This window comes from Mesorhizobium sp. M0208 (assembly GCF_040322015.1).
Classification (GTDB): domain Bacteria; phylum Pseudomonadota; class Alphaproteobacteria; order Rhizobiales; family Rhizobiaceae; genus Mesorhizobium.
This window is the reverse complement of sequence record NZ_JAMYSP010000012.1, coordinates 1-111538: the sequence shown is the minus strand read 5'-3', so window position 1 is coordinate 111538 and position 111538 is coordinate 1. Positions and strand designations below refer to the sequence as shown.

The window sequence follows — 111538 nt, the reverse complement described above, 5'->3', positions numbered from 1 at the left end:
CTGCAAACAGAAGTTGATCTGGCCGCAATACACGATGTCCCGGTATTGGAATCGGCGCATTATCGCGGCGAACCGGTTCGGATTGCGGTGGTGGCGCGCGCACTGTCCGATCCAGCCGTATCGGGTTGGGCGCATGTCATCGTTGGGCAGACCACGGAAGCCCGCCGCGCGCTCGCGGGTGAATTGACTCTCAGGGCGACCGTCCTCCTGGCAATCATGAGCATATTGGCTTTAGCTGGAGCGATGATTGCTATTCGCTATTCTCTGCAACCGGTCAAGCATCTCGGAGCGACGCTCCGCCGTCGCGATCCACAAGACCTGACGCCGGTAACGGTCGTCGTACCGAGAGAATTGCGGCCCTTCGTTACTTCCATCAATTATTTCATGAGTCGGCTCGACGAGCGCGTGAAACTCCTGCAGCGCTTCATCGCCGACGCGGCGCACCAGATCAGAACGCCGCTGACAGCGCTAACGGCGCAGCTCGATCTGTTGAGTCAAGCCAAGCTGGACAAGTCGAGCCGCCAGCATCTCGATCGCGTACAGCAGCGCGCCAGCGAACTTGCGCGCCTGACGAACCAGTTGCTCAGCCACGCCATGGTCATCCATCGTGCCGATTCCGTGCAGCTTCAGCCACACGGTCTGGCAGATGTCGCACGGCGCGCTTTCCGTGCGGCGGTTCCGATAACTATCGATCCGGACATCATCGTCTCCTTCGAGGCGCCTGACGACGAGCCGGTCGTGCTTGCGGACGCCGTCAGCCTTCGCGAAGCGATCGTCAATATCATCGACAATGCCTTGCGCCATGGAGCGGTGTCGCGCCTTGAGGTCAGAGTACGCAGCGACGGTACGCGTGCCCGTCTCGAGGTCGAAGATGACGGACCGGGCATTCCGCCGGGCGAGTGGGAGCGGGTCACGCAGCGCTTCGAAACGTCCAAATCTCATGACGGCAGCGCAGGTCTTGGTTTCGCCATCGCGTCGGAGGTTGCGGCGGCTCACGGTGGCGCGCTGACCTTTCGCGAGACAAGCAAGGATGGCGGGAAGGGCACGCAAGGGTTCACCGTCACCTTGACGTTGCCCATCGCCACGGAGAAGACCGGATGATAACGGGAACATTGCCGACATTCGGTTTGATGGCTGCGGTCGTCTTATGCATCGGTCACGCGGCAAGAGCTGCTGAAGGAAGCAGCGCATTTTTCCCTTCGTCTCAGCCGGAGAAGGACCGACTGTCGATCCACGCCGCGACCGATCTGGCGGCTATGGAACCACTGATCCGGGATTTTCAGTCCGTTTTCCCCAACGTGGCAGTCGACTATGTTGAATATGTCACCAACGACTTGCAAAGGAGTGCCAGTGAAGCCTGTCGGACGGACACGGTGCTGGGCGACATCTTGTTGTCTCCGTCGGTCGACCAACTCGTGAAGCTCGCCAATGACGGCTGCGCGGCGCCGCACGTGTCGGCCGAAACCGCGCATGTCGCCAATTGGGCAAACTGGCGCGACGAGGTATTCGGCTTTACCTACGAACCGGCCGTCTTCGTCTATAACGCCCGCCTCGTGCCGTCCGGCGACGTACCGCGCACCCACATCGAACTCGCCGATCTTCTCAGGCGGCGGATCGATTTTTATCGCGGTCGGGTCGGAACGTTCGACATCCGACTTTCGGGCATCGGCTACCTATTGGCGTTCAGTGATGCGCGGCAGACGACGGCGGTCTACGGTCGGCTTCTGGAAAGCATGAGCCGAGCGGAAACTGTGGTGCGTTGTTGCACCGCGGAGACCCTTCAGGACGTTGCAAACGGGAGCCTATATATAGGCTACAATATGATCGGGTCATATGCCTACGCCGCGGCCAGGGGCAATTCCGATTTGAGGGTCGTTGTCCCGCGGGACTATGCGCTGATACTCAGTCGTGGCGCGCTCATTCCGAAGACGGCGCCGAATATGGGCGTTGCCAAACGATTTCTCGACTACCTTCTGTCAGCCCGGGGACAGAAGGTTGCCAGGGATAGCGCCTTCTTCTTTGCCGAGAACGGGCAATTGCCTGAGGGAGCGGACGGCCCGGAAAAACTTGGGGAGTCTGGTATCGCGCGCGCCATACGCATCGGCCCTGCGTTACTTGCCGTACAGGACGAGGCGTTGCGCCGCCGCTTCATCGAGGATTGGAGCAAGTCCATGATCTATGCGCAGGGCCAGCGACCGTGACGCGTAGGATGCCGCCCCAAGATTTCAAAAATTCGGCAATACGTCGATGTGCCCGATCCGGCTGTCGTCGACAATCTGATCACGACCCATCGGGCCTAGTCGGCTGAGCAAACCTCGACATCGCCGTGACAGGTTGGTGACAGGTCAGGATGATACTCGCCTTTGTGCCTGGAGGAGTACGATTTAGGCGAACTTGGAGGAGACCCTAATGAAAAATCGTCTTGCGACGATGATGGCCGCGTTTTCGCTGTCAGCCGCTTTCGCGACGCTTGCCGCCGCTGCCGAGATCCCCGCCGGGTACCCGGACGACTACAAGGATCTGGTGGCCGCCGCCACCGCGGAAGGACACCTAAGCATCTATTCAACGACCGATGCGGCGCTGGTCCAGCCCTTGCTCAAGGACTTCGAAGCAGCGTTCCCCGGCATCGCCGTCGAATATTCCGACCTCAATTCCACCGAACTCTACAATCGCGTCATTGCCGAAACCGCTTCGGGCCAAGGCACGGCAGATGTCGCATGGTCTTCGGCTCCGGATCTGCAGATCAAACTTGCCTCAGACGGCTATGCGCAGGAATACAAATCCGTGGAGGCGGCCCACCTTCCGGCCTGGGCGTCCTACAAGGACATGGTCTATGGTACCACCGCCGACCCGGTGACTTTCGTCTACAACAAGCGTCTCGTGCCTGAAGGCGATGTTCCCGCAACCCACGCCGATCTTCTCAAGCTGATGACCGGGAAGACCGCAGAATATGATGGCAAGATCGCGTCCTACGATCCGGAAAAATCCGGTGTCGGCTTCTATTTCTACAACCAGGACGCCAAGAACTGGACCGATTCCTGGGCGCTTAACAAGGCTTTTGGCAAGGCCCATATCAAGCTCTACAGCTCCGCCGGCTCGATGATCGAGAAGGTCACGTCTGGCGAACATTCCATCGCCTATGGCATCTTCGGCTCATATGGCCTCGCCAAGCAGGCCAAGGACGAGAACCTCGGTGTGATAATCCCGAAGGACTATGTCCTGGTGACCACCCGCGCCACCGTCATTCCGGCGGAAGCCAAGGATCCCAATGCTGCGAAGCTATTCGTAGATTATCTGCTGTCGGCGCGCGCGCAGAAGCTGATCGCCGACGACATCAAGCTCTATGCCGTTCGTGATGACGTTGAAGGGGCAACCACGCTGGCGTCCATAAAGGCCGCCGCCGGTGAAAACGTTCACCCGATCGCGCTCGACGACAAGCTGCTCGAAGGTCTCGACGAGACGACACGGCTGGCGTTCCTCAACGAGTGGCAGAAAGCCATGAAGGGCGAGTAATCGCTTGATCGGGAGTGCCTCCACAGTCGGCTCTCTCACCCTTCTTGCTATTGAGAACCATCGGAACGGCGCGCTTGCGCTCTTGCTAGCGGACGGCCCCCGGCTTTGTTCGAGGCGATCATGCCCTTCCGTGTCTTTCGTGTCAGCACCAACCTCCTCGCCATCCTGGTGGTGCTGGCACCGGTCACCCTGATCATTTATCAGAGTTTTCTGTCCGCGCCTTTCTTCCAGAAAACCGCGCATCTGTCGCTGAACGCCTACAGCTTCATCCTCGCGGACGCGGATTTCTGGCTAGCGCTGACGACTTCGCTCAAGCTCGCGGTGGGCATGACGGTGATCGCAGTTCCGGTGGGAATCCTGCTGGCGTTCATCATCGTGCGCACCGACGTGCCGGGCAAGCGCTGGCTGGAGCCGATCATCCTGATCCCGGTTTTCATGTCGGCGGTGGTGCTGGCCTTCGGCTATGTGATGACACTGGGACCAGTCGGCTTCGTCTCGCTGGCGGTCAAGTCGATGATCGGCTACGTGCCCTGGAATGTCTATTCGGTGACATCGATCGCGATCATTGCCGGGCTCACCCATGTCCCACATGTCTATCTCTATGCATCGGCGGCGCTCCGCAACGTTGGCGCCGACCTCGAAGAGGCGGCACGCACCGCCGGCGCTGGCCCTTGGCGCGTCGCCGCCAGTGTGTCGCTGCCCATGGTGATGCCGGTGGTGCTCTATGCGGCGGTTCTGGTGTTCTTCCTCGGTTTCGAACTTTTCGGCCTGCCGCTGGTGCTTGGCGATCCGGAAGGCGTGCTGGTTCTCGCCACCTATCTCTACAAGCTCACCAACAAGCTCGGTGTTCCTTCCTATCAGTTGATGGCCGTAGTGGTGGTGGCGATCATCATGATCGCGCTGCCGCTGGTGGTGCTGCAGCGCTACATGCTGCGCAACGCCAGCCGCTATGTGTCCGTCAAAGGCAAGGGCAGTCGGCACAACCCCATCCGGCTGGGCGCTCTTCGCTGGCCGGCCTTCGCGCTTGTGGTGGCCTGGTTCGCGGCCACCGTGATCATACCGGTGGGCGGCGTCGCAATTCGTTCACTGGTGACAAGCTGGGGCGTCGGGGTGAATATCTTCCAGGTGCTGACGTTGGATCACTATCGCGATCTCGCTGACTATCCGAATGTCGTCAGCGCCATTGTCAACACGGTCGGCGTCGCGGTGGTCGGCGGCGCGGCTTCGATCGCGGCCTATACTGCCGTGGCACTCGCCGGTCATCGCTCGAGCGCACCCCTGACCAAAGTCGTCGACTACGTGGCCATGATACCGCGGGCGATGCCGGGCATTGTGGCTGGCCTCGCCATGCTGTGGATATTTCTGTTCTTCAAGCCGATCGCACCCCTGCGCGCCACGATGATCTCGGTATGGCTCGCCTATACCATTGTCTGGTTCGCCTATGGCATGCGGCTGATTTCCGGAACGCTCCTGCAGATCGGCAAGGAGCTCGAGGAAGCCGGCCGGTCAGTTGGCGCCAGCGAGGGCCAGGTTGCCAGGGACATCACGCTGCCGCTCATCCGCGGCGGCATGTTCTCGGCCTGGCTGTTGATCTTCCTGATCTTCGCCCGTGAATATTCGACGGGCGTCTATCTGCTCGGACCGGGAACCGAAGTGATCGGCTCGCTCATGGTTTCCCTTTGGGGCACCGGCGCGATCGATCTGGTCTCGGCTCTCGCCGTCATCAACACCGTCATCATCGTGACCGGTCTTGCCCTCGCGATGCGCTTTGGAGTCCGCCTCAATGACTGACATCATCATAGACGGCCTGCGCCTCAGTTACGGCAACCTTGAAATCCTGAAAGGTGTGTCCTTCTCGGTCGAACCGGGTCAGATCGTCGCCTTGCTCGGCGCGTCCGGGTCCGGCAAGACGACGCTCTTGCGAGCGGTCGCCGGTCTGGAGACACCCAACAGCGGCAAGATACTGCTCGGTGACAAGCCGCTTTTCGATGCCGGGCAGAACATCAATCTGGCGCCGGAAACGCGCGGTCTCGGGCTGGTATTCCAGTCCTATGCGCTGTGGCCGCATCGGACGGTGTCCGAGAATGTGGGTTATCCCCTGAAGCTGCGCAAAGTATCCCAGGCAGATGTTGCGAGCCGCGTCCAGAAGGCTTTGGACAGCATCGGCCTCGGCAAACTGGGCGAGCGCTATCCGCATCAGCTCTCCGGCGGACAGCAGCAGCGCGTGGCGTTGGCCCGTGCGCTGGTCTACGAGCCGAATGTGATTCTGCTCGATGAGCCGCTCTCAAATCTGGACGCCAAGCTACGCGAAGAAGCGCGGATCTGGCTGCGCCGCCTCATCACCAATCTCGGGCTATCGGCGCTGTGCGTCACCCATGATCAGGTGGAAGCGATGGCGCTCGCCGACCGCATCCTGCTGCTCAACGGCGGCCAGATCGAACAGGACGGAACACCCAAGCAAATCTACAACAAGCCGAAGAGCCTGTTTGCAGCAGAGTTCATGGGTGCCAGCAATCGCCTTGACGGCGTGGTCACCGCCATCAACGGCAACCGTGCGGAAATTGTCGCCAACGGCATCCATCTTGTGGGCAGCGCCCAGCAGGAGCTGACCGTCGGCGCCAAAGTCACCGCACTCGTCCGGCTTGAGCGGGTGACGTGGTCCGGGGAGGACGGCCCTGGACGTATCGCCATGACCTGCGTCGAGAGCCTTTTCCTTGGCGATCGGCATGAAGTCATTTTCGAAAGCAATGACCTGACCATCCGGACCTATTCCCGGGATGCCCTTCCGTCCGGCCAATACCATGTCGAGTTCCCGTTCGAGGATCTGATGGTCTTCGCGGCGGAATGAACTTCGGCGTTCACCACCAAGAGGATCATTCTTGCCAACCGGCATGAACATTCTCGAGCGCTGACCTGCCACCGGCAATTTCCTCCATCTGAGATTAGAGTCCGGCTCGATTGAAGGGCGGACTGATGAAAAGAAAGCGGTTTGCGGAAGAGCTGATCATCGCGGTCCTGCGTGAGCATGAGGCGAGGCAAAAGCGGGCGACCTGGCGCGCAAGCATCGGACCTCCGAGGCGGTTAGCCTTACACACGTGTTGAACGCGTGTTCGCTTGCGCATCACCGGGTATCAAAGCTAATGAAACCCGGAGAGGACTTGGCTGCTTCTGCAGGTGAAAAGTGCTGACTTTCTCACGGTTCTATCTCGCGTCGTGTCTGCTCGCGCTCATTGCGCTCGTCGCCGTTCTCGAACTCGGGCTGCTTCCGGCACTGCTTTCGGGCCTTCTCGTATTCAATCTCGTTCATTTCGCCGCACCGATGCTCCATCGAATCGGCGTTTCCAACAGCCTGACGAAAAGCCTTGCGCTGACCTTGGTGGCTTTGATTTTCACGCTCCTGATAGCCGCCGCTATCTTTAGCGGCATGTCGCAATTGACTGGCGGTTCGGAGAACGTCGTGACGCTCCTCAAGAAGATGGCCGAGATCATCGATACCGCGCGCGTCCATCTCCCGACCTGGGCGATGGCCTATTTTCCATCAAACATCGAGGAACTGGAAGTCTTCGCGGCCCGGTGGCTCCGCGAACATGCCGGCCAGCTTCAACTCGTCGGGCGGGATGTCGGCGTCCTTGTGGTCCACATTATCGTCGGCATGGTGATCGGCGGCTTGATCGCGGTGAGCTCGGCGGCGCCATCGCGCGAGCCTGGCCCACTGGCGGTCGCGCTGGCAGATCGTGTCAACATTCTGAGCAAGGCCTTTCGCAACATCGTGTTCTCGCAAATCCGGATTTCGGCGTTGAATACGTTTCTGACGGCGGTCTATCTCGTCGCTGTTCTGCCGTCCTTCGGCATCGATCTGCCATTCATCAGGACAATGATAGCGCTGACTTTCGTCGCCGGCCTTCTGCCGGTCATCGGCAATCTGATCTCCAACACGGTGATCGTCGTTGTCAGCCTCAGCATCTCCTTCCTTGCAGCACTCGGCTCGCTTGCCTTTCTCATCGTCATTCACAAGCTCGAATACTTTGTAAACGCCAAGATCATCGGTTCGCGGATCAATGCGCGTGCCTGGGAGCTACTTCTGGCGATGGTTTTTATGGAAGCGTGGTTTGGTATGCCAGGTCTTGTCGCCGCGCCGATCTATTATGCCTATCTGAAGGCTGAACTGACGATGCGCGGGCTAATCTAGGGTTGGGCAGGTGGCGATTTGACGACGCAAGCAAGGTTGCTGGGAAACCGCGCAAATTTGGCCACTCGCTGAACAGCACCATCTTGGTTAGTGAACCCTCAGGAGTTTCGTGACCGATTTGAAGGCCCCCGTTTAATAGCACGCCCCCTGCAAAGACATTAGACAGCGCTAAAACGTAAATTGTCCGGAGGCATGTAATCTGCTAGTGTTTGATCACCGACAAACGGCTTCGGAAAGCCGTGCGTCGGACATCATGCACAAGATCAACTCAACCGGAGAACGGCCATGAAACGGCTTCTGACGGTCGCTGCCCTTTTGGCGGCAGGCAGTTTGGTTACGATGCAAGGCGCAGCCGCCGACGACGCTGCGATGATCAAGAGCGCTGAATCTGCTGCACCCCCTGCCGTGGCAAGCGGCGCTGCGGTCTACGCCGCGGATGAAAAGGGCGCCATGCGCACCCTGCGCGAGGGCAAGAACGGCTTCTGGTGCATGCCAGACAGCCCGTCCACGCCCGGCCCGGACCCAATGTGCGGCGATGCCAACGCGATGGAATGGGCGATGGCATGGATGGAAAAGAAGGAACCGCCCAAGGGCAAGGTCGGCTTCATGTACATGCTGTCCGGCGGTACCGATGGCAGCAACACCGATCCCTATGCGACGAAGCCCGAGGAAGGCAACAATTGGATAGAGACCGGCCCGCATGTGATGATCGTCAACGCAATGGACATGATGCAGGGCTATCCGACGGACCCCAAGCCTGACACATCCAAGCCCTATGTGATGTGGCCGGGCACTCCATACGCACATCTCATGATCCCGGTTAAATAGCTGAAATGGAGTCACGCGGGCGCAAACGCTTGTTTCGCCCGCGCTTGTCCTGATAATTACAAACGCTTGCGGCGTCCGTGACCTTCAATCGAGAGTCTCGGCGGTCGGTAGCGTGTTGGCCTGATCTCCCATCACTTTTCCGGCAAATGGAAAATTTCGTGACAGCTCGAACGGTGGCGGCCCTGCAACACCAAATATTCGTATATTCGTCAGAAAGTGCATAGTCTTTGATGACCGTCATCGCGGGAGGAGTTCGCGTTGAACCGAACTATCCGAATGATCGCCACAGTTGCGCTGTGGAGCGTGCCATTATCCGGCCAGGCGCTTGCGCATGCTCGATTGGTCGAGGCTACTCCAGAGATCAATAGCACCATTGCCGCTCCGCCCACTGAGATTCGACTGCGCTTTAGCGAACCCATTGAGGCTCGATTCTCGGGCATCGATCTGTCGGGGCCGGATGGTGCGAAGATCACCACGGAGATCGCGGTGCGCGATAAGGACATGGTGGCACCTGTATCAAGGTCCCTTGCGCCGGGTGTTTATCAAGTTGATTGGCACGTGCTGTCAGCAGACGGGCACAAGGTGAAGGGCAATTTCAAATTTGAAGTCAGACCGTAGAAATGGACGTTGATGGCACTCTGGCCTTCGCCCGGTGGGTCTACTTCCTCTCAGTGATGATTCTATTCGGGTCGGCACTCTTCCCTTTCTATGCGCTAGACAAAACCGCGGCTCCCGCGCTTGCGCCTCTACCCCGTAACATCAATCCTGCCCTCGCACTTGCGGCCGCAATCTTCGCGGCAATTTGGCTGCTGTGCTTTACGGCCGGGCTCTCCGGACGCGAGGGTATGGTTGACACCTTGCGCAGCGTTCTCATGGAAAGCGACTTCGGAACTGTTTGGTTTGTTCGCCTTTCGCTCGTTCTCCTGCTCCCGGTGATCAGCTTCTCGGGGCGGCCCGAATTGATCGTCGGGCCGGCTTTCTTGCTACTGACCTGTGAGGGTTGGCAGGGCCACGCGGCGGCGTTGGGCCCCCAAGCCTCACTGACTCAAGCTCTCCATGTTGCAAGTGCCGGGGCGTGGATAGGTGGCCTCCTGCCCCTCGGCCTGCTAATCGCGGCAGCGCGGCGGCATCCATCCGAAGTCGCAAGCGTGGAGACCGTCCTGTGGCGCTTCTCCCGCTTTGGTATGGTGGCGGTTGCGCTCATTTTTTTTACGGGCGCTATGACCACTTGGCTAATGCTTGGCTCGTTCCCCGATCCGCGCAACAGCTACGGTCGAATTCTCCTGTTCAAGATCAGCCTATTCGTCGCGATGGTCGGTTTGGCGGTCTACAATCGATACGCCCTGGTCAGCCGCATGAAGTCCGAACCGGCCAAAAGCTTGGGCACATTGTCTCGCAACGTTGCGCTGGAGCAGATCATCGGGTTTGGGGTGCTTATGGATGTAAGCGCGCTGGGGCTTATGGATCCGTACGCGTGACGCGCTGACTTTGCAATTATTGGCTGGCAACGTTTCTGCAATTCGCGATCGACACTCACCTCTATCCGCCTGGCGCACAGAGTGGCTGGCCGGTCTGGCTGCCGATCTCAACCAACGTCGGGACGTGTGGAGCGCGGATATATGCCTGCGACCTAGACACGATTCCATGCGTAAACGAGTAACTGCCAGCACCAGCCGGCCAGCGTTCATCGCTCCTTTGATCCCCACCCTGGTGGAGAAGCCTCCCGAGGGCCGAGGGAATGGACACACAAGTTCGACGGCTACCGCGGGTCTTCAATGCGGACCGCGTCGGAGAATAACTGGCGAATGATACTACGGCGCGACGGCGCAGCCGCCGACAGTCGGATGGAGGTCGATCTCGTCGCAGCCGCTGGGCCCGCCAAATGGCACTCTTGACTAACGTGCCAGAGGGTCCATTTTTTGACCCTGCGGTGTGCTGATGTCGAAGCCCCTCTTTATCCCGGCGCTCGCTGCTATATGCCTGAGATCGCCGCTGGTGCGTGCCGATAAATGTCGATCTGGCGTTGGAAGCTTTTCACGGTATTTGTCTTGCCCATGGACCTGACTTCGAACGAACCGTCCTGCGGCCAAGAGACGCGGATGGACTCCGTTGTCCGGCGACGCAGCACTTGCCCCCGTCGGTGACGTAGGCGCCTTCCAGGGCTGGGAGGCGACCGGTGACGACCTCCCGGCCAAAACCATGATCGCGGTGACAAAAGCCACTTGAATGGCAAGTCCGTGCAAACTTGCTCCATAAAGCTATTCGATGTCGACCGCGCGGGCATTCGAGGAGCGTTTCTTCGCCCGGACGGATGCCGAAACAATCGGCGGGGACAGAAACGGAATGCAAGTTTCCAAACTCTACATATTGACAGTCGGCAATCGCAAGCACTTGTCTATTTGACGTTCCCGAGGTCCGGATCACATCGAACACGGTCATTGCAAGCTCGATCGCCGACGACTAGGGCGGATCGGCTGGTGTTATCTGCACGGGACGCGGGGCTTTTTGCGTTTGCAAGGAACTCGCGATAGGAATGCTCTGAATCGATCAGGAGCAGGAAATTGAGCGATCGGCAAAAGATCATCTGGATGATAGTGCTGGCAATCCTTGCTGGTATCGCGGTGATCATGCTCAAACATTGGCTGAAGGGCGACCTTGGGTAGCTGCCTCCTTAGATGAAGCAACACAGCCCTGATCGATCAAGGTTGGTATGGGCTTTGGCCCGTCCCATTTCGGCCTGCTTGCAATGGCAGGTGTCCTGCCTGATGCGGAATCGACGAGCGAAATGTGAGCGAAAAATGCAACTGACAGGCATGGTATCCGGCGCGGCGCTATTGCTCGCTTCCACCGCGGCAGCGAACGCCCATCCGCATGTCTTTGCCGAAGCGAAGCTGGACCTGACCGTCGGTCCAGACAGGACGGTCAAGTCGCTTCGGCATCTCTGGCGTTTCGACGACCTCTTTTCCAGCACTGTGCTGATGGAATTCGACAAGAATTCCGACCTTGTCCTTGATGCGAAGGAACTCGATGAAGTCGCTCTCACCGTCCATGCGTCGTTGGCCGAGTACAACTACTTTCAGATGGTGACCTTGAACGGCAAGGACGTGACGATGGCGCCACCGCCGAAGTTCAGCGTCAGCTATGAAAACGATCAACTCGTCGTCCAGTTCGAAACGCAGCCGAAGGACCCGTTGGCCCTTGCTGGAAAAGTCAGTATCGGTGTCTACGATCCGACCTTCTACACGGCAATCGATTTTACCGACGACGACAAGCTTGCGGTGGCCGGTCTGCCGCAAGGCTGCTCACGTTCCGTCGTCCGTCCAGATCCGGACACGGCCATCGCGCAGAACCAGAAGAGCCTGACAGACGCGTTCTTCAGTGATCCGACAGGGACCGATCTCGGCAAGATTTTCGCGACTCGCCTCGAATTGACGTGCGGCTGACCGGAGCCGGTTCGATGGCCATGTTCCAGACGCTGGTCGAGTTCCAACGCACGATTTACCTGGCGCTGGCCGAGCAGATCAAACTGCTTGCGGCCGGCGGCGGTTGGCTGGCGTTCACGGCGTTTCTGCCCATGGGCATTCTGTTCGGTGCGGCGCATGCGCTGACGCCGGGCCATAGCAAGGCTGTCCTGGCCACCTATCTGGCAGGATCGGACGCCAGCGTCCGGCGTGGGCTTCTGGTGTCGCTGACACTCTCCTTCACGCATGTAACGATTGCCGTGCTGATCGCGGCGCTCTCGTTGCCGTTGGTATCGATTGCCCTGGGCAGTGTTGGCCGCGCCCCGCTGCTGGAAGACGTCAGTCGGGGCCTGCTTGGCCTGATCGGCATTTGGATGCTCTGGCGCGCATTGAGCCACGGCCATCACCACAAGCATGAGGGCGAGGCCGTCGGCGTCATGGCCGGCCTGATCCCATGCCCGCTGACGCTTTTCGTGATGACCTTTGCGATATCCAGAGGCGTTCCGGTCGCCGGCATTCTTTTCGCAATCACCATGATGGCCGGCGTGGCGCTGACGCTGTCTTGCGTTGCGGTGCTGTCAATCCTGTTTCGTGAACGTCTGGTGCATTTTTTCGATAGCCGGCCACGCCTGTTCGATGCCATTTCCCGAGCCATTGAGGGCGCTGCCGGCTTGGCGCTTGCCGGCGTAGCCGTTTGGCAGATCACGTCGGGCTGAAATGCCGTGAACCAGATCGAGCGGTGGATCAAGACCCGTTTACCTGAAGGTCAGCCGTGTCTTCGTCGCGGCGCAAAGCTTCGACGTGCATCTGCGCTCGTCGGTGGAACAGACGGATAGGTGACGCCCGACGCTCGAAGTGGCGCCGGGCGACCCTGTATGCGCTAGATCATACGCTTGATGTCGATGTAGTCGCCTTCAGTCTGGATCGTCAAGGTCACGTCGCTGCCACCGCGGTTGCGCCAGAACCAACCGTGATTTCCATCGAAGGCGGCTTCAATGGCACCTTCGTCAGCTGGAACGCTGCGACCCTTTTCATAGCTGACGGACTGACCGCCGCCATCGCCGTGCGTCTCGAAGTTCACCACGCCACCGTCAGCTGTCCAGGAAAAGTTTGCCTTGGCGCCCTGCCGCATGACGAGCTTGACTTCGGCACCCTGGCCTGGCGCCAACGTGAAGGATAGCTCGTCTTGCCTTCCATCTGGCTGGATCGGGGCTTCCGAGGTTGCTTCGGTGGCAGGCGTTGTAGCAATGGCCGGAGCCTCGGCAGGAGCGATCTCTCCAACTGTCACATTGTCTTGGGCAACGGCCTCCCCAGTTGGCGACGGCTGCAAAGCAGGCCGTTCGGCGGTCAGGGCGACGAGGAGGTTTTCAATTCGGTCCATGCGCGCCATCAACTCGGCCGGAGGGACCATTTGCGTCATCCGCTCGGTTGGTGCCTTCGCGCTGGCCATTTCGTCGGCTGCCGCCTCGGCTGCCAGCTGTGTCTTGATTTCGCCCATTCTGGTGAGGCCGAGCAATCTGCCTGCTCCGGTCGGGTCGATCGCATACTCGGACGGCATGACGACCGTGATGAGCAAGGCGAACGCCGTCAGCGCGGCAATGAAGGTGGAGCGCTTGAGCTGCGCTGACGTCGGCAAATCGGCGCGGCTGGGAAGGTCGGTGTTGTACATGATTTCGGTTCCTTATGCTGCGACAAACAGGCCGGTGAGCTGATATCCGATCAGCAGGAAACCAGCCGTCATCATGATGACGTTTGCGGTATAGGCGTGGCGCCAGAAGCTTCGTGTCCGGCGCCAGTAGCCCATCACGATCAGGATGGCGCCGAGGGCCATGAGTTGGCCGATCTCGACACCGACATTGAAGGCCAGCAAGTTCGGCACAAGGCCGTCAGGCGAGATGTTGTATTCGATGATCTTCGTCGACAGGCCGAAACCGTGGAAGAAGCCGAAGACCAGCGTCGCGACCTTGGTGTTCGGCTGGAAGCCGAGCCATCTCTGGAAAGCGCCCATATTGTCGAGCGCCTTGTAGACCACGGACAGGCCGATGATGGCGTCGATGATGTAGCTGTTGATGCCGACGTTGAAATAGACGCCGAGCAGCATGGTCGTCGAGTGGCCGAGCGCAAACAGGCTGACATAGATGCCGATATGCTTCATCCGGTAGAGGAAGAAGATCACCCCGAACAGGAACAGGATGTGGTCGTATCCGGTCACCATGTGCTTGGCGCCGAGATAGATGAAGGGCAGCACGTTGATGCCCGAGATTTCCTGGATGTAGCCCTTGTCGCCAGCGGCGACGGCATGGGCAAAGGCTGCCCCGGCGAGCAGCGGCAGGGTCAGCAGAGCGATAAGCAGGGGCAGGGCGGGTCGCCAGTGGCCCCGGTCGAAGGGTCCTTGCATAAAATTTCCAATCTTCGTCGTTGAGGGTGGCCGCGCGAGCGGCCGCGATCATGCGGCGAGGAATGGTCTCGGCGGTCGCTCGAGCCGGAATGTCGTGCCCGGATCGATGAAAGTCGGCGGGTAATTCAGCCAGCCCCGTTCGACCTGTGGAACGGTCGGTGCGAAGTCGGCTGGCGTGCTCGCCGTCTCGTGCGAGTGGTCGGCCGCATTGTGCCCGTGAAAATGGCCAGCGCTCTGCTCGTCGGCAACGCCGTCATCGTGTGCGTGGTCATGATCTTCGATCTGCGCGGCGGCTCCGCCGTGACGTTCAACCGCGGTGGCAATCGCGATCGGATCGTGTGAGGTCGAATAGCCGAAAGGACGCAGCACGCCGAACATCATCGCTAAAGCGATGACCAGACAAAAAACTGTGCTGTGGATCCGATTCGGCATGAACGGCGATTATTCTCCAAAATCCTAACGAATGGTTGTTGACTGCACCGGAATCGAGGCCTCTTTGAGGCTTGTTGTATCCCCTCCAAGAGGATAGTATCAAGAGATGAGCGAGCAGCCTCATACCCACGAAACCCATCCCGATATCGTCAAGCGCCTGAAGCGGGCTGGCGGACATCTGAAGGGCGTCATCGAAATGATCGAAGCGGGCCGGCCCTGCCTCGATCTTGCCCAGCAGCTCCATGCTGTCGAGAGGGCCATCGCGCAAGCCAAGAAGACCCTGATCCAGGATCATCTCAACCATTGCCTTGAAGACGTCGTCGGGCCGCTGGCGCGCGAGCAGCGCCGCTCGATCGACGAGTTCAAGGATATCACCAAGTACCTGTGAGAGAACACCATAATGGATAAGATACGCGACTGGTTCGGCTTCGGTCCGATGACGCAGGGCTTCGGCGGCCATGGACATGATCATGGTGATGGTGATGGCGGCCATGGCCACACCCACGGCGTCATCGATCCGACGATCGCCACGACGACGCGCGGCATCTGGGCAATCAAATGGTCATTCGTCGTTCTGGCCGTCACGGCAGCGCTCCAGCTTGTGGTCGTGTTCCTCTCCGGCAGCGTGGCGCTGCTGGCCGACACGATCCACAATGTCGGCGACGCGGTCACCGCCGTCCCGCTGTGGATCGCCTTCATGCTGGTCCGCCGCAAACCGAGCAAGGCGTTCACCTACGGCCTGGGCCGCGTCGAGGATCTGGCCGGGATCGTCATCGTTCTCATCATTCTTTTCAGCGCCATCGTCGCAGGCTATGAGGCGATCGACAGGCTGATCAATCCGCGTCCCATCGCATTTCTTGGCTGGGTCGCCATCGCCGGCCTCATAGGCTTCATCGGCAATGAAGCGGTCGCCGTATTTCGCATCCGCGTCGGCCGAGAGATCAACAGCGCGGCGCTGATCGCGGACGGCTACCATGCCCGCACCGACGGCTTCACCAGCCTGGCAGTCGTCCTTGGCGCTATCGGCGTGTGGCTGGGCTTTCCGCTTGCCGATCCGATCATCGGACTGCTGATCACCGCGGCGATCTTCGCCATCGTCTGGCAGTCGTCGAAAGCCGTGTTGACGCGCATGCTCGATGGTGTGGAGCCCGGCATCATCGACGAAATCCATCATGCCGCCGAACATGTGTCCGGCATCGAGCGCGTTGGAAGTGTGCAGGCGCGCTGGATCGGCCATCGCCTACATGCCGACGTCGCCATCAGTGTTCCGGATGCGGCGACGGCCAAAGACGTACTGGGCGTCAGCGAAGCCCTTAAGGAGGAACTGTTCGCCCACTTGCCGGCGTTGGCGCAGGCGAATGTCCGCCTCGAAAGCTCAGCCGGTTCGACCGCCAAGCGGGGGGAAACCTCTCATGCTCATCATCATGCACCGGAGCCGTTCAAGGTCGCCTGCGATCTGGCTGCAGGGACATTGGAAATCGTCGATACACCGGCTGGCGAGCGGATGCGGCTGACCATCGATCGCCACGCTGACGATCTGACAGCGACGGTGATCATCGACCGACCCGAAGGGCCAGAGACGCTTCGCCTCGAGCCCGCCGCTGACAACCATCATCGGCTTGAGAGCACCGTCGCCCCTGCCGAGCCGCATGAGTTCCAGGCGAGGTTGATCCTGGCCGCGAAAGGTCGCGAGCAGGTGCTGCCGTTCAAGATGGTCGAGCCGGAAGGTCACCATCACTGAGACAGGCAGGCCGTTCGCGCCAGTTCTCGACGAACCGTCATCCGCTGCAAGAAGACAAATATGCTTCAGGTCCTGGCCAATCGCACTTACCGTCATCTCTTCCTGGCCCAGGTCATCGCCCTGATCGGCACCGGCCTTGCCACAGTGGCGCTCGGGCTGCTGGCGTTCGATCTCGCGGGAGACGACGCTGGCGCGGTGCTCGGCACGGCGCTCGCCATCAAGATGATCGCCTATGTCGGCGTGGCGCCTGTCGCAGCTGCGTTCGCAGAGCGCCTGCCGCGCCGCACCATGCTGGTTTCGCTCGACCTCATCCGGGCTGCGGTCGCGGTGTTCCTGCCCTTCGTTACCGAAGTCTGGCAGGTATATGTTCTCATCTTCGTCCTGCAGTCGGCGTCGGCAGGCTTCACTCCGGCCTTCCAGGCCTCGATCCCTGACGTGCTGCCCGAGGAGAAGGATTACACGCGGGCCCTGTCGCTGTCGCGACTGGCCTATGACCTGGAAAGCGTCGTCAGTCCCATGCTGGCGGCGGCGCTGCTTTCCGTCATCAGCTTCCACAGCCTGTTCGCCGGTACGGTTATCGGCTTTCTCGCCTCGGCGGCGCTGGTGGTGTCGGTGGTCCTGCCGAGCCCTAAACCGTCGCAGCCGCGCGGCGTTTACGATCGTACCACGCGCGGAATCCGCATCTATCTGGCGACGCCGCGATTGCGCGGGCTGCTGGCCCTTAACGTTGCCGTCGCGGCGGCAAGCGCGATGGTGATCGTCAACACGGTCGTCCTGGTGCAGGCGCAGTTCGGCCTCTCGCAAAGCGACACGGCGCTGGCGCTCGCCGCCTTCGGCGGCGGATCGATGATTGCAGCCCTTGCCCTGCCGCGGCTGCTGGAGAACGTCCCGGACCGGGTTGCGATGCTCTCGGGCGCCGCGATCCTGGTCGCGGGCGTGCTGGTAGGACCGCTCGCCGGCAGCTACTATCTGCTGCTGCCGCTCTGGTTCGTGCTGGGGCTCGGCTATTCGCTGGCGCAGACGCCTTCGGGCCGATTGATCAGGCGTTCCGCCGATGCCGTCGACCGGCCCGCTCTGTTTGCTGCCCAATTCGCGCTTTCGCATGCCTGCTGGCTGATCACCTATCCCATTGCCGGGCGCGTCGGTGCAGCAATGGGATTGCCCTTCACCTTCATTCTGCTCGGCATCATTGGCGCCGCAGCCCTGCTTGCCGCGATCTGGCTCTGGCCGAAACACGATCCCGACGTGCTTGTGCATACGCATGTCGATCTGCCTAAGGACGACCGGCACATCGGCGACGCAGTATGGTCGGAAGCGGGCTATGAGCATTCGCATGGCTACGTCGTCGATGATCGGCACCCGAAATGGCCCAGGGCAAGCTGAGAGCTCGAAATGCCTGGCGAGCTCGCCATCTATGGCGGTCTTTTCCTGACCGCGTTCGCGGCGGCGACCATCCTGCCGATGCAATCGGAAGCAGCCCTTGCGGGACTGCTCCTGACAGGAAGCCATGCTCCGGCTCTGCTCATCGCTTTCGCAGGCGCAGGCAATGTGCTCGGCTCGATCGTCAACTGGTGGCTCGGCCGGGGGATCGATCGCTTTCGCAACCGCAAATGGTTCCCGGTAAAGCCCTCCGCGTTGACGCGCGCGACGCGATGGTATCAGCGCTATGGACGATGGTCGCTGCTGTTGAGCTGGCTGCCTCTGGTCGGCGATCCGCTGACGGTCGTGGCGGGGGCGCTGCGGGAGCCATTCTGGAGCTTCCTTGCGATCGTCACGATCGCGAAGGTCGGCCGCTACCTCGCGCTGGGGGCGATGACGCTGAGCTGGACTTAGCGCTTGTCGAGACCCGCGCCGGCACGGCGACATTACGCGGGATGGCGCTTTCCTTTGCCAAGCGCAGCGCTGCGCGCCAACTTGGATTGGCGCCGAATATGTCTATACAAATGGGAATGCATGTGTACAATCGCCACCAATCAATCAAAAATGGGGAACTGAAATGATCACTCTCGACCGCCGCAATTTCCTTGTTTCCACCGCTGGCCTTGCCTTCGTTGCCGCCTTTCCGCGCAGCGCCTTTTCCGAAACCAACGAAACGCTGAAGATTGCCATCGCTGCGGAGACCGGCGATCTCGACCTGCTGCAGAATGTTTCAACGCTGAGCACCTACACCATCGTCTTCGATGCGCTGATCCACTACGGCCAGAACGGCGCGCTTGAGCCGGGACTTGCCACCAAATGGACAGTCGCCGACGATCAGCTTTCGATCGCCTTCGATCTGCGTGAAGGCGTGACCTTCAGCGACGGCACGCCCTTCGATTCCACCGCAGCCGAATGGAACCTCAAGCGATGGATGGGGGTGAGCGACTTCTCCTGGATAGGCATCTCCGATGCGTACGACAGCATCGTCACCGATGGACCGAACAAACTGACGGTCAAGCTGAAGCGGCCGGTGCCGGCCGCACTCCTCGAACTCACCATCGTCCGCCCAGTTCGTTTCCTGTCGCCCAAGGCAGTCGACAAGGATGGCAAGCAGACGGCGCCGATCGGAACCGGTCCATGGATCGTCGAAAAATACGATTCGAGCGGCACCAGCCTCGTTCGCAACGACAAATACTGGGGCGAGAAGCCGCTTTTCAGCCGTATGGAATTGAAGGTGGTTCCCGATGAACTCGCTCGCGCCAACGGCCTCCGCTCAGGCGACCTCGATGTCATCGGCGGCGACTGGGTGGCGACGCTGTCGCCGCGCCGCGCTCGCGCGCTGGAAAGCGACGGCATGAAGGTCGTAGCCGAGCCGGGCACCGCGACGATGCTGCTCGGCTATTCGCCGAAGTCGAAGATCATCGCCGACAAGGCCGTCCGTGACGCCGTCTATGCATCGGTCGACCGGGCGGCGATCGCCAAGGTCCTGTTCGAAGGCTTTGCCGACCCGGCCGCCGATCTGTTCCCGGCGAACGTGCCTTCGTCGGGCAAGCGGCATGACGTGCCGGTGCGCGACGTGGCGGCGGCCAAGAAGATCCTCGCCGATGGCGGCTGGGTCGACAGCGGCGGTGCTTGGACCAAGGCTGGCTCTCCTCTGACCATCGACTTTCTGGTTTCCGAAGAGTCCCTGCCGGGATCGCGGCGCATCGCCGAAATGATCCAGGGTCAATTGTCCGAGGTCGGTTTCCAGGTCCAAGTCTCCTCGGTGGACAATGCCACCATGCATGAACGGCGTCCGGCCTTCGACTATGATCTCGCTTTCTTCACCACCTATGGCGCGCCCTATGACCCTCACGGGACCCTTGGCAATGCCTTCGTCTCGACGGCGGACAGCGGGCCTGACGGCAAGATCTATGTCTCGGACGCGCTCGACGGCGTAGTCAAGGCTGCGCTCGAGGCGAGCGGCGCCGAACGCGACCTGAAGATGCAGGCTCTCTACGATTGGCTGCACGACAACACCGCCATCTGTCCGCTTGTCGTCAGCCAGCGGCTGTGGGCTCACAATCCGCGCGCAGAGAACTTCTCGCTTCCGGCGACTGACTACGACTTGCCGTTCAAGGCGATCACGCTGAAGGCCTGAAGACTTCGAGCCCGAGTGAGGCCTGACGATGAAACGCACGATCCTGCGACGGATGCTGCTTGCCTGCCTTTTGATCCTGGCGGCATCCGCGCTGACATTCGCCCTGGTTGCGGCGGCTCCGGGCAATGTTGCGGCGCTCATTGCCGAGCGTGCGGCAGGTCCTGGTGCTGACGCGCAAATGATCGCCAAGATCGGCAACGAGCTCGGTCTCTACGACCCGTTGCCGATCCGCTACGGACGCTGGCTTTCCGGCGCGCTGGCCGGGGATTTCGGCATCTCACTGCGAACGGGAAAGCCGATCTCGTCGGAGTTTGCCGCCCGCATCCCGATGACGGCGGCTCTGCTTGCCGGCGGCGGCGTTCTCGCCTTCATTTTCTCGATCGCGCTCGGCATTGCCGGCGCCGTCAGCAACGGCGGCATGATGGACAGGTTCCTGCATGCGTTTTCGCTGATCGGCGCGTCGACCCCGAACTTCTTCGTGGCGGCGCTGCTGGTCATCGTGTTTTCGGTGATGCTGGGCTGGGTACCCACCTTCGGGACCAGCGGCTTCACCTCATGGCTTCTGCCGTGGGTGACGATCGCGCTGTTCCCGGCCTCCGTTCTCAGCCGCGTCGTTCGGGTCAACCTCCAGGAAGCGATGTCGCGGCCGTTTGCGACAACCGGCTTCGCCAAGGGCTATACCAGAACGCAGGTGCTGCTGCGCGAGGCGCTGCCCAACATCGCCATTCCGTTCCTGACGACATTCGGGGCGCAATTCACGCTGATGATCATCGGATCGATCGTCGTCGAGACGGTATTTGCATTGCGCGGCGTCGGTGCCTTTTTCATCGAGGCGATCCGCTTCCGCGACTTCATCGGCATGCAGTCGGTGCTGCTGCTGTTTGTCGTCTTCTTCGTCATGGTCAATTTCATCGTCGACATGATTTGCATCGTCGCGGATCCGCGAATGCGCCGGGCGCGGGGAGCATAAGGCGATGAACATTTCTGCTATCAGGGACATCAAGGACTGGCCGTGGCTGGTGCTGCTCCCCGTAATCGGCTTTGTGCTGATCGGCATCTTCGCTCCTGTGATCATGCCTTACGATCCAAGTGCGCAGGACTATTCGGCGACACTGGAGGGCATGAGCTGGAGCCATTGGCTCGGCACCGACTATCTCGGCCGAGACGTCTTCAGCCGCATCGTCGGTGGCGCCCGCATTTCCCTGGTGGCGATGGTGATCGTGCTTGTCGCCGCCTTGGCGATCGGGGTCACGATCGGCTCCTTCGCCGGCTATGTCGGCGGCCGTGTCGAGCTCGTCCTTATCAGCATCATCGATATTGCGCTGGCACTTCCCAGCCTGGTGATCGCGCTGGCGTTGATCGGCATTCTGGGCACCGGCTACTGGTCGATGATCACGGCGCTCACCCTGGCGTGGTGGGCGAACTATGCCCGCATGAGCCGCGCCGTCGTCACCGCCGAGCTGCAGCAGCCCTATATCGAGGCGGCCCGCGTGATGGGCGCCGGTCATCTCTGGATTTTTGCCCGCCATATCCTGCCGCATGTGCTTGCCCTTGTCGTGGTCTACGCAAGCGCCGACGCCGGCGCGCTTGTGCTGGCCATCGCGACGCTCAGCTTTCTCGGACTTGGCGTCGCGCCGCCGACACCGGAATGGGGCCAGATGCTGGTCGACGGCATGAGCTACATCGAGGAGGTGCCGCGCCTCGTCGTGCTGCCCGGGCTGGCACTGACGCTGGTCGTGGTCAGCTTCAACCTTCTGGGCGAAGCCTTCGCATTGCAAAAGGTGCCGCGGCCGGTTCGCGGCGCGACATTGCGCAGACGCCGAAGGGCGCGTGCTCGCGAAGAAGCGGAGCGCAACGCCGTCGAAACGGGAACGACTTCAGCATGAGCGACGGTCAGCCGATCTATTCGATCGAAGATTTGGTCATCGACCTCTACGCCACCACCGTTTCGGTGCGGGCGGTGGACGGGGTGTCGTTCAACGTCCGTCCCGGAGAAACGGTCGCGGTCGTCGGCGAAAGCGGTTCGGGAAAGACCGTAATGACGCTCGGGCCGCTCGGTCTGCTGCCCGAGGGCGTGACCGTGGACATGAAGGGATCGGCGCGAGCCGACGGAAGCGAACTGCTCAGCATCGGTTCCCGGCAATTGTCGGACCTGCGCGGGCGCTATTTCGGCGTGATTTTCCAGGACCCGATGAGCGCGTTGAACCCGATGCTGAAAATCGGCCCGCAGCTGGCCCGCCAGGCGCGCCGCTTCGCCGGCCTGTCGCATGAGGCCGCGCGCAAGGAAGCGGTCTCGCTTCTGGCACGCTCCGGCATTCCGGACCCTGAGGATCGCTACAACCGCTATCCGCACGAAATGTCGGGCGGCATGCTGCAGCGCGCGATGATCGCGCTGGCGCTGGCGGCCCGGCCGCGCGTGCTGATCGCAGACGAGCCGACCACGGCGCTGGACGCCACGGTCCAGGCGCAAATCCTGGAGCTCATCCGTCAGATCCAGCGCGAGGATGGCATCGCGGTCGTGCTGATCACGCACGACATCGGCGTGGTCGCTTCCGTCGCCGACCGCGTCATGGTGCTTTACGCCGGCCAAGTGGCGGAGGAGGGGACGGCGATGGATGTGCTGACCCGGCCGGTCCATCCCTATACGCGCGGGCTGCTCGCATCGGTGCCGGATTTTCGCGCCGACGAGCGCGCGGTGACCCGCGAGATACCGGGCCTGCCGCCAAACCAGATCCGGCTGGAACCGGGTTGCCGGTTTGCCGAGCGCTGCGAATTGGTCGAAGCCGGTTGCCGGCAGCACCGGCCGCCGTTGCAGACGATATCCGCGTCGACAAGCCCGCACCGCGTGGCTTGCCCGGTCGTGCTGAGACGAGAGGGGATCGCCGTCCATGTCTGATGCCGCAGCGATCGAGGTCAGGGGATTGAAGGTGCATTTCGCCAACCGGTCGGGTGTCGGCGCGGTGCGGGCGGTCGATGGCATAGACCTGACGGTCGCGCGTGGCGCGTTCCACGGCATCGTCGGCGAGTCCGGCTGCGGCAAGACCACGCTGGCCCGTACCATCGTCGGTTTGCAGAAGGAGAGCGAAGGCACCGTGCTGATTGGAGGAAGGAATCGCGCCGAATGGCTGAAATCGGACAGGAAGTCGTTCAGCCGCGAAGTCCAGTTCGTCTTCCAGGACCCGCTGGGATCGATGAGCCGCCGCCAGTCCGTCTATCAGACATTGGAGGAACCGCTGCAGATCCATCGCTTCGGTTCATCAGTCGAGCGCCGGCGCCGCATCGCCGAGCTTCTGGACCTGGTTGCGCTGCCTGAGACGGTGCTCGATCGGCTTCCACGCTCGCTTTCCGGAGGCCAGCGCCAGCGCGTTTCGATTGCGCGCGCGCTCGCGCTGAAGCCGTCCATACTGGTCTGCGATGAGCCACTCAGCGCGCTCGACGTTTCGATCCGGGCGCAGATCGTCAACCTGTTCACGTCGCTGCAGAAACAGCTTGGCCTGACCATTGTCATTGTCGCGCATGACCTGGCGATCGTGCGCGAGGTCTGCTCGGACGTGACGGTGATGTATCTCGGCCGCATCTCGGAAGCCGGCCTGACCCGCCCGCTGTTTCGCGAGCCGGCCCATCCCTACAGCCAGGCGCTGCTGTCGGCTGTTCCTTCTCCCGATCCCCGCATCGAAGCTGGACGCCGCCGGATCATTCTCGCCGGCGATCCGCCAAGCCCGAGCGCGCCGCCTCCGGGGTGTCGATTCAACACGCGCTGTCCGGTGGCGATCGATGTCTGCCGTGTCGAGGAACCGATGCTGCGATCGGTGCCGCATGGCGGCGTTGCAGCCTGTCATCTGGCTGATAGCGCGGGTCGCCCTGTTATCTGAAAGATGTCGTTTCTGCGTCTGAACGTTTCGCGAAGCTGACCGTGGTCTCGGCGTCCTGCGCGAGCCTTTCAGGGTCTTCCTGCTGCTTGTCGCCGTCGCCAAGGTCGGCCGCTATCTGGTTCTTGCCGCCGTGACCCTGAGCGTGATCTAATCTCACGAAGCTTCTCGAAGCTGAGCTGGTTAGGTCGGCTGGTTCGAAGAGCCCTGTATGATGCGCGCGGACGGGAAGCGCTAGCTCTTTTTGACGGCGACCTTGTCGAGGGCTGCGCGCAGGCCTTTTGCCAGCTTCTGCGTATCGCGCGACCGGCAAACCAAGCTACGGCGCAGCGCTCCAGCCAACATCGACATTGTTAAGACATTCCTGTGGCCGCGCGCCAGGCCTGCACAACGAAGCTGTGCTGGTTCCAGATCATCAGCGCTCCACTCACAGCCATGAGCGCGACCACTAGGCGGCGGAACTGTCGTCCACTCAGGTGTTCGAGCCAGGGCTTGGCCAGCAGATTGGCAAGCGCGGCGCCCAAACCCGCGGCTAAGCCGTACATGACCGCCTGACCACCGAGCGCGCCGAGTCCGGTGAATACTGCGATCTTGACGACATCGGTCACAAACGAGTTCACCGATTTCGTGGCGACCAACGTCTCCTTCTCCGAACCGTAGTTCAGATAGAGCGAATTCAAGACGGGTCCCACCGTGCCCATCAGCGCCGACAACAGCGCGACGATCAGGCCGGCCGGGAGGAACCACCAGCGGCGGGCTCGGTAGCTCCGCTCGCGCGCCCCGCCGCGAAATTCCCAGACTGCACTGATCAGATAGATCCCTATGAGTATCTGGAGCCATTCCGCCCGACTGTTAGCGAACAGCCAGGAGCCCGCCGCGGCGCCGGCGATGGCGCCGGGCAGGTACCAACGGACCAGGCTCCAATCGATGTCGCGCCGAAAGGCCAGGGCGCGGACGGGATTGCCGATGAGCTCGGTCAAGGTGATGACCGGCGCAACCGCCGCGCTCCCTGTGATGGAAGTCACGGCGGGGATCAGCAATAGACCTCCGCCTCCGGCCGAGAGGGTGTTCAGCGTCCAGGTGAGGAACCCCGCCAACGCCAGGAGGCCTAGTCTAATCCAGTCCATCGGATCAGAACGAAGCGGGCCTCCGATCGTTCCGAACGCATCGGTTCGCAAAAACCCGGCCCGCCTTTTGAGTCTCGTGTGCGATGGAAATAATCACCCGTTACCGGGCCAAACGCGGGCGCCCGGAAGACCGGACTCCGGCGCACCTTACCGCCGATAGCTTTGAAAGCTGGTTGAAAGCGTACCGGCTAACCAGCCGGAGTTACGGTGAAGTCATCAAAATACACGTGACTGTCGGCCTTCGACCACAAGCCAACACGCCCGGTCACCGGCTCAGGCAGCGTGTCCTGCAGGTAGAGCTTGCCGTCGACATAGCCTTCGACCTTGGTGCCGGCGATGCGCACCTTCAGGTCGTGCCATTCATGGGTTGAGGTTGGGGTGTTCTTGACCCAGGTCACCGACGAGCGTTTCCCCTTTTCGAACCTCCACAAGACAAGATTGTTCTCCAGAGGGTTGGCGCGAATCGTGAGATAGTCGCCATTGGGCTTAAGGTTGAACAATATCCCTGCACCCTGGTCGATGCGGCCGCTGATGCCTTCGAAGCGGACGCTGATCTCTCCATCGCGGAAATCTGGCGTGCGTTCAAAGACCGCGTAGGGGAAGTATGCATAAGCCTGGACGCGGTCGAGAAACTCGGCATACCGCTCCCCATAGAGCGCCCGTGCCTTGTCGGCGAGGCCGGCGGAGGTCTGCCCCTCCTTCCATTGGCGGCCATCGACGGCCAACACCTTGTTGTCGCCTTCAGTTTCAATCCGCCAAATGCCCACCACGCCGGGCATAGCCTTCGAATCTGCGCCAACTTCCTCGTCCGAAAAGTTCACGATGCTGCGCTGGCCGGCAGAAGCTGGCAGCAGCAAGGCCACCAGGCCGGCAGCTGCGGCGACTGTCACGAGGCTATGTGAGATTTTCACGGCTGATCTCCTTCTGGCTTGAAGCGTATTCGATGGTCGGTACCCGGCGGCACCGCCACCAGGCGACCCCGATGAGCAGCGGCAGGCCGCCAAGGAACCAGGGAAGCGCGATCCAGGGCGCGGCGACGAGCGGATAACCTGGATAGTCGTCGGTTCCTGTGACCGGTGCGAGCAGGGGCACGTTTGCGAGCCCGTAGAGGAGCGGCAGAATTTCCTCGGTGCCCGTCGATCGGCTGACAGCCGACCGGCCGCCGTAGCCGTACTCCACTTCACCATACGACTCGTCGCTTGCGCTGCCGACAGCGCTCTGCTGGTCGCCTGCAGGACGGATGATAATCCGGGGAATGATCCGCTCGAGCTTCGACAGGATGCTGGTCTGCAAATCCGCATACCGGGGGTCTTCAGGTATCAGGTGAACGGTGATGGTCAGCTGCTTGCTGAGCTGCGCCAGCGCCTGCTCGTCGGCTAGCGAGAAAGAGTTCCGCCGGTCCTCGGTCGAATCCACCGACCATCTGATCTGGGCTGCAGCGACCAGCACAAGGCAGGTCGCCGCGATGCAGACGACCGAACGTGCAACCTTGGTGCGCAGGGCAACGCCCATCGGGAGCCAAATGGTAGCGAGCGCAGCAAAACCAAGAATCGCAGCGAGCACCCCGACGACAAGACTGATCGACAGCAATCCGAGCTCAAAGGTGTGCAGCGTTTGGGTGAGCGACAGCCACGACGACCAGCCAAGGAGGTCGGGTTGGCTGGCCGCCGCGAAGTCGATGACCCACGATCCAATCGTGAAACCGAGCGTGACAATCGCGGCGGTTGCCGCGCTCTCGGCAAGCGCGGCTGCGAACAATGCAATGGCGCCGACCAGTAGCCCGTAGAGCAAATGTCCGAGAACAAGATTCAGCGTCTCGGCAACGAACAGGTGTCCGCCCATGAACTCCCAAATCGCGAGCGCAGAGATCGCAGGCACCGCGGCAATGAGCCAAGCTGCCGAGACGGCAACCAGCTTCGCGCCAATCAAGGTCGGCGTTCGATAGGGCAGTTGGATCAGGAGCCGCAAGGCGCCGGACTCCTTTTCGTTGCCGAGCACGCGTATGGCAACAAAGGGAAACAGCAGTGTGACGGCGACGTAGAAGCCACCGAACGTCGGGACCAACACGCCGTCAAGCGGTGATAGCGCGCTCGCGAGCCCCGACGCGTCGAGCGCCGTGGCGCTCGCGTTGCTATAGAGCGATACGGCCTGAAAGAAGCTGAAGCCGATGAGAGGGCAGAGTATCAGCAGCATTATCCAGAGCGGCCGGCCGCTCGCCATTTCCCGCAGCTCCTTGGCCAGCAAGGGGCCGAAGGGAGCGCCGAGCGGTACGGCTGTCTCAGGTGAGCGCAAGGAAAACCTCCTCCAACCCACCGGAGGAAATTCCCGCACGCGCCCGCAGGTCGCTCAGGGATCCGATGCCGCGTACGCGGCCGTCCGCGAGCAAGACGAAACGGTCGCATATGCGCTCGGCATCGAGCAGTTGGTGTATCGCGAGGACGAGGCTGCGCCCCTGCGCCGCGACCTTGCGAAGCACGCTCATGATCTCGCGGGTCTGTCGTAAGTCGAAGCCGTCAAAGGGCTCGTCCATCAGCAGCAAGGGATGCGGCGTGATCAGGGCAAGCGCCAGCATCAGTCGACGGGCATACCCCTTGGACAATTCAGACACGCGCTTGATTAACACCGGTGCAAGTCCGACGGCCCCGACTGTCTCCGCGACGTCGAGGTGCGATGTCCGGTAGACATCAGCGAAGAACGCAAGAACATGTTCGACGTACTGGTCGCGCCAGGGCCGCAGGCCGTCGGGAAGGAAGAAGATCGACCTGCGGCGCGATGCAGGCGGCAGAGAGGCGCCGTGCCGGAGAATCGTTCCCGAGTCGGCCGGAAGAAGGCCGGCGATCGCTTCCAACAGCGTAGTCTTGCCGGCGCCGTTCGGCCCGATAAGACCGAGAACTTCGCCGGCCTCCACGTTGAAGGCAACATCCGCCAACGCGGTTTGCTCGCCATAGCGCTTGGTCAACGCACCGACCTGAAGGGCATATCCTCCCTCTTGCCGTGTAGCGATTTGCACCTTGTCAGACATCCGGCTTCGCATCAACATCGGCTGATTCCCTCCCGGCGTGCGATCGCGCGGAGGCCCAATATCTAGCTCTTCTTGACGGCGACTTTATCGAGGGCCGCGCGCAGGCCTTTTGCCAGCTTCTGCGCGTCGTCATTCGCCCAGAAATGCATGAAGAAGAGCCGCGGCTCTTCATCGAGCATGTGGCTGTGCAGGGCGGTAATCTCGATGCCGTTATCCTGCATTGCCTTGAGAACCGGATTGACCTCCTTGGCGGTCAGCACAAAATCACCCGTGATCGCTGCTTTGCCACCGCCCGTCGACTGGAAGTTGATCGCTAAGGCCGAGCCCAGGGCGGCCGGCACGTCCATACCATTTTCCTTGACCGGTTCGGCGCGCGGGATACTGAACTGGTAGACGCCGCCATTGACCTTACCTTTGTAGCCAATGGCCTTGTCGACGGCCGCCGTGTCGATCGGCTGGGTGGATGCTTCCGATTGCGAGGCACCGGACGCGGCATTCTCCATCGGGGTCTTTGTCAACGCCAATCCGGCATGAAGCGCAGTGGCGAGCGTGACGGGATCACCCTGGCCGAACACGTGCATGTAGAGCGTCATCGGCTCCGCGCGCAGCAGGTGGTTGTGCACTGCAGTGATCTCGATCCCACCTTCTTGTAGCTTCTTCATGACCGGGTTCACCTCGTCCTGCGTCAGAACGATGTCGCCCATGACCATCGCCTGGTTCACCATTGGCTCGAACGCGATCCAGCCTCCGAGCGCAAATCCTGGCTTCAGGGATATCCCATCGAGGGATACTTTCAGGTCGGTTCGTGGCAAGCCCACCCTGTAAACGCCGCCAGGCATTTCCGTTCCGGATTTGCCGAGTGTCTGCGCGACTATTTGCCAATTGGGTGCAGCCGATGCCGGTTCGAGCAGCGCCGAGACCGCAATCAGCATTGCGCCGCTCATGAGTTTTGCTTGCATGGGAGTTCTCCTTGTGATCTGCCCCCAATCGCCCACCGGTCAAGCCACAGCTGGTTTCATGGCAGGTGGCCAGCTGTGCGTCTCCGCCTTGCGGCGCGAAGCCCAGGCATAGAGCGCGTCGTAGATGACGAAGCCGTGCTTCAGCACTTCCTGGTCGTCGGGCGTCACGTCCCTGAGCCCCATCGAGATCGCAAGCAGCCCCGCAGACTGTGGCGTCAAATCGTGCCGATCGGTGTCGGCGCCGCGCACGATCGAGGCGATCGTCACGATCGCCGGATCGCGCTCGAGGCCGTATTTCGAGACGAAGGTATCGAAACTGCAGCCGTCACCCACATGCGTGAACTCGACACCGGGCACGTCATACGGTGTAGCGCCAGTCTCCTGGGCAACCGGGATCACCCGATCCGGCGGCACGAACAGGAATTCTGGCTCCTTGTCGATGAAGCGGGCGATCAGCCAGGGACAAGCAATACGGTCGATGACCGGACGTTCGCGGGTAACCCATTTCATGGCCTTGTCTCCCTTTTGGTTGGCGCCACACAGCGCGGCCTACTGCTGCGATACCAACAACGCTACGCTTGGATGAAGAATGATACAAGTGTTACATATTATTTAGCCCGTGATACGGTTCATTTATGAGTGATGGCGAACCGAATGGAACAGCGCTGGCTGCTCCTTATCCATCAGCCCATCAGCTGCCGAGCAAGCCGGCCTTCCGGGTGAAGATCTGATGGCGCGCACCGAAATCCTGCGAGCCAAGGCGGGACATGTTCTGGACATCGGCGCCGCGCTGGCGGTTACCCTGCTCGGCCGCTGATCCGGAGATAGGTTTTCGATCTTGGCCGACCCGTGTTTGGGGTCCGCCGTGACATCGACTGGATCGATGCCAACGGCAGTTCCCAAGAGATGTGCCGTTCGGCCCCGCCAGGATCGACGAGTATGGCAACTTCGACGGAACCGCCACCCAGGCCGACCTTCCCACCGCCGTCGCGCCGCCAACCCGAGCGCTGCGCCGAAGTTCTTCACTCGATACATCATCGCTGCCATCAATCGCGAGCGCGCGGCGGTCGCGTGACTCCTGTGGCGACTGCAACAGACTATTGCTGTGTGTTGAGCGCCCGCCTCAAGCTCTGCGCCAACGCCTGAGCATTGCCGATGCCCCAGTAGTGCAAGAAGATGATCCGCGGGTCTTCAAAGAACATGTGATTGTGCACCGCGATCACTTCAATCGCTCCAGCTTGCAGTTCACGGATGACCGAACGGACTTCATTTTCCAGCATCGCAAAGTCGCCGCAGACCGCGGCGCGCTCGTCCGTGCCCTGAAAGGCTAGCCATGTGTTGTAGCCCATTGCCGCATCAATATTGAGCTCGCCACAGCGTGTGCAGACGACGGGCACGGATGGGCGCCCCAGGACAAACTTGAGCACGCCGTCCTTGCTCTCGCCCTTGTGCTCGACAATCGCCTCAAGCGGCGGCGCGTCCAAGCTACTGTTCACTTTCTTCATGGCAGGTTCGACAGGATGCTTCCGGCGCACGATTTTTATCGCTTCAAAAATCCTATGCGCTCCTGTCGCTAACGCAGTTTCATCAGCCGTACCCTCGACATGCATAAACATCACGCGCGGCTGTTCGCGGACGAAATGATTGTGTAGGGCTGTTACGTACAGGTTCGCCTGGATCGCTGCGGCCATCGCGTCCTCGATTTCATCTTCGAGCACGACGATGTCGCCCATCAACGTGGCATGATGTGCCCCCTGTTTAAAACTGACCCAGGAGGTGAGGCCCATAAACGGAATGATCTCAAAGCCGTCCAGGGTCACTCTCATTTCACTGCGCGGGACCGATAACTTGAGCACGTCCCCCGTGGTCTGTCCCTTCAGTCCGGTAAGGGATTCAATAGCTTGGGTATTGAGCATCTTAGACCTCCTCGTTTCATCTAGCACTAGCCGAAACCAAATTTCGGTTGGCGCCGCACAATGAATCGAGTGCCGAACGCCATCGCGAGCGTCACCATTCCAATTATAAGGTGCAGGAGTGGTATGAAAAAGAGCAGTGTGAAGCAGCAAGCCAGGCCCAACCAAGCGAAGAAGGGCGAGAATAGGCGCTGCTCCTTGCTTAAGTGCAGAGCCGCGTAGTGGGTAATGGCAAACCAAACCAGCAGGTAAAAGCTGGCGAGCGGCAAAACCTGACGCAGGTCGAACACCAGCACCACTGCAAAGACGAGCACGCCGACGGCAAGTACTGCGTGACGCGGCACCTTGAAGCGCGGATGGACCTCGCCGAGCCATTTCGGCAATTCGTGCGCCTCGCCCATCGCGAGCGCCACACGCGAGACGCTGAGCAGATCGCTAACGAGTTCGTTAATCGATGCTGTCCATGCGGCCCCCAGGATCAGCCAGCCGCCCCACGACCCCGATAGCCTGCATACCTGCCTTGAAGAGAGGTACGTCATCTTTGGCCATTTCCTCTGCGCCAAGCACCCCCAGAGTAGTAGCGGCCACGGCGTAGTAGACGACGGCGGCGATCGCAATGCCGCCTAGAATGGAGAAGGGAATGGCCTTTCGGGGATCCCGAATTTCGCCCGCCATAATGGCGGTGCGCATGAAGCCGTCCCAAGCCCAGAAGAAGATCGCGGCGCCCGCCATAAATGCGAATGGCCCCTTATCCAGTGTCGGGGCCAAACGAGCGACTTCTACATGCGGAGCCGCGAAGAAGACGAATACGCCCAGCAGCGCAACGATGACCAGCATCAGGCCAATAATGACTTTGCTCGTGAAGGAGATACCGAAGGAATTCAGTGCCATGACAACGAGTACAACCGCGCCAGCCGTCAAATGTAGGGGCAGGCCAGGAATAAGTTGTGCTGAGTAATAAGCGAAGGCGAGCGATACCACGCTCGTGCCCACAATGCCCTGTCCAACATAGCAACAGCCAGCAAGGAAGGTGACCGTGTCGAGACGGAACGCTCGTGCCCAGATGAACGCACCGCCATGTCTGGGGAAATTGACGCCGAGCTGCGCGCCGCTGATACCTGTGGCCAAGCATACCAGCCCTCCTGGAATCATCGCCAGGAGAAGGGCGGGACCGGCCCGCTCGGCGGTCGCACCAAGGGCACCGAAAATACCCGTCCCGATAATCATGCCGGCAGTCATGAGCCTAGCTGCGGTGCGTCCAAGGGTCCGAGTCGCGGATGATCCTGACTGGGTAGCCCCACCCGAAGCTCTCATTTCGGCACCTCCTGTCAGGCGTCAGCGGGACAGTCTGCGAGACCGCCAACGCTACGCCTGAACAAATAATGATACAAGTGTTGCATTTAATCTTGCACGTGATACGGTTCACTTATGAGTGAGGGGGAAACGACGGAACAGCGCTGGCTGCTCCTTATCCATCGGCTGCCGAGCAAGCCGGCCTATTTCCGGGTGAAGATCTGGCGGCGGCTGCAAGGCATCGGCGCGGTCGCGGTAAAAAGCACCGTCTATGCACTGCCGGCCAATGCCGAGACGCAGGAGGATTTCGAGTGGCTCCTGAAGGAGATCGTCGCGGGTGGTGGCGAGGCGATGGTATGCGAGGCGCGTCTCGTCGACGGATTGTCGGATGCCGAGGTCCAGGCGCTGTTCGATGCGGCGCGTGATGCCGACTATGCGGAGATCGCCAAGGAAGCGCGTGGTCTCGCCGCCGAGATCGGCGCGAACGCCACGCCGGAAAAGCGTGCGGAGACACGGTCGCAGCTCGGCCGAATACGCAAGCGGCTCGCCGAGGTGGACACGATCGACTTCTTCGGCGCCACAGGTCGCCTCGCGGTCGAGGGTTTGCTCGCCGAGCTCGAGACGCATCTCGTGGAGGACCGGCCCATGACCGAGGAGTCAAAGGCGACTGAGCCGATTACTGACCTCAAGGGCCGGATCTGGGTGACACGCCGCGACGTGCACGTCGACCGGATGGCCTGCAGCTGGCTAATCCGCCGCTTCATTGATCCAGACGCCGTCATCCGCTTCGTCCCGGGCAAGAGCTATGCGGCAAAGCCGGGAGAGCTGCGCTTTGATATGTTTGACGGTGAGATCACCCATGAGGGCGACCGCTGCAGCTTCGAGGTGCTGCTCACCCGGGCCGGGCTTGATGACCCGGCGCTGCAGGCCATCGCCGAGATCGTCCATGATATCGACCTCAAGGACGGCAAGTTCGGGCGCGACGAGACGACGGGCATTGCCAGCCTGATCGCGGGCATCGCCCTGACGAATAAGGGCGACGAGCAGCGGATCGGGCAGGGCGGCCCGGTCTTCGACAATCTCTACCAGTATTTCCGCCAGAAGCGCGGGTGAGGGGAACCAATGACCAGCGCCCATGCCGTCCATCCGAATGCGCTGGGGGATGAACCTTCGCATGGCATCCCCTTCCGCGAAGCAGTGCGGGTCTGGGCGCGAGTCGCTGCGTTGAGTTTTGGTGGCCCGGCCGGCCAGATTGCGGTAATGCATCGCATCCTCGTTGAGGAGAAGCGCTGGATCGGCGAGACGCGGTTCCTGCATGCGCTAAACTACTGCATGCTGCTGCCAGGACCGGAGGCCCAGCAGCTCGCCGTCTACATCGGGTGGCTCCTGCATAAAACCCGAGGCGGGCTCGTGGCCGGCACACTGTTCGTACTGCCCGGCGTCCTCGCCATCATGGCGCTGAGCTGGATTTATGCGATTTTAGGCAATGTCGGCGCGGTGCAGGCGCTTTTCTTCGGTCTGAAGGCCGCCGTCCTCGCCATCGTGCTCGAGGCGGTTATCCGGGTCGGCAAGCGAGCGCTCAAGAACAAGGTCATGATAGGCCTCGCCGCCGCCGCCTTTATCGGGCTCTTCCTGTTCCATCTCCCGTTCCCGCTCATTGTCCTGACGGCCGGAGTGATCGGGTACGTCGGCGGGCGGGCCGGGCTGGCAGCGTTCATGGCGGGCAACGGCCATGGCAAGGTCGGCGGCAAGCAGGTCGCCGACGCGGAATCGGCGCTCGGCGAAGGCATTCCTGCCCATGCTCGCCCGCCGGTCAGCTGGTCGTTGAAGATCGGAGGTGTGTTTCTGGTGCTATGGCTGGCACCTGTCCTCGGCCTTTTCGTGCTGTTCGGGTCCGGCAATGTCTTCGCCGATATCGCGGTCTTTTTCTCGAAGATGGCGGTCGTGACCTTCGGAGGCGCCTACGCCGTCCTCGCTTACGTGGCGCAGCAGGCTGTCGATACATATGGCTGGCTGAAGCCAGGCGAGATGCTGGACGGCCTCGGCATGGCGGAGACGACGCCTGGCCCCTTGATCATGGTGACCCAGTTCGTCGGGTTCATGGGCGCGTATCGAGCGCCGGGATCGCTTAATCCGCTGCTCGCTGGAACGTTGGGCGGCCTGCTCACCACCTGGGTCACCTTCACACCTTGCTTCCTCTGGATATTTGTCGGTGCGCCGTTCGTGGAAACGTTGCGCAGCAACAAGGCCTTGTCCGCCGCGCTGGCGACCATAACGGCAGCCGTGGTGGGCGTGATCCTGAACCTGGCGGTGTGGTTCGCGCTTCACGTTCTGTTTGGAGCACTGCGCGAGGTCAAAGGGTTCGGCATGACGGTCGATGTGCCCGCATTCAGCTCCGTCAATGTCCCGTCCCTCGTCCTGACATTGGGTGCGCTGCTAGCGGTGTTTCGCTTCAAGATCGGAATGCTCCCGGTGCTCGTCGGCTGTTCGATCCTCGGCCTGCTCTACGGGATGGCAACGGGAGCCATCTAACCCGTGCAGCCAGCGCCGCTTACCAGTGGTGAGGAGGCATCGTTGACGTTACAGTGGCTCGCGCACGGTTTGCGCAAAGCTATTTCGAAGCGGCGCTTCAGGCTCCTTCCTGCCGGTGCTGAGCCGACTGCTGCGAACCTGCTGATATCAAGGGGACTGCGGGCGTTCGGTGACGGTCTGGTCAGCATCCTGCTTCCCGCCTATCTGGCCACGCTCGGCTTCGACGCCTTCGAGATCGGAACCCTGTCGACGGCGACGCTCGCGGGCTCAGCCGTCCTCACCCTGGCTGTTGGGATCGTCGCGCATCGCTTCTCCCGTCGAGCGCTGCTGACCGCAGCGGCTGTCCTGATGATAGCAACGGGGGTCGTCTTCGCTGTCGTTCACGACTTCTGGCCGCTGCTTCTCATCGCGTTCGTCGGCACGCTGAACCCATCTTCAGGGGACGTCAGCGTGTTTCTACCGCTCGAACATGCGCAGCTTGCGCAGAGCGTCACCGACCGCGACCGCACGGCGCTCTTTGCGCGCTACAGCCTCATCGGCTCTTTCGCCGGCGCCGTCGGAGCGCTGGCCGCAGGAGCGCCCGACTTTCTCCGCGACGCCATCGGCCTGGAAATGAAGCAGGCCCTCCAGGCAGCTTTTCTATTTTATGCCTCACTTGGGTTGGCGGCGGTGCTCCTCTATCGGCGGCTGCCGAGTGACGCGCCTGATGCAGGCAAAGTGTCGGCGCAGCCATTGCGCAGGTCTCGCTCCATCGTTCTGTCACTCGCAGCGCTCTTCAGCCTCGACGCTTTCGCAGGCGGCTTCGTCGTCCAATCGTTGTTGGCCCTCTGGCTCTTTCAACGGTTCGGCCTGTCGCTCGCCGCGACCGGCGCAATCTTCTTCTGGACGGGTGTCCTTTCGGCTGCGTCCTATTTGGTCGCTGTGCGAATTTCCCAGCAGATCGGACTCGTAAACACCATGGTGTGTACGCACCTTCCGTCGAGCCTCTGTCTGGTGCTCATCCCGTTCATGCCGAGCGTCGCTCCGGCTATCGCTCTTCTGCTGATTAGAAGCGCGCTGTCGCAGATGGACGTGCCGACTCGCACATCGTACGTCATGGCCGTGGTGACGCCCGAAGGGCGGGCTGCCGCGGCGAGCATCACCGCCGTCCCGCGCAGCCTCGCGGCGGCCGCCAGTCCAGTCCTCGCAGGGGCTCTCCTTGCCGTCTCCAGCTTCGGCTGGCCCCTGATCATCGCCGGTGGGCTGAAAATTATCTACGACCTTCTGCTGCTCGCGACATTTCGCAGTGTTCGCCCTCCAGAGGAGCACGGGGGCGGGAGGAATGACATGTCAGTCGGCCATGATCGAACTGGCAACGACGCGCGGGTTTCCTGGTGGCGTTGAAGGCACGACCACCAGCCGGACAAATTGCTTACGTCCGCCGGCAACGAGGATGTAGAGACGCGAGAACTCCTCCGTATCGCGATCTTCGGCAATCTTCTCGGCATCCGTACGGGTGAAGAAACTCTTCCGAAATGCTTCTTGATCGACATCGGGAAATGCCAGCGTACACGTCTGCACCGGTTTGCCGCTCATCGTTGCCTTGGTGGTGCCGATGATGGTTCCTGCTGGCAATCCTTCCTCCGCTTCGGCCACCAGCCATGCCTCCACTGAGGTTGGATTAGCGATTGGCGCGAGTTCGGCGAAGCCTGCTTCGGCAATAAGTGTCCACCTGCGTTCGTGCGCGGTCTCTATCATGCGCTCGAAATTGGGACCCTCGGCCAGACAGGTACGGTGAAATTGTTCGACAGCCTGATCCGCATCACTGGCGGCCTGCGCCGGCGACATCGTCAGACCCAAGATGGTCCCTGCCAACGTTAGAAATCGGAACATGTCTATCTCGCGTAGCTGATGTGGACGAACCACTTATCCTGAACGGGCTACGACACTCGTTGTTCCGGACTGTCGGCGCCTGCATGGCCGGTATCTTGATGGAGGCGCGAAGCGCCTGCGCAGTTGATGCAATGTTCAGGCATCTGGCAACTGATGGAACCATGCCGCACTGGGTTTCGATGACGGACCCTGCTACAGACCCACTCACACCGCCGGGCGGGACCATTCGATCTCGTGCTGAGTTCCTGGAGACATCTCCCGGCGCTCGCCGAGGAACCTGCATGTCGTGCTCGCCGGCAACCAGCGCCGGTGGTTTTTCGGGCACTTGGCCTATGTCCCAGTCCACTGTGGAAACTTGTTAAAATCCCTTACGGCAAAGGTTTTCGAGGTCCGCTTTTGCCATTCCCTCGAAGCCCAGCGCGGGAAGAATATCATTATCTCCCTTAAGATCGCGACCGTAAGCCGCCGAGAATATGGCAATTCCAGATTCATGGAGAATCGCTGAATTTCCGCTGATCTTCCCCAACAAAACGGTCGGCAGCAGCCCGAACGGAACGTCCTCGAGAATATAGCGGCTTTCGATGGTTGACGGGCCGAAGCCGCCGCGGCCTTGGCGATCCATCTCCTGGTTCATTTCCGAAACGGTGGCCATGGGGACGTGAAACGACAATGAAAAATGCTCTTCAACTGTGCGCACGGCAATTCCAAAACGGGCGGCGATCGCCAATCGTTCCGCGTCCAGAGCCTCGATAAAGCGGCCGACAGCCGGGGTGACGTTTCCGGCCTGGCTCCACTGTTCTCCCTTCTCCATGCGTGTGAGATTAAGAAGAGCGATCCCGAGATGGTTCTGCGGATTGAGGTTGCTGAGCGCGATAGCAAGCATGCCGTCGCGCTTGACGAAACGATCGCCGAACAAGCTCGTGCAAAGCTCGAACCCTTGGTCCTGAGCACTGAAAGGCAGCGTCGCGACATCCAGTTTCTGGCGAACGGTTGCAACATCGATTTCGGCTGGCCCGCGCTGTTGCCCGGTCACGAGCGTGGTACCCCAGACGACGATCGGCAGCCTAACCTTCCGGTCGGCAAGCCGCTTGGAGAGATACAGTGCCCCAAAGGAACTGTGCGAGCTGATGATAACCGGCGTTCCGTCCCTTAGATAAGGAGTGGCAGCGTCCATCACCATCTTGTGGCCGTAAGCCGGCAACGCGATTATGACGACGTCGGCATCGGCAATGGCGTCTTTACAATCCTTGGCGATGCGCACCTTAGTCGTTGCCTTGATAGCTCCGGTAGCCTTCAGCAATCCACCGGCGGCCAGCGCCTTGGTGCGTTCTCCGGAAGGCGACCAAAGCATAGGGTCATGTCCCGCTTCGGCCAGATAGGCGGCAAGGCCGTAAGCAATCGCTCCGGCGCCAAGAATGCTTACGCGCATAAATTCCCTCCTGTTGCGGGCCTTGCAGCCTCCATTTCTCACTAGGAGGTTCCACAAATCGGAGCCGCATCTGCCATCGTCGGCTTCTGGCGATGGGATTCCGGCCTGAGCCCGCGATTGCAACATGCCTCAGCGAATATTCGTTTCCGCTTGACATATATCAAAAATGAATGAGACGATGTCAATCATACGGATTGCGTATGTAGAGAGAACATGGAAACCCGCGACCTTCAGAGCTTCCTTGCCGTTGCCGCCAACGGCAGCATCACCAAGGCTGCTGAGATGCTCGGGTGTTCCCAGCCTTCGGTGACACGCACCATTCAGGACCTCGAGGCAGAACTCGGCTTCGAATTGCTGCACCGGGTCGGTCGCCGGGTGCAGCTGTCTGAAGAAGGCGCCGCCTTCGAGGAGGAGGCGCGACGATTGCTGATGTCTTTCACCGAGCTTGCCGCGCGGGCCAAGATGATTGCCGCCGGCAGAGGGCGAATCCTGCAGATTGTTACCACTTCCGCGATCGGTACTGGCTTGATCCCAACGGCCATGGCCGAGCTCAAAGGTGTCGAACTTCCGCACGAGACGCATCTCGGGCAGTTCCTCCCCTCAATCGTCGCCCAGGAGGTGCGGAGCGGACGTGCCGAAATCGGGTTTTCAAGCTTGCCGCTCGATACGCCTGGTTTGGATGTCCTGCGGCTTTATTCAGCGCCTGATGTTGCTGCCGTGCGGGAGGACGATCCGCTGGCTGAACTTGACGTCATACCGCTTTCCGCTTTTGCCGGTCGCCGCGTCGCCACACTGCTCAACCCCCTACGTTTCCAGTTGCATGTCTCAAAAGCCTTGGCGGCCAGGGGCATCGACACAGGACCAGTGATCCGGACGAATACTGCATATGGCGCGTTACAGATCGTGCGTCAGACTGGTGCGGCGGCCGTCATCGATCCCCTCACCGCTTATGGCGTCGCCCTGCCCGATGTCGTCATCCGCCCGATCGACGCAACCGTTCTCTTTTATTGGGGCGTTGTGGCTGCCGAGAAACGCCCGCTTCGTCCAGTCGCTCAGGCGTTGATGGATGCGGTCGAGGCGGTGGCTGAACGGTCGATCGTCGGCTTCAAGAAACTCGATCCGGCCCTGGCTGGCCAATTGGTGACCGATCCTGCGTCCGGTACAAATCACGGAACGGGAATATGAAGCATATCCCCGCCGCGCCAACGTCGACAGGTCTTGCTGCGCTCGAAGTACAGCTCGCGCAAGATCTCGACTTTCTCGAACTGCCCGCCAAGCCATGGGTTCCCGCGCGTTCGCACGATGGCGTGCCGGTCCGCGATGTCGTGGTGATCGGCGCCGGCATGTGCGGACTTGCTGCCACGGCAAAGCTGGTGCTGACCGGGATAACCAATGTCGTGGCCTATGATGCGGCTCCAGCCGGGCTCGAAGGACCATGGGTGACGTTTGCCCGCATGCAAACGCTTCGGTCGCCAAAAACCCTGCACGGTCCGTCGCTCGGCCTGCCGCAATTGACGTTCCGCGCCTGGTTCACGGCGCAATGGGGCGTTGAGGCCTGGCGGTCGCTGGACAAAATCCCCAAGGGCCAGTGGATGGACTACCTGGTCTGGTACCGCAAGGTTCTTGGCCTGCCGGTGCGCAACAGCGTGCGCATGACCGGACTGGCAGCCGTTGGAGATCTGATTGCGATCGATATCGAAGGCGCGGAAACCGGCCGGGTTCTCACCCGTCGTCTCGTTCTGGCCACCGGTCGGTCGGGTTTGGGCGGTTTTGCCGTGCCCGATTTCCTCAGCGGCATCGATCGCGCCTATTGGGCCCATTCCGCCGACGACATCGATTTCGACACGCTGAAAGGTAAGCGTGTCGCTGTCATCGGCGCCGGTGCCTCGTCCATGGACAATGCCGCAACGGCACTCGAGGCGGGAGCCGGCTCTGTTGACATGTTGATCCGGCGCAAGGAAATGCCGCGCATCAACAAGCTGACCGGCATAGGCAGCCCGGGTGTCGTACTCGGCATGCATCACTTGCCGGATGCCTGGAAGTGGAAATTCTTCGATTATACCGCCTCGACCCAGACACCGCCGCCGCGTTCATCGACACTCCGCGTGTCTCGCCACTCGAATGCTCGGTTCCTTCTCGACTGCGGCATAGTTGCGGTGAAGGAGGAGACAGGGACCCTGCTGGTGGAAACCACGCAGGGGCCGTTGCGCTACGACTTTCTGATCGCGGCAACCGGCTTTTCAAACGACTTCAGCGGCCGCCCGGAATTTGCGGCGATCGCCCCACATATCCGCACCTGGTCGGATGGCCGATATAGGCCGGATATGGGGCCGGCTCGTGCAGGCATGTCGGACGCGCCGGATCTCGGTCCGGCCTTCGAGTTTCGCGAACACGTCCCCGGCTCCTGCCCGATGCTGGCGCATATCCACTGCTTCAACGACGCCGCCATGCTGACCCATGGCAAGGTCTCTGGCGATATCCCGGCCGTCAGCGCCGGGGCCGACCGTCTGGTCCGCGGCATTGCCGCATCGCTGTTTGCCGAGGACGTCGAAACCCACTTCGCCAATCTGATCGCCTACGACACGCCCGAACTTCTGGGCGACGAATGGGTCGATTCAACACCCTTGCTGCAGAAGGAGGCTGCGTGGTGATCGACGCGATGGACAAGGCTGCCGGCCTTTCACCGGATGATACCCTTTTCGCCGCACGGCGGTTTCGGCCGGAATTCGTGCGAGGGGCGGAAGAATGTCGCCTCTCCGTCCTGCAGCCGGCAAACGATCAGGGGCTGGCGCCGAATTTAAGGGTTGCTCTGGCCCGCCGCATGGCCGCCCTGAATGCCGATCCTATCCTGATGGCCGAGTATGATGTGCAGCTGGCTCAGCTTGACCCGACTGAGCAGCTTCTGGCCTTGGCCCAAGGGGAAACGGATTTGATTGAACCCTTGGCGACCATCGTTGGTCATGTTGACCTGATCACTCTGACACCGAAAAGCGCGGAAGCGAGCCATATCGCTCTCCTGGAGAAGGCTGGATTGAACAATCCTCAGGTCGTCGCGCTCTCCGAACTGATTGCTTTTGTCAACTTCCAGACACGGGTGGCGTCCGGATTGCGCCTGATGAGGTCGACATGATCTCCTCGGTTCGTCTGAAGCCATTGAATTGGCATCCGTACATCGCGCCGGTCGAGCTATCCGAGGCCACGCCGGAACAGCTCGATGCGATGAAGGTTACGCCGTCGGCCAAGAAAGTTTCGGAATATGTACGGACCCTTGTGCATGATCCGGAAAGCTATCTTGCCCGCACCATCTTGTTCAACGCAATCATGTATGTCGAGGGCGGGCTCGCCCGTCCCGATCGGGAACTTGGCGCGTTGGGCGCCTCGATGGTCAACGGCTGCAAATTCTGTGCCGTTGTTCACGCCCGCAGGCACGCAGAACTGACCAAGAGCGACGAGGTGGTCACCGCGCTGTATCTCGACAAACCTGAAGCGCTCGGCCCACGCGATGCGGCAATCTACAGCTTTGCCCGCCGCCTCTCGGCAGCACCGTCGGAAGCGACGACAGACGATATCGCCGCGCTTCGATCAGTCGGCATGGATGACTGCGAGATCATCGACCTGATCCACGCCATATCGATCTTCGGCTGGGCAAACCGGCTGATGCACGTTCTCGGCCATGCGGAGAGCGGGTGATGATGTCGCATGCGATCAAGGCACTCCGTCCCACACTCTGAAGGACACCAACCAGCAATGCTCGACCTCAAAGATATAAGACTGTCGTACGGAAGCACGCAGGTCCTGAACGGCGTCAATCTCTCGGTAAAGCGAGGTGACGTTGTGTCAATCATCGGCCCAAGCGGCACCGGCAAGACCACCCTGCTGAAATGCATCAACTACCTGGTTAAGCCTGCATCTGGAACCATCGCGTTCGACCAGATTCGGATGGACTATCAGCGCGCCGACAAGACCGCTGTCCAGGCGATCCGGCTCCGGACAGCGATGGTCTTTCAGCAATTCAACGTCTTCAAGAACATGACCGTCCTCCAGAACGTGATGGATCCGCTGGTCGTAGTGCAGCGCAAGTCCACGGACGAGGCGCGTGAAATCGCGCTGCGAGAGCTCGAAAGGGTCGGCCTCTCAGCGAAGCGGGACAGCTATCCGTCCCAGCTCTCAGGTGGCCAGCTCCAGCGTACAGGCATCGCACGTGCGCTGGCGGTTCGGCCGGATGTGATGCTCTTCGACGAACCGACATCATCGCTGGATCCCGAATTGGTCGGTGAAGTCCTGAAGGTGATCAAGGACGTCACGTCGTCCGGCATCACCTCGCTGCTTGTGACCCACGAGATGCAATTCGCAAAGAACATCTCGAACCGGATCGTCTTCATGGATCGTGGCGTGGTTGCCGCCGACGGCAGTCCGGCTGAGATCTTCGATGCGCCTTCCAGCCCGCGACTTGCTCAATTCCTGCAGTCTGAACTCGCTTTTCAATAATCCAACAAGAAGGGAACCCAAGAAATGTCTGCAATCAAATCCAGTTTTTCGCGTCGTTATGCCCTGGCCGTCGCCGGCGGCATCGCAATTGCCCTTGCGACAGCAGGGATCAGCTACGGTCAGACCGTTCGGACAATCAAGATCGCGACCTCTGCCGAATCCAAGCCATTGGCTTGGGGCGCGCTCGGCGTTGAGCCGCAAGGGTATGAACCCGATCTGCTGAGGGCGATCAACGCAAAGCTGCCGCAATACAAGTTCGAAATGGAAGGTGTCTCCGACATCGCGCAGGAAACCGGCCTGGCCACAGGCAAATACGACATCGCGGTCGGCGGTTACTACAAGTCACCCGAGCGCGCCAAGCAGTTCTTCATTCCGGAAAACCCCATGGGCGCCAGCCTGATGAAGATCTACAGCAAAAAGGGCAGCGGCATCAAAGAAATGAAAGATCTGGTCGGCAAGAGGATCGTTCCGACCACGGCTGGCGGCGGAACCTATAAATTCATCATGAACTGGCAAAAAGAAAATCCGCAATACAAGCTTGACGTGACGGCGTCGAGCGCCGGAATCCCGTATCCAAACCGTTTGGATGAGGTTCAGAACGGCAAGTTCGACGCGCTGGTCCTGCCTTCAAATCTTGGTGAGCAGACCGTCATCGATGAAAAGAAGCTCGACATCGTGGCGTCCGAACCAGTCTTCAGCAACAACACCTATATGCTTATTCACAGGTCAGATGAAAACAAGGTTCTGGTCGATGACGTGAACAAAGTTCTCAAGGAGTTGAAAGACGACGGCACGATCGAAAAGCTATCGCAGAAATGGTTTGGCGAAGGCATCGTCAAGTATATGAAATGATGTGATCTAAGTAGATATCGTCAGCGGCAAGGCTGAATTGCAAGAAGGAGCGTTTCAAAGTGGATGTTTCTGCTATGATTCCCGAGTTGCTCTCGGCATTGCCGCTGACGCTCGCTATTACGTTTACCGCCATGTTGGTCGGCTTTTGCTTGGCGCTCGTTGCGACAACATTGCGGATTCGCAGGATACCAGTGGTCAGCCACCTCACCGACCTCTACGTGTCCTATGCCCGCAGCGTTCCCGTCGTCCTCCAGTTGTTCGTCGCGTTCTACGGGCTCCCCCTATTGGTGGCCCTGTTCGGCTCCGCAGATTTCTTCTCGCCGACGATCGCTGCGATGGTCGGACTGAGCTTTTACCATGGCGGCTATCTGTCGGAAGTCCTGCGGCCCGCATACCTGGCCGTCGATCGCGGCCAGCATGATGCAGCCGACAGTCTCGGATATACCTTTCGCCAGAAGATCACCCGCATCGTCGGCCCGCAAGCGGTGCACTTCGCATTGCCGGGCTATGGAAACTCCATCATTTACCTGATCCACAACGTTGCGCTCGTCATGTACATCGGGGCGGCGGACGTGATGGCGACCGCGCATTTGATCATGGAGCGCGACTATAACCAGTACCAGTTCGAAACATACCTCGTCCTGGCCGTCATCTATGCGCTGATGTGCCTGATTGCCTGGTTCATCGTGCACTTGTTCGAGCTTCGCTCGCCGATGCAGGCGCCTGAGGCCACGACAACAGCTCAGATCAAGAACGCGGCCATCGCCAGCGTCTGACCTAAAGGGTATTAAACCATGTTCGATACCGAAATTTTGCTCCAGGACACCCAGGAAATTCTGGGCGCCGTACCTGTAACGCTTGGAATGGCGCTGACGATTTTCGTCTTGTCGACGCTAGTCGGCAGCATTTTTGCACTCGTCGAATACAGACGAGTCCCGGTGCTGCGAGAGCTCATCATGGCTTACAAGATCGTCTTCAAGGGCGTTCCGATGGTCATCGTGATTTTCCTCGCCTATTTCGGTCTGCCCCCGGCATTCCAGTTCCTGCTCTCGTTGCTCGGGATCAACTTCAACGCCCACGAAACACCCAACTCGGTTATCCTTATTATTGCGGTGACAGGCTGTATCGCTGCGTTCCAATCGGAGATTATCAAAGGAGCCCTGAACGCCTTTGACACCGGTCAGTCAGACGCCGCCCATTCCCTTGGCTATACGAACGGCCAATTGTTCCGACGGATTCTGTTTCCCCAGGTGGCTCTCACGGCAATTCCCGACCTGACAACCTCGATGATGGTCATCATGAAGGCGCTTTCTCTCGGATTCGCTATCGAGGTTGTCGATATCTTCGCCCAGTCCCAGCTGACCGCCGCGCTGAACTACTACTACCTCGAAGCCTTCGTGATTGCCGTCGTGATCTACATGGTGATTGCCTATATCGTCACCCAGATTGCCGACAGGCTGGAGCAGGCGCTGAGGGTGCGGACGTGAGCGAAGCGTCGTCAGGACCCGCGCAGCAAGGGCGGAGGAACTCTCAGTTGAGGCCTGCAAACAGCTCATGGGGCGAACTCGCAGCCAGACCTGCGGGCTCATGTAATCGACACCTCACCCTGGTGGTGCCACAGTCGACGGCTTGCCGACGATGAAGGGCGAAGTGTCCAACAGCAGGCGCCGCATTATCGCAGATTGGTCAGATCCACTGGACGATTGTTGATGATCGCTTCCATGGAAAAGAAGCCTGTCACCGTAGCCAGGTCGAAGTTCGTGATCAGTTTCTGGTAGAATGCATCGTAGCCGGACATGCCTTGTGTCACGACCTTGATCAGATAGTCCCAGTCCCCTCCGATCCGATAGAAATCGATCACCTCCGACAACCGTTCAACATGGGCACGGAACGCCTCACTCCACTCCTTGGAATGGTGGCGAGTGCGGACCATTACGAAAACCGTCAGGTCGAGTCCCAGCGCTCGCAGATCGATATCGCTGTGCGACCCCCGGATAAGGCCTAGCGACTGCAGGCGCTGGATCCGCCGCCAGCACGCGTTCTGAGACAGGCCGACCCTCTCCGCCAAATCTCGCTGGGAAACGCTTGCATCGATCTGCATGGCCGTCAAAATCTTCATATCAAATGCATCGATTTTCGCCCGATCTTCGATCATCTGACACGCTCTTTGCAAGAAATTGCAGAAAATAGGTGAATTTTTTCGACCGTGGAGCAGGGTACAATCCGAGTCAATATCCGAGCCGGGGAGAATGACCGTGCAAGCAGCTCGCCCAACGACAGGGCAGACCGAGACCCCTCTGTCAAAGTTCCGCCAGGGGCTGAAGAAAAAGGCTGACGTGACCGCCGACCTCCGGGATGGGCTTGTGGGATCGACGGCGAAAATCGTGGGTCCCTACGGGCAAAAGGACCTGGTGTACGCCGACTATGTCGCGTCAGGCCGCGCACTCCGTCAGATCGAGCGCTTTGTGCTTGAGGAGGTCCTGCCGTACTACGCCAACAGCCACACGGAAGCCTCGTATTGCGGAGGCTTCATGACCCGCATGCGTCGGGAAGCGCGCGCCCTGGTCGGTCAATTCTGCGGGGCCACCGAACGGCATGCTGTGATCTTCACCGGCTCCGGCGCTACGTCGGGGATCAACCGCCTCGTCAAGCTATTCGGCGTCGCCGAAGCCGTGGCAGCGGGCAAGCGCGCTCGGATCATTATCGGTCCCTATGAGCATCACTCCAACATTCTGCCCTGGCGCGAGAGCGGAGCAGAAATCGTGGAAATCGCCGAGGATCCGTCTGGCGGGCCGGACCTGTCTCAGCTCAAGGACGCGGTTGGCGAGGGGTCGTCAGATCTGACGATATGCTCGATGTCCGCGGCCTCGAACGTCACGGGCATCACCAGCGATGTTGCGGCCATCACCGTGATCGTGAAGGCCGCCGGCGCAAAGATGATCTGGGACTATGCGGGCGCAGGTCCCTACCTGCCGATCTCCATGTCGCCCGCCCCTGATGCCCAGATCGACGCGATAGTTGTTTCGCCTCACAAGTTCCTCGGGGGTCCCGGCGCCTCCGGCATTTTGATCATTCGACGCGACGGACCTTCGACGAAAACGCCGTCGTGGCCAGGTGGCGGGACGGTGAAGTTTGTCTCCCCGAAGACACACGATTACAGCGACGGCCTGGAATCCCGCGAGGAAGCCGGCACGCCGAACGTGATCGGCGACATACGAGCCGCGCTGGCCTTCATCGTCAAAGATGCGATCGGACTCGACGCGATGACAGCGCGCAATCGCGAGCTGGCGCGTCGTGCTTTTCGCGCATGGAAACCCCTGCCGCGGCTGGACCTCCTCGGTCTATCGGATCCTGAGCGGCTTCCGATCTTTTCTTTCCGGGTCAAAAACGGAAAGGACGGCTACGTCCACCAGCAGTTGATCACGCGCATGCTAAGCGACCGGTTCGGGATCCAGGCGCGCGGTGGCTGCGCCTGCGCCGGCCCGTATGTTCACAGACTGCTGTCGATCGACGACGAACAGTCCGAGGAAATCAGGCAAGCCATTCTCTCCGGCGACGAAATGAAAAAGCCGGGATTCACCCGGCTGAATTTCAGCGTTCTGCTGCCGGACGAGAAGGTGCAGTTCATACTCGATGCCGTGGCGCAGATTGCGTCCGACGCAACGGACTTCGAGCGTGACTACGACCTCGACCCTGGCCGGGCGATCTTTTTCCCGCGAGCCGCAGTCGAGGGCATCGCCCATGCAGCAGCCTGAAGTCGTCGGCTTCTACGATGCACGGACGGGCAGCATCCAATATGTCGTTGCATGCCCGAGTTCGCGAAGATGCGCCATCGTCGACCCGGTGCTCGATTTCGACGAAAAGTCTGGCTCGACGGCAACGACAAATGCGGACACGATCCTCGACTACATCAAAAGCCACAATTTGAAGCTCGAGTGGATCCTGGACACCCATCCGCATGCCGATCACTTTTCGGCCGCGGGTTATCTCAAGGCAAAAACCGGCGTGCCGATAGCGATCGGCGAGCGCGTGAAGGAAGTGCAGCAGATCTGGCAGGAGATCTATAATTGGCCGGATCTCCCATGCGACGGCTCACAATGGGATCGGCTGTTTGGCGACGGCGAGATCTTCAAGATTGGCGAGCTGGAAGCCCGCGTCATGCACTCGCCAGGGCACACATTGGCGTCGATCACGTATGTCATCGGCGACGCGGCGTTCATTCACGACACGCTTTTCATGCCCGATAGCGGCTCCGCCCGCGCCGATTTTCCAGGCGGCAGCGCAGCTGATCTGTGGCAGTCCATCCAGGACATTCTGAGCTTACCCGGCGAGACCCGTCTCTTTACCGGTCACGACTACAGGCCGGGAGGGCGCCAGGCTCTGTGGGAGAGTTCGGTGGCGGAGCAGAAAGAGAAAAACCAGCACGTCGCCGGTCAATCTCGGAGTGCGTTCATCAGGCTTCGAGAGGCGCGAGACAGGGCATTGCCGATGCCAAGGCTCATGTTGCATGCCCTCCAGGTCAATATTCGCGGAGGAGAGCTGCCTCAGGTCGAGGAAAATGGCCTGCGTTATCTGAAAATCCCGCTCAACGCGCTGCCAGGATCGGTCTGGGGTCAGTGACGAGTTGGAAGGGCTCCCTCCAGCAGCTTCAGCTCACGATCGGTTCAGGATTGCGCCGGATACACGCTCGTCCGAATTGGCGCAGGCGGGTCGATCCTCGCCACGTACGTCGTCGGGATGAGCAATCCTCGGAGCGCTCTCGGAGGTGATCGCGGTAAGCAATTGCGGTGGCGCGCCTGCAACACTATTATCGATCATGTTCTGAGGAGGTATCTCGGATGTGGAATAAGATCGCCAAGCTTCGGTTATCGAGCCGCACCTGGGAGGCAATTCTTTTGGGGATGAAAAGCTTGAGGCGGACCTCAAATAGCCGATGTATGTACTGGTGATTTGACGCAATTCCATAGACAGCATCGTTGGCACCACGAGATTTTCGCGTACAGCTTCGGGATTGCGCCCGGCCGCGGGCCATCACGCACCACTTCACGGCACGTCGTTCAGATTTGTGTAGTGCTTCAGTTTAACGAAATCGAAGTTCCATAAGATAGATTATCCGGACCTTACCGATCAGTGCGGCAACAATTTCCTCAATGTCTCGGTTTTCGACGGATCGATGTTACTTAGGGCCATCATCGTCCGATGAAATTGGACGGGAAACCTGAACTCTTCTGAAACGCTGGGGGTCCGGCGCCCCTCAGGTCAGACCATCAACCTTCGCTCGCCTGCCCTCTGGGTCACTCACTTGTGCGGCATGCAATAGACTCCCTCGGATTCCATCAGTACCGCGCCACCCTTCAACTCGCTCAGTGCGCCGACCCAGGCTTCCGAATAAGTGCGGCTGGCATCCACGGCCGTCAGCCAAAGAACGCGATTGTCGGCCAGTTCGACCTTAACTTCCTGCTGCAAAGGGCTTGCCTGCACAGTCTGTTGATAGTGGCGTTTGATCCTCACATTGCTGGCCGGGAACTCAGCTTCGTTGCTACCGTAGTTCAGCACAAATCCGGTGTGGTCCTCAGCCACTGAGCAACTGCCATCACGCTCACAGACGATTTTGGCAGCGGTCTTGCAGTCCCATTTCAGTGAAGCTGGCCACATAGGATTGTCCACGCTTGATCGCGGCTTGTCGCTCTGACCAGCCGCCGTCAACACTGCGGCTGTGTTCAAAATCACAGTGGACAGGAGAAGCGCCTTGAACACTACAAACCTCCTGAATTGTGGCTCTCATAGCCTCGTCCTGCCTGATCGCATGGCTCATGGCATGTTGAGATTGAACCAGCTTTTCTGGCGCACGCCGTTCGCTTCATCATACTCAATGAACCAGGGCTTTCCGCGCGTCGGTCGAGGGATGGTGTAGTAGGTGGGGCCATTGCCAAAGGAATGCCCTCGATCGTTCCCCGCGGTCTGGATTGTTGCCGCAACCACCTTACCGTCGATTTCGATTTGGACCTGTCGTGATCCGTCTCCACGATTCCCGCCGAGGCCGCTGTTTTTGACAACGACGGGCAACGAGAGCCTATCGGACGCGATGCGGCAGATATTCCGTTCTTGCTCCATTCCGGGCCGGTCGGAGTTGGCGCCAACTGCTTGCCAGCCAGACGGACAATCCTCATACTTCTCAAATTTCGCGGCGCTGGAGTTGGCTTGCGGACAGGTCGGCCAGTTAAATCCCGGGGCTTCCATCGCCGCAATCAACTTGTAAATTGGCGGGTGGCAAGATGGCGTGCCCTGCCAGTCGCCGGACAGACACAGGAGGACCTGACAGCCCCATTCCGATGCCTGTGATTGGGATGGAAGAGCCGCTGCGCCCGCGAGGGCGACGGAACCCACCAAAAGGAATTTGAGCATGATCATAGCCTTTTCCTCGCTGCGGATTTTGATAGTTTACTATGGATGATCCGCGCGAAAAAGGACAGATCGAAAAGGCAGGTTTGTGCGACTACACCGATTTATGAAACGAGACGACGCGGGCGCGGTCAACAACCCGTTGCGTGCCAACATTGCCCTGACGCTTGAGCGGGAGAGAGCCAAACGTGGCCTATCCCATATGCACATGGCCGAGCTGTTTCGCACCCCTGAAGGCGAAGGGCTCGCTTACCGAACTTACATCCAGACCGTTCGGCAGAAAAATAATGTCACATTGACGACGCTGCAGATCATGGCAAACGGCCTGCAAGTGTCTGTCGCAGAACTGCTCTCCGGCGGGAAAAAACTCCCCGAATGGGTGCATCAGCTGGACGAAACTGCGATCCGCAAGCGCCTTGCACATATCATCGACATGGAGCGGCAACGACGCAATATGCTCCGCTATGAGATGGCGAAACTGATCGGCGTGGCGGAGGCGACATTCATGAAACTGGAGCGCGCGAGCGGCAACATCAGCGTGGACACGATTGCCGCGATCGCCAAGGCGTTGAAGCTTGATCCACGGACGTTCCTATTTTGGGATAAGGTCCCACCAACCTGATCTACGTGTTATTGGCTGCAGCCGGACGCGCAGGCACGCCTAACAGAGAATTTTCTGGTGAACTGACCGGCCAACGCCACACTCATGCTCGCCGGGCCGACTTGTCAGCACACGACAGAAACCGCTTCAAGCTCAAACCGGCCCACAAAATGTAAGGCGGCATGGCGAGCGAATAGTGACCACAGTTTAATTCCAAAATACTTGGCCTAGCACCGGCATCCTTCAGCCTCCGCATGAACCTCTCCGATAGTTCTGGCAACACCACTTTGTCTCTCTTAGCCAACACAACGTGAAGATCGAGATCAGGCCGTGCCAAACAAAGTTCGTAATTCTCCAAGTTAAGCGGACCCCAGGCCCTTCTGAGATCGGTCAGCTCAATCTCAGGCTCAATGCTGTCACGTATCAGTCGTGTCGCGCGACCCGTCCAAACCATATCCGCTAGACTCCCCGCCGTCAGAAACAGAGAGGCTTTTGACACAGCCGAGTCGTGCGCCGCGACCAGCCCCGCAACCCACGAGCCTAAGCTCATACCGACAACCGAAATCTCTCGATAGCCTTCGCTCTTCAACCATCGTACGAGTTTTCGCCCATCCAACACTGCCTGCCTTACAGATTGGATCGTTCGACCGAGATTAGGGCTAAGCATATAATCGGCGTGCACGGAGCCGGGACGGCTACGTTCTAAGTGATAAGGCATAGCAATCTCGACAACCGTGATGCCATGCTGCGAGAAAAAGTTGGCAATCTGACGATTCCGGGCGCTTGCATTCCAATGGTGAAAAATCACCATTGCCTGATCGAACGCCCCGCTTTCTGTGATTTTCGCCGAGACAACGTTGTTCTGTTCGACATCAGTAGAAATGTCCGATGGAAATTTGAGCCACCCATCTAGCCTTTCAAACCCCTGATCACTCACACTCGGCTCATCGAAAAAGGCTGGATCAACCACGGCTTGGTCCGCAAGGGCACAGAATTCCTCGATACTTGTCATCTTCTTCGCACCTGGAAAGGCGCGTTCCGCGTCAAGGACGAAATCCGTTGGTTTCTTCCCTTCCTCACCGCGAAGGGCCCGGCGTTCGTCCCAACGATCAAGCCAACTATGATACACTCTGTTTGTTTCCCAAATCACTCTCTCGCCATCGCCCCGACCCTGGATCGAACAGGCCGTAAAGCGCGACTAGCACTGAAATGGCCAGAAGGGTCGAAAAGCCGGCAAACGTGTCGATCAACAAGTAGCTGACAACAAGTAACGCCACGACCGCCGACATCTTCCACAAAGGCGCATGAAATCGACCCCCGACACCTAATCGGATGGTGCCATACAGAAATACAAAACAGGTTGAAATAACGACAAGAAGGCTGCTGTAATGCGTCGGCATGCGATAGCGGAACCCGTTGGTCACATGCTCGCGACCTTGGAACATCGAAGACATATCGCCGACCAACCACGCCACAATATTCTCACCACTGGATGCCAGATACGAGCTTTGGACCTTCATCCATATGGCGACCAGAACCCCCAAAACAGTACACCGAAAAACCGCACGCATCACTGTGAGGCCGGCTTCATTGAGTTCTTGCTGATGATCAACATACGACAGCTTCTTCAATCTGTCCCCAATTCTCCAAAGATCATGAACAACCGTGTAGACCAAAATGAGACCTGCGAAGAAAAGATAAAACACCAGGCACATGTATAGGTAGGCTAGCCCCGTAAAAGCGACTGTTTCTGGGACAGATACGATCTCAGGACGCACAAGAGCTATTTTCCCCCAATCCATGGCATAGTTGCCACCGCCCCTCATCAACGGGATCAGGGACACGCCGATCCATTGAAAAAGACCCGCGAACAGCAAGCAAATCAAAAAAACCGACCAATAGGTGTACGAGGAAGCGTCAACGTTGCGCAACCAGGCGTCGTCGCTTTCCACCTGATCGCCCTGCACTGCAAGCTTTCTGCGCCCCTCACTTTTCCAGAAGACCAGCAACTCTATAACGAAGAAGAAAAACAGCGGTAAGAACACCATAAAGTCTAGTGTCCAATTTGCGGCCCAAAGGAATCCAACCTGCTTAACGAGCCCGTCGGCTCGCTCGTAGGTTACGTTGTGGATGCCAATGATGTACGACAAAAAGCCGAGGGCGGTCATACCGGCAAACACCGACGCCGGCAAATTCAAGGGAGATCCGTAACTAAAAAACGCCTCCGATTTCCTCGCCAAACTAAAACGCCGCCTCGGCCCCTTGGCGTCAGTATCCCGTGTCAACTCGGCCGGCGAGTCTGTCTTGTCATCGAAAGTCCCAGTGAGTGCCGTATCTGGAGTCTCCTGTGCAATGCTGCTTCCGGCTCTCTTCCATTCTCGTCTCTTGGCCGATAGCCGCGATTGCGCCGCACCAAGCTCCATCTGCCATTCGCTGGTTGCGATCGGATCATCGCATCCAAAAATCCTCGCCAGCCAACGAATGTTGGTAGTGCTAATCCCCTTGTCGTTCTCCTGAAACCAAAGCTGCACCGTTCGCGGATCGACTCCAACCCGGTTGGAATCAATCTGTGAAATCGCCTCTGCAAGAAGCTCGGGCGTCCATGGGCCTGCAGGAAACCCGTCTTTGCCTAACGGCCGACCTGCACCCGCCGCCGCCAGTCGTTTGAATAATTCTTTGAAATCACTCCCGTCTCTCGGCGGAGGGAGAAATAACTTTCCGTTCGTAAACAATGACTTATGGGCTCTAGTTTCGTTCCATTTCGCTAGGCTTCGTATTTTATCGTGCCTTCATCCTCAATCAACGATTTTGTCAACTCGATTTTGGCCGGCCGGGAGAGAGGCCAGTCAAGGCACTGACTGCCCGGATCGGTCGCAGGGCAGGCGCCCACCTTACGAGCGGTGATGATGTTAAAAAATCCTGGTGTTACAGACTTTACGGGCTGTCAGATGAGCAGTCCGAGCTCAGACCGGCGCACCTTCGGCCGGTTCCCTGGTCTTCTAGTTGCCGACGACAGGGGTCGACGCGGGTTGCTGGCCAGCACCAACACCGGTGCCGAAGGCAGGCCGATGGTGAAGAATATCAAGCACGGCAACCGGACATACTGCCGAACCCGCGCCCGTGTCGAGCATCCTTTCGCCGAGCAGAAGGACCGCATGGGGATTGTTCATCCGCACCATCGGCCGGTCGCGTGCGCGCCAAGGTCAAAATCGGCATGGGCAATCTCGCATACAATCTGAAACGTTTTGTCTGATGGCAGGGCGGAGTGTGCTCGCATGAGCGAACGGCAGGGGAAGCCAGGGCTTCGGGAGCCCGAGAAGCAGAGGGATGAACCCATCCCTACTTTCTCGGCTCCCCAACTATCAGATACGTGGAGCCGGTCGATGTCTATTCAATTGGTCTGTAGCAACGGACAGGTAGTAGCGGCTGGAGGCGTCGCGAAACTGATTGCGGAACATCGTCGGAGCATTGCTAAGCTTGAACGTCTCGGCAAGCGAGCGATGGAGGCCGAGGGTACGGACGCGATCTTGCTGGGTCAGAGGCTGGACGCGGTCATTGCGGAGGAAGCCGCACTGCGAAGGCGTGCTGCCATTGCCCCGGTAACCACCATCGCAGAAATGAAAATGAAGGCTTCTTACTTTCAACGGCTGACGGCTCATGACTGGTGCGAGGTTGATGTCGACGATTTTCGCGCGTTGCTCGGTTCTTTCGCGAAACTGCAGTCCTAGGAGAAGAGCGCTGAAATCCATGAGACCACGGTATTCCAGGCCGCATAGAGCCCTGCAGGTACCAAGATGATCGCGATGAATGCAGCGGCTCCACCAATAGCACCGTCACCGCGTCCTTCGACGGAATAGTAATATCTGTGCGCCTCATCGTCTTGCTTCATTGTTGTCTCTCCAACCCTTGGCTCAGCAGCAGTTGCACAGGATGCTGAAACGTCGTGCCCCACAAACCCGCACGTTTCATCTTAGCGTTGATTTCCGCGACGAGGTAGTTCTGATTGACGGCTTTGCCCTTTGCTGTCGTCGCGGCAAACGCGTATCCGGTTGCTATGAGCGCTGTGCCGACGTCGATTGTTTCGCCATTGAGCTGCGCACCGCACACGACAAAAACCGCCTTGTCGAGGGCATAGCCGATTGGCTGGCATGTAACCGCGGCGCTATCGAACAGGGCAGCCAGGTGCGCCAGCGAGGTGTTCCCGCAATCGATTTTGTTACCATTTGGCTCTTCAGCTGACGTGCCTCGAAGACATGACTGGACGCCATAGAGGCGGAAAAGGTGATCTCCGTCACGCCAGGTATCTCCGGTCAGCAGTTGAGCCGATTTCGATACCGCGAAGGGCGTTGGCACGGCAGACTCGGATGCCTCCTGGGCCTGGGCCGAAGCGCACAAACCAAATGCGGCCAGCACTGTAAAGCCCGCCTGTTTCATTCCTGGAACTGTCCACCGAGGTCGGCGGAATGCTCGAGATCGGGGCGCAGCGACTTGCCGTCCTTGTTGCGTCCGATTGCCGCCATTTCGAAAAAAACCATTTCGTCATCGTCGTAGGCGACGTTGTAGGGGTCGTTGGCATTGCCCGCCCCCACGAGCGAGAAACACGACACGGCATCGGGTTCACCCTTCGTGCTGTGCAAGACTAGTGTTTTGCAAAGCACGACAGATGCACGATCGTTGTAGATTGCCCCTTCATAGTCCTGCGCGGCCTTCGTGCAGTCCCATTGCTGCGTCTTGTATGTGATCTTCGGTTTTGGGCAGGCCGCAAGGCCGCGCAGCCGATACGTCACGCCGTTGATGACGCGCTCGGTCGCCGACGGCAGATTAACCGGCGAGATGAGGGCGGCCGCATCGCGCTGAAAAAGCGCGCCTTTTGCATCGTAGCGTTCATAGACGAACACCTTCTCGCCCGGCTTCGCAAACTGGAGCAGGTAGTGCTCCGACGGCTGCGCGAAGGCACTCGGGGCGTCGACGCCTGCAGCATAAGCCACGGTACCCTGGAGCAGCAGAACCGTGCAAAGGGCCGCCTGTTTCATCGAAATCCGTCCTTGCGATGACATACCGTGTTGACACTTTACTAGGGCTGCGTGTAGCCATAGTAAAGTGTTAAATTTTGGCGAGACTATGAACGCTCGATTCGCTCTCCTGCTCACCCTGTGTGGCGCCATGATGCCGTTCAAAGCGCACGGCCAGGAACTGGCATCAGACCGCGTAGCGGTTGCCTTTGCAAGGCCGGCAAAAGCCATTGCCGCAGTCGAGGCGCAAAGGCCGGGGTCGTGTAAGACCGGAGATCGTGCTGAGGTCTCCCAACTTGTGCGTTCAATCGCGCAAGACGAAGGGTTCGACGCCGATCTGGCCGAGGCGATTGCATGGGCCGAAAGCGATCTCGGCGCCAGTCAGGGTCCGTCGAAGGCCGGAGCCCTGGGGATCATGCAGTTGATGCCGGGCACGGCGGCCGATCTTGGCGTGAGCGACCGTTGCGATACGGAGGCAAATGTCCGCGCTGGCCTTCGCTATCTGAAGTCACTCTATGACGAGTTCCGGGATCCGCTGCTGATGCTGGCGGCTTACAACGCCGGGCCCAACAGCGTCTACAAGGCGCAGGGCATTCCGGTGAATCCGGAGACGGCAGAATACATCGTGAAAATACTGAACCGCTGGAAGTTCGGCGGTGTGGTGAAGAAGTCCGCCCTGACCAAATCCGAAATGCTCGCGGCCGCTCCGCCAGCAAGCGAGGACGCTTGGCAGGATGGTCATGTCATGGATTTCGGCAACTGAAAGGAGCCAAGGGTGGAATACAGGACAGCGGGCAAATTTGCCTTGAAACTGGCCTTGGCCTCGGCGGTCGGAATAGCTCTCGCGCCAGCCACCGCGTACGCCCAGTCGGCGGCACCGGTGGAAAATGTGCTGGAGTGGTTCGTCGGAGTTCTGCAGGGCAACATAGCGCGTTCATTTGCCATCATCGCGGTCTGCTTTCTTGGCTTCCTCGCCATGACGGGCCGGCTGGCTTGGATGATGGCTTTTTCCATCATCATTGGCATCGCTCTGATCTTCGGCGCTGCCCAGCTGGTGGATGCGGTCCGCGCCACCGCGGGAGGCAGCTGAGGCATGGACGACGAGGAAGTCTATGTCGAGCCGGTCAGTCTGCCACTGACACGCCCCCCGATGAAATGGGGCGTGCGCTATGAAGTTTTTGCACTGAATGGCATCCTGGCGGTGATCGGTTTTATCGCCACGAGCAGCTTCATGCTCGGCCTTGGAGTGTTCGGCGTGGTGCATCTGGTTAGCGCATATCTGTGCCAGCGCGACCCCTACATGTTTCATATTTTTGAACGGCGCGTCTCCAAACGCGGAGCGGTGGCGAACCTTACTTTTTGGGGCGCGAGGAGCTATTCGCCATGAGCCTTGATGCCGACCTGAAATTTGGCCGTGAGCGCCGCCGCGAAAAGCCCGCGGCGATGCACATCCCCTACCTTCGCCATGTCGATGACAATCTGATCGTGACGAAGAGCGGCTTTCTGGTCGGCGCCATCCAACTCAGTGGCCTGCCGTTCCAGACGATGGACCAGGCCGAGTTGAACAGCCGCATGTTCAACCGCAACACGACGTTCCGCAATCTCTCGACCTCTCGCTTTGCGGTCTACACAACGATCATCCGCCGCCACGTGACGCCGGAGATCGAAGGCGACTTTGACAATCCTTTCGTGGCCGAGCTCGACGCCCGCTACATGGATGAACTTGGGGCGAAAAACCTTTTCGTCAACGAAGCGTATCTGGCAGTCATACGCCGACCGATGGTCGGCCGCGTCGGCTGGGTGGACAAGGCGCTCAATGCGTTCCGCATCAGCACCGCAGGCGAGGAAACCCGCGAAGAGGCGATGGCCGAACTGCATGACGTTCTCGAGGGCGTCGTCAAGGATTTTACGGCTTATGGTGCGCGTCTTCTTGGCGTCGTAAAGCGCCGCGACAGCTTCTTTTCCGAGCCGGCGGAATTTTTGGCGAAGATCCTCGCCGGCGGCCTCGACGTGGAAATGCCTTTGCCGCGCATGAGCCTTGGCGATGTGCTGGCGACACGACAGCTGTTTTTCGGCAAATCCGCGCTGGAACTTCGCGGGCCGGACGAAGGCAAGCTCGGCGCCATGGTGTCGATCAAGGAATACCCACCGTTCACCGCTCCGGGCTCATTGGACGGTCTCTTGCGCCTGCCACATGAGTTTGTCCTGACGCAGAGTTTCGCGATCGAAGATCGTGTAACGGCGATGCGCAGGATCAACACGATCGCGAACCAGGTCGAGGGTTCAGACGAGGCGGGCACGACGGTCGAGGAGTCCGTCCACGACGGCGCCGACAAGCTGGCCGGCGGCGAAGTCGTCTTCGGACAACATCACATGAGCGTCATGGCGTTGGCACCGGATATGGCTGGTCTCAACCGTGCGCTATCCGACATCACGGCGGAGCTTTCGCGCATGTCGATCGTGCCGGTTCGCGAGACCCTGAACACGGAACTGGCCTTTTGGGCGCAGTTGCCGGGAAATTTCAGCTACATCGCGCGACGTGCGTTGATCTCGTCCCTCAATTTCGCCGGCCTTTTCTCCGGACACAATTTCCCGTCCGGCCAACGTGAGCGGCTGCATTGGAAACGGCCCATCGCCTTGCTCGAAACGACCAGTCAGACGGCCTACTACTTCAATTTCCACGTTCACGATGTCGGGCATTTTACGGTGTTCGGCCCGACCGGCTCGGGCAAGACCGTAGTGCTGTCGTTCCTGATGGCGCAAGCCATGCGCATCATGCCGCGGCCACGATGCGTTTATTTCGACTACATGCGCGGCGCTGAGATTTTCGTTCGGGCGCTCGGCGGCCGCTACGAGGTGATGGAGCCTTCTCAGCCGACCGGGTTCGCGCCATTGCAGCTTGATGACACGGCAGAAAACCGTTCTTTCCTGGAAGATCTGCTCATCTACATTCTGACGCCGGAAGGCGGCGCGCTTGACGTGGCAGAGATGCGCGTCATCAACGCCGCCGTCGACATGATCTACAAGATTCCGCGCGAACAGCGGATCTTCGACCTGCTGCCGGAAGTGCTGCGGGGCTCGCTGATGCCCGGCATGAACGATCTGGCCGCGCGGATACAGCCTTGGCTCGACCCGAAGGACAAGGGCTGGCTTTTCAACAATCCCGTCGATCTGGTGGATTTCTCGAAGCCCGTCGTCGGGTTCGACATGACCAAGATCCTCGGTGACAGAAAGCTGCGCTCGGCGGCCTTGCTCTACATCTTCCACCGTCTTGAGGACGTCATCGACGGCTCGCCGATCATGCTCTTCCTCGATGAAGGCTGGAAGCTATTGGACGACGAGGTTTTCGCCGCCTTCATCAACGAGACGCTGAAAACCGTTCGTCGCCGGAACGGCGTTGTCGGCTTCGGCACGCAGACGGCGGAAGATGTTGTCAATTCCTCCATCTCGTCGTCACTGATCGAGCAAACGAAGACCAACATTTTCTTCCCCAACCCGAAGGCGAGCAAGGAGTCCTACATGGAGCGCTTCTCCTTGACGGCGAAGGAATTCGAGTTCGTGCGCCGCACCGCGAAGGAAACACGCACCTTCCTCGTCAAGCACGACAGCGACTCGATCGTCGCCAAGCTCGATTTGTCGGCGATGCCCGATCTCATCAAGGTCTTGTCCTCGAACGAAGCCAACAGCAAGGAATGCGCACGGCTCCGGGAGACCTTCGGCGACGAGCCGGAGATGTGGCTGCCATACTTCTGCGGCTGGGAGAACGAGCATGACGAAGCGGCTTAGCAGCGCTTGTCTGGCCGTGGCTCTCGCGACGGCGGAAAGCATGAGCGTGGCTATCGCTCAGATCGCGGTCATCGACGGGCAGAACCTCGATAAGCGGCAAGAGGACGAGCAGCACAGCAAGACGTCGGATGAAGCGAAGAGGGACGAAACCGACAGGAAGAAAAGCGTCGTCTGCACCTATTCGAACAGATACCGCTCACAGATGTTTCGCCGGTCTCCGGCCGACGCGATGCAGCGCGACGCCGGCAACGTGAAGATGATCCGCTATTATGCGCAAAAGTACGGCGTGCCCGAAGGCCTGGCGCTGTCCGTCGCCTATCAGGAATCGCGCTTCGACACATGCGCCGGCAGCCACACCGGCGTCAAAGGCGTCATGCAGCTGACCAAGGGCACCGGCAAGTCCATGGGACTGGACCGCGACGTGAACGAGCAGAATGTCGAAGGCGGCGTCAAATATCTCGGAATGGGCGTGAAGCAATGCGGGGCGACGAATTACAGCTGTCTCGCCTCCTTCTACAACGGATCGAACGCAGGGGAGCAGAACCAATGGGCCGGCGGTGTCGGCCGCTGGAACAGCTACTTCAACGACTATGTGTCGAGCGGCAAGGCTCCGGCCGCCGCGCCGCCACCATTCTCGATCGTAACGGCCGACGGCGCAGGCGGCGCGGCCCAGGACGCGGCCATGGGCACGGTCAGCAAGGCGACCGGCAGCCTCGATGCAAGCTCATCGCAGATGGGCGCCAACACTGCAGCGATCGATGCGCTGGCGGGCAACGTTGGCCAAGTGACCGAATACAAGGACGCTTGGGAGCTGAACTCGTCCGCTCGTGGGATCAACGTCGATGTCACCAACCAGTACCTCGCCCAGGCGGGCGACTTCACGGCGTTGCTGGCCCAACTTCTGTCGTTGCAGAACGTTCAGACATCGCAGTCGGCCAAGCTGGTGCAACAGCCGAAGGGCGGTTCTCCAAATCCGTTCTCTTGTGATCCCGCCGAACTGGAACGGTTGAAGATCGATCGCGGTCGGTGGTTGCCGTGCGCGGTTGAGAACGCGGGGGCAAGCTCAGCCGACAGCCACTCGGTAATCATCACCACCGACCCTGCTGGCGCCGCCAGCGTGATCGATTCTCTACAGCAATAGGAGGCCGACATGAAGAAATTCGCGATTGCTGCCGGCATGGCGCTTTGGACGAGTGCGGGCTTTGCACAGATTGCGGTCATTGATGGCGCCAATCTCGATGTAGCCCGCAAGAATGCGGACAACACCAACTCCATCATGGACTCGAACAAGGATATTCTCAAAAAGAGCGAGGAGATCCTCCAGGCTCTCAGCGGCAGTCGTGACGGTTCGCTCGGGATCGGACAGATGGGCCTCGGCGGCAACATGTCGATCGCCCAGGCGCCGTCGTTCGGATCGATCCTGAACGGCGGGGCTCTTTCGTTTGGTGGCCTGTCGCCCGATATCCAGAAAATCGCCGGCGCGGTCATCAATGGCCTGCAACTGGTGAAGCAGCTCCAGCAGATTGCCGGCAAGGAGACGAGCGCGGTCAACACCGCCTACGGCGGCAGCGTCAACGTGGCTTCGCTGCTAAGCGCGTTGACGTCGCAGGCTTCCCAGGGCGTCACCCAGCGCCAACAGTCATTGCAGTCCGCGAGCGGGCAGATCGGGCAGTCGCAGGACGTCAAGGGTTCGGTGGACCAGAACACACGAATGCAGCTGGAAAACGCGCGTGCGGTAAACGAACTGATCGGCGTCCAGAACGGTGCGGTCGCGGCCCTGAATGAGAAGCTGAAGGGAGATCTTCTTCGCCAGAGCCAGGTGCAGAAAATGATGACACCGCGCGACGTCAATCCGTTCGCGGAATTTGGCAAGAGCGGAGGCTAGCACTTGTCGAGGCGAGTGGTGCGCATATGCGCTGCGATCGGGCTCGGCGCAGTGCTTTTTGGATGTGCAAATCGCGAACTGAAAGCGCCGTGCGGGCCTTTGGCGTATGCCCACGCCGACGAATGCGGCGCGCCGAAGCCGGTCAATTCAACGCCGTTCGCCAGCATCATTGACGAGGATCCATGAACGGTCTCGCCGCAAGCATTCTCGGTGGCATTGACAACATCGGTGAGGACTTCGTTCGCACCGTCTATATGCAGTTGGGCAACGCGATGGGCAACGTCTTCACCTTGATGCTGACCCTCTATATCGTGTGGTGGGGCTATTCGATCCTGAGCGGGCGAGAGTCGATTTCGCCAATCGAAGCGGCCTATCGCCTCGGCCGCGCCGTCATCATCTATCTGCTGCTGACCGGATGGGGCACGTTTTCCGCGACGGTCTATCAGCTCGTGCAAAGCATTCCAGACGAGGTCGGTAAGGTGATCGTCGGCGCCGTGTCGCGGGCCACAGGCAATCAGCTTAGCGACCAGGCGGCAATTCCAGCGCTTATCGACAATCTCTACCAAGGGGCGCAGGACGTCGCCAATCAGGTCTACAGCGGATCCTTCTATGATATTTTTGGTGCGCTCTTGTCGCTGCTCGTTCTGCTGTCTGCCATCATCTTCGCAGCGCTTGCCATTGCCGCGATCATCGCCGCCAAAGTGATGTTGTTCATCACGCTGGCCTTGGCGCCGATATGGATCATTCTTTGGCTTTACCGCTGGTCCTCGCGCATGAGCGAAGGCTTCCTTTCGCTGACCACCTTTCTGATGATCCAGCAAATCCTGATCTACGGCTTTCTCGGTTTCTACTTCTCGCTCGTCAACGCGGCACTGAACACCGCCACGTCCGGCGGAGCGACCATGGACAGCAAAATGTCGCTGGTGCTGCCGCTGGTGCTGGTGACGATCATCGGGATCTACGTTCTCATGCAGATACCTTCGATTGCTTCGATCCTGAATGGCGGCGGGTATCTCAGCACCGTGGGAGCATACAATCCTTATAGAAACTTCGGCAGAAACGCCGTGCGCTACTCCGGTGCACGATGGGCCGCTGGCCGCGCCGCTCGCGGGGCCCGGCAGTTCGCCGCAAACAGTTTTCGATCTTCGCGAGCAGCGAGGGCGGATGCCGCAACCCGGTCCGCCATCCAGCAAGGTGCGCGCGATAACTCCAGGCCTCTGGCCTAGGACACAAGAACGATCACCGATCGCGGCGTGGATCAGGATGCGTCGCGCAAACGAGGCAATAGTAACGTGGCAATGCCAGTGGAAACGGCTGCTGACCGCAGCAGCGAACTCGTCGACAAGCGCTATTACAGGCTGGGCGCGACCTGGGAAGACGACACGCACCGGTCAATGCGTCGATCGCGTACATTGGCCTGGATCGTCAGCGGCGTTTCCGGACTGGTTGCGGTGCTGTCGCTGCTGGCGCTCGTGCTGATCCTGCCGCTCCGGCAGTTCGAACCGTATGTTGTCGAGGTCGACAAATCGACGGGCTACCTCGAGATCATGCGCGCTCTCAAGCCGGGAGATTTGTCCCAGAATGAAGCCGTCACGGCGGCCAATCTGGTGCGCTACATCAGGGCCCGCGAAACCTACGATTCCCGTGAACTGAAACAGAATTACGACCTGGCACAGCTCTACTCGACCGACGCCGCGTCCAAGGATTTGACATGGCTCTATACGCCAGCAAACCCACAATCGCTGGACAAGATTTTTGGCCGCAATGTCACTGTCTCGGTCGAGATCAAGTCGGTTTCCCTGCTCAACCGCAACACCGCCTCGGTGCGCTTTGCCACGACGACGCGGCGGGACAATTCGTCCACGGCCGACAATTGGGTGGCGGTGATAAAATTCCGCTACACCTCAACGCCACTGAAGAACGAATGGCGTTTCGACAACCCGTTGGGATTTCAGGTTACGGATTATCGCCGCGACCAGGAATCGGCGCCGACCGCGGGGAGCCTGCAATGAGATGGCGCGTAAGCCTCGCGCTGTCGGTCGCCCTTCTGCTCGGCACCATGCACGGCGCGGCCGCACGCGACGGCCGCATCCGATATGTCACCTTCAACAACGACGACGTGACGTCGGTGCGCGCCGCCCTTGGTATTTCCACGATGGTCGAGCTCAGCCCGACCGAAGTCATCGAAACCGTGTCGGCTGGCGACACGAAAGGCTGGTCGATCATCCCCAAACGCGGATCGCGGTTTCTGTTCGTCAAGCCGCTGGAGCGCGATGCGTGGACCAACGTCAACGTGGTCACCAACCGGCGCGTCTATTCCTTGCTGCTGCAGGCCACTGACAATAGCCGTGACCGGGCATCCTTCCAGGTCCGGTTCAAATACCCGGACGAGGATATCAACGCGCGCCTGCTCTCACAGGCCAAGGAGAGCGCCGCCGATCCGGATTTGAAGGATCTGAATTATGCCGATCTCAACTACGACTATGCCTACAAGGGCGACGACAGCTTGAAGCCGCGCACCGTATTCGACGACGGCACCAAGGTGTTTCTGGAGTTCAAGGGTGACATTCCGGCGATTTTCGTTGTCGACGACAAGCGCCATGAGTCGCTGGTCAATGTTCGCACGCAGGGCAAATACACAGTCATCGACAAGGTCGCGCGGCAATTCACCTTGCGGGCCGATGGCAAGACGCTCTGCCTCTACAACCGCGCGCGACCCAACGAAATCGATCCGGTCGAGCAGGTCTACGGCCCAACGAAACTGACAGGCGGTTCCACCCTGTTCGGATCCAGCGGAGGGCGGTGATGACCCAGATCGACTATAACCAGCTGGACGGCAGCCCGACGGTCGCGCGCCGTGGTGCGGGCGTGGGTACCAGGATTGCCCTGGTCGGCCTCGGCGTAGTGCTGGTAGGCGCGCTGATATGGCTGAACTGGCCCCGGGAGCCGGTATCGCGCGATCTTCGCAGCGATAGCGAGGAAAACTTCAACCCGCCTGAGTTTCGCCCGCCGGCGTTGAACGAACCGCCGCAACCTGCCGACGGCACGATCGACCAGATCGTGGTGCCGCCACCGGCTGACGACCAGAACGGCACGCAACAAGCCGATAATGTCGATCAGACCGTACAGGAGGGCGCAGATCTCGATGCGCAGCGGCGCGCGCTGGAGGCGCAAATGGCGGCCGAGGAGGCTCGCCGCAAGGCCGAGGCGGAAGAAGCCCGCCGCAAGGCCGCGGCTGAGGACGAGGCTCGTCGCAAGGCTGAGGCCGCCGAGCATGAAAAAGCAGTGTGGGAACGCCTGCGGTCCAACCAGATGGTGACGAATGATCAAACCGGATCGACAGATGCTGGCGCCCAGGCGGCGCAGGTCGAAATCGCGCCTGACGGTCAGATCGTCCCGGTCCCCGGCGCCGACAGTGATCCCAACAAGGCATTCTTGGCGCAGTCTGAGGCAAGTTCTTCCGGCATTGTCAAAGCCAGGGCCTTCCGACGCACCGATGCGTTGATCCCAGAGGGAACGATCATTCGCGGCTATTTGGAAACGGCGATCAACACGGACCTTCCCGGCGCGGTGCGCGCAGTCGTGCGTGAGGATGTCTTCTCGCTCGACGGCAGGCGGATCCTCATTCCGAAGGGCTCGCGCCTGATCGGAGAATACCGTTCAGGCCTTGCGCGCGGTCAAAAGCGTGTTTTCATCGTCTGGAGCAGGGTTATCCGCTCGGATGGTATTTCCGTCGATATCAAGTCGCCTGGCGCAGACGCGCTCGGCCGCGGCGGTATGGGCGGCCGTGTCGATACACACTGGGTTGAGCGCTACGGCAACGCCATCATGCTGTCCGTCGTTGGCGGTGTCTCTGAATATCTGTCCTCGCTTGGCGATAGCAGCCAGGATGGACAACAGCGCCAGGTGTCGACGATCGATCCCGTAACCGGCGAGACCACCACCGTGACTTATGGTGGCAATGGCTCGCAGCGCGACGCGCGGAGCATCGCCTTCGATAAGTCATCGACCGCCCTGCAGCAACTCGCGCAAGAGGCGTTTCGCGACACGCAGAACATTGGCCCGACAGTTTACGTCGACCAGGGCACATCGATTGTCGTGCTGGTGCGGCGAGATCTCGATTTCTCGGACTTGTACGCTGATCCCGTCCAGGAAGAAGTGGCACGCCTGAAGGCAGGTGGACGGCCGAAGACGGCGATGGATCCGACGCCTCTCTACGGGACCCCGAAGGATCATTTCTATCCCGGCTATGGGAGCCCGGTGAAATGAATGCCGTGCATCCCCTCCCCGACCCTTGGGCGAGAGCCCCGGTCCTGCGCGCTCATCTGGAGCCGATATGGTCCTATTTGAACGAAGATGCAGTGTCCGAGATTGCGATCAACAGGCCGGGTGAATTGTTCATCGAACGCCTCGGTGCAAAGGAAATGGAGCATGTCCTCAAGCGCGAGGTCACGCCGGGCTGGATACGCAACATTTCGACGGGCGTCGCCTCGGCGACCAATCAGGTCATCAACGAAGAAAAACCGGTTCTGTCGGCCGCTCTACCTTCGGGTGAGCGAATCCAATGCATCTTGCCGCCCGCGGCTCCCGAAGGCGGGGCGATCTCTATACGCAAGCAGGTCATCATGGATATGAGCCTTAATGCCTACAAGGATCTCGGCGCCTTCGAGAACACGGCGATGGGCAGCGGCCTGGCGCTGTCAACCGAAGAAAAGCGGCTTGTCGAGATGTTGCACGACACGTCGCCGATGGACTTCCTGCAATATGCGGTGCGCAACCGCGTCTCCATCGTCGTTTCAGGCGGTACGTCGACTGGCAAGACGACGTTTTTGAATGCGCTCCTGAAGGAGGTTCCGGCCCATGAACGGATCATCACGATCGAAGACACCCGCGAACTGCGGCTGCCTGCTCCCAACAACGTCACCCTGATAGCCTCAAAGGGCGACCAGGGCCTTGCCAAGGTCTCCGCGCAACAGCTGCTCGAGGCCTCGCTTCGCATGCGACCCGACCGTCTGTTGCTGGGCGAGTTGCGCGGTGCCGAAACCTTCGCGTTCCTCCAGGCGATCAACACCGGCCATCCGGGTTCGCTCACCACCGTTCATGCCAATTCCGCCCGGTCAGCCTACGAGCGGCTGGCGCTGATGGTCATGCAGGGCAGCTCAGGCCTCTCACGAAGCGAAATCCTCGACTACCTGCGCGAGGTGATTCCGGTAGTCGTCCAGATGGTCCGCACCGAAGGCGGACGGCGCGGGATCAGCGAGATCAAGTTCACCAAGGCCGAGACGATCTAGCGGGGTCTATCCATGCAGAAAGTCGCAACAGCAATTTTCATGATGCTCATGGCGATGGCCCTGGGCGTCCTGCTCTTCACAGTCGCCTATGCCGCGACTGATTGGTACCGGACCGGCTCCCACGTCCTGTTCGACCACCTGAACGGCAATCCCTTGCCGGTCGTTCGTCAGGCCTGGGCGGACACGATGGCGAGGGATTTTGGCCGGGTACAATACGCCGTTGCGGCGGGAGCATTGGGGTTTCTTGCGCCCCTGGTCAGCCTGTTTCTCATGCGCCCGAGAAAGCGCAATGACTCTCGCTTCATGACGATGAGCGACGTCTCAAAAACCGGCCTGACAAAAGTGGGCGGGGTCTTCGTTGGTCGGGCCGGCGGCAGGCTTGCCGAAATTTTGTCGCCCGGCCGCGATCAGCGCTCCGGCAAGATCCGCTTGTCGCAGCGCAAGCTGATCGGCGGCAAGAAATTGTGGATTGATGGCGATGATGTCGGCGGCTTCGTCATCGGACCGCCGCGCTCCGGTAAAGGCACGTCTCTCATCATCCCGAACGCTTTGACCTGGTCGCATTCGCTCGTGGTTCTCGACCTGCGGGGCGAGACCTATGCGGCGACCGCCGGTTACCGTTCAACCATGAGCCGCGTGGTGCGTTTCGCGCCGGCTGATCCGGACGGCAATACAGCATGCTACAATCCGATGGATTTCATCTCGCTGGATTCGGCGCAGCGCGACATCGACCTTCGCAACATCGCTGCGGCGCTGTTTCCGCGCCCCCCTTCGAACGCAGATCCATATTGGGTCAACGACGCTCGCCTGCTTTTTACCGGCATTGCGTCCTTCGTCATGGAATCGCCTGAGATCCCAAACGAGAAGAAGACCTTCGCCACAATCCTCGAGATCATGAACGGTGCCGAGCAGCCGCTCCTCGAATTCATCGGCTCGCTGCGCGAGGAGCGCCGCCGCGAATGCTCGCACTTCACCCTGCAAACCCTGCTGCCATATTTCGAGATGTCAGAGCGGCAGTTTTCCGGAATCTACGCCGGCGTACGCACCGGCATGGCGCCCTTTCTCAACGAGCGTCTGATGCGAGCTACGTCGCGCAGCACGTTCGATATTCGCAAGCTCAAGTGCGACCGGATTTCTCTCTATCTCGACGTGCGGCGCGAGCAGATGACGTCGCTTGGACCGTTGTTCAACGTCCTGATTACGCAGATGATGAACTTCATGTCGGAAAGCCTGCCCCAGCCGGGCGAGCAGCCGGTGCTTGTGCTGCTCGACGAGTTCCAGAACCTCGGCAAGCTCGAGAACGTGACCGAAATGGCGAGCGTGCTCGGCGGCAACGGGGTTTCCATGTGGTTTTTCGTACAGTCACTGAAGGCTGTAGACGAGATCTATCACCAGGAAGGGCGCAAGACACTCATCAACGCGGCTCGCGTGCAGATCTTTTTCGGTGCGCAGGACGCTGACGATCTGCGCTACGTTTCCGAACAGCTCGGCGAAAGATCGGACGTGCAAAAGGACGTTACGCGCACCAAGGCAACGTTGTTTGACACTTATTACACGCGCTCGGAGCACCGCAAGGAAGTGCGGCGGCCCCTGATGCGGCCGGACGAAATCCGTACGCTCGACAAAAACAAGGCCATCATATTGCCGCGCGGCGAACTGCCAATTCTCGGCACGCGCAATTTCTATTTCGCCGACGGCCAACTCGCCAAACGCGCGTTCATGTCCCTGCCCGCCTCTACCGACGCTTCGCGCACGAAAAGCCCTACGTTGGCCTCTTCGGCGGCGGTACCATCTCCTGCGCTGCAGACCATTGTGCCGACAGCACCTGCGTATCGCTCGGGCCTCTTGCAGACGCGCCTGCGGCGCGGCGCGACATTCGCCGCAAAAACTGGCCGTATGGCTCCGCAGCGGGGCCGACGCGCAATCGTAAAAGAACGACTGAAAGCAACAGACCCTGCAGCCGTACCAATCTATGCCGCCATAGATTTTTCCGCTTTGGCCGCCAAAGCGGTGACAACACGCATAGCGCCCGACAAAGAAGCGGCCGTTGCGGCGATCCTGAACAAGGTGCGATCTCTCCGAGCCCACGCATCCGACACCGAGGCTTTCGATCGAAATTTGAGCATCGTCGAAGATGCTTTGCCTGATCTAGGCGATTAGCCTAGCAATCTACGGCGATGGCCGACTACGAGCCTCCTGCCTCGCCTCAACCGATCTGCTTACGCACCGCATCGCGGGTGATCAGATGCTGTTCCCACTTCCGGCAAGCCGAAGCACTTGTCTCTCAGGGTCAGCCTTCTCTTTGCCGGCATTAAAATCTCCTCGTTCACAGCGAGGCAAATTTGCCGAATTCTGAACCAGAAGGCATTGTTCAGTGCCGAAAAAACTGAGCGGCTTTTGATTGGTTCCCTTGTGGAAAGTGATGGTCGCGAGCTGGCCGTCGACCGTCTGCGTCAGCGCTGTGCCCCGCAATGAGATGTGTGGCTCTTGATCCTGAACCTCCGAGGCACGAACGAGCCTCGGCGACTTGTGGTTCCCTGCATTGTCCCGCGCTTCAGAGGGCCGGCAAGCGATCTTTGCTCAGCGCTCGTAATCGTTATCATTTGAGCGCTGGGTCTTGCGGTCTTGCTCTTCAGCCTGCTGAGCCTTCTGCTTGTTCGCGTCCTTCTGCTTGGCTCTCACGTTCTCCTGCTCGGTGCCTGTGCGCGGCTGCTCCGGCTCGCGGGGATCGTCCCGCGTTGGAAGGTCTCGCCCTCGCGCCTCGCGCTCGGGAATCGGCTCGCCACCGCCACCACCACGACGCTGCTGCTGCCGCTCGAATTGCAGCCGCGCGAGACGGTCGTGCATCTTGTCGTTGACCTCTTCACGATACTGTTCGAACTGCCCTTGGTGCGCCGCCGGCAGCGTGTCGCGCATGTTGTCGAGAGCCTGATTGACGCGGGCCATCTGACGCCGCATTTCCAAGGGGGTTTGCGCCATGTTCAAATCTCCTATCAGTGCATTCAATTCTCTCATACCGGGATGGGACAGAAAAGACTTCTGCCCCGATTGATCAGCTCCGCGATCCCCGGCAGGAACTGGCTGCCCCTCCCCTGTCCGATCGCGACGGAACTGCAGAAAATTGTTGCCGATCGACTCCGCCGCCGTGAGAGCCTGACCGACTACGCCCGCGCTCCGCATCGTCGTCACAGTCTTTTGCCATGCGGCAGCGATTGCATCGCCGTTCACGACAAGCGATTGTCCATCCAAACGCCGTTGCCGCTTGGCCTCCACCCGTTCGATCGTCCTGGCGCTGACCTGATAGCGCGGATCGCTCTGGGCGCGGCTGTAGGCTCCGGCATGCTCCTTCGTGAATGGCCGCGTCATCGCATGATCCATGCGCCGCGTCGCCACCATCGCAATGCCGTTCTCGCGTGCCTTTTCCGCAAAGCCCTCGCGCCAGGCGATAAGGTCTGGCTTGTAGAATTTCAGGCGCTCGCCGTCGGCCGACCGTGCCTGCACCATTGCATGAATATGGACGTGCTTGGTGTCGTTGTGATGCGCCAGGACGAACTTGTACCCTGGCGCGCGCTCCTCGAGCACGGCGCGCGCCGCGGCCATGACGGCGTTGGCATCGGTGCCGGCCCTTGCCGAGAAAAGCAGGTGGTAGGCATTGCGGCGCTCACGCCCCGAAAACTGCGGGCGCCATTGCTCATAGGCCGAAGCCGCCGCCTTGGTGGAATTCTTCACCCCGGGTACAGGCTCGCCATTTGCGTGGCGAACCTGGCTGTGCGTGCGGATAAACTTCTGCAGGAAATATTTCGCTTTGGGTTCACGGCTCACGGCCGCCGTTACCTCTGCCTTGGCTACCACCCCCGCCGCGTCCATAGCCTCAGACAAACGCGCCTCGATCTTGTCGAGCGCCCTGCTGCGCGAATTCTCCCGACCGCCGGCCAGCACTTTGGCAACCGGTCCGGCCCGCTCATCGGTGTGTGCGTAAACCTGAACCGTCTGTCCGTCCTGTGCATAGATGAACGGTTTTGCACCGAAGGCCTTGTTCAACGCCTCGCTCAAGTCGGCACCGGTGACCTCGCCGGCGAGGTCGAAACGAACCTCGAGAAAATTGGTATTTTCCAAGGGCGGTTCGAACGTCTCGCAAAACGTCTCCAGGAACGCCTTTCGTGCGGCGCCTGTCGCAAGGACCTGCCCATCCTCGTCGAAAATCTCTATGTCGTGTTTCTCGCCTTTTTCGTCCTCGCGCTTTCCGATGTAATTGAGCAGCCGAGCGGCGGCTTCCTTGGTCGATGGCGGATTGGGCATGACCTTAAACACAGCAGGCTGCGCACCCGCCGCATAGCCTGCCCGTGCCGCCACGGCCCGCGCCTGATAGCCCGCCCGCGCCGCTCGTCCTGGACTGCTCGGGCGCGCAGCACCATGGCCGCCGGCGCCGCCGCGCCGCTTCCAGGCTTCCTCCTCCTCTTCCGGCCGGAAACCGGCGAGCGTGGCGCCATAGACCATGATCGGCGCGCTAGCGGCCTTGGGCGAGCTCGCAGCCGCGGCGGACCTCGGAGCCCTGCTCCCCACCACTCCTGTCCCTCCCGGGGGCGAACGAGGGACGTTCCTGCCGCCACCAACCGTCGAGCCGGCTTGTCCTTGCCCGAGGCGTGCGCCGCCACCGGTCCGCTCATAACTCTTCATCGCCTGGAATTCGCCGGCCGCGCGACGGGCGCCCATCAGAGGCTTGTCGTCGTCCAGGTCCTCACGCTTCACGCCGGACTCGCCTCGCAGATAGCGTTCGATTTCGGCCGCGTAGCCGGCAAGACGACCGCTCATGGCCTGGCCACCCTCGCCTTGCGGGGACCGACGGTCATCGCCTTCAGTTCCTCGCGGAACTGCCGCACGAGGTCGCCAACGGCGATCAGCGCCTGCTCAAGATTCTCATCATGGGCAACACGGCCATCGTTCATGGTGCGCACGGCCTGATTGAAATTGACGCCGACGCGCCGCAGCTGATCGGTCATGTCCACGATCGCCGGCCGCAACGCCTCTGACGCGATAGGCAGGTGCCCGACCTCTGCCCGCACGAGACGCCGGACGACCTCGCTAACGGTTACGCCGTCCCGCTCCGCAATGGCTTTGAGGCTGGCCAACTCGTTAGCCGAAAACCGGATGTGCGTCACCTCGCCATAGCGTCGTGACGCGCTCTTGATCGCTGCTTTCTGGGCGTCTGCATCCATCTCTCAAGCCCGCTTGCGGGCGCTAAGGCCCGCCAGGGCCGCGCCGCCTATTTTGTGTGTATCACAAAATAGGCTATCCTGCCAATAGGAAGCAGGCGCGGGCCGGCGTTCCTTTCAAACGAGCGCATTTGTCAGCGGCAGCGGTCCGGGCAAATGTCTCCATGACGCGTTGAAGACTTGTTTCCATGTTAACATGGAAACATCAGAGCGGCGATCCGCACCCCGGTCAGCCTGCCAGACCCCTTCCTCACTGATAGCAGCTGCGCAATGTCTGCACCCCAAGCGGGCCTTACGGCGCGCGCCTGGGTTGCCAAACCGGTTTGCCCCGTTGACTATGTCACCATGTTTCGACCGTGACATTATTCCATGTGTCCATGATGACTTGTTTCCATGTTAACATGGAAACAAGGAGACAACGCCGGAAGGAGGCCCCCATGATCATCTCCGCTGCGATCCCAAAGGGCGGCACTGGCAAATCAACGATGCTGCGTGCCCTCGCATCCGTCGCGCTGCATCGGGGTTATTCGGTCACTCTTATCGATGGCGATCGGCGGCAGAACATGAACCGCTGGTTCCAGATGCTGGGTGACGCTGGCAATCGCCCTGACAGCCTCCAGCTGGTGAGCGCGATGACCCCGCAGGAGATCCTTGACGCTGCAGCCACTCACAACGGGGAACGCTCCGTCGTGTTGATTGATACGGAAGGCACCACAAATGACAACCTCATGGCCGGGCTCTTCGCGGCCGACATTGTCGTCGTGCCGGTCTATTTTGCCCTCGACGATGTGACCGCCGCCATCCAGATCACGGATCACTACATCCCGCTGGCGGTCGAGAGCCGGGGTAGGCAGCTGCCTGCGATATTCGTGCTGACCAAGCAGACCATCATCGATGGCAGGGCGCGAGCCCTGACCGAACTGCGCGCCATCATCCAGGCCAACGGCACGCCGATTGCAGAACACGTCCTGCACAATCGCGTTGCCTACCGTGACCTTCAGACGGGGCAGACCCTCTACAGCCCCGAGGTGCCTGACGCAAAGGCGGTTGCCGAGAGCGAAGGGGTCTTCGACGACCTTCTGCAAACCTTCATCGAAGCCACAAGGAACGCGGCATGAGTGAAGAAACCGCGCCGAAACCCGGTGACGACAAGAAGGCCCGCATGATGAAGGCGATCTCCACGCAGCCGCCCGTACTGCCGAGCATGTTCATCCCACAGAAGGTCGAGCCGTCAGGGATCAAGGAGCAAGCTACGCCACCGATGGAGGAACCGACAAAGCCGTCCCCGGCAGTCGGGCCCGATTTCCGCAAGCTGCTGCGGCAGGGTCAGAAAAAAGACCCCATCGCCGGAAAGAAGATTCGCGAGGAGGAGATGATCCGCTGCGGTTACTACCTGACGGCCGTGGAGCAGCGGCAGTTCAAGTTGCTGGCGATCAGCAACGGGCACAGCATGACCGAACTGCTGCGAAAGGCTGTCCAGGACTATATCCGCATTCATAAGCACAAACTGCCGAAGGAATAATCGGCGGTTTGGAGTCTCCATCGCATGCTGTGACGGGTGATGTTCGTGGCTCTTTTGCGACGCGCAAAAAAAGGGCCCGCGACGGAACACTCCGTCGCGGGCCCTTTTTTTGTTGCCTACTTGGGTTGGTTGAGGTGTTTCAGCACCTCGCCGAGGATGTCGTCCCGCTCCGGACGCCCGCTGGCTGCAGCTTTGTCGTCGACCAGCTTTGCGGCCAATTCAGGCGGCAGCGGGACTAAGTCGTAGCCGTGTGAGATGGCTGCATGGCGAAGATCCTCAAGCGTTTCGAACGCGCGGTCGCGGGTGCCAAGCCAGAGCGCGGGCTCGTCGGTTTCTTCGTGCGGGAACGCTTGCAGGAAGTAGGTTCGAAGTGGCGGGTCGTAGCCGATGACAGCGTCTGGATCCGAGCGGTCCTGTCCGGTGACGGTGCCAGTGACAGTGATGGTGTAGCGACTCATTGCAACCTCCTTTTGCCGGGGGAGCCGGCCCCTTGCGGGGCCGGCCACCGATGCCTCACTGGGGGTTGTTCCAGAGGATGACCTTCTTGTTTTCCTCGCCGCCCGGGGCGGGAGCGAGGTTGCCGAAGATGACGCCGATCTCGGGGGCTTCCAGCTTGATCGAGAGGTATTCCTCGCCCGAACGCTGGGAGATGCGGTGCCAGCCGGCTCCGATCTCGAAGCCCGTGCGCTTGTTGACGATCCGGTAGTCGGGCGCGTCCTCGCGCGACTTGTTGGTGTTCGGGATCAGGGTGATCGGGGCGTTGACCCGGAGCGTGGCAAAGATGCCTTCCATCGAGCCGTCGGCCTTGGTGGTGAGGTTTGCGATCGTGGTGGCCATGGTAGTTCTCCTTCGGTTGCATCGGGACCATTCCCGATGGCGCCAAAGGAGAGGGCCGTCCTGCTGCGGTCATCTCGGCGAAAATTCTGGAAAATTCTATTTACCGAAAAATAGCGGGCAGCCCTTCGCCTGCCCGCAGATAAAAACAGAAATCGAATTTTCCTGAATATTCGCCGAGTGTACCCCCAACGGGGTTGACCGCACAAAGCAGGCGGTCGTCTACAAAGGCGACATGAAACGGGAATGGCCCCGGATGCAGCAGATGGACAAGAACTCAGGCCGCCATCGCTTGACCGCCGACGCAACGCTGCCGGATCTCAGGAAGAGGCTGCAGCCTCTCGGGTCATGTCCTCGGCATCGCCAACACATCGAACGGCAGCATGGCGCGTGAACCGCCTTGCGCGATCAGGATGGCGGCACAGCGGCTTCGAGATCGGAGCCGACTGGCAGCGAACTTCACGCCCCTCGGGGACGAGCCTCGCAACCAGGTTGGATGACCAAGCAAGCCAGCACGCTTGCACCCGCTTCAGATGCGAGACGGGTCAAGATGATCATTCTGCACAACGCCCCGCGGCTCTGCGCGTGGGCCGGTTTCGAAAGGGCGGGCCCCGGCCGTTCATATAAGTGGAGTAGGCGGCGCGGGGCCGGATCAAGCTATCGGGTCGGACCCGCCGGCTGTCGGGGAGACCGCGCGTACATTATCCTGGCAACGCCAGACGCTCGTCCGGCTTCATGCGGGCTTCGGCTCGGCGGAGAATGTCCGGACCGGCATGGCGGAGCATGGCGCACCAGTCTTGCACATTGTAGGTAGTCGCCATGCTGCCCCTGGCCAGATCGTAAATGACGCACGGCTTGTTCGCGATGGCGAGCCGAAGCACGTTGGCGGCCGTCCCGGGTGATGCCCCATCCCAAACCATCATCCCAAAGTCGGCGCGCCGTGCCATCTCCCGGTCTTTGGCAGCGTGGAACCGATACCCGTGAGCGCCTTCAGGAGACGGGACATGGTAAGCAGCCCAGTCGCCCAGATTGTAGCGGGGTTCCTTGCCCGCATGGAAGACCCCGACATGTTCGTAGCCGTAGCCCGCGAGCAGGGACTGCGTCTCGGCATCGGCTCCGGGCGCGTCGCCAATCAGCACGCAGTGCTCGGCAGCAACCATTGCGCCGATGCGAGCGATGGCAGGTTCCGGCAGCTCGAATATCTCGCATGATCCACCTATGAATATCATCGACATCGTGACTTTCCCTTCGCTCCAGCGCCCCCCGCCCCGCTCCTGGCCACCCTCTCCCTCTGGCCCTGCGCGAGGGATCGTCACCCGAAAGCCGAGACGGCGAAGCCGGCGCGGGGAGCGGCGGGACGCCACGACCAGAGCCCGGCCGGCCGCAGGCGGGCGCGCTCGGACCCTGCCGCTGCCGGAGGCGTTACGCGCGTGGAGCTAGTGGCTTTTGTCGGCCAGCCAGAGGCTCACTCCTGGATCGAGCGCACGAGCACCGACGGATTGTCCCGCGCGGGAATGAAGCCCGAGCTCTGCCAGTAGCGCTCGGCCTCGGCGTCGATCGCCCGCACCACCACCGCGCGGCCTCCCACGATGTCGGCGCCGGCGGCGCAGCGATGCAGCGCGTCCTTGACCAGGCCGCTGCCGACGCTTTGCCCGGAATGGCGGTGGCTGACGGCGAGTTGTCCGATCAGCAGGCAGGGGATCGGATCGGGCGGGCGTCCGGTGCGGATAGCGCGCGGTGCGCTGTTTGGCTGGATCACGCCCGGCGCGAGGCCGTAATAGCCGACGACTGTTCCCTCGTCGTGAATGACCAGGACGCGGGTAAACCCGCGGGCCTGGTTCGTTCGCGCGAAGCCGGCCAGCCAAGCGTTGAGCGCCGACTTGCCGCAATTGAAGCTGTCGAGGCGGTGCGCGTCATCGAGGAGTTCGATGCCTGAAAGCGCCACCTAGCGGTTCCAGGGCGGGGGCCGACGCAGCCGCTCGGTCGCCTTCGGCGGGGACGCAGCGGCGGGGGCTGAGATAGCCTGCATTAAGGCGTCATAGGCTTCCGGGGAGACGCGGATGACGGTTTCGTTGAGGATGGCCGCCTGCGCCTCGTGGAGTGCTGCACGCCGCATGAACTCCGTGCGCGACAGGCCGAGCAGCTGCGCGCCGCGGTCGATGATCGTGAGATCATTGTCGCGAAACCGCATCGAGACGGATATCTTCCTATTTGCGGCGGCAGCCATGGTGCGTTCCTGTGCTGGAATGGGTATACGTCGGTGCAATGGGGCATGACACCGGATTTGCGTGACGAACATTCCTGTTCCTGCGACCGGCGTACAGGCATGCGGAAACGGCGGACTGATCCGATCCGAGGTATGCTCCCTGCCGCGAAAACAGAACGTCAATCCAGACGGCTGACGCGGCGGCCCTCGCTGCGCGCTTCGATAAAGGCGCCTGCGATCTTCATCATGAATGCCTTGCTGAAACGACCGAGGGGCTTACCGTCGGATTCGATGTACCAGGAGCGTTCGGCAATATCGTAGTTGTATTCGTCAACCACGATCCAGCAGCGTTTGAGATCGCTCAGACCGGCGCGGCGGCACTCGATAGCGGAGACTTCCAAACCGACCCGATCGCCGGACGGTGGCTGGGTGGTTATCGCCAGGAGCGCGAGATGGGTCAGGCCGTCTCTTGCGCCGCGGACAGCAATGACCACGCAGGTCGGCCGGCTCTTGCGGCCTTTCCGTTTCGCCGCGCTCGTGTTGCCATGCCCAAAGATACGGGTAGGAGATCACCTGACCAGGCAGAAATCTACCGCTCATCATCGTATCCTTCCCCGCGCGCCAGTCGGTCGATCTCGGCGGCGAAGAGTTCCGTGTGTTCCTCCGGCATCTCGGAGACATGGTATGCGCGGCGGGGATCGCCGCCGATGCGCATCCGTTCGTAGTGCTCGTAGCTCATCAACACGAACCGGGGTTTGCGGTGCTTGGTGAGAATAACGGGTTCGCGGCTGGCAACGTCGGTGACGTCGCCAACCTGCTTGTTGAGATCCCCTGTCGTGAACTGACGCATGGCTGTACTCCTTGCCGATCTCCATATTATCCAGATTTTCTGGATTTGCAAGAAAACGGCGCTCACGCGCCGTCCTCCGCGAACCGCCAGACGGGGATGCCGAGCCGACGGGCTTTGTCGGCAAGGTTGTCGGTGATGCCGGAGCCGGGGAAGACGATCAGGCCGTAGGGCACCACCGAGAGAAGCTGGTCGTTGCGGCGGAACGGAGCCGCCTTGGCGTGCCGGTTCCAGTCCGGCTTGAAGGCGATCTGGGTGACCTTGCGGCTCTCGGCCCAGCAGGCGGCGATGCGCTCGGCGCCGCGCGGGCTGCCGCCGTGGAGCAGCACCATGTCGGGATGCTTCTCCCGGGCCTTGTCGAGCGCGTCCCAGATCCGGTCGTGATCGTTGCAGTCGAGGCCGCCGGCGAAGGCGATCTTGGTGCCGGCAGGCACCAGCACCTCGGATTCGGCGCGGCGGCGGGCGGCGAGGAAGTCTCTGGAGTCGATCACCGACGCGGTCATCGCCTGATGAGAGACCTTGGAGCCGGTGCGCGGCCGCCATGCCGATCCGGTTTGTGCTTCGTAGAGGTCGGCGGCCTCGTCACGCATGATTTCCAGCACGTTGCGGCGCTCGATATAGGTGATGCCCTCGGAGGTGAGCCGTTCCAGCTCGACGGACTTCACCTCCGAGCCGTCCTGCTCCTGCTGGCTCGAACGCTGGGCCTCCTCGTTACGATCGAGGCTGCGGGCGACGCGCTCGGCGGCGCGGTGGAAGACGTTTGCGAAGGACCAGAGCAGGTCGTCGAGATCGGGTTCGAGCCTGGTGTCGCCAAGCATGCCGGCGAAGCTCTCGACGATCCCGGCGAGGCCGGCCCGGATCACCTCGTTGTCGGGAAGTGGCCGAGGATCAGGTTCGTCCTGATGCGGGCGATGGCCGTACATCTGCAGTTCGAGGATGACGCGGTCGGTCGGCGAGGAGGCGTGGTAAGGCTCGTAGCCGTCGTCGAAGGGAAGCTCGTAGGTCATGGCGTGTCTCCGTCGGTTGCGGCCGCGCCCATCGCGGCCTGACAGCGCATCCCGGCCGCGCCCCGGGGCGCGGCCGCACCGAAGGCCGAAGCGAAGCGTAGGACGGCGCAGCCGTTGCGGCCGTGACCCGGGGGTGGCAGGGATCGCCTCTCGGGCAGGCCGCGGGCGCAGCCTCTCCGGCGGACCGCCGCCATGCCTGCAGGCTATCCGGCGACGCCGTGCCGGCCCGCCTGCCAGCCCGACCCGTTCATCCGGGCGACAGGAAGAGACGGGCATCATCCGGGACGAGCTGATCGCCGAGCCATGCCGCGAGATGGGCCGGGCCGGAATGGCGCAGATCGTCGTTGAAATCGCCGAGCTGCGGCCGCAACACCAGGGCGAGGATCCCGGCCTCGCCTGCGCGCTGGCTGAGGCGTTCGATGCCGTGCCGGCCGGCAGCGTCGGCATCGGCTGCGATGTAGAGGCGGCGGCAGCCAAGCGGAAGCCTCAGGCCGGCGAGGTGATTGGCCGAGGTGGCGGCCGCCACAGGCAGCGCCGGTATCACCACCTTAAGCGAAGCCATCGTCTCGAAGCCCTCGCCGGCCGCCATGACCGGGACGGGCATGCCGGGCTCATGGCCTAGCCAGATGCCGTTGCCAAGGAGATCCCCCAGCGAGCGGCGTGGATCCGCGAGTTGCGCCTTGCCGTGACCCGAAGGATCAAGCCAAGTCCGTTGCAGGCCGGTGATACGCCCGTCGAGGCTGGTGACAGCAGCAATCAGCGCAGGCAGGGTCTGCGTCTCGCCCGTTACGAGATTCCTATGGTAGCAGCCGGGATGGAAGCGCAGCGCGCGCTCGTGCGTCGAAAGCAGAATGCCGCGGCCGGCAAGATAGCGTTCGGCCAGCGTGCCGGCGATCGGCTGGGACATGGCGAACAGACGACGCGCGGCCTCAGGGGAGCCGCGTTTCGCGGCTGGCTGGCACTGCGCGCCAAGGGGCTGAGGTTGGGGCTGGGGCGGTGGCAGCGGCATGGAGAGGAAGCGACGTGCTTCATCCGCGATGTCACGGAAGTCGACGAGGCCGCAACTTTCACGGATGACATCGAGCAGATCGCCAAATTCAGACGTCGCCTCGTCGACCCACCTACCCGCCGGGCCCTTGGCGTTTGCCCTCAGCCGCACATGCATGGAACGGCCGCGCGTGTTGTGGACATCGCCGACCATCCAGTAATTGCCGGAGCGATGGCCGTTGGAGAGATATTCCCGGCACACCGCCTCGGCGTGTTCGCCAAGGCGGCGTGCCAGCTCGGAGGCCGAGCCCGTCATGATCGCCTCCCCTCAAGCCGCCGAGGTACGGTCGGTGACACCAACCAGCGTATGGCGGTCGAGGAGCGCGGCGAGGATGGCGGACCCTTGCGCGGTCGTCGGGATGAACAGCCGGAGCTTCCAGGAGATGATCTCGGAGATCAGTCCCAGCGCCTTCAGCCGAGGGACCATCGCGTCGGTGAAGCCGATCAATTCGACACGGTAGTCGTTCATGATCCGACTGCGGCGCAGGATCAGGCCATCGGCGAGTTGCAGTCCAATCCGTCCATCGGCGAGCCCGGTCCAGGCATCTTCCGGCGCCAGCCTCGGCACATCGTCGAGACCCAGATTGCGGAACATGGTCGCGACCAGCGTCGGCGCGATGTGGCGGCCGATGATGCGCTCCCCGGCATCGGTCTGGATTCGATAGACTCGACAGTCGCCGTCCGGCAGCCGACGCCAGATCGGCAACAGCAGACCCATCACGATGTGAAAGGTGCTGGTGGTGAACTCCGGGACGGCGGCGACTTCCGAGTCCCACAGCTCGCAGAACAATTTCCGGTCGGCGGGCTGCCAGAGTGTTTCGGCAAGGGCGCCGAGGCCGAAGCGCAGCTCGTCGGTTGGCCGCAGGAGCCTCACACGGTGCTCGACGGTCCCGTCGTCGAGCATCAGGCTTGCGGTCGGCAGCCGGATCGCCGCGCGGCTCGATCGCGTGTTGACCAGCAAAGCCGATTGCGGCTCCGCCCGGACGATGGCCAGCGCATCGACCAGGCCGAGCGGCCGGATGCGGTCCTTGCGCGCGACGGTGAGCACATGCGACTGCGCGCCGGAGACTGGATGGGTATAGACGGTCCTACGATCGGTGACGACGATGCTCTCCGCCGTGATCGTCTCCAGGCCCTTGTCGTAATTGCCGGCGGCGATGGCGCCTTCTATTCTTACCGCCATCAGCTGCTCGAACACCTCGAATAACAGGTTCTGGGTTTCGATGCGCAACGCCAGCAGCCGATTGAGCCAGGTCGTGATCGGCGGCAACTCGTCGCGCAGCCCGCCCTCGTCAGTCGTCAGCGACAGCCCGGTCACGGTCTCGAAAGTCGAAAGCGAGCAGCCCTCAATCTTGCCTTGGTGCAGCAGATGATAGAACTGGCGCAGGGCCGCGCGGGCATAGGGGCTTTCAAGATTGTCCTCGGACCGGAACAGCCCTGCCCCGCCGGTCTGGCGCTGACCGCGCGTGATCGCGCCCAGCGTGTCGAGCCGTCGTGCGATCGTCGACAGGAAGCGCTTGCCGGCTTTCACGTTGGCGGCCATCGGCCGGAACAGCGGCGGTTGCTTCTGATTTGTGCGGTGGGTCCTTCCGAGACCCTGGATGGCGTTGTCGGCGCGCCAGCCGGCCTCGAGTAGATAGTGCTTGCGCAGCCTCTGGTTCCTAACCCCGAGATCGGCGTGATACGAACGGCCGGTACCGCCGGCGTCGGAGAAGATCAGCACGCTCTTGTCGTCATCCATAAAACTCTGGGTCTCGGCCAGATTGGCCGAGCCAGAGCGGTTTTCCACGGCCAGCCGGTCGATGCCGTCGCGGCCGGTCTTCTTGACGATGCGGCGCGAGCGGCCGGTCACCTCGGCGACGGTGTCTGTGCCAAAATGATGGATGATCTGGTCGAGGGCGCTGCCGACCGGCGGCAGCGATGCGAGTTTTTCGATCATCTCGCCGCGCCGGCGAACCGCCTCGCGGCACTGGACCGGGTTGCCATCTTCGTCGCGGACAGGCCGCGAGTAGACGTTGCCCTCCGCGTCGGAATACTCCTCGAACAGTTGGGTCGGGAAGGAATGCATCAAATACCCGCCGACATAATATGCCGCGTCCGCGTTATGCAGAGCACGGCGGGTCAACTCTTTGATCTGCTTTTTCATTTTCTCATCTCCACTTGGCATAATCATAGGTGCCGGGCGGAGGCCGCCCGGCACTGTTTTCGATGATGGCTGTTCCAGATTTACTGGTGCCGTGGGTTGGTTGCGGCCGCGAGAGCGGCCATCAGCTTGTCCGACGGCTCTCGGAACCGGCCAGCCCTGATCAGCGGGGGATGGTGCGCGTCGAGAAGCGCCAGCTTCTCGGTCGGGTCGGCGCGCAGATACATCTCGGTGGTCTGGATGCTGGCATGACCGAGCCAGAGCGCCACCTTACGGACGTCTCCGGTTGCCTGGAGCGTGTGCATGGCACAGCTATGCCGAAGCACGTGCGGCGTGACGCTTTTGCCGGCAATCGACGGCACCGTCTTGCCGGCTTTGGCAACGTGCAAGCTAAGCCTGTAGGCGAATCCATCGCGGCTCATGCGTTTGCCGTCCCGGCTCAGGAACAGTTCTGGACCGTGACCATCTGGCCGAACGGCCAGCCATGCACGCAATGCGGCCTGAGTTTCTTTCCAGAGCGGCAGGATCCGTTCCCGTCGCCCCTTGCCGAGGACACGAACGCTGGAAAGCGACCTATCCGGGAAGTCTTCTATCCGCATCGCCAACAGTTCGGATGCGCGCAAACCCGCGGCATAGGCGAGATGGAGCATCGCATGGTCGCGCAGACCACCCCGCGTGCGGATGTCGGGCGTCGCAAGCAGCGCTCGTATCTCTTCCCTTGTTAGGTAGTCGATGAGCCGGCTGTCCGTTCGCTTGACCGGTAGCGCCCGGATCATCATAGCCTGCTCCAGACAGGCCGGTTGCCGATGTTCGACGAAGCGAAAGAACGCCTTGATCGCCGAGAGCCGTGCATTGCGAGAACGGGCGGTATTGTCCCGCCCTTCTTCCACATGCTGCAGAAATGCTCGCACCAGTCCGACGTCCAGATCCTCGATCATGAGGTCGGAGGGCTGTCGTTTGAGCCGAGCGGCGGTGAAACGCAGCAAGAGCGTGAACGCGTGCGCGTAGCTCGCGATTGTATGCGGGCTTGCACCACGTTCATTCGGAAGGTGGTTTTGCAGGAATGCAGAAAGATCAGGAGCGAGCGGAGTCATGCTGCACCTCCGACAAAAGCGCCTTCGGTTGCTGAAGCGATCGTGCGCAACAGGACAGGTGTCGCCTCGAGATACCAATAGGTGTTGGCAACCTCGGCATGGCCGAGATAGGTGCTCAGTGCAAGCATGTGTCGCTGAATAGCCTGCGGATCATTCCCGCAGGCTTCCAGAGACCGCACTGCGAAGGTGTGCCGCAGATCGTGCAGCCGGGGACCCGGGCCTATTGGGTTGCGGTATCCGAGCCCTCTGACAATCCGGACGAAAACCACATGGGCTCTGGTCCTGGTCGGCGCATGACCGTGACCCAGCACAAAGAGATCGTTGCTTGCGCCGCGAACCTCACGTCGGACGGTAAGGTATCGCTCAAGCGCAGTCCGGGTTGAAGCGTGCAACGGGACGAGGCGGCTTTTACCGAACTTGCCGCTGCGAACCATGAGGCCGTCATCCGTCAGATCATCGTAGCGGAGGGAAAGAGCTTCCGAAATGCGGAGCCCTGTCGAGGCAAGCAATCCGAACAGATGATGATATGTAAGCGGGCTGATCGGAGCCAAGCCCGGCACCTTCAGGGCCTCCGCCATGATGTTTGTGATCTGATCCGGCATCAGAATGTAAGGAGCTGGCCGCCGCCGTCTGCCGCGCCCCATCAACCCTGCGGCCGGCACTTCATGCCGTGGGTCTTCACCGTGCAGAAACTGGGCAAAGGCGCGCGCGAGGCCAAAACGGATACGGGCGGCGTTCGGCGTAGCCGCTTCACGGACCCATTCAAGTATCAACTCGGCGGTTATGATGGTGGCGGCTCTTTCGCTGGCGAGTACAGCGAATTGACTCAGTGCCTGTTCCTGCGCATCGAACTTCTTGCCGAGGGCGCGATGCAATTGGATGTAGCGATCGACGTGGTGGTGCATCATGACGCTGCTCCAGGCCAAGACTGGGCAACGGCTGCCAGCATCGAGATATCCACCTTTGCGTAGATGGCGGTCGTGTCGCGAGAGGCATGCCGGAGGGCGATGCCGATCTGATCAAGGTCGGCACCGTCGCGCAGCCAGGCGGACGCCAGTGAATGGCGGAACACATGGGATCCTGTCGGCAGGTGGGAAAAACCACCGCGATTCAGGATGCGGGCGACGATGCCGGCGATCTCGGCCGAAGAACGCAGCGGGGTAAACGGCGCCTGTGTCCGCAGAAATACCCGGTCCGTCAAGACGACGGGCCGCGCATCCTCGATGTAGGCGAGAAGTGCATCACCCGCATCTTGGGGCAACGGCAGCATCGTTCCGCGACGACTTTTGCCGTGCAACCGCAATCGACCAGCCCGCCAGTCGATATCGGATAGGCGCAGCTGCCACACATCCCCCGCCCGCAGCGCCATTCGCGCGAGCAGGAGGAGGATGGCGCGATCCCGGATATCGACCGGTGTCGTCGTGCCAGAGGATGCAATGATATCTTCAATCGTTGCTGCCGGGATCACGCGCGGAACGGTTGATAGTCTCCGTCGAACTGCTGGCGGCACTGCATGCAGCAGAAATGGGGCGCAAAGCCCCTGGCTGACGGTGAAGCGCAGAAACGCGCGCAGCACGGTCACCGTCATTCGGATCGAAGAGCGCGTTCGTTCCGGACCCTGATCCAGAACGATCGAGCGGATGGTTGCTGCATTGTACTGCGCCGGATCCTTGCCGAGAATATCGATCCAACGTCCGGCTTCTTGCCGATAGCGCCGGATCGTCTGCTCCGTCGCCCCACGCTCGCGGCGTAGCCATTGGGCTAAACCGTCCAGTCGCCAATCGCTCTCCAGAGTGTTGGGTGGCACGGAGGGATCGATCACGCCTTGGTCACGCAGGAAATTGACGAAGCGACGGGCACCGCGACGGCGATCCTTGGTTCCTGTGCCGGTCACCCGTCTGCCTCGCTTGGTTCGGATACCGCATCGACAATCGTGCAGAGCAAACTGTTCAATGATGACGTCAGTGATCTCCTGTGCAGAAATGCGCGCCTGCAAGATCCATTCGGCGAAATGCCGCGCCTGACTTAATCGCCCAGCATAGGTCGGCTTGCTGTAGCCGACGGCTCTAAGCCGGATGGCGAACTCCGGCAGGTATTTGTCCAGCCGTTCGACACTGGCCGGAACGGTCACGATCCCGGCTTTCTCCAGATATCGGAGGAACCGGCGGACATCAGTCATGTAGACCGGGTCATGCATCTGGCGGGGGCTATAGCGCCCGCATCGACAGCGATGCCGCGCGAAACGATCAACCGCGGCCGCATCGAGATCCTTGTATGCGATACCGTGGGCGTTAGCCCACTTCAGAAAATGTCGCGCCGCGCTCAGGGCACCAGCCGCGAGCTTGGGGTGCTGCGCCAGATAGCCCTGCACGAGCGCACGATCATTGAGAGAGGCGGCGCGTGGGTCACCGCCGGAGCGAGAGTTGGTGGGGAAAGCCATGAGGGTGTCCTTCTGCTGTTGAGAGCAGAGGCATCATGATTATGCCAAGTGGAGATCAGGAAATGAAAAAGCAGATCAAAGAGTTGACCCGCCGTGCTCTGCATAACGCGGACGCGGCATATTATGTCTTATCCCGAACTCGGGATAAGACATACTCGCGCGGCGTGATGTCGACATGCAGGTCCGACCATTCCTCGGTGGGGATCTCGGCAAGCCGTCGTTCCATCAGCGCCTCGCTGGTCGAGACGATCTGCACGACTGCCGCATGCCCGTCGGCGAGGTCCTGCTCGATCGCGCCGATCAGGGTCGGCGTCATCATCGAGGTGATCAAATGCGAGAAAAAGCGTTGCTTGGTACTTTCAAAGGCTGAGCGCGCCGCCGATTTTGCGTTGCGGTTCAGCGTGCCGGCCTCGCTGGTGATGTTGGTGGCCTCGAGTGCGGCGGTCAGGTTGTTGTGGATGACCTGGAAGGCGTCTGCATAGGCGTTGTAGATGCGGATCTGCTCCTCGGTCAGCGCATGCTCGAGGAGGTGGTATTCGACGCCGTCATAGGAGAGCGAACGCGCCGTATAGAGGCCGAGCGACTTGAGATCGCGGGCGAGCACTTCCATCGCCGCGACACCGCCGTCCTCGATCGCGGCGACGAATTCGGCACGGTTGGCGAATGGAAAATCCTCGCTGCCCCAGATGCCGAGACGTTGCGCATAGGCGAGGTTCTCGACGGCGGTCGCACCGGTCGCGGAGACGTAGACAATGCGGGCATCGGGCAGCGCGTGCTGCAGCCGCAGTCCCGCCTTGCCCTGCTGCGAGGGCGCGACGTCGCCACGCTCGCTTTTGCCGCCAGCGGCATTGGCCATGGCGTGGGCCTCGTCGAAGACGATGACGCCATCGAAAGATTTTTTTGCCCCCGACGGGTTCTCTCCAATCCCTGTCTGGCTTTCTTTAATCCCCGTCGGGCCTTCGTCCCTCCTCGCCTCTTGTCCGACCCAGTCGAGGATCTGAGCGATCCGGGATTTCTTGCCCTCCCGTTCTTGCGAGCGCAGGGTTGCGTAGGTCGTGAACAGTATGCCCTCGGCAAGGCGGATCGGCGTGCCCTGCCGATAGCGCGAGAGCGGCTGGACGAGAAGTCTTTCCTGGCCAAGTGCCGCCCAATCGCGCTGGGCGTCTTCCAGCAATTTGTCCGACTTGGAAATCCAGATCGCGCGGCGCCGCCCCTGCAGCCAATTGTCGAGGATGATGCCGGCGACCTGCCGGCCCTTGCCGCAGCCGGTTCCGTCACCCAAAAACCATCCACGCCGAAACCGGACAGCGTTCGTAGCTCCTTCTGGCGCGGCCGAGACGACATCGCAGGTCTCGTCAACCGTCCAGGCGCCGGTGAGATGACCGCAATGGGCTTCGCCGGCATAGATGACGCTTTCGAGCTGGGCGTCCGACAGCAGGCCCTCGTCGATGATCGCATCAGGAAGAAGCGGCCGATAGGAAGGTTTTGGTGGCGCGACGGCGGCCATTGCGGCCGACTGTACGAGGGGCGTCGGATGGGGTTTGGCGCGGGGAATGTCGATCGACTGGAGCGCGTAGGGTTCGTAGATTGACTCAGTGAGCCGGCCGCCCTCCTCCGGCATCCAGTCGCGCAATTCGTAGGCAAGGGGAACAGCCGGCGTGCTGTTTGCCATGACCTGGCGAGCGGGCTTCGCTCGCGCAATCGGACGGACCGATTGCATTGCCTTTGGAGCAGCCGTTGAGACAGCGAGGGGTGCGGCTCTCCGGGATCGGGCAGCCATCTGCACGGCGGCATTGCGCAGGATGCCGCTGGACAATGCACCGATCGAATTCGGGAATCCACCCAAAGTCCGGGGCGGCAGATCGGAAATCCAGGAGAGCAGCGTTTCGACATCCTTGGCCTTGCCCGGCAAGGCGACGAAACGCGACGGATCGGCGGCCGGCACCTTGTCGATGATCGTCAGGCGGGTCTCAGTGGTGGTTCCGTGGCGGGCATAGACGCGGCCGTCGATCGCCGCCGTGAAGATGACCGTGCCTTGCTGCTGCAGGCGTTCGAACGCGCGCCGCCATTTGGGATTTTCGGGAGACAGCCGGCGCCGGTGATGGCGACAAGACGACCGGCCGAACGCAGGCGCGCGAATGCGGAGGAGAGGTGTCGCCATGCCGCGTCGGCGACATGTCCGTCGACATAGGCGCCGACGGTGAATGGCGGATTCACCAGCACGACGGACGGCTCCATGGCCGCGTCGAGATGATCGTCGATATGGGCGGCGTCGTGCCGCGAGACGGGGAACCGTGGAAACAGCAGGCCGAGGAGATCGGCCCGCGTTGCGGCAAGCTCGTTGAGGGTGAGCGATGCCCGGCTTATCTCGGCATGGACGGCAAGCAGACCGGTGCCGGCCGAGGGTTCGAGAACGAGGTCGCAAGATGCGATCGCCGCGGCGTGCGCCGTTACGAAGGCCAGCGGCAAGGGCGTGGAGAGCTGCTGCATGGCCTGGCTCTCGTCGGAGCGTCGCGTATGGGTTGGAAGAAGGTCGGCGATGCGCTTTATCATCGCTAGCCTTGCCCGCGGCGTGGCGGACCGGGACAGGATCGCGGGGCCGAACCGGCGCAGAAACAGAACCTGGGCGACTTCGAGGGCCTCATAGGCGTCCTTCCAGACCCAGCACCCTTGCGCATCGCTGCCGCCAAAACCTGTTGTCATGGTGGTGCGCAGTTCCGCAGTGGTGACAGACTTGCCCTGCTCGAGGAACGGCAGAAGCCGCATTGCCGCTCGGTAGATCGCCTGGGCGGTGTCGAGGGCGTCTTGTGCCGGCGCGCCGAGGGGAGCGGCCGTCCGGGCAACGGCAGATGTGGTCGAAACAATGTTCATGGAGATGTCCTTTGCGAGAGGGAGTGGCGCCCGCGCCGGCACTCTCTCCGCGCCAGCCGGGCCGCACTCCTTCCGGCTCCCCTTTGCCTCTGCCGCGATGCACCAAACGGGTTGCGCTCTGCGCAAAGCCATGACTTGAATGCGCGGACAGGGATGCGGCGGCGACCTGGAGCTGCGGAGGTGATGCGACGGTTCAGAATTGGCAGTGAGGTCTACGAGGAGGGAGCGCCTGACCTGCAGGCGGCGCTGGCGAACGCCTATGGCCGCACCGAGCGTCCGCTATGCCTGTGCCGCGAGCCGGGCTGCCCGATGTACATCGCCCGCATCGGCGACCTTCACCTGATCAAGCGCATGCCGCTGAGCGGCAGCGGGCATGATCCATCCTGTGATTCATATGAATCGCCTTACGAGCTGTCCGGCCTGGGCGCCTTGATGGGCAGCGCGATACAGCTCGATCCGCAAAGCGGCTTGGCGGCTTTGAAACTCGATTTCAGCCTGTCGAAGACGGGGAGCCGGGCAGCATCCGCGCCTGCTGGCGAGAGCTCCGCCAGCGTAACTGGAGACCCCAGGAGGATGTCGCTGCGTGGCCTGCTCCATTATCTGTGGCAGGAGGCCGAATTGACGGTCTGGACATCCCGATGGGCTGGCAAGCGACATTGGTGGAATGTCCGCTGGCATCTGCTTGAGGCTGCCGGGCAAATGACGGTGAGGGGCGGACCGCTCGCGGATATCCTGTTTGTGCCCGAGCCGTTTCGCGCCGAGAACAAGGAAGCGATCGAACAACGTCGCAACGCGGTTTTCGGCACGGCGCTCCCGCCAAAATCCGGCCCACGAAAGCTACTGGTTCTGGTCGGCGAAGTGAAGGAAATCATGCCCGCCCGATCCGGTCGGAAACTTGTCGTCAGACATTTGCCCGGCTTTTCCTTTGTCATCGACGATGCATTGCATCGGCGTTTGCAGGCACGTTTCGAGAGAGAATTGTCGCTGTGGGGAGCGGATTCCAGCTCACATCTGATAGTGATCGCGACCTTCGGACTGAACCCGGCCGGCCTCGCCGTTGTTGAGGAGGTCGCATTAATGGTGGTATCCGAGAACTGGATCCCTTTCGAGACGGTCTCGGAAAAGCGGCTCGTTGACGCGCTCGCCCGCCTTCGCGAGAAGAGCGTGAAGGGATTGCGCTACGACCTGCAAACCGACCACCCGATCGCCAACGCTTTGCTCCAGGACAGGCAGCAGCCGACCGCACTCTTTGTCGTCCCGGCCGGCGCGGACGAAGCGTTCGAGGCTTCGCTCGACGAAATGATCGCCGCGCGTCCGGAGATCGGCTTCTGGGTGTGGCGGGTCGGCGAAGGCGATATGCCGCCGTTGCCGCTCTGAGCGTCGGCGGAATTTCCGACGAGGCTCAGTATGTCTTACCCCAGGCCCAGCTTCTTCTTGAGCTCGGCATTTTCCTTGCGCAGACGGTCAGCAAGCAGGTTCTTAAGGCGCTTGTTTTCTTCCTCGAGCGCGAGCAGGTCCTTCAGATCGCCGCTATCTACGGCTGGCGCTGCAACCTTCTTCCACTGATAATAGGTCTGCTCCGAAATGCCGGCTTGGCTGACCGCACTCTTGCTGGTCGCACCCCCAGCGATCGACTTCTCGATCTGGGCAAGCTTCTGGGCGCGTTCCTTCTCAGAATAGGTCTTCCGGGCGGTCCGCACCGCCACCGCAGGTTCAGCCGCCTGAGGCCCTGGTCTCGCCCCGTTCTTGCGGGTCGGCTTGGCGAGCTCTGCCTTCGCTTTCCTTGCTCGCGGAACTTTCTTCTTCGCTTCAGGGGCTTCCACTTTGGCTGGTGCCACTGTGGTCTGAACAGTTTGAGCTTCCTGAGAATCGGCCATGATATGCTCCGCTTGTGGATTGTCACCGTCATCAGCATCGATGGGTCTTATACTGGAGTCAATGAGCTCAGAACCTGGCAACTGAGCACCATCAGACAGCTGCGTCATCTCGGTGACAATTTTGGACAGGTCGAGAGCACCCCAGATCGAATGACTTGGCTTTTGCTTGCGGCGCTTCTGTTTGACTTCCACGATAAATGGCCGGATCTGGCGCTTCATAGTCCCTTCCTTGATGTGAGGACGACTTGCAGCCAAGTCGCTGTTTCGCGTCAGCGAGTATTCTGCGCCTAGGCATCTTATCGCTCTTGCCGAGCTTTATCGGAGAAGGCCAGCGACGAGCAAGCGAGGTTTCCCTGACCTCGGGGACTGGCTCGATCACCGGGACGCAAACGGTCTATTGCGAGCCGAGGTCTCATTTGACGCGACCTTCAGAGCCTATCCATGCCCGCCATCCACAGGCGCCACTTCGCTCGATCCACCGGCAGCTGACAAATTTCGACATGCTGACGAGGCTCGCATGCTCCAGGTTCGGTAAAGAACCCCCCTGCATCGAGCGCCGCCTACGCCGTCATTCGTTGCCGCCGGGCAAACGGACAAGGACTAACAGCCGTCCGCATCCGATGACTGTGCACAACCGACTGCATCGATTGCAATCCTGATTTTCTTGGGAGCAAATCTTCTCATGGCGGCGGATGAGCTGGACGCGATTGTTTTCGGGATGGCGGTCGACAGCGTCCGTGCGCTTCCTCTTGGATTCACGGAAAAAGTCGCAGAAATTGCCAACCGAAGCCACGGCGTCCTGCTTTTTGATTTGCGCATCGATGGCGACTTGGAAATGCAGCGGATCGCCGCCGTCCGATATCCAAGCAACCAGACAGGCATTCTGGCGCTGGACAAGCAGGGCTCGGCGATCAGCCATTGCATGGTCAACGGCACTTTCTCCAGCTTTATCGCTCCCTTGGAGGACTGGAACACTCTGCCGCTACCGATGCAGGCCAGGACGAGTATCGCCGGCCCGGCCAGCCTCTTCATCGGCGCCTTACGCAATGCCGGATACATCCTGCGCGGCAGGTCCTGATCCGAAGTTTTGCGCGGTGACTGGCCGATCATATCGTCGAACCAGTCGGCCACACGGCTTCGCTAAGGGCGATTACCCACGGTGATCAGGTGACAAGGATCATCCGAGTTGAAGCCTGACCCTGATAGGTGGCTCGCTGGACTACGAGCACCTGGTCGGTGCTGGCCTTAAATACCGTGAAAATGCGCCGGCCGGCGGCGACGCACTGATCGAGCAATGTCGGTTGCCGTCACGGTATCTTGGAAAGCGATAGGGCTGCGTGCAAGCGATCGTAATGTGCGAGAGCGTCTCGCCCGTCGGCGTCCGATAGTACGCCTCCTCGATAGACATCGCGCCGCATAGCCTATCCGACGCGCCTCATTTCAGCGGAGTAGGCGGACCGTGCTAATAGGGACGTTTCGCTTCCGAGCGGCAGCTCTCAGGGATGACCTTTATCGTCGCCTCCCTTCTTTGAGTTCCGGCTTGATCGGGCGGAGGACAGGAGTTCGTCAATCTCGAGATCCGACAGATCATCGAGCAGCTTGAAGACAGCATCATGCTTTCCGGCGTTAATGAGAATCGTGCGTTTGCCGCGATGTTCGGCCCACCCGGTTCCGGGATTTGCATTGCGGGCGATGCCCCTGAGTTCGACAGGGGTCATGTTCCAGATCGCCTCGAGCTTCTCCGCGCGGGTCATGCTGTCGCTCGCGCCGGTCTGGTGGGCGATGATGGCGGCGCGCATCTTGTCCGGGGATTGCCGGTCCGAGGTCGCAAAAACCATGAAAACAGCGTTCGCGGCCGCGGATCCGGATCGTGAAGAATACGCTGGTCACGTTGCCGGCCTTGAACTCCGACATGCCGAACATGCCGGTGCGCATGAAGAGCGGCGGCAGCAAACCGAGCATGAAGTGATATTCTGACGCGGTGATCTGGAACCACTCGCCTGAATAGGGAGTGCCGGAAAGCGGATCGATGCCGGGAGTATCCTTGTGTCGGCTGAACAGTTGGAACATCTGCTCGCGGGTGGCGACGCCGTCGAGCACCTTCCTGAAGGGTGGATGTGCGGTCATGGGATTCTCCTAAACGCGGGTCGGCCACGCGTGGCATGAACCGCGTCGTCGCAACTGTTTTGGTGGTGTTGTGGCTGTCGACTGGCCGAGCCCGCGGCCGGCGCGTGCACCGGCGATGATGGGGTTTGCAGGGTTCAGGCGGCACGTCGCTCGGAGGAACGCGAAGCGTCTCGACCAACCCCAGTGATGGCACGCACGGCGGCGAGCGCCGGGATGTCGTCGAGCATGCCGAGCGCGACGAAGTGGTTGGCCCCGCCGACATAATCCTTGCGGCCCTTGCAGGTGCGGATCAGGATGCCGTGACCTGAGGACAAACCAAACTGGCCGACCTGAATGTAGGTACGGTGATGGTACAGGGTGACTTCGCCGGAAACGGCAATACCCGCCTTGTTTGAGCGCAGGTCAAAGCAGCCCGATGGCAGGTTTAGTTCGGCGGCGAGTTTCTTCAGCCGTGAACGCGCTGTCGTGTGAAAACGCCTCTTCTGCTTGCTCGTCATAGGAGCAGCTTCTGTTCCAGTCGAACATGTCGATCTCCACGAAATGAACAGGCCCGTGATCGCTCACGCGATCCCGGGCCCGTCATCGGGTGGGGTTAAATGGTGGAACGGTCAGGCGGCCGCGCGGCCCTCAATGACGTCGGCGCCGACCTCGTCCCGCGGAGACTTCCTCGAGATAGGCCCGACCATACTGGTTGTTGGCGAGCCAGCGTTCGGCCGCCTCGCGATCCTTGGCGAGATAGAGCAGCTCCGGGCTGTCGCCGCGTTCCTGCAGGACGCGGACCATGCCGATCGTGGGACGCTCGACGATCTCGAAACCCAGGTCACTCTCGACGGACCAAGTGCGCCTGACCGAGACGACGATGATGCCGCCCTGATCGAAATCGCCCTCATGCGGGTGAAGTAGGCCGGCGAGCTATAGGTCGCGCGCTCGCGCGGCGGTTCCTTCCTGACCAGGCGACCGACGCCGTTGCGGCTTTCCCAGGCCGCAAGTTTTTTGGTGAAGCGAGCCGGCGGTTTCGCGGTGCCGTCGCTGTACCGGATAACGCTCCCCAGAGGAGCGGATTCGTACACGATATGTGCGGACATGCGGTTTCTCCATGCGGAAAACGAAAAAGGGCCCGGCGGGAGTGCCGGGCCCGCTGCGAGCGTGAGGCCGACTATTCAGCGGCCTGGAGGTGGTCCGCCTCGTCGCCGTCGCTGGTCACCGGCTCATCGGAGGACGGATCCGCATCGTCGGCGAGAAAGGCCGGCAGCTCGGCGGCATCGCCGTCGCGAGCCGCCTCGTCCGACATATCGCCGGCGACCGCGTCGCCAGCATCGGTAGCCACTTCATCGACCTCAAGACGCAGCGGCTCGGGCAGCCAGTTCGACCCTTCGAGAAGACGCGCGGCCTCACGCGCCATGATGTCCTTCTTCATGTGGTCGATCAGCTGCGCGGAGTCTGCGCCACGAGCTTCATGGACTGCCTGTAGAATCCGCGCCTTGGTGAGCCGCCCGAGGAACTCGACCGTAGGCGTCCAGCCGGCGTCGACCATGTCGAACTGGAGGGAACGGCCAAGCACGTCTGCATGCTTGAGCGCCTTCGGTCGCCTGTTCCAGGGTTCGACCACCGCATTGAGGGTCAGCGAGACGCAGTGCGCGAACAGCGCGTTGCGGCTTGCTTCGTCGAGGCCGAGAAGGAAGTTCCACAGGCCATCCGCCTCATCGGGCAGATCGCGATCCCAGGCTTCATGGCGCTCGGCGATCTCCTTCGCCCAGGATGTCTCGGCAAGACCGTCGACCTGGCTGAAGCCGCCGCTCTTCAGGCTGATCTCCAGGCACGTGTCCGGCGCGAAGCGATAGAAGACCTGCAGGACGAAGGCATGGAGTGCGGCAACGAAGGCGATGTCGACGTCACCGGCGAGCGCGTTGCGCAGTGCAAGCGTCCGCTGCGCGGTCAGGTCGAAGACGAGCCGATCGGGCAGCGGCTTGATGCCATCGTCCTCGCCGTCGTCACTAGCGCTGTCATTCACCGGCTTGCCGTTGACGACAACACCATCGCCATCATCGTCGCCATTGGATCTGGCTTCGTCTTCAGCATCCTGCTCCTCGCCCTCACCGACATCGCCGGTTTCGGTCCGCGGTTCGTCCTCGGACCGCACGAAACCGGCGTCGACCTGGAGCTTGCCGTTCGCGGCAAGGGTAACGAACACACCGGCGATGGCCTTCTGGGCGGGATCGTAGCTTTGAGGACGATCATCGATCGCGTCGAGCTCTGCGCCCAGCTGGTCGAGCTTCGCCTCGATCGCTTTGTCGGCATCCTCGGCCTTGGCATAGTCCGCGTCGAGCTTGTCGTATTCGGCCTTGAGCGCGTCGTAGCGTTCGATCTCCTCGGCGCTCAGCTCCTGCGGCTCGGCATAGATGCGCCGCATGCCGGAGGTATGGCCGTAGGGAAAGCTGATCGCCGCCTCGACCCACTTCCAACCTTCGGCGCGGATTGCCTCGGCATCCACCTTGAGTCTCTCGAAGACAAGCTGCTCGAGGAGTGCCGCATCCTGGAACCAGCCGCCGGAGTCCTGCTCGAAGAGATCGCGCAGGATGACGCCGCCGGCAGCTTCATAGGTTTCGGCGCCGACATAGACGGCCCGGCGATCATCGGCTCGGACCGTGGTCTCCGTCAGCAGGCGCCTGATGTAATAGGGTTCCTGCATGTGCGAGCTGGCAATCCGTTCCCAGACCTGCTCCTGACGTGCATGATCGTCCGAGATCGAAAACGCCATGATCTGCTCAAGCCGGATTTCGTCCTTCCCGTAGAGACCGAGAAGCCTCGGCGACACCGATGCCAGCCGCAGGCGCTGCCTCACCGTCGCAGGCGATACGAAGAAGCGGGCGCCAATCTCCTCCGGATCGAGGCCCCGATCGCTGAGCGTCTTGAAGGCCCGGAACTGGTCGAGCGGGTGCAGGTCGGTGCGCCGCAGGTTTTCAGCAAGCGAGTCCTCTTCGGCCGAGGTCTCCTGCCTGCGGTTAACGATGCAGGGGATCGGCTCGTTCTTTGCCAGGCGCTTTTGCTTGATGAGGATACCGAGCGCGAGATAGCGCCGGCCGCCGGCCGGCACCTCAAACGTGCCGGTCTCCTCGCCCTCGCCGTCGAGCATCGGACGGACGTTCAGGCTCTGGATGAGCTTTCGCCGCCCGATGTCCTCGGCGAGCTGCTCGATAGACACCCCGTCCTTGATGCGCCGGACATTCTTCTGCGACAGCCTGAGCTTGTCATAGGGAATGTTCTCCGCGGCGTTCATCGCGATCTTCTGAATGGCGTTCTTTGCCATGGTCAGGTTCTCCATGACGGGCGGCCCGGGGCCTCTCCCCGAACCTCCAAGCCCGTCAGGAACCTCCCCTCCCCCATCTGCCTCCAGGCCTCACACCGGCGCCGGCCGCCTGCCGCAAACCTTCGCTGGACTGCGGACGGCAGAGTGACTATATATCTTCCATGAACGTGGAAGGATTATTGTCATGCCGGGGTTTAGTACCGAAGTGCTCACCGCCAATGAAGCGGCGGCGGTAACGCAGGTGCCGCTTAAGCAGGTGCATCGCATCATCGATGCCGGATTGCTACGCGGCCGTGTCGAGACACGCCGCGGCAGCCGCGTCATCATCGGAGCGGGTCTCGTCGGCCTACGCCTCGCCTGGCTGACGGCGGAGACGCTGACGCCGGCCGCGCGGCGGCGGATCGTCGAGCACGCCATTGCCGATGATGCTGCGCCCGTGGTCGCGGACGATCCGCTTAAGGTCGACCTGAAGCCGATCACCGCCGGGGTAAGGACCGGCCTCAGCCGGCTGAGGAAAGCCAAGGCCATGGTGGCGCGCGATCCAGCGGTACTTAGCGGTCAGCCGGCCTTTGTGGGAACACGCGTGCTTGTTCATGACGTTGCCGACATGCTCGCCAATGGCGATACTCCCGAGACGATCCGTGCCGCCTATCCGCAACTGACTCTCGACCGGATCAGGCTCGCGGCCGACTATGCGCTCGCCTATCCGCGGCGTGGCCGTCCGCCGGTCAAGCCGGCGTGGCGCAGCACGGCGGCGAAATCGAAACGCACAATCCGTCTCGACGATCTGCCGGCCGTTTCGTGAAATTCCTGATCGACGAATGCCTGAGCCCAGAGCTTGCGAAACTGGCGCGCGAACGGGGTTTTCCAGAGTCGAGCCATGTGCGCTGGCTGGGCCTCGCCGGCGCCAAGGACCATATGGTGACCCGGCGCGCGGTCGATGACGGCTATGTGCTCGTCACGCACAACACGACCGACTTTCGCGGCCTCTACTCGCCGCGAGGAGCTGCATGTCGGGCTGGTCGCCTTCAACACCGCCCCTGGCCTGATGAGCCTCGATCTCCAGCACAGGCTCTTTCATCTCGCCCTTTCCGAGCTCGGTGGGGAGGAGGCATGGAACGAAGTGCTGGAGATTACGGTGGATGTCGCGCGTACCATCACCATCGAACGGTTCAACCTCCCCGACTGACGGACCTCCGCGTTCGTTTCCTGCAATCGGGCTGCCAGAAGCCGCCGCTCGCAAACGAAAAAGCCCGCCGCGGGAGGAGGTGCGGCGGGCTTGATTTGGACGACAGCATTCGGGAGGAATAAATGCCGCCCCTGATCGCCAAGGTCGGGAGGAGGTGACCCGGACGAAACTCGATATCGACAGACTACTCCCTTCCGCGCAGCCGAGAAACATTAATTGTGCATAGCAGCATTGCGATTTTGTGCGGCGCACACTTAGACCTGAGAGATGTGTTTGCCAGACCTGCAGCGCAGGCCGTGTGCTGCGCGCCGCAGCGATGCACATGTTCGAAACTGGCGGCATCAGCAGCCCGGTGACGTTACCTACTCCCGCCGCGCGCAGCATTGCAGTATCATGCTGCCAGATCGAGAAGCTTCTTGGCCTTGCCCTCCATCTCCAGGCGAACATCCTGATGCGGCTTGTCGCGCGCCACCCGTGTAATGCCCTGCACGAAGTCGAAAATCGAGGCGGGCGGGTGCCCTTCCTCCGAAAGCACGGCATCGATGATCTTCGTCGTCTCCGCCTTGGAGAAGCCGCGCTTGCGCAGGAACCTCTGGCGATCTTCGTCGTCCCGAGCGACGACACGCTCCCGCGAAGCCTTGATGCCATTGACGAACGGCATGGGCGAAGACTCCGCGAACTGGATCAGCGCTGGCTCGGCTTCCAGGGCAAAACGCGAGGCGGCATATTTGGAATGCCGGATAATGATTTCCTGGAAATCCTGCACGCCCCAGAGGCAACGATTCTGGCACACTGCACGTAGATAGAAGCTGGCGATTCCAAGCGTGCGGGCGCCGACCTCCGAGTTCCAGCAATAAAACCCCCTGAAAAAGACGTCGGGCGAGCCATCGGGCAGCTTGCCGGCTTCGATCGGATTCAGGTCGTCGACGAGGAAGACAAAGACATCACGGTCGGACGCATAGAGCGTCGTCGTGGCATTGGAAATGTCGACATTCGGATTGTAGATTCCGGTTGACCAGTCGAGCACGCCAGGAATCTTCCAGCGGGTGTCGCCGGTACCGTTGCCGGCGATTTTTTGGACGGCCGCGATCAGCTCTTCATCGAAAATCCTGCCATAGTCCGGACCTGTAACCGCTCGCAGCTCGAGGCGTCCGTTCTCGATTTCCAGCGTCTTCACCTGCTCGGCGCGGCGGTTGAGGAGACCGTGCTGAAGGTTGATCGCCGCGAGCGGGGACGGAAGCTGGCGCAGATAGGTGGCCGGTGCACCTACCAGGCTGGCGAGTTGGCCAAAACTCCAATGCGTGGGGGCAACTGGGGCAGGCGCATCGGGCAGCATTAACCTCAGGCGCTCCGGATCGTCGCGGCTGGCCTCGGCGCGGATCAGCTCACTCTCGACGATGCGGGTCTTGCTGCGCTCCGACCGGGCCTTCACCGAATTCCGAAGGTCGGTGAGCGACAGGTATCGCTCGTCCGCCGGCCGGTTGAACCATTCTGACGACACGCGGCCGATGCGCTGACCGCGGCTGACGTCGACCTTGTAACCGGCACGCTCGTTGCGGGTGGGCGTGTGAATTTCCATCTGTGTCATGGTTGGAGCTCCTCGGCGGGCGCCGGGAGACTCTCTCCCGGACCTTCACCCGCCACCGCAGCCCACCCACGCTCTTCCTCTGTCGGCATCCGCGCGCCACCAGAAGCGTCGGCATTGCGGAAGCGGCCGCGTTAGGGGCCGACACCAAGCACCGCCAGATCCGGCGCCTCGTCAACGTCCGCGAAGGCGGCGAAGCATGGCCTCCCCAGGATTTCGGTCTGACGCGGATCGATGAACTGGATGCGACCCGCGCGCGTTGTGGTTACCGCGTCCATGGCTACTTCCCCTTGAACTCGGAATTGCGCTTTTCCGAAAAGGCGACGGCACCTTCGTTGAAGTCATCGGAGCGGAGCATGCGCTCGTAGTGCTGTAAGCCGCTTTTGCCCACCCATGCCTTCTGGCTTGCCTCATGCGCCGCCTCGCCCGAGAGGGGTGCGGTGGCCCGAATGAATTGAAGGTCCGGCCATGATCGTTACCATGGACCGTCCACGACCAATGCCATCGATACGGCCGTCAGCACGATGGTGACACGGATGTCCTGAGGCACGGCACTCCCTTTCTCCCGCAGCCGGAGGCTGGCGCTTGATTAAACGAGCTCATTCTGACGGCTTGACCGCCGCACCAAGTTTTGTTGTGATTACCCCACTATAAGGGCAACCCCAAAGGAAGCATGCCAGGGTTGATGACAAGACGTGGTTCGACTGGAAGCAATGGTTCCAGCACTTCGGGGTAACGTGTCGGAAGGGGCTGCCGGGTCCTGTGTTCGACAACCACCTCATGATGAGGCAGGCTGCCTTGGCTGGCAGCGGAATAGCGTTGGGTTGGATTGGCACGGCGAGCGAACAGGTACGCCGCGGCCAACCGGTTGAGCTCCTGCCTGGGGAAGATCAACGCCCCGGTAACGTCTATCTTGTTTCGCTCAAAGAAACGCCGTGGAACAAAGCTGCCGCGCTTTTTGCAAACTGGCTCATGTCCATGCCTGGTCCGGCTTTCGATCCAGTTAGACATTCCACGACACGGAACAATGCGACCGTAGGACTTGAGAAGTTCTAGTTATCGCCCAACGGCAAACGCTGAAAAGTCGAAGGTATTCACATAATCGCGGAATGCGGCCTGCGCCTTGGACTGGTTCTTCAGGTTGGGAAAGATCAGCATCATTTCATAGGGTGGAATTTCCCAGCCCGGGAGCAACTCCACAAGGCGGCCGACCGCCACGGACGGCTGGCACACGTAAGCGGGAAGGAGTGCGACCCCGCCGCCCGCGATGCAGGATTGCAGCAGGAACCCCATAGAATCCGAGGTCGCAGCCGGCGGAGGCCGCAGGACGATCGGTGTGTCGTCTGACGAGAACACCCATTCGGGCTGCGCATCATGCACCAGGCAGCGGCGATCTAGAAGATCGGTCGGTTCCTGAAGAGGACTGCCAGCCGCCAGATAGGCTGGAGCGGCGACGAGAACCCGTTTAATCGAGGAGACACGCCGCACGATCAGGTCCTGACCTGTGGTCGTGCCAACGCGAGAAGCGAAATCAACCCGCTCGCGGATGACGTCGAGATGCCGGTTTGTGGCGATCAGTTCGACGGCGATGCGGGGAAACTGCGTGGTAAATCCGTGCAGGAAGGTCGGCATGAAATAGGTGGCAGTTACCTCTGGGCAGGTGATCTTCAGCGTCCCGACAGGCTGTTCCTTGAGATTGGTCAACGCCATGTCCGCGGCCGAGACCTCAGCGCGAACGCGGCGGCAGTATTCGAGATAGACCTGGCCGCTGCCGGTGAGGCTTACGTGCCGGGTGGAGCGATTGAGAAGCCGCAGCCCCAGACGTGCTTCAAGCTGGGCGATGCGCTGGCTGACAGTGGATTTGGGCATCCCGATCCGCCGCCCGGCGCGAGTAAAACTGCCCGTTTCGGCGACTTCGGCCAGAAGGATCATGTCGTCCACGCTGTACAAAGCGAGGCATCCTCTCTCGTGTCGTTGCTCATTGTACAATAACACGGACAAAATTTCCGTATGATCGGAATTGTTGGAACGTTCTTGGCTCGGTAGCCTCGGCACCCGAAGCAGGGAACGCGAAAAATGTCGATCAGTCAGACGGCCCCCAAGGCGGACAGGGTGGGCATCGCCATTGCGGCGATGGTTTTCACGGACCTGACGCTTTCCATCGCGGATGCGATCATCAAGGTCACGATCTCGGACATGCCGCTGTCCAGTTCATTTTCCTGCGGTCCTGCGTCACGCTGCCCTTGTTGATCTCGATCCTGAAATGGCGCTTTCCGCAGGTGTCGTTGCGCCCAGCCTATCCTGGCTGGGCCATCGTGCGAAGCAGCCTGCTTCTGTCGAGCCTGCTGATCTATTACGCTTCGCTACCGCGCCTCGATTTCTCGATGGCGGCGGCGGTCTATTACACGATCCCGCTGTTCATTACCCTTTTTGCGGCCTTCTGGATCAGGGAACCTGTCGGGGTGCAAGGTTGGGTCGGAGTCGCCCTCGGCTTCATCGGTGTGCTGCTCATGCAGAAGCCGCAGGCCGGCGACCTTGGCATCCATGCCGTGATGCCGCTGGTTTCTGCAATTCTCTACGCTCTGGCGATGGTGCTGACGCGCACCAAGAGCCGTGGCGAAAACCCCTTCGTTTTGGCGCTGATCTTCAACCTGATAGCGATCGTTCTCGGGGGCAGCGCTAGCTTGGCGACCGTGATGGCAGGGAGCGAGGGTGGACAAAGCCTGTTCATGGGCGCGTGGATTCCAATGGGCTGGACCCAATGCGCGCTGATCGGGCTTTTGAGCATGACGATGCTGATCGGCAGCGTCGGCACGGCCATCGCCTACCAGTTGGGACCATCCTCGATCATCTCGACTTGGGACTTTTCATATCTAGCCTTCGCAGTGCTATGGGGCGTCGTGCTGTTCTCGGAACGTCTGGATGCGGCTTCCATGCTCGGTATCATTCTCATCGCACTGGCCGGGATTATCGTCATCCGGCGTTAGCGGCGATATTCTGGAGCACCGAGTCCGGATGATGGCTTCGGGCTCTTTGCTACTGTCGCAAAACTGCTTGACCTTCGCACGCTGCAAAAGTCTGCGATTCAATTTTGCCAAACTTGGGAAATTGAGACATTCGGCATCAGGAGATGACAACGATCTCCCTTGAGACAGGTTGAGCGTGACGATTTGGAAAGACCCGTGGGGGGAAGACGTTCGGCCCCGCGTACGTTCGACGACTGCGCAGGAAGCGGCCAATGATGTTTAGCACCTGGCCGAAACCCTCATCACCATCGCCGGCAGAGTAACATCAGCTGGGTCGAACGGTAGCCCGGATTCCGGTCGGCCACAATGAGGTCCGGCTTCGTGTCGAACAGGCTTCGATACAGCCCCAACGCCTGCCTCCACGCGTTCTGGTTCTTCAGCTCGTCGAGGTCGCCGAGATGCTGCGACAGCAGCGCGTTGCCGTCGCCCGCCAGGCAGAACGCGGCCTTTAGATCGCCGCCCGCAGCCAGCGCCCTGACCGGGCCATCGAAGCCCGAGCAGCGCCAGCGGCTCCGGCGCGAAGCCGCGCGCGCCGCAACACCGAAATGCCGTGCCCGTCGAATCGCACCACGCTGTCGTCGAGCCGGTTGACAATCTCGCAGTCGTGCATCAGCCAGAAGTCGGCGATCCCGGCAAGCTCCTGCCGCGCCTCGTCATTGTCCGTGCATTGCGGCTCGCCCGAGCGATTGCCGGAGGTCATCACCACCGGACCGTCCAGCGCCCGCAGCAAGAGATGATGCAACGGCGTGTAGGGCAGCATGAAACCGAGCCGCTCGTGCTGCGGCGCCACGCCCGCCGCAACGCCGCAGCTGTCACGGCGCTTCACCAGCACGATCGGCGCCGCTCGGTTCCGGCACTGGCCGGCTTGTCGTCGTGTCGATCGCTTCTGTCAGCGAGCGGAAACCGGCGCTGGTGGCTTCGATCCGCTCCATGATCGTGAGAACGTCCTTGAGTGAGCGAGACAGACGGTCGAGCTTCCAGACGACGACAGTGTCGCTCTCCCTCAAATGATCAAGCATCCTGTGCAATTCCGGCCGCTCCCAGCGACCGCCGGAGGCCTCCTCCTTGAGGATACGCTTGCACCTGGCATCGGCGAGCGCCCTGGCCTGCGCCGTGTTCGACTGGTCGTCGCCTCTGCTCACGCGGGCGTAGCCGATCAGCACTCTGGTTCCTTTCGCAAACGGTCGTTTATGGAAGGCCGAGGGTGTCCACGAGAATACAGGTGCGGAGCCTTTCATAATCCTCTTTCCATTATGGCGCCGTAAGGCAAGCGGTTTGTGAAGGGATGAACGATGCCGGGATATCGATGACGAAGACGCAGCGGGAGAAGCTTCCGGTGCGTGACAAGGCGTGGGCGTGCCTTGTACCGTTCGGGAGGAATCGACCATGCGAAAGCTCTTGCCCGGCCGGGAGCGAAGATTTAGCGCTCCTCGCGCAGCAACTTTGAACAACGCAGACGTTCCTTCGCGTCGCGAGAGGGGAGAGTACCTGCCGGCCCAAATTGACCAAAGTTTTCAAGGGCCGGATTGACGACATTTCCATCGTATCCGAAGCCCCCGATCTCGGAACGCTTTTCCATAAACTTTTGGAAAAGCGACCAATCCCCCTGCTTGAGCGCTTGTCTCGTTCCGGACCATCCCAACGAGCCAGAGAGCCATATATGGTCCACCAGCCCCTGGCGCTTCATGTGGTGTCCGACCGTGCCCGATCCGTAAACGCCAACGAGATAACGGCCAGCCAACGCATTCCGCACACTCCTGAAGTAGGGTGCTATTCGTGCAAGATGCTGTGGTGTGTGGTAGTCCCAATCGACTGCAAAATAGATTCCGGAGCCTTCGGGCTGTCCCAACGCGGCGGCCAGATCAAGCGCACGACCGGAGTCTCGCTCTCCAGCCGCACCATGCAAGTCTCTGATATTGCCGCCCGCGCCACCCCGCTGCTCGAAGGCCACAGCTACCGATATTCCAGCACCATGAAGGGCGGCGAGTTCCTCCCCTGTCAGACATTTTGAGGGAAATGGTGTACTATTCCGATGGTTGTAGTACCGGATTACTGTATTGACGCCAGATTCTGCCAAGCACACAGCAAAATCGCCGACGTTCTGCGGGACGTCGATAATATCGTGCATAGTCCGTCTCCCCGAAGGCCGAAATTGTATGGAAAATGCGCAGTTTATACGGTCACCTCGCCCTCCCACGCTATTTCTTCGCGCAGCCTTTTGATGTCATTTCCCGCAGCCACCAACGCGGCGCAGACGCAATCAGCTATTCCTCTGTTTGCCCTTGGGTCTATTGCAGAATGTCGCTACGTCTCTGACTGTGGGACCGCCGGCTGGAGAACAAGCGCAGGTAGTACGGTGAGTCGCTCGGCGAGCTGAAACGGCCGAAAACCTGCGCGATAGTGGATTGCGTTTGCTCGTTTGACAGGTTCAGCGATGCGGAGAGCGATATCGAGGTGATGGCGAGACTGTCAGCGCTTCCAACTTCGACCACGGCAAGGCAGGGTAAAGATAGACGGACTTCCGCGGAGTCGGATTGATCTAGGACGAGGCAATTGAACGCCGTCGGTTCGCCGTGTTTGCTCAGATAGCTACGGATTGCCTTTGCCAGACCGACGCCAGCTTCATTGCCGTCGGCGGCATTCGCGCAAATTGACGCAAAGGCACTGGGCAATTCCGCCACGTCCATCGTGCGGTTTAGCGTTCTTGAAGTCGTGGCGGTTTCCACCTGGTTCGGTACCATTTGCGCGGCATTCTGCCATGCTCGAGAATCCAGAGTCCGGGTTTGGTCTTCGAATAGTTTCTGGACCATGGCAGAGCAAATCCTCTCCGCCTCGAGCGGTTGGCTGCTCTGCGGGCCGATCACCAGGAAAAGGCCCGCAGCTGTTTTTGCGAATGGGTTCATGTCTGCTTCCCTATGGAAGCGGGACCGGAGTTCGCCGGCACCGGGGGCGCGACAGAGCATCGGTAGTTCGCAAGGGCTTACCGGACCGCTCTATCGCATCCATGATGCGGGCGACGTTCGTCCAAATCCAGGCTATTGGTTGGGTGCGCTGCTTTCGCGATCAAAGGCCTGACGATCAGACCTGCGGCTTGATGTCTTGTTGCGGCGTCGAGCCACCGTTGAAAAAGTTCTTGGCCTTCTTGAACTGGTCGGTGGAGTTCTTATTCACAAGCTCCTGGAAGTTTTCGTGATCGGGGCCGCCTTTGCGGATCCGACGGGTCTGAACGAGATTGGTGACCTCGGCATAGTCCATGTCGACGCGGACGTAGTGGGTCGACGAACAAGAGGATTTCAGCTCGAGGAAGTGCTCTTTGAACTCGATCTGCCGCAGAACGATTGCTCCGTAGTCGTAATATCCGCCTGCCCCATTATCGAGAAGGTAGCTCTGGTAGGTGCATGTCAGCGCCTTGTATCGCTGCGCCTTGCCGTTTGCACTGAAGGTGAGATTCCCCATTTCTGTAAGGAAGGACTGGAAATCCAGCAGCAACGATGCCCCGTCGGTAATGATCGCCTTGGCAATCAGCGAGAGGAAAGTAGCTGAGACCGACGTCCCGGCCACCTTTTTTGAAAAACTCTTCAGTTTTTGCCTGCCCATAGAGAGATCTGGAATGTTGCCAACAACATCGGTCCATGTGTTGATATCAAGCTTCTGTGCATCGATGTTCGCATAATGGGTATGCATGTAGTCGTTAATAATTCCTCCTATTGCCAGTAGATTGTCCTGATTCTCATTGAGGGTGCCGCTGTACGTCGGATCTTCGGTTTTTTGGCCGATGAGGTGAAACTGCACTGTCCCTTGAGCGTTGGCGATCGTGTCGTCACTGGGGGGCGCAGCATCTAACTGGGCCAAAACAAGGGGCTTGGCGTAGAAAAATGCGGACGCCGCCTCATAGTGTTCTTTGGAATAGCGCTGTTCATGCTCTTGAACATTCACTGAAAATGCGTTCGACATGCTTTATCCTCCTGCTGTGAGACATGAGCGTTGGTCGAGAGCTTAAGGTGCCCAAAGCGCGGAAACGCCTCGGAGATGAGATGATCTTTGCGTGCCCGCGTCGCCTTATACCAATTCGCTCCGGCCCCCACCTTTGCGTTAGACAGGCTTTTCTCTGCGCCGTATCATTTTGCGATAGCGCAGTGGCGAGAGGCCATGAAACGCCTTGAAGGCTGTGGAGAAGTTGTTGCTGTTCTCGTAGCTGAAGGATTCGGCGACCTTGGCGATGCTTTCATGCCCGTTACGCAACCGGTCAGCAGCCTCCGTCATCCGGTAGCGCCGTAGCCAAGTCATTGGCCCGCAGCCAAACGATGTCTCGAAACGGGTGGTGAGCGTTGTCCTGTTGGTCCCTACCATTCGCGCCAATTCGACGCGGGTGATCTGCTGATCGACCCGCTGCGCCAGCAGACTGCATGAATTCTGAACGATCGGATCGGCTGAGAAGAAAGGCGGGGTAGAACGCTGCGCGAACTGAACGATGCAGGCGGTAAGTCTGCGCAGAACTTCCTGCTCGGTGAGCGGCCACAACAGGTAATCGGAATACCCGTTGGAGAAGACCGCTTGTCGATCCAGGCTCTCTTCCAGAACCAGAGCCAGTTTGACAGGTTCGGGCGAGAGCTTCGCACGCCCGTGCTTGTCGTGAATCGGTTCGCGACAATCGACGATGACGATCTGCGCGGAGCGCCCTGCCCGCAATAAACGGTGATCAAGGATATCGATCTGCCTCAGAGAACTCGCGATTAGTGCCAAGGACTTGCATGCTTCGGGGTCCGAGCCAAGATATGCTGCCAGCATGCAGGCACCTCACAGACACCATGGGAAGCTGGCCTGTGGAAGGCTTGGCGCGGCCGAATGGCGGTCGAAGAGAGGCGGTTTTTGGCCTGTATATAGATGGCTGGGCGTATGATACCTTCTCGTCTGGCCCTGTTGCCTCGCTTCAAATTGTCGAAACCGGCACGGTTTCAATGCGCTGGCACAGCAGAGCCAGCTTCCCCTCCCAACGGGCGAGCAGGGCAATAAACTTTTTCCGTCATATCCTGACGATAGCCCCGGATTCGGATCACGTTTCTTGCCTAGGCGACTCATCAGTCACTTGCCTTCCCAGTTGGGATATTTTGCTCTGTTCCCGCCGCCGCGGCGACGGCGATCTCGTGGCGCAGCCAACGATGCTCCGGGTCGCGATGGGAACGCTCGTGCCAAATCAGCGCGACTTCATAGGGTGTCAATTGCACAGGCGGATCCATAATCGCTAGCGGCAGCAAGGCGGCGATCCTGGTCGCGACGCGGCGTGGTACAATCAACAGCAGATCGGTCGCCGCGATCGCCAACGCGGCCGTCAAGATGTTGGAAACCAGCACCGGATCGCGACCCTGGAGATCTAACTTGACCAGTTCGTCATGCACCCGGCCGAAGCCGTCTTTGGAGTCCAAGGCAATGGCTGCGTGGCGCAAGGCCGCGAAGCTCTCGATTGTCCATTCCCGCGCCAGGGCTGGATGGTCGTGGCGCAGCAGGCAGGCAAACCGGTCGGAGTAGAGGCTGCGCCTCAAGTATCCGGGCGGCGAGGCGCTAATCTGCCCTATAGCCAAATCGATCTCGCCTAGCTCAAGCCGCCGCATCGCGCCGGAGAGAAGCGGATCGATGACGACGTCCAGATGAGGCGCGTGCTGGCGCAGCCGGGGCAGGAGCCGCGGCAGCAGGACCAGTCCTTGATGATCGGGCATCGCCATTATCGCCTTCGATCGCCAATTGGCTTGGGCAAGACTGCCGTTCACTATCCCGCGGATCGCATCCAGCACCGGCGGCAGCATTCGGCTCAAGCGTTGGGCCTGCGGGGTCGGAACCAGGCCCATGGAGCCGCGAACCAAAAGATCGTCGTTGAAAATGCCACGCAGCCTCCTCAACGCTCGGCTCATCGAGGGCTGGCTCAAGCCCACGTGTCGAGCCGCATGCGTGACGTTGCGGTGTTCCAGCAGCGCTTCGAGAGCAAACAGCAAGTTCAGGTCAATCGACGCCAGCATTTGCCGCTGCCGTGTGGCGCGAGGTTCCGCGACAAACGGCTGCGCCCGCTTTTTTGAAGTTTCGCGACTGCAAGCGAGCTCATCCACGGCCTTCTCCTCTTGTCTTAGTAAGCGGTGTGCTCGCGCTAAGCGTCAGCACATTCGGCATCGCTCAGCGAGGCCGAAATGCTGCCTGATTCACTTGGTCGCGGTCAGCCTCATGCTGGCGAAGCTAGGCCCAGGAACGCGGCAAAGCTCAGCGCTGATCCAGGCCTAACAGAAAGTCGTCGCACCAGCGATAGACGTTGTATTCGCGGAGCCGGCCGATCATCGCACGCCAACGATCGATCCGCTCATCTAACTGCATGTCCAGGGCTTCTTCGATGGCCCTCGCCGTCGCTTCCGGATCGTAGGGATTGACGAGGATCGCTCCGCCTAGCTCTCTGGCTGCGCCGGCAAAACGCGAAAGCACGAGAACACCTGGATTCTGTGGGTCCTGTGCGGCGACATATTCCTTAGCTACAAGGTTCATGCCGTCGCGGAGCGGCGTGACCAGGCCGACGCGTGCCATGCGGTATAGACCGGCGAGCTCGCTGGGTCCAACGGACCGGTTGATGTAGTGAACGGGCATCCAATCGATCGTTCCGAGTTCGCCATCAACGCGCCCCACCCGCTCGGCGACGTCCTTTTGCATCGCCAGATATGCCGGTATTTCCGTGCGGGATTTCGGTGTGATCTGCAGCAGTTGCGTCTTGCCGATGCGGTGGTCGTTGCTCCGCAGGAAGCGGTCAAACGCGACGATGCGCTTCTCGATGCCCTTCGAATAGTCGAGGCGGTCGACGCCGATCGCGACTTTACAACCGGGAATCCTCTGAGAGGGCTCCTGCAGAGTCTCGCTGCGCGCCGCCTGCTCGGCCAGTCGTTCGAACTCGGCCGTGTCGATGCCGATCGGAAAAACGCCGCAGCGAAACACACGTCCATAGGCTTGGCACACACCGTTTGTGATGGGGTCCGGTAACCCCTGACGGCGCAAGCATTCGGCGAAGTTACTAAGATCGTCATCGGTATGAAAGCCGACGAGGTCATAGCACGAAAGCCCGCGTAGCAAATCATCATAGTGCGGTACGGTGAAGAGGATGTCCGCGGCCGGCCACGGAATGTGCAGGAAGAAGCCGATCTTATTGCCGCAGCCGAGGTTCCGCAGTTCTTTCGCAAGCGGGATCAGGTGATAGTCGTGCACCCATATGACGTCGTCGTCGCTGATGAGCGGCTGCAACAGCTTTGCAAACAGTCGGTTGACGCGCTGATATCCGGACATTCGTGCTTCGGAATACTCGGCGAGGTCGACTCGGCAGTGGAAAACCGGCCAAAGAACCCGGTTGGCAAAGCCGTAGTAATAGTCGTCCAAATCTGTCTGCGAGAGATCGGTAAGCGCATAATTGATCCCGCCGGCCTCCCGGCGTGAGATCGGCCCTGACGGGTCCTCCCCGGCTTTCACCTTCCCCGACCAGCCCATCCATAGGCCGTGCCTTCGCCGGAGCGCAGCGCTCAGCGCAATCGCCATCCCGCCTGGCGGCGGGGAACCATGCTCGTCGGGCAGCGAAACCCTGTTTGAGACTACGACCAGTCTACTCATCTCCACTCTCCTGCTCTCGGACATCCCGCCGTTCATGAAAGCTCCGCCCCCTGAGCGATCTGCACAATAAGACATGCAAGTTCAAAAGAAAGGATAGCATGGGTCTAGAAAGGAGATTGGAATTAGATAAAAGGTTGGGCATCAGGAGTTTCCTGTAGACAGTGGCATTAACATCAAGGCGAGTTCTGCGTCTGATCAATAAATCTCGACGAATCCATACGAATGTCAACTTTTCAGCGATTTAAATTGAAACAAAGCTGAACTGAATTGGAGCCACCGGGAGAGGAATTTGGGTGCAAAAGCGCTCCAGTGATGGTGCCAGAGGACCGGAGTGATACGAATCTCAGCGGGGATAAACCCGGTCTGCCGAACGAGTGGTCGCAGAGGACGGACAATCCATCAAAAACTAGCAGGCTTTGGGGGCACTGTTGCGCAGCAGGAACTCCGCATAGGACCTATTTGTCTGCGCTATTCCGCAATACGCCTGAAGAAGATTGTCCCACCTGCTGAGCGTCACTAATTTGACTGTTACCGCCCCCCGGCAGCCCAAGCTGCAGTCAACAGGAAGTGACCATGAAGAACATTCTCATTGTCGGTCAGGACGCGTTGACGAGAGAACCGCTTATGGGCTTCTTGTCTAAGCATGAGTTTAACATCAGAGCGGTCGAAAACCGCCAGCAGGCCGCCAGCAATATGGCTTCTGAAGCGATTGATCTAGCAATTGTCGACCTGAGCTACGGCCGAGAGGACGGTTTGCAGTTCGTTCGAGATTTTGGTGCCAAGAGGGATCTTCCGATCATCATCATCAGCGGTGACTTCGTAGATGAGGCCGACAAGGTGATTGGCCTCGAAACCGGCGCTCGCGACTACATTACTATGCCCTTCGGGCTTACGGAGTTCCGCGCCCGCGTGCGCGCCGCTATGCGCCAGCGGCCGGAGCGTGACCGAAACACCATCTACCGTTTCGATGACTGGCGAGTTAGCACCAAGCGTCGGAGCTTGCGCCGGGGAACGGATCCTGACGTCAAACTCACCGCCGGCGAGTTCAACCTCCTGATGGCCTTTCTCAAGAACCCAGGTCGGGTCCTTTCACGTGAGCAGCTTCTGATGGCGACCCGTGTCTATGATCAGGAGGTCTACTACCGCAGCATCGATGTTCTTATCGTCCGCCTTCGCCGTAAGTTGGGGCAGGATAAGGCGCCGCGCCCGCAGTATATCCGCACCGAGCGCGGCGCGGGGTATATTTTCGACAGTGTCGTGAATATTGAGGAACTAAGGACGCGCCGTGGTTGATGGACGGCCAAGATCGCGCGGGAAGCGAACGTGACCCAGCACCACTGCAGGCGCTTCAGAATATCACGAATAGGGTCAGGCTTTGCCTTCATAGGAATGGCCTCCAGCCACCTGGGCACCTCGTACTACCGGCGTTTCGCGGACCGGTAGGGCCGCGCTGATTTCTGCGTGGACTGATGACGGCGATCGCTTCGGAGTTGGTTGTTGAGATTGCCGATTTTGGCATCGCGGTGGCGGTTTGCGCCGCCTTCGTCGTCATGCGGGCGCAGTTCGCCCCTGGTGCCATACGGGCGGGTGAGATTGTAGGCGAGATTGGCCATGCCGATCTTGGTCTGGCCCGCCCGATGCCGATCGTGCCCACGAACAAGAACTCGCGAGCAGCGGCTGTGGCGGCGACGTAACCTTCGGCCTTGCCGATCGCTTTACCAGTCGCCTTCGCCTGTACCATCAGACCGGCATATTCGCGCGAGGCATCCAGGTCGCAAGCCAAGACGCGATTTCAAATAAGGGGCCTCTCGCGGCGCCGACAAGGTTTCGGAATTTTCCGCTCCTCGCAGGTCGGTAGTGACTGTTGCATACGTGCAACTCAAGCGCGAAGAGTTATCTCAAGGGCAACACTATTCTTGAATTCGGCGGCCAGAATGCGAGTAATCAGCCAAACTCGCCCGATCGAGTCTTCTCGCTACGGGCCACCAATCAACCTGGGACGCCCCTGTGAGTGCCGATACCATTGCTGGCGCAGTGAGCCGGGAGAGCCTCTCTTTCCCATACCTCCGCATTAAACCCGAGACCACTGTGCCAGCCCAGCGCCCTCCGCCGGCTGGCAGCAAGATGACGGCTGCCAAACGATGGGGCTCCGTGCTCTAAAGATAGAAAATGACGTTTGGCCTACTGCACACCGGGATTTTGCCTGTGATCGCTGCCACAAGCCATCGGTGGTCTTGGTGGTAACGAAACCGCATGCGTATGTTTGCCCGCTGTGTCTAGACGGCGATCCTGCCGAGCAAACTGAGCGTTTTGACTAACATTCTCGGCAAGCTTAGAAGGAGTGGTTCGCTCGATAACAACAAACCCCGAAAATACCTCGCTCATTGTCCGGGCCACGCGCTATCTGGATCGTGGAATTTCGTTTCATGAAGAAAACAGCGGCAGTTTTTAATGAGAGATGAAGTAACCGATCTTTTAACTGAGTTGGCCCTTTGGGCGAATGTGGTGATGAAATCGGAAAGGGGCGATAGAATTAAAATTTGCGCCGCCTACGACGCCGGTCTGCAGCTAATCGCTGAGCGTACTACGCCCGGGTCTCCGCCCCGACCGGGCATTGAAGCTTGCATCCTGCAGCATGAGAAACTGAAGGCTGCCGAAGACATCAGCTGCGTAGGTTGGATACTGGCCGCGATCGCCACGCGTGTTGGGGAACGAGATCTTCCGAAATGGGAGGAAGCTCAGAAGGTCATTGGCGCCACGGTTCGGTTGCTTAGTCGCTACCGTCAAACTCGCGTTCATTGAAGCCATGGCCGCGTCGGCGGAATGGCATTACAATGCTGTCGAGCATTCCCTGTAGCGTTGCACGGACGATGACGCCGGTAATTTACGGCTGTATGAACTGAGTGCCTCCGTCTCCGGCTGCGTCAGAAAACAGGTAAGTCAGTCGTTGTCGGGTTGGAAAAGAGGAAGGTCGCTGGAAAAGCGTGGCCAACCCGCCTTCGCTTGCACACAGCCTGCGTTTTGCCAGCTCCTCAACCGCAACGTGCTGTCAATCTTCGTCTTGCCATGTCTTGAACGCCGAACTGTTCACGCCATTGGCGCCGCTTTGTCATCCCGTGCCCC

General features: G+C 60.6%; 109 protein-coding genes and 7 pseudogenes (1 of these 116 cut by a window edge). 60 read left to right on the top strand and 56 right to left on the bottom strand.

What is annotated here, in order from left to right:
• The 11 genes from NKJ17_RS14735 to NKJ17_RS14685 all read left to right on the top strand — a co-directional run.
• On the top strand, positions 1-1101 hold the 3' portion of the coding sequence (locus NKJ17_RS14735) for a sensor histidine kinase (protein ID WP_352689222.1). 306 nt of this gene lie to the left of the window's left edge; the window shows 1101 of its 1407 coding nt (coding positions 307-1407); its start codon lies off the left edge, out of view; its stop codon occupies positions 1099-1101.
• Positions 1098-2201, top strand: a complete 1104-nt coding sequence (locus NKJ17_RS14730; RefSeq protein WP_352689220.1) for an ABC transporter substrate-binding protein — start codon at positions 1098-1100, stop codon at positions 2199-2201. The genes NKJ17_RS14735 and NKJ17_RS14730 overlap by 4 nt, the downstream gene beginning before the upstream one ends.
• Before the next feature lie 208 nt (positions 2202-2409).
• A complete protein-coding gene (locus NKJ17_RS14725; protein ID WP_352689219.1) occupies positions 2410-3513 on the top strand; it encodes an ABC transporter substrate-binding protein in 1104 nt (367 codons plus the stop codon).
• Between the two features lie 120 nt (positions 3514-3633).
• On the top strand, positions 3634-5304 hold the full coding sequence (locus NKJ17_RS14720; RefSeq protein WP_352452017.1) for an ABC transporter permease: 1671 nt from the start codon (positions 3634-3636) through the stop codon (positions 5302-5304).
• Positions 5297-6361: an ABC transporter ATP-binding protein gene (locus NKJ17_RS14715; protein ID WP_023722103.1), complete on the top strand. Its 1065-nt coding sequence runs from the start codon at positions 5297-5299 to the stop codon at positions 6359-6361. The genes NKJ17_RS14720 and NKJ17_RS14715 overlap by 8 nt, the downstream gene beginning before the upstream one ends.
• A gap of 333 nt (positions 6362-6694) precedes the next feature.
• Positions 6695-7702, top strand: coding sequence for an AI-2E family transporter (locus tag NKJ17_RS14710; protein WP_352689217.1), 1008 nt, complete (start codon positions 6695-6697; stop codon positions 7700-7702).
• A 285-nt stretch (positions 7703-7987) separates the two neighbouring features.
• Positions 7988-8530, top strand: coding sequence for a hypothetical protein (locus NKJ17_RS14705; protein WP_352452020.1), 543 nt, complete (start codon positions 7988-7990; stop codon positions 8528-8530).
• A 258-nt stretch (positions 8531-8788) separates the two neighbouring features.
• On the top strand, positions 8789-9148 hold the full coding sequence (copC, locus tag NKJ17_RS14700) for a copper homeostasis periplasmic binding protein CopC (RefSeq protein ID WP_352508360.1): 360 nt from the start codon (positions 8789-8791) through the stop codon (positions 9146-9148).
• 2 nt (positions 9149-9150) lie between these two features.
• Positions 9151-10008, top strand: a complete 858-nt coding sequence (gene copD / locus NKJ17_RS14695; RefSeq protein WP_352689216.1) for a copper homeostasis membrane protein CopD — start codon at positions 9151-9153, stop codon at positions 10006-10008.
• Positions 10009-11328: 1320 nt separating this feature from the next.
• Positions 11329-11973 carry a DUF1007 family protein gene (locus NKJ17_RS14690; protein WP_502898301.1) on the top strand — a complete coding sequence of 215 codons (645 nt, stop codon included), beginning with the start codon at positions 11329-11331 and terminating at the stop codon, positions 11971-11973.
• 20 nt (positions 11974-11993) lie between these two features.
• Positions 11994-12707: a HoxN/HupN/NixA family nickel/cobalt transporter gene (locus NKJ17_RS14685; protein WP_352452073.1), complete on the top strand. Its 714-nt coding sequence runs from the start codon at positions 11994-11996 to the stop codon at positions 12705-12707.
• A gap of 164 nt (positions 12708-12871) precedes the next feature.
• Here NKJ17_RS14685 and NKJ17_RS14680 read toward each other — a convergent pair whose 3' ends face one another.
• The 3 genes from NKJ17_RS14680 to NKJ17_RS14670 are packed head-to-tail and all read right to left on the bottom strand — an operon-like array spanning position 12872 to position 14821.
• Complete coding sequence (locus tag NKJ17_RS14680) at positions 12872-13660, bottom strand: hypothetical protein (RefSeq protein ID WP_352527311.1); 789 nt, start codon at positions 13658-13660, stop codon at positions 12872-12874.
• Between the two features lie 12 nt (positions 13661-13672).
• Positions 13673-14389, bottom strand: a complete 717-nt coding sequence (locus NKJ17_RS14675) for a HupE/UreJ family protein (protein WP_352689215.1) — start codon at positions 14387-14389, stop codon at positions 13673-13675.
• A 48-nt stretch (positions 14390-14437) separates the two neighbouring features.
• Positions 14438-14821: a hypothetical protein gene (locus NKJ17_RS14670; protein ID WP_352689213.1), complete on the bottom strand. Its 384-nt coding sequence runs from the start codon at positions 14819-14821 to the stop codon at positions 14438-14440.
• A gap of 106 nt (positions 14822-14927) precedes the next feature.
• On the opposite strand from NKJ17_RS14670, the gene NKJ17_RS14665 reads away from it, so the two are divergent.
• The 10 genes and pseudogenes from NKJ17_RS14665 to NKJ17_RS14620 form a co-directional block, all read left to right on the top strand.
• Entirely contained in the window at positions 14928-15209 is a 282-nt protein-coding gene (locus tag NKJ17_RS14665) for a metal-sensing transcriptional repressor (protein WP_352495699.1), read from the top strand.
• A 9-nt stretch (positions 15210-15218) separates the two neighbouring features.
• Positions 15219-16562, top strand: coding sequence for a cation diffusion facilitator family transporter (locus tag NKJ17_RS14660; protein ID WP_352689251.1), 1344 nt, complete (start codon positions 15219-15221; stop codon positions 16560-16562).
• A gap of 60 nt (positions 16563-16622) precedes the next feature.
• Positions 16623-17945: an MFS transporter gene (locus NKJ17_RS14655; RefSeq protein WP_352689212.1), complete on the top strand. Its 1323-nt coding sequence runs from the start codon at positions 16623-16625 to the stop codon at positions 17943-17945.
• Positions 17946-17954: 9 nt separating this feature from the next.
• A complete protein-coding gene (locus tag NKJ17_RS14650) occupies positions 17955-18395 on the top strand; it encodes a YqaA family protein (RefSeq protein WP_352689211.1) in 441 nt (146 codons plus the stop codon).
• 163 nt (positions 18396-18558) lie between these two features.
• A complete protein-coding gene (locus NKJ17_RS14645; RefSeq protein WP_352689209.1) occupies positions 18559-20121 on the top strand; it encodes an ABC transporter substrate-binding protein in 1563 nt (520 codons plus the stop codon).
• A gap of 28 nt (positions 20122-20149) precedes the next feature.
• Positions 20150-21091 carry an ABC transporter permease gene (locus NKJ17_RS14640; protein WP_352689208.1) on the top strand — a complete coding sequence of 314 codons (942 nt, stop codon included), beginning with the start codon at positions 20150-20152 and terminating at the stop codon, positions 21089-21091.
• Between the two features lie 4 nt (positions 21092-21095).
• Complete coding sequence (locus NKJ17_RS14635) at positions 21096-22007, top strand: ABC transporter permease (protein ID WP_352689206.1); 912 nt, start codon at positions 21096-21098, stop codon at positions 22005-22007.
• Positions 22004-23017: an ABC transporter ATP-binding protein gene (locus tag NKJ17_RS14630; RefSeq protein ID WP_352689205.1), complete on the top strand. Its 1014-nt coding sequence runs from the start codon at positions 22004-22006 to the stop codon at positions 23015-23017. The genes NKJ17_RS14635 and NKJ17_RS14630 overlap by 4 nt, the downstream gene beginning before the upstream one ends.
• Positions 23010-23993 carry an oligopeptide/dipeptide ABC transporter ATP-binding protein gene (locus NKJ17_RS14625; RefSeq protein ID WP_352689204.1) on the top strand — a complete coding sequence of 328 codons (984 nt, stop codon included), beginning with the start codon at positions 23010-23012 and terminating at the stop codon, positions 23991-23993. Before NKJ17_RS14630 ends, NKJ17_RS14625 begins: the two co-directional genes overlap by 8 nt.
• Positions 23994-24042: 49 nt before the next feature.
• Positions 24043-24144, top strand: a pseudogene (locus NKJ17_RS14620) (YqaA family protein); the annotation flags it as partial.
• Between the two features lie 199 nt (positions 24145-24343).
• Here NKJ17_RS14620 and NKJ17_RS14615 read toward each other — a convergent pair.
• From NKJ17_RS14615 to NKJ17_RS14575, 9 genes are all read right to left on the bottom strand, one after another.
• Entirely contained in the window at positions 24344-25117 is a 774-nt protein-coding gene (locus tag NKJ17_RS14615; protein WP_352689249.1) for a sulfite exporter TauE/SafE family protein, read from the bottom strand.
• Between the two features lie 188 nt (positions 25118-25305).
• Positions 25306-26007 carry a LamG domain-containing protein gene (locus NKJ17_RS14610; protein ID WP_352689203.1) on the bottom strand — a complete coding sequence of 234 codons (702 nt, stop codon included), beginning with the start codon at positions 26005-26007 and terminating at the stop codon, positions 25306-25308.
• A 4-nt stretch (positions 26008-26011) separates the two neighbouring features.
• Entirely contained in the window at positions 26012-27409 is a 1398-nt protein-coding gene (locus tag NKJ17_RS14605) for an ABC transporter permease subunit (protein WP_352689201.1), read from the bottom strand.
• Positions 27396-28076: an ABC transporter ATP-binding protein gene (locus NKJ17_RS14600; protein ID WP_352689200.1), complete on the bottom strand. Its 681-nt coding sequence runs from the start codon at positions 28074-28076 to the stop codon at positions 27396-27398. Before NKJ17_RS14600 ends, NKJ17_RS14605 begins: the two co-directional genes overlap by 14 nt.
• A gap of 125 nt (positions 28077-28201) precedes the next feature.
• On the bottom strand, positions 28202-29098 hold the full coding sequence (locus tag NKJ17_RS14595) for a DUF1259 domain-containing protein (protein WP_352452040.1): 897 nt from the start codon (positions 29096-29098) through the stop codon (positions 28202-28204).
• 39 nt (positions 29099-29137) lie between these two features.
• Entirely contained in the window at positions 29138-29608 is a 471-nt protein-coding gene (locus NKJ17_RS14590; protein WP_352452041.1) for a chromate resistance protein ChrB domain-containing protein, read from the bottom strand.
• 587 nt (positions 29609-30195) lie between these two features.
• On the bottom strand, positions 30196-31014 hold the full coding sequence (locus tag NKJ17_RS14585; protein WP_352689198.1) for a DUF1259 domain-containing protein: 819 nt from the start codon (positions 31012-31014) through the stop codon (positions 30196-30198).
• Positions 31015-31040: 26 nt separating this feature from the next.
• Positions 31041-31412 carry an APC family permease gene (locus NKJ17_RS14580; RefSeq protein WP_352689197.1) on the bottom strand — a complete coding sequence of 124 codons (372 nt, stop codon included), beginning with the start codon at positions 31410-31412 and terminating at the stop codon, positions 31041-31043.
• A 46-nt stretch (positions 31413-31458) separates the two neighbouring features.
• On the bottom strand, positions 31459-32250 hold the full coding sequence (locus NKJ17_RS14575; RefSeq protein ID WP_352689194.1) for an APC family permease: 792 nt from the start codon (positions 32248-32250) through the stop codon (positions 31459-31461).
• A 189-nt stretch (positions 32251-32439) separates the two neighbouring features.
• Here NKJ17_RS14575 and NKJ17_RS14570 point away from each other — a divergent pair, with 189 nt between their 5' ends.
• The 3 genes from NKJ17_RS14570 to NKJ17_RS14560 all read left to right on the top strand — a co-directional run bounded on the left by NKJ17_RS14570 (position 32440) and on the right by NKJ17_RS14560 (position 36219).
• Positions 32440-33417, top strand: a complete 978-nt coding sequence (locus NKJ17_RS14570) for a chromate resistance protein ChrB domain-containing protein (RefSeq protein WP_352689191.1) — start codon at positions 32440-32442, stop codon at positions 33415-33417.
• A gap of 9 nt (positions 33418-33426) precedes the next feature.
• Positions 33427-34836 (top strand): chromate efflux transporter, encoded by a 1410-nt coding sequence (chrA, locus tag NKJ17_RS14565; protein ID WP_352689188.1) that lies wholly within the window; start codon positions 33427-33429, stop codon positions 34834-34836.
• 81 nt (positions 34837-34917) lie between these two features.
• The gene (locus NKJ17_RS14560) at positions 34918-36219 is read left to right on the top strand and encodes an MFS transporter (RefSeq protein ID WP_502906553.1); all 1302 of its coding nucleotides are present in this window, start codon (positions 34918-34920) and stop codon (positions 36217-36219) included.
• Here the strand turns inward: NKJ17_RS14560 and NKJ17_RS14555 are convergent.
• Positions 36166-36708 (bottom strand): hypothetical protein, encoded by a 543-nt coding sequence (locus NKJ17_RS14555; protein ID WP_352689185.1) that lies wholly within the window; start codon positions 36706-36708, stop codon positions 36166-36168. The two genes, NKJ17_RS14560 and NKJ17_RS14555, sit on opposite strands and share 54 nt — an antisense overlap.
• 358 nt (positions 36709-37066) lie before the next feature.
• Positions 37067-38137, bottom strand: a complete 1071-nt coding sequence (locus NKJ17_RS14550; protein ID WP_352689183.1) for an NAD/NADP octopine/nopaline dehydrogenase family protein — start codon at positions 38135-38137, stop codon at positions 37067-37069.
• 213 nt (positions 38138-38350) lie between these two features.
• Here NKJ17_RS14550 and NKJ17_RS14545 point away from each other — a divergent pair, with 213 nt between their 5' ends.
• From NKJ17_RS14545 to NKJ17_RS14510, 8 genes are read left to right on the top strand one after another with little or no spacing between them, the layout of a single operon-like run.
• On the top strand, positions 38351-39322 hold the full coding sequence (locus NKJ17_RS14545) for a LysR family transcriptional regulator (RefSeq protein ID WP_352689180.1): 972 nt from the start codon (positions 38351-38353) through the stop codon (positions 39320-39322).
• A complete protein-coding gene (locus NKJ17_RS14540) occupies positions 39319-40788 on the top strand; it encodes an NAD(P)-binding domain-containing protein (protein ID WP_352689178.1) in 1470 nt (489 codons plus the stop codon). Before NKJ17_RS14545 ends, NKJ17_RS14540 begins: the two co-directional genes overlap by 4 nt.
• On the top strand, positions 40785-41267 hold the full coding sequence (locus tag NKJ17_RS14535; protein ID WP_352689175.1) for a CMD domain-containing protein: 483 nt from the start codon (positions 40785-40787) through the stop codon (positions 41265-41267). The genes NKJ17_RS14540 and NKJ17_RS14535 overlap by 4 nt, the downstream gene beginning before the upstream one ends.
• On the top strand, positions 41264-41827 hold the full coding sequence (locus NKJ17_RS14530) for a peroxidase-related enzyme (RefSeq protein ID WP_352689173.1): 564 nt from the start codon (positions 41264-41266) through the stop codon (positions 41825-41827). The genes NKJ17_RS14535 and NKJ17_RS14530 overlap by 4 nt, the downstream gene beginning before the upstream one ends.
• 57 nt (positions 41828-41884) lie before the next feature.
• The gene (locus tag NKJ17_RS14525) at positions 41885-42625 is read left to right on the top strand and encodes an amino acid ABC transporter ATP-binding protein (RefSeq protein ID WP_352689170.1); all 741 of its coding nucleotides are present in this window, start codon (positions 41885-41887) and stop codon (positions 42623-42625) included.
• 24 nt (positions 42626-42649) lie between these two features.
• Positions 42650-43477 (top strand): transporter substrate-binding domain-containing protein, encoded by an 828-nt coding sequence (locus tag NKJ17_RS14520; RefSeq protein ID WP_352577913.1) that lies wholly within the window; start codon positions 42650-42652, stop codon positions 43475-43477.
• A 59-nt stretch (positions 43478-43536) separates the two neighbouring features.
• The gene (locus NKJ17_RS14515) at positions 43537-44253 is read left to right on the top strand and encodes an amino acid ABC transporter permease (protein ID WP_031194726.1); all 717 of its coding nucleotides are present in this window, start codon (positions 43537-43539) and stop codon (positions 44251-44253) included.
• Between the two features lie 18 nt (positions 44254-44271).
• Positions 44272-44964, top strand: a complete 693-nt coding sequence (locus NKJ17_RS14510; RefSeq protein WP_352452053.1) for an amino acid ABC transporter permease — start codon at positions 44272-44274, stop codon at positions 44962-44964.
• Positions 44965-45149: 185 nt separating this feature from the next.
• Here the strand turns inward: NKJ17_RS14510 and NKJ17_RS14505 are convergent, their stop codons facing one another.
• A complete protein-coding gene (locus NKJ17_RS14505; protein ID WP_352508390.1) occupies positions 45150-45632 on the bottom strand; it encodes an Lrp/AsnC family transcriptional regulator in 483 nt (160 codons plus the stop codon).
• Between the two features lie 94 nt (positions 45633-45726).
• Here NKJ17_RS14505 and NKJ17_RS14500 point away from each other — a divergent pair, with 94 nt between their 5' ends.
• A complete protein-coding gene (locus NKJ17_RS14500) occupies positions 45727-47232 on the top strand; it encodes an aminotransferase class V-fold PLP-dependent enzyme (protein ID WP_352689167.1) in 1506 nt (501 codons plus the stop codon).
• Positions 47219-48097 carry an MBL fold metallo-hydrolase gene (locus tag NKJ17_RS14495; RefSeq protein ID WP_352689164.1) on the top strand — a complete coding sequence of 293 codons (879 nt, stop codon included), beginning with the start codon at positions 47219-47221 and terminating at the stop codon, positions 48095-48097. Before NKJ17_RS14500 ends, NKJ17_RS14495 begins: the two co-directional genes overlap by 14 nt.
• A 678-nt stretch (positions 48098-48775) precedes the next feature.
• On the opposite strand, the gene NKJ17_RS14490 is transcribed toward NKJ17_RS14495, so the two are convergent.
• Complete coding sequence (locus tag NKJ17_RS14490; RefSeq protein WP_352689161.1) at positions 48776-49234, bottom strand: hypothetical protein; 459 nt, start codon at positions 49232-49234, stop codon at positions 48776-48778.
• 54 nt (positions 49235-49288) lie between these two features.
• On the bottom strand, positions 49289-49888 hold the full coding sequence (locus NKJ17_RS14485; RefSeq protein WP_352689158.1) for a hypothetical protein: 600 nt from the start codon (positions 49886-49888) through the stop codon (positions 49289-49291).
• A gap of 97 nt (positions 49889-49985) precedes the next feature.
• Here NKJ17_RS14485 and NKJ17_RS14480 point away from each other — a divergent pair, with 97 nt between their 5' ends.
• On the top strand, positions 49986-50501 hold the full coding sequence (locus NKJ17_RS14480; RefSeq protein WP_352689156.1) for a helix-turn-helix domain-containing protein: 516 nt from the start codon (positions 49986-49988) through the stop codon (positions 50499-50501).
• Between the two features lie 82 nt (positions 50502-50583).
• On the opposite strand, the gene NKJ17_RS14475 is transcribed toward NKJ17_RS14480, so the two are convergent.
• Both NKJ17_RS14475 and NKJ17_RS14470 read right to left on the bottom strand, forming a co-directional pair.
• Positions 50584-51609: an RcgR family putative quorum lactone hydrolase gene (locus NKJ17_RS14475; RefSeq protein ID WP_352689153.1), complete on the bottom strand. Its 1026-nt coding sequence runs from the start codon at positions 51607-51609 to the stop codon at positions 50584-50586.
• Positions 51599-53212, bottom strand: a complete 1614-nt coding sequence (locus NKJ17_RS14470) for an RcgA family putative transporter (RefSeq protein WP_352689150.1) — start codon at positions 53210-53212, stop codon at positions 51599-51601. The genes NKJ17_RS14475 and NKJ17_RS14470 overlap by 11 nt, the downstream gene beginning before the upstream one ends.
• A gap of 651 nt (positions 53213-53863) precedes the next feature.
• On the opposite strand from NKJ17_RS14470, the gene NKJ17_RS14465 reads away from it, so the two are divergent.
• Positions 53864-54208 (top strand): hypothetical protein, encoded by a 345-nt coding sequence (locus NKJ17_RS14465; RefSeq protein WP_352689147.1) that lies wholly within the window; start codon positions 53864-53866, stop codon positions 54206-54208.
• Here the strand turns inward: NKJ17_RS14465 and NKJ17_RS14460 are convergent.
• Genes NKJ17_RS14460 through NKJ17_RS14450 form a run of 3 tightly spaced genes read right to left on the bottom strand, consistent with a single transcriptional unit; the run spans position 54205 to position 55513 of the window.
• Positions 54205-54369, bottom strand: coding sequence for a hypothetical protein (locus NKJ17_RS14460; protein WP_352689144.1), 165 nt, complete (start codon positions 54367-54369; stop codon positions 54205-54207). The two genes, NKJ17_RS14465 and NKJ17_RS14460, sit on opposite strands and share 4 nt — an antisense overlap.
• Entirely contained in the window at positions 54366-54914 is a 549-nt protein-coding gene (locus tag NKJ17_RS14455; protein ID WP_352689141.1) for a thermonuclease family protein, read from the bottom strand. The genes NKJ17_RS14460 and NKJ17_RS14455 overlap by 4 nt, the downstream gene beginning before the upstream one ends.
• Positions 54911-55513 carry a hypothetical protein gene (locus NKJ17_RS14450; protein ID WP_352689138.1) on the bottom strand — a complete coding sequence of 201 codons (603 nt, stop codon included), beginning with the start codon at positions 55511-55513 and terminating at the stop codon, positions 54911-54913. Before NKJ17_RS14450 ends, NKJ17_RS14455 begins: the two co-directional genes overlap by 4 nt.
• Positions 55514-55790: 277 nt before the next feature.
• Here NKJ17_RS14450 and NKJ17_RS14445 point away from each other — a divergent pair, with 277 nt between their 5' ends.
• The 12 genes from NKJ17_RS14445 (at position 55791) to NKJ17_RS14390 (ending at position 68614) form a co-directional block, all read left to right on the top strand.
• Positions 55791-56255, top strand: coding sequence for a lytic transglycosylase domain-containing protein (locus tag NKJ17_RS14445; protein WP_352689135.1), 465 nt, complete (start codon positions 55791-55793; stop codon positions 56253-56255).
• Positions 56256-56297: 42 nt separating this feature from the next.
• Positions 56298-56582 carry a TrbC/VirB2 family type IV secretion system protein gene (locus NKJ17_RS14440; protein WP_352689132.1) on the top strand — a complete coding sequence of 95 codons (285 nt, stop codon included), beginning with the start codon at positions 56298-56300 and terminating at the stop codon, positions 56580-56582.
• A gap of 3 nt (positions 56583-56585) precedes the next feature.
• Positions 56586-56879 (top strand): VirB3 family type IV secretion system protein, encoded by a 294-nt coding sequence (locus tag NKJ17_RS14435; RefSeq protein ID WP_023720449.1) that lies wholly within the window; start codon positions 56586-56588, stop codon positions 56877-56879.
• A complete protein-coding gene (locus tag NKJ17_RS14430) occupies positions 56876-59278 on the top strand; it encodes a VirB4 family type IV secretion/conjugal transfer ATPase (protein ID WP_352689129.1) in 2403 nt (800 codons plus the stop codon). Before NKJ17_RS14435 ends, NKJ17_RS14430 begins: the two co-directional genes overlap by 4 nt.
• A 229-nt stretch (positions 59279-59507) precedes the next feature.
• The gene (locus NKJ17_RS14425) at positions 59508-60419 is read left to right on the top strand and encodes a transglycosylase SLT domain-containing protein (RefSeq protein WP_352689126.1); all 912 of its coding nucleotides are present in this window, start codon (positions 59508-59510) and stop codon (positions 60417-60419) included.
• Positions 60420-60428: 9 nt separating this feature from the next.
• Complete coding sequence (locus NKJ17_RS14420) at positions 60429-61163, top strand: type IV secretion system protein (RefSeq protein WP_352689123.1); 735 nt, start codon at positions 60429-60431, stop codon at positions 61161-61163.
• A 182-nt stretch (positions 61164-61345) separates the two neighbouring features.
• A complete protein-coding gene (locus NKJ17_RS14415) occupies positions 61346-62389 on the top strand; it encodes a TrbL/VirB6 family protein (protein WP_352689120.1) in 1044 nt (347 codons plus the stop codon).
• A 72-nt stretch (positions 62390-62461) separates the two neighbouring features.
• Positions 62462-63175: a VirB8 family type IV secretion system protein gene (locus tag NKJ17_RS14410; RefSeq protein WP_352689246.1), complete on the top strand. Its 714-nt coding sequence runs from the start codon at positions 62462-62464 to the stop codon at positions 63173-63175.
• Entirely contained in the window at positions 63172-63969 is a 798-nt protein-coding gene (locus tag NKJ17_RS14405; protein ID WP_352689118.1) for a TrbG/VirB9 family P-type conjugative transfer protein, read from the top strand. The genes NKJ17_RS14410 and NKJ17_RS14405 overlap by 4 nt, the downstream gene beginning before the upstream one ends.
• The gene (gene virB10 / locus NKJ17_RS14400) at positions 63969-65432 is read left to right on the top strand and encodes a type IV secretion system protein VirB10 (RefSeq protein WP_352689115.1); all 1464 of its coding nucleotides are present in this window, start codon (positions 63969-63971) and stop codon (positions 65430-65432) included. The genes NKJ17_RS14405 and virB10 overlap by 1 nt, the downstream gene beginning before the upstream one ends.
• Positions 65429-66454 (top strand): P-type DNA transfer ATPase VirB11, encoded by a 1026-nt coding sequence (gene virB11, locus NKJ17_RS14395; protein ID WP_352689112.1) that lies wholly within the window; start codon positions 65429-65431, stop codon positions 66452-66454. The genes virB10 and virB11 overlap by 4 nt, the downstream gene beginning before the upstream one ends.
• Before the next feature lie 12 nt (positions 66455-66466).
• Positions 66467-68614, top strand: a complete 2148-nt coding sequence (locus tag NKJ17_RS14390) for a type IV secretory system conjugative DNA transfer family protein (protein WP_352689109.1) — start codon at positions 66467-66469, stop codon at positions 68612-68614.
• A 420-nt stretch (positions 68615-69034) separates the two neighbouring features.
• Here the strand turns inward: NKJ17_RS14390 and NKJ17_RS14385 are convergent, their stop codons facing one another.
• Both NKJ17_RS14385 and NKJ17_RS14380 read right to left on the bottom strand, forming a co-directional pair.
• Complete coding sequence (locus NKJ17_RS14385) at positions 69035-70570, bottom strand: relaxase/mobilization nuclease domain-containing protein (protein WP_352689106.1); 1536 nt, start codon at positions 70568-70570, stop codon at positions 69035-69037.
• A gap of 692 nt (positions 70571-71262) precedes the next feature.
• On the bottom strand, positions 71263-71670 hold the full coding sequence (locus tag NKJ17_RS14380) for a hypothetical protein (RefSeq protein WP_352689103.1): 408 nt from the start codon (positions 71668-71670) through the stop codon (positions 71263-71265).
• 434 nt (positions 71671-72104) lie between these two features.
• Here NKJ17_RS14380 and NKJ17_RS14375 point away from each other — a divergent pair, with 434 nt between their 5' ends.
• Both NKJ17_RS14375 and NKJ17_RS14370 read left to right on the top strand, forming a co-directional pair.
• Positions 72105-72785, top strand: coding sequence for a nucleotide-binding protein (locus NKJ17_RS14375; protein ID WP_352689100.1), 681 nt, complete (start codon positions 72105-72107; stop codon positions 72783-72785).
• Positions 72782-73189: a hypothetical protein gene (locus NKJ17_RS14370; RefSeq protein WP_352689097.1), complete on the top strand. Its 408-nt coding sequence runs from the start codon at positions 72782-72784 to the stop codon at positions 73187-73189. Before NKJ17_RS14375 ends, NKJ17_RS14370 begins: the two co-directional genes overlap by 4 nt.
• Positions 73190-73305: 116 nt before the next feature.
• On the opposite strand, the gene NKJ17_RS14365 is transcribed toward NKJ17_RS14370, so the two are convergent.
• The 15 genes and pseudogenes from NKJ17_RS14365 to NKJ17_RS34040 all read right to left on the bottom strand — a co-directional run bounded on the left by NKJ17_RS14365 (position 73306) and on the right by NKJ17_RS34040 (position 87678).
• Complete coding sequence (locus NKJ17_RS14365) at positions 73306-73647, bottom strand: hypothetical protein (RefSeq protein ID WP_352689095.1); 342 nt, start codon at positions 73645-73647, stop codon at positions 73306-73308.
• Between the two features lie 55 nt (positions 73648-73702).
• Entirely contained in the window at positions 73703-74026 is a 324-nt protein-coding gene (locus tag NKJ17_RS14360; RefSeq protein ID WP_352689092.1) for a DUF736 domain-containing protein, read from the bottom strand.
• Positions 74027-74724: 698 nt separating this feature from the next.
• Positions 74725-75258 (bottom strand): hypothetical protein, encoded by a 534-nt coding sequence (locus NKJ17_RS14355; RefSeq protein WP_352689090.1) that lies wholly within the window; start codon positions 75256-75258, stop codon positions 74725-74727.
• 230 nt (positions 75259-75488) lie between these two features.
• Positions 75489-75968, bottom strand: a complete 480-nt coding sequence (locus NKJ17_RS14350; RefSeq protein ID WP_352689087.1) for a GNAT family N-acetyltransferase — start codon at positions 75966-75968, stop codon at positions 75489-75491.
• A complete protein-coding gene (locus tag NKJ17_RS14345; RefSeq protein WP_352689084.1) occupies positions 75969-76250 on the bottom strand; it encodes a type II toxin-antitoxin system TacA family antitoxin in 282 nt (93 codons plus the stop codon).
• A gap of 158 nt (positions 76251-76408) precedes the next feature.
• Positions 76409-76829 (bottom strand): annotated as a pseudogene (locus NKJ17_RS14340) (hypothetical protein).
• Positions 76819-77079 carry a type II toxin-antitoxin system prevent-host-death family antitoxin gene (locus NKJ17_RS14335; protein ID WP_057143280.1) on the bottom strand — a complete coding sequence of 87 codons (261 nt, stop codon included), beginning with the start codon at positions 77077-77079 and terminating at the stop codon, positions 76819-76821. The pseudogene NKJ17_RS14340 and the gene NKJ17_RS14335 overlap by 11 nt, the downstream one beginning before the upstream one ends.
• 62 nt (positions 77080-77141) lie before the next feature.
• Positions 77142-78083, bottom strand: a complete 942-nt coding sequence (locus tag NKJ17_RS14330) for a DUF2493 domain-containing protein (RefSeq protein WP_352689081.1) — start codon at positions 78081-78083, stop codon at positions 77142-77144.
• A 247-nt stretch (positions 78084-78330) separates the two neighbouring features.
• The gene (locus NKJ17_RS14325) at positions 78331-79386 is read right to left on the bottom strand and encodes a DUF7146 domain-containing protein (protein WP_352689078.1); all 1056 of its coding nucleotides are present in this window, start codon (positions 79384-79386) and stop codon (positions 78331-78333) included.
• A 12-nt stretch (positions 79387-79398) separates the two neighbouring features.
• Positions 79399-81219 (bottom strand): annotated as a pseudogene (locus tag NKJ17_RS14320) (strawberry notch C-terminal domain-containing protein); the annotation flags it as partial.
• Positions 81220-81356: 137 nt separating this feature from the next.
• Positions 81357-82367, bottom strand: coding sequence for a tyrosine-type recombinase/integrase (locus NKJ17_RS14315; protein ID WP_352689075.1), 1011 nt, complete (start codon positions 82365-82367; stop codon positions 81357-81359).
• Positions 82364-83275 carry a tyrosine-type recombinase/integrase gene (locus tag NKJ17_RS14310; RefSeq protein ID WP_352689072.1) on the bottom strand — a complete coding sequence of 304 codons (912 nt, stop codon included), beginning with the start codon at positions 83273-83275 and terminating at the stop codon, positions 82364-82366. The genes NKJ17_RS14315 and NKJ17_RS14310 overlap by 4 nt, the downstream gene beginning before the upstream one ends.
• Positions 83272-84807 (bottom strand): tyrosine-type recombinase/integrase, encoded by a 1536-nt coding sequence (locus tag NKJ17_RS14305; protein ID WP_352689069.1) that lies wholly within the window; start codon positions 84805-84807, stop codon positions 83272-83274. The genes NKJ17_RS14310 and NKJ17_RS14305 overlap by 4 nt, the downstream gene beginning before the upstream one ends.
• A gap of 145 nt (positions 84808-84952) precedes the next feature.
• Positions 84953-86458: pseudogene (locus NKJ17_RS34045) on the bottom strand (strawberry notch family protein); the annotation flags it as partial.
• Between the two features lie 308 nt (positions 86459-86766).
• Entirely contained in the window at positions 86767-87678 is a 912-nt protein-coding gene (locus tag NKJ17_RS34040) for a hypothetical protein (protein WP_502906551.1), read from the bottom strand.
• Between the two features lie 183 nt (positions 87679-87861).
• Here NKJ17_RS34040 and NKJ17_RS14295 point away from each other — a divergent pair, with 183 nt between their 5' ends.
• Entirely contained in the window at positions 87862-89055 is a 1194-nt protein-coding gene (locus tag NKJ17_RS14295; RefSeq protein WP_352689067.1) for a DUF1173 domain-containing protein, read from the top strand.
• 35 nt (positions 89056-89090) lie between these two features.
• On the opposite strand, the gene NKJ17_RS14290 is transcribed toward NKJ17_RS14295, so the two are convergent.
• Positions 89091-89774: a transposase gene (locus NKJ17_RS14290; RefSeq protein ID WP_352689064.1), complete on the bottom strand. Its 684-nt coding sequence runs from the start codon at positions 89772-89774 to the stop codon at positions 89091-89093.
• Positions 89775-90237: 463 nt separating this feature from the next.
• Between NKJ17_RS14290 and NKJ17_RS14285 the strand changes: the two genes are divergently transcribed.
• Positions 90238-90633 (top strand): hypothetical protein, encoded by a 396-nt coding sequence (locus tag NKJ17_RS14285; RefSeq protein ID WP_352453160.1) that lies wholly within the window; start codon positions 90238-90240, stop codon positions 90631-90633.
• Between the two features lie 548 nt (positions 90634-91181).
• Here NKJ17_RS14285 and NKJ17_RS14280 read toward each other — a convergent pair.
• The 4 genes and pseudogenes from NKJ17_RS14280 to NKJ17_RS14265 form a co-directional block, all read right to left on the bottom strand.
• Positions 91182-91682 (bottom strand): DUF1419 domain-containing protein, encoded by a 501-nt coding sequence (locus NKJ17_RS14280; protein ID WP_352689061.1) that lies wholly within the window; start codon positions 91680-91682, stop codon positions 91182-91184.
• Between the two features lie 134 nt (positions 91683-91816).
• Complete coding sequence (locus tag NKJ17_RS14275) at positions 91817-92179, bottom strand: hypothetical protein (protein WP_352689058.1); 363 nt, start codon at positions 92177-92179, stop codon at positions 91817-91819.
• A gap of 111 nt (positions 92180-92290) precedes the next feature.
• A pseudogene (locus NKJ17_RS14270) lies at positions 92291-92767 on the bottom strand (UCP036055 family protein).
• A gap of 71 nt (positions 92768-92838) precedes the next feature.
• A complete protein-coding gene (locus tag NKJ17_RS14265; RefSeq protein ID WP_352689055.1) occupies positions 92839-94989 on the bottom strand; it encodes a ParB/RepB/Spo0J family partition protein in 2151 nt (716 codons plus the stop codon).
• 184 nt (positions 94990-95173) lie between these two features.
• On the opposite strand from NKJ17_RS14265, the gene NKJ17_RS14260 reads away from it, so the two are divergent.
• From NKJ17_RS14260 to NKJ17_RS14250, 3 genes and pseudogenes are all read left to right on the top strand, one after another.
• Positions 95174-95794: a DUF433 domain-containing protein gene (locus tag NKJ17_RS14260; protein WP_352689052.1), complete on the top strand. Its 621-nt coding sequence runs from the start codon at positions 95174-95176 to the stop codon at positions 95792-95794.
• Positions 95728-95919: pseudogene (locus NKJ17_RS14255) on the top strand (DUF5615 family PIN-like protein); the annotation flags it as partial. The gene NKJ17_RS14260 and the pseudogene NKJ17_RS14255, both read left to right, overlap by 67 nt.
• 10 nt (positions 95920-95929) lie before the next feature.
• Positions 95930-96178 carry a hypothetical protein gene (locus tag NKJ17_RS14250; RefSeq protein WP_352689253.1) on the top strand — a complete coding sequence of 83 codons (249 nt, stop codon included), beginning with the start codon at positions 95930-95932 and terminating at the stop codon, positions 96176-96178.
• Between the two features lie 391 nt (positions 96179-96569).
• Here NKJ17_RS14250 and NKJ17_RS14245 read toward each other — a convergent pair whose 3' ends face one another.
• A complete protein-coding gene (locus NKJ17_RS14245; RefSeq protein WP_352689049.1) occupies positions 96570-97766 on the bottom strand; it encodes a DUF932 domain-containing protein in 1197 nt (398 codons plus the stop codon).
• A 131-nt stretch (positions 97767-97897) separates the two neighbouring features.
• A complete protein-coding gene (locus NKJ17_RS14240; protein WP_352689047.1) occupies positions 97898-98041 on the bottom strand; it encodes a CoA-binding protein in 144 nt (47 codons plus the stop codon).
• Between the two features lie 424 nt (positions 98042-98465).
• On the opposite strand from NKJ17_RS14240, the pseudogene NKJ17_RS14235 reads away from it, so the two are divergent.
• A pseudogene (locus NKJ17_RS14235) lies at positions 98466-98819 on the top strand (LysR substrate-binding domain-containing protein); the annotation flags it as partial.
• Here the strand turns inward: NKJ17_RS14235 and NKJ17_RS14230 are convergent.
• Positions 98820-99704, bottom strand: coding sequence for a LysR family transcriptional regulator (locus tag NKJ17_RS14230; protein ID WP_352689245.1), 885 nt, complete (start codon positions 99702-99704; stop codon positions 98820-98822).
• Positions 99705-99839: 135 nt separating this feature from the next.
• Here NKJ17_RS14230 and NKJ17_RS14225 point away from each other — a divergent pair, with 135 nt between their 5' ends.
• Together NKJ17_RS14225 and NKJ17_RS14220 are read left to right on the top strand one after the other, a co-directional pair.
• Positions 99840-100013: a hypothetical protein gene (locus tag NKJ17_RS14225; RefSeq protein WP_352689044.1), complete on the top strand. Its 174-nt coding sequence runs from the start codon at positions 99840-99842 to the stop codon at positions 100011-100013.
• Positions 100010-100750 (top strand): DMT family transporter, encoded by a 741-nt coding sequence (locus NKJ17_RS14220; protein WP_352689042.1) that lies wholly within the window; start codon positions 100010-100012, stop codon positions 100748-100750. Before NKJ17_RS14225 ends, NKJ17_RS14220 begins: the two co-directional genes overlap by 4 nt.
• Before the next feature lie 281 nt (positions 100751-101031).
• On the opposite strand, the gene NKJ17_RS14215 is transcribed toward NKJ17_RS14220, so the two are convergent.
• The 9 genes from NKJ17_RS14215 to NKJ17_RS14175 all read right to left on the bottom strand — a co-directional run bounded on the left by NKJ17_RS14215 (position 101032) and on the right by NKJ17_RS14175 (position 108415).
• On the bottom strand, positions 101032-101202 hold the full coding sequence (locus tag NKJ17_RS14215; protein ID WP_502906552.1) for a hypothetical protein: 171 nt from the start codon (positions 101200-101202) through the stop codon (positions 101032-101034).
• 35 nt (positions 101203-101237) lie between these two features.
• Positions 101238-101621: a Sua5/YciO/YrdC/YwlC family protein gene (locus tag NKJ17_RS14210; protein ID WP_352689039.1), complete on the bottom strand. Its 384-nt coding sequence runs from the start codon at positions 101619-101621 to the stop codon at positions 101238-101240.
• A complete protein-coding gene (locus tag NKJ17_RS14205) occupies positions 101602-101952 on the bottom strand; it encodes a recombinase family protein (RefSeq protein WP_502906550.1) in 351 nt (116 codons plus the stop codon). The genes NKJ17_RS14210 and NKJ17_RS14205 overlap by 20 nt, the downstream gene beginning before the upstream one ends.
• A 257-nt stretch (positions 101953-102209) precedes the next feature.
• The gene (locus NKJ17_RS14200; protein ID WP_352689036.1) at positions 102210-102917 is read right to left on the bottom strand and encodes a DUF1906 domain-containing protein; all 708 of its coding nucleotides are present in this window, start codon (positions 102915-102917) and stop codon (positions 102210-102212) included.
• A gap of 160 nt (positions 102918-103077) precedes the next feature.
• Positions 103078-103692: a glutamate acetyltransferase gene (locus NKJ17_RS14195; protein WP_352689033.1), complete on the bottom strand. Its 615-nt coding sequence runs from the start codon at positions 103690-103692 to the stop codon at positions 103078-103080.
• 175 nt (positions 103693-103867) lie between these two features.
• Positions 103868-104743 (bottom strand): Evf family palmitoylated virulence factor, encoded by an 876-nt coding sequence (locus tag NKJ17_RS14190; RefSeq protein ID WP_352496684.1) that lies wholly within the window; start codon positions 104741-104743, stop codon positions 103868-103870.
• A gap of 138 nt (positions 104744-104881) precedes the next feature.
• Positions 104882-105577: a helix-turn-helix domain-containing protein gene (locus tag NKJ17_RS14185; protein WP_352451774.1), complete on the bottom strand. Its 696-nt coding sequence runs from the start codon at positions 105575-105577 to the stop codon at positions 104882-104884.
• 290 nt (positions 105578-105867) lie between these two features.
• Entirely contained in the window at positions 105868-106800 is a 933-nt protein-coding gene (locus tag NKJ17_RS14180; RefSeq protein WP_352468594.1) for a LysR family transcriptional regulator, read from the bottom strand.
• Positions 106801-107035: 235 nt separating this feature from the next.
• Positions 107036-108415, bottom strand: coding sequence for an alpha,alpha-trehalose-phosphate synthase (UDP-forming) (locus tag NKJ17_RS14175; RefSeq protein WP_031195136.1), 1380 nt, complete (start codon positions 108413-108415; stop codon positions 107036-107038).
• A gap of 573 nt (positions 108416-108988) precedes the next feature.
• Between NKJ17_RS14175 and NKJ17_RS14170 the strand changes: the two genes are divergently transcribed.
• Together NKJ17_RS14170 and NKJ17_RS14165 are read left to right on the top strand one after the other, a co-directional pair.
• A complete protein-coding gene (locus NKJ17_RS14170) occupies positions 108989-109708 on the top strand; it encodes a winged helix-turn-helix domain-containing protein (RefSeq protein ID WP_352451776.1) in 720 nt (239 codons plus the stop codon).
• Positions 109709-109884: 176 nt separating this feature from the next.
• Positions 109885-110109 (top strand): hypothetical protein, encoded by a 225-nt coding sequence (locus NKJ17_RS14165; RefSeq protein ID WP_023722452.1) that lies wholly within the window; start codon positions 109885-109887, stop codon positions 110107-110109.
• Positions 110110-111538 lie beyond the last annotated feature (1429 nt).

What these genes read in the sequence shown, in the direction of transcription:
- NKJ17_RS14525 (WP_352689170.1), top strand. Translation starts at nt 41,885, where the DNA reads ATGCTCGACCTCAAAGATATAAGACTGTCGTACGGAAGCACGCAGGTC.
- NKJ17_RS14190 (WP_352496684.1), bottom strand. Translation starts at nt 104,743, where the DNA reads ATGTCGAACGCATTTTCAGTGAATGTTCAAGAGCATGAACAGCGCTAT.
- NKJ17_RS14575 (WP_352689194.1), bottom strand. Translation starts at nt 32,250, where the DNA reads ATGACTGCCGGCATGATTATCGGGACGGGTATTTTCGGTGCCCTTGGT.
- NKJ17_RS14725 (WP_352689219.1), top strand. Translation starts at nt 2,410, where the DNA reads ATGAAAAATCGTCTTGCGACGATGATGGCCGCGTTTTCGCTGTCAGCC.
- NKJ17_RS14315 (WP_352689075.1), bottom strand. Translation starts at nt 82,367, where the DNA reads ATGACTCCGCTCGCTCCTGATCTTTCTGCATTCCTGCAAAACCACCTT.
- NKJ17_RS14450 (WP_352689138.1), bottom strand. Translation starts at nt 55,513, where the DNA reads ATGAAACAGGCGGCCCTTTGCACGGTTCTGCTGCTCCAGGGTACCGTG.
- NKJ17_RS14590 (WP_352452041.1), bottom strand. Translation starts at nt 29,608, where the DNA reads ATGAAATGGGTTACCCGCGAACGTCCGGTCATCGACCGTATTGCTTGT.
- NKJ17_RS14665 (WP_352495699.1), top strand. Translation starts at nt 14,928, where the DNA reads ATGAGCGAGCAGCCTCATACCCACGAAACCCATCCCGATATCGTCAAG.
- NKJ17_RS14615 (WP_352689249.1), bottom strand. Translation starts at nt 25,117, where the DNA reads ATGGACTGGATTAGACTAGGCCTCCTGGCGTTGGCGGGGTTCCTCACC.
- NKJ17_RS14420 (WP_352689123.1), top strand. Translation starts at nt 60,429, where the DNA reads ATGAAGAAATTCGCGATTGCTGCCGGCATGGCGCTTTGGACGAGTGCG.
- NKJ17_RS14670 (WP_352689213.1), bottom strand. Translation starts at nt 14,821, where the DNA reads ATGCCGAATCGGATCCACAGCACAGTTTTTTGTCTGGTCATCGCTTTA.
- NKJ17_RS14680 (WP_352527311.1), bottom strand. Translation starts at nt 13,660, where the DNA reads ATGTACAACACCGACCTTCCCAGCCGCGCCGATTTGCCGACGTCAGCG.
- NKJ17_RS14685 (WP_352452073.1), top strand. Translation starts at nt 11,994, where the DNA reads ATGTTCCAGACGCTGGTCGAGTTCCAACGCACGATTTACCTGGCGCTG.
- NKJ17_RS14720 (WP_352452017.1), top strand. Translation starts at nt 3,634, where the DNA reads ATGCCCTTCCGTGTCTTTCGTGTCAGCACCAACCTCCTCGCCATCCTG.
- NKJ17_RS14405 (WP_352689118.1), top strand. Translation starts at nt 63,172, where the DNA reads ATGAGATGGCGCGTAAGCCTCGCGCTGTCGGTCGCCCTTCTGCTCGGC.
- NKJ17_RS14465 (WP_352689147.1), top strand. Translation starts at nt 53,864, where the DNA reads ATGTCTATTCAATTGGTCTGTAGCAACGGACAGGTAGTAGCGGCTGGA.
- NKJ17_RS14595 (WP_352452040.1), bottom strand. Translation starts at nt 29,098, where the DNA reads ATGCAAGCAAAACTCATGAGCGGCGCAATGCTGATTGCGGTCTCGGCG.
- NKJ17_RS14260 (WP_352689052.1), top strand. Translation starts at nt 95,174, where the DNA reads ATGCCGGGGTTTAGTACCGAAGTGCTCACCGCCAATGAAGCGGCGGCG.
- virB11 (WP_352689112.1), top strand. Translation starts at nt 65,429, where the DNA reads ATGAATGCCGTGCATCCCCTCCCCGACCCTTGGGCGAGAGCCCCGGTC.
- NKJ17_RS14380 (WP_352689103.1), bottom strand. Translation starts at nt 71,670, where the DNA reads ATGGATGCAGACGCCCAGAAAGCAGCGATCAAGAGCGCGTCACGACGC.
- NKJ17_RS14645 (WP_352689209.1), top strand. Translation starts at nt 18,559, where the DNA reads ATGATCACTCTCGACCGCCGCAATTTCCTTGTTTCCACCGCTGGCCTT.
- NKJ17_RS14305 (WP_352689069.1), bottom strand. Translation starts at nt 84,807, where the DNA reads ATGGCTTTCCCCACCAACTCTCGCTCCGGCGGTGACCCACGCGCCGCC.
- NKJ17_RS14415 (WP_352689120.1), top strand. Translation starts at nt 61,346, where the DNA reads ATGAACGGTCTCGCCGCAAGCATTCTCGGTGGCATTGACAACATCGGT.
- NKJ17_RS14570 (WP_352689191.1), top strand. Translation starts at nt 32,440, where the DNA reads ATGAGTGAGGGGGAAACGACGGAACAGCGCTGGCTGCTCCTTATCCAT.
- chrA (WP_352689188.1), top strand. Translation starts at nt 33,427, where the DNA reads ATGACCAGCGCCCATGCCGTCCATCCGAATGCGCTGGGGGATGAACCT.
- NKJ17_RS14345 (WP_352689084.1), bottom strand. Translation starts at nt 76,250, where the DNA reads ATGGCTGCCGCCGCAAATAGGAAGATATCCGTCTCGATGCGGTTTCGC.
- NKJ17_RS14310 (WP_352689072.1), bottom strand. Translation starts at nt 83,275, where the DNA reads ATGATGCACCACCACGTCGATCGCTACATCCAATTGCATCGCGCCCTC.
- NKJ17_RS14165 (WP_023722452.1), top strand. Translation starts at nt 109,885, where the DNA reads ATGACGGCGATCGCTTCGGAGTTGGTTGTTGAGATTGCCGATTTTGGC.
- NKJ17_RS14715 (WP_023722103.1), top strand. Translation starts at nt 5,297, where the DNA reads ATGACTGACATCATCATAGACGGCCTGCGCCTCAGTTACGGCAACCTT.
- NKJ17_RS14540 (WP_352689178.1), top strand. Translation starts at nt 39,319, where the DNA reads ATGAAGCATATCCCCGCCGCGCCAACGTCGACAGGTCTTGCTGCGCTC.
- NKJ17_RS14460 (WP_352689144.1), bottom strand. Translation starts at nt 54,369, where the DNA reads ATGAAGCAAGACGATGAGGCGCACAGATATTACTATTCCGTCGAAGGA.
- NKJ17_RS14485 (WP_352689158.1), bottom strand. Translation starts at nt 49,888, where the DNA reads ATGATCATGCTCAAATTCCTTTTGGTGGGTTCCGTCGCCCTCGCGGGC.
- NKJ17_RS14425 (WP_352689126.1), top strand. Translation starts at nt 59,508, where the DNA reads ATGCAGCGCGACGCCGGCAACGTGAAGATGATCCGCTATTATGCGCAA.
- NKJ17_RS14290 (WP_352689064.1), bottom strand. Translation starts at nt 89,774, where the DNA reads ATGAAGCGCCAGATCCGGCCATTTATCGTGGAAGTCAAACAGAAGCGC.
- NKJ17_RS14455 (WP_352689141.1), bottom strand. Translation starts at nt 54,914, where the DNA reads ATGAAACAGGCGGGCTTTACAGTGCTGGCCGCATTTGGTTTGTGCGCT.
- NKJ17_RS14175 (WP_031195136.1), bottom strand. Translation starts at nt 108,415, where the DNA reads ATGAGTAGACTGGTCGTAGTCTCAAACAGGGTTTCGCTGCCCGACGAG.
- NKJ17_RS14240 (WP_352689047.1), bottom strand. Translation starts at nt 98,041, where the DNA reads ATGGACGCGGTAACCACAACGCGCGCGGGTCGCATCCAGTTCATCGAT.
- NKJ17_RS14180 (WP_352468594.1), bottom strand. Translation starts at nt 106,800, where the DNA reads ATGCTGGCGTCGATTGACCTGAACTTGCTGTTTGCTCTCGAAGCGCTG.
- NKJ17_RS14675 (WP_352689215.1), bottom strand. Translation starts at nt 14,389, where the DNA reads ATGCAAGGACCCTTCGACCGGGGCCACTGGCGACCCGCCCTGCCCCTG.
- NKJ17_RS14520 (WP_352577913.1), top strand. Translation starts at nt 42,650, where the DNA reads ATGTCTGCAATCAAATCCAGTTTTTCGCGTCGTTATGCCCTGGCCGTC.
- NKJ17_RS14170 (WP_352451776.1), top strand. Translation starts at nt 108,989, where the DNA reads ATGAAGAACATTCTCATTGTCGGTCAGGACGCGTTGACGAGAGAACCG.
- NKJ17_RS14650 (WP_352689211.1), top strand. Translation starts at nt 17,955, where the DNA reads ATGCCTGGCGAGCTCGCCATCTATGGCGGTCTTTTCCTGACCGCGTTC.
- NKJ17_RS14495 (WP_352689164.1), top strand. Translation starts at nt 47,219, where the DNA reads ATGCAGCAGCCTGAAGTCGTCGGCTTCTACGATGCACGGACGGGCAGC.
- NKJ17_RS14480 (WP_352689156.1), top strand. Translation starts at nt 49,986, where the DNA reads ATGAAACGAGACGACGCGGGCGCGGTCAACAACCCGTTGCGTGCCAAC.
- NKJ17_RS14375 (WP_352689100.1), top strand. Translation starts at nt 72,105, where the DNA reads ATGATCATCTCCGCTGCGATCCCAAAGGGCGGCACTGGCAAATCAACG.
- NKJ17_RS14500 (WP_352689167.1), top strand. Translation starts at nt 45,727, where the DNA reads ATGACCGTGCAAGCAGCTCGCCCAACGACAGGGCAGACCGAGACCCCT.
- NKJ17_RS14585 (WP_352689198.1), bottom strand. Translation starts at nt 31,014, where the DNA reads ATGCTCAATACCCAAGCTATTGAATCCCTTACCGGACTGAAGGGACAG.
- NKJ17_RS14705 (WP_352452020.1), top strand. Translation starts at nt 7,988, where the DNA reads ATGAAACGGCTTCTGACGGTCGCTGCCCTTTTGGCGGCAGGCAGTTTG.
- NKJ17_RS14730 (WP_352689220.1), top strand. Translation starts at nt 1,098, where the DNA reads ATGATAACGGGAACATTGCCGACATTCGGTTTGATGGCTGCGGTCGTC.
- NKJ17_RS14370 (WP_352689097.1), top strand. Translation starts at nt 72,782, where the DNA reads ATGAGTGAAGAAACCGCGCCGAAACCCGGTGACGACAAGAAGGCCCGC.
- NKJ17_RS14505 (WP_352508390.1), bottom strand. Translation starts at nt 45,632, where the DNA reads ATGATCGAAGATCGGGCGAAAATCGATGCATTTGATATGAAGATTTTG.
- NKJ17_RS14550 (WP_352689183.1), bottom strand. Translation starts at nt 38,137, where the DNA reads ATGCGCGTAAGCATTCTTGGCGCCGGAGCGATTGCTTACGGCCTTGCC.
- NKJ17_RS14275 (WP_352689058.1), bottom strand. Translation starts at nt 92,179, where the DNA reads ATGACGAGCAAGCAGAAGAGGCGTTTTCACACGACAGCGCGTTCACGG.
- NKJ17_RS14225 (WP_352689044.1), top strand. Translation starts at nt 99,840, where the DNA reads ATGTCGATCAGTCAGACGGCCCCCAAGGCGGACAGGGTGGGCATCGCC.
- NKJ17_RS14390 (WP_352689109.1), top strand. Translation starts at nt 66,467, where the DNA reads ATGCAGAAAGTCGCAACAGCAATTTTCATGATGCTCATGGCGATGGCC.
- NKJ17_RS14325 (WP_352689078.1), bottom strand. Translation starts at nt 79,386, where the DNA reads ATGACGGGCTCGGCCTCCGAGCTGGCACGCCGCCTTGGCGAACACGCC.
- NKJ17_RS14280 (WP_352689061.1), bottom strand. Translation starts at nt 91,682, where the DNA reads ATGACCGCACATCCACCCTTCAGGAAGGTGCTCGACGGCGTCGCCACC.
- NKJ17_RS14355 (WP_352689090.1), bottom strand. Translation starts at nt 75,258, where the DNA reads ATGTCGATGATATTCATAGGTGGATCATGCGAGATATTCGAGCTGCCG.
- NKJ17_RS34040 (WP_502906551.1), bottom strand. Translation starts at nt 87,678, where the DNA reads ATGAACATTGTTTCGACCACATCTGCCGTTGCCCGGACGGCCGCTCCC.
- NKJ17_RS14510 (WP_352452053.1), top strand. Translation starts at nt 44,272, where the DNA reads ATGTTCGATACCGAAATTTTGCTCCAGGACACCCAGGAAATTCTGGGC.
- copD (WP_352689216.1), top strand. Translation starts at nt 9,151, where the DNA reads ATGGACGTTGATGGCACTCTGGCCTTCGCCCGGTGGGTCTACTTCCTC.
- NKJ17_RS14635 (WP_352689206.1), top strand. Translation starts at nt 21,096, where the DNA reads ATGAACATTTCTGCTATCAGGGACATCAAGGACTGGCCGTGGCTGGTG.
- NKJ17_RS14245 (WP_352689049.1), bottom strand. Translation starts at nt 97,766, where the DNA reads ATGACACAGATGGAAATTCACACGCCCACCCGCAACGAGCGTGCCGGT.
- NKJ17_RS14295 (WP_352689067.1), top strand. Translation starts at nt 87,862, where the DNA reads ATGCGACGGTTCAGAATTGGCAGTGAGGTCTACGAGGAGGGAGCGCCT.
- NKJ17_RS14410 (WP_352689246.1), top strand. Translation starts at nt 62,462, where the DNA reads ATGCCAGTGGAAACGGCTGCTGACCGCAGCAGCGAACTCGTCGACAAG.
- NKJ17_RS14655 (WP_352689212.1), top strand. Translation starts at nt 16,623, where the DNA reads ATGCTTCAGGTCCTGGCCAATCGCACTTACCGTCATCTCTTCCTGGCC.
- NKJ17_RS14630 (WP_352689205.1), top strand. Translation starts at nt 22,004, where the DNA reads ATGAGCGACGGTCAGCCGATCTATTCGATCGAAGATTTGGTCATCGAC.
- NKJ17_RS14285 (WP_352453160.1), top strand. Translation starts at nt 90,238, where the DNA reads ATGGCGGCGGATGAGCTGGACGCGATTGTTTTCGGGATGGCGGTCGAC.
- NKJ17_RS14555 (WP_352689185.1), bottom strand. Translation starts at nt 36,708, where the DNA reads ATGTTCCGATTTCTAACGTTGGCAGGGACCATCTTGGGTCTGACGATG.
- NKJ17_RS14250 (WP_352689253.1), top strand. Translation starts at nt 95,930, where the DNA reads ATGACGGCTATGTGCTCGTCACGCACAACACGACCGACTTTCGCGGCC.
- virB10 (WP_352689115.1), top strand. Translation starts at nt 63,969, where the DNA reads ATGACCCAGATCGACTATAACCAGCTGGACGGCAGCCCGACGGTCGCG.
- NKJ17_RS14360 (WP_352689092.1), bottom strand. Translation starts at nt 74,026, where the DNA reads ATGGCCACCACGATCGCAAACCTCACCACCAAGGCCGACGGCTCGATG.
- NKJ17_RS14265 (WP_352689055.1), bottom strand. Translation starts at nt 94,989, where the DNA reads ATGGCAAAGAACGCCATTCAGAAGATCGCGATGAACGCCGCGGAGAAC.
- NKJ17_RS14625 (WP_352689204.1), top strand. Translation starts at nt 23,010, where the DNA reads ATGTCTGATGCCGCAGCGATCGAGGTCAGGGGATTGAAGGTGCATTTC.
- NKJ17_RS14690 (WP_502898301.1), top strand. Translation starts at nt 11,329, where the DNA reads ATGCAACTGACAGGCATGGTATCCGGCGCGGCGCTATTGCTCGCTTCC.
- NKJ17_RS14365 (WP_352689095.1), bottom strand. Translation starts at nt 73,647, where the DNA reads ATGAGTCGCTACACCATCACTGTCACTGGCACCGTCACCGGACAGGAC.
- NKJ17_RS14335 (WP_057143280.1), bottom strand. Translation starts at nt 77,079, where the DNA reads ATGCGTCAGTTCACGACAGGGGATCTCAACAAGCAGGTTGGCGACGTC.
- NKJ17_RS14430 (WP_352689129.1), top strand. Translation starts at nt 56,876, where the DNA reads ATGAGCCTTGATGCCGACCTGAAATTTGGCCGTGAGCGCCGCCGCGAA.
- NKJ17_RS14435 (WP_023720449.1), top strand. Translation starts at nt 56,586, where the DNA reads ATGGACGACGAGGAAGTCTATGTCGAGCCGGTCAGTCTGCCACTGACA.
- NKJ17_RS14195 (WP_352689033.1), bottom strand. Translation starts at nt 103,692, where the DNA reads ATGAACCCATTCGCAAAAACAGCTGCGGGCCTTTTCCTGGTGATCGGC.
- NKJ17_RS14185 (WP_352451774.1), bottom strand. Translation starts at nt 105,577, where the DNA reads ATGCTGGCAGCATATCTTGGCTCGGACCCCGAAGCATGCAAGTCCTTG.
- NKJ17_RS14330 (WP_352689081.1), bottom strand. Translation starts at nt 78,083, where the DNA reads ATGACCTACGAGCTTCCCTTCGACGACGGCTACGAGCCTTACCACGCC.
- NKJ17_RS14200 (WP_352689036.1), bottom strand. Translation starts at nt 102,917, where the DNA reads ATGCACGATATTATCGACGTCCCGCAGAACGTCGGCGATTTTGCTGTG.
- NKJ17_RS14545 (WP_352689180.1), top strand. Translation starts at nt 38,351, where the DNA reads ATGGAAACCCGCGACCTTCAGAGCTTCCTTGCCGTTGCCGCCAACGGC.
- NKJ17_RS14580 (WP_352689197.1), bottom strand. Translation starts at nt 31,412, where the DNA reads ATGGGCGAGGCGCACGAATTGCCGAAATGGCTCGGCGAGGTCCATCCG.
- NKJ17_RS14640 (WP_352689208.1), top strand. Translation starts at nt 20,150, where the DNA reads ATGAAACGCACGATCCTGCGACGGATGCTGCTTGCCTGCCTTTTGATC.
- NKJ17_RS14530 (WP_352689173.1), top strand. Translation starts at nt 41,264, where the DNA reads ATGATCTCCTCGGTTCGTCTGAAGCCATTGAATTGGCATCCGTACATC.